Below are 94236 nucleotides of genomic sequence, written 5' to 3'. Positions count from 1 at the left end.
ATGCCCAAGCCCGACGTGCCCACGGCGCTGCAGAATCTGGCGATTGCCTTTGAGCATTACAACGAGCGGCACCCCCATAGTGCGCTGAAATACCGGTCCCCCAGGGAGTTCAGGCGTCACCAGGATTTATCAGCCTAAGGGTGATTCCGTGTCCGGTAATACGGGGGCAAATCCACACTTGCAGCACCCGCTGCTGAGGCGGTTTTACTTTAACCATCCAACTCTTGGGGGTCAGTTCATTCCCGGGACGATTCATCGTGCGTATGTGGCGTTTCTCCAAATCCAATGGGACCACCGAAGAGTTCCACACGAAGATGGGGATGCTCTCGCGCAGGGCGTATGGCTTCAGGAATTTTGAGAATTACCGCATGCGAGTCTTGGCCCAGTGCGGTTGGAGTGGTGTGGTTAACCGAGTTGACGTGGAGCGGGTGATGGGAATCGAACCCACGCTTGAGGCTTGGGAAGCCGCCGTTCTACCATTGAACTACACCCGCATCGACTTGCAATCGATTGATTCGCAAGGATTTACTGTAGAATGACAGGCTCATCCCAAACCCCTGCAGCCCGCTATTTTACCAGTATTTTGAACCTGTCCAAATCCCCCCCGCCCATCGTGACCGCGACGAATCCGTCGGGCAGCGGCCACATCCGCAGCTTCGTCCACCGCCGCGCCCACATCACTCCCAGCCAGGAGCAGGCCATTGCCCAGTGGCTGCCGCGCTGGTCCATTCCTTACCAGCACACGCTTTTGGACCCGGCCCGGGCCTTTGGCCGCGAGGCGCCGGTCATCCTCGAGATCGGCTTCGGCATGGGCGAGACCACGCAGCAGATCGCCCAGGCCCGGCCTGATGAAAACTTCCTGGGCGTCGAGGTGTTCAATGCCGGCGTGGGCGCGCTGCTCAAGCGCATCGAGGAAAACGGGTTAGGCAACATCCGCATCATCCAGCACGACGCCGTCGAGGTCCTGCGCGATATGATTGCGCCGGGCTCGCTGGCCGGGGTCCACATTTATTTCCCCGATCCATGGCCGAAAAAGCGCCACCACAAGCGCCGCCTGATCCAGCCGCCCTTTGTGGCGCTGCTGGCCGAGCGCCTGGCGCCTGGCGCCTACATCCATTGCGCCACCGATTGGGAACATTACGCGCATCAGATGCTCGAAGTGTTATCAGCCGAGGGGGCGCTGAAAAACACCTGCGCGGACTTCGCGCCGCGCCCGGACTACCGGCCGCTGACCAAGTTCGAGAGCCGCGGCCTGCGCTTGGGCCATGGCGTCTGGGATCTGGTCTTCACCCGCCGCGAGGACGCGGCGCCCCCAAACCGCAGCAACAAGGAGACCTGATGTATCCCGCGATCGAACCCTACGCCCATGGCCGACTGGATGCCGGCCATGGCCATCAGGTCTATTGGGAATTGTGCGGCAATCCGGCCGGCCGGCCGGTCGTGTTCCTGCACGGCGGGCCCGGCGCCGGCTGCTCGCCGGCTCACCGCCGTCTGTTCGATCCCGAGCGCTACAAGATCCTGCTGTTCGACCAGCGCGGTTGCGGGCGCTCGACGCCCTCGGCCTGTATCGACCACAACACGACCTGGGACCTGGTCGCAGACATCGAGCGGCTGCGCTCCGAGGTGCTGGGTGCGGAGCAGATGGTGGTCTTTGGCGGCTCCTGGGGCTCGACCCTGGCGCTGGCGTATGCCGAGGCGCACCCCGACCGGGTGCGCGCCCTGATCGTGCGTGGAATTTTTCTGCTGCGCCGTGCAGAGCTGCTGTGGTTCTATCAAGAGGGCGCCTCATGGCTTTTTCCCGACCTGTGGGAAAAGTACCAGGCGCCGATTCCCGAAGCCGAGCGCGGCGATATGATGGCCGCCTATCGCCTGCGGCTGACTGGCGAGGACCCCCAGACGCAGTTGGAGGCCGCCCACGCCTGGACGCAATGGGAGAGCAACACCATCACGCTGCTGCCCGATCCGGCCCACCAGCAGGCGCACACTGAGGATGCGGCGGCGCTGGCGTTTGCGCGCATCGAAAACCATTATTTCGTCCACGCCGGCTTTATGGACGAGGGCCAGTTGCTGCGCGACGCGCACCGGCTCGCGGACATTCCGGGGGTGATTGTCCAAGGCCGCTACGACGTCTGCACGCCGGCCCGTTCGGCCTGGGCGCTGCACAAAGCCTGGCCGCGGGCAGACTTCCACTTGGTGCCCGATGCCGGCCACGCCTTCGACGAACCCGGCATCCTCGCACGGCTGCTAGCCGCCACCGACCATTATGCGCGCGACTAGCGCGGCACCGCCCGAATTCGGTCCCGAGGCCTGTTACCATCATTCCATGAGTATGAACATCGTATTGAACGGGGAACACACCCGGCTGGACGCGGTCCGCACCGTACACGACCTGGTCGCGCACCTGGGCTACCAGAACAAGCGCATCGCCGTCGAGCGCAACGGCGACATCGTGCCGAAAAGCCAGCACGCCGAGGCGGCGCTGGCCGAAGGCGATCGGATCGAAATCGTCATCGCCGTGGGAGGGGGATGAGACAGGACACAAGACAGTCCCCTGCGGACTGTCTTGTGCCTGTCGAATCCGAGCGGCCTGCAGGCCGTGAGGTGGAGAGATGCCCCACCCCGAGACGCCCCGTGCCTGTCGAATCCGAGCGGCCTGCAGGCCGTGAGGTGGAGAGATGCCCCAACCCCGAGACGCCCCGTGCCTGTCGAATCCGAGTCGTCGCTAGCGAAACCCGCCGAAACCGCCGCCCCTGCCCCCCAGGCCCTTGATGCCACCCATGGCCCGCATCATCTTGGCCATGCCGCCTTTTTTCATCTGCTTCATCATGCCCTGCATCTGCTCGAACTGCTTGAGCAGGCGGTTGACCTCTTGCACGGGCACGCCCGCGCCGGTGGCGATGCGGCGCTTGCGCGAGGCCTTGATCAGCTCGGGCTTGGCACGCTCGAGGGGCGTCATGGAATTGAGGATGCCCTCGGTGCGGCCGAGCTGCTTGTCAGCCTGGCCGCCCTGGATTTGCGAGGCGGCCTGAGCGAATTGTGCCGGCAGTTTTTCCAGCAGCGAACCCATGTCGCCGAGCTTTTTCACCTGCTGCAACTGATCGCGAAAATCATTCAGATCAAAGCGGTCGCCGGACTTGAGCTTCGCGGCGAGCTTTTGTGCCTCGGCGGCATCGATGTTCCGCTGCGCCTGCTCGACCAGGGACACGATGTCCCCCATGCCGAGGATGCGCTGCGCCATACGCTCGGGATGGAAGGGCTCGAGACCATCGAGTTTTTCAGAAATCCCAACGAATTTCAGCGGTTTGCCGGTAATGTGCCGCACCGACAGGGCCGCGCCGCCACGGGCGTCGCCGTCGAGCTTGGTCAGAACCACGCCGGTCAAAGGCAGCGCCTCTGAGAACGCACGGGCGACGTTCACCGCATCCTGGCCCTGCATGGCATCGACGACGAACAAGGTCTCGACCGGATCGAGCAGCGCGTGCAGCGCACGGATCTCGGCCATCATGGCCTCATCGATCCCCAGGCGGCCAGCGGTATCGACCAGCAGCACATCGTAGTGATGCCGGCGCGCGTGGTCGAGCGCCAGGCGGGCGATGTCCTCGGGTTTCTGAGAGGGATCAGTGGACAGGAAATCCACGCCGACCTGGGCAGCCACCGTGCGCAACTGATCGATCGCCGCGGGGCGGTAGACGTCGGCACTGACCAGCAGAACCTTTTTGCGGCCGGTCTTGCGGCCGTGCTGGATATGCTCGCCCGCGGCGAGCCACTTGGCGAGCTTGCCGCTGGTGGTGGTCTTGCCGGCGCCCTGCAGGCCGGCCATCAGGATGACGGCGGGCGGCTGTGCGGCGAGGGACAGTTCGCCTGCCTCGGCGCCCAGGTCGCCGCCCATCAGGGCCGTCAGTTCCTTGTGCACCAGGCCGACCAGGGCCTGGCCCGGGTTGAGGCTGCCGGCGACCTCCTGGCCCAGGGCGCGTTCCTTGACCCGGGCCACGAAATCGCGCACGACGGGCAGCGAGACGTCGGCCTCGAGCAGGGCCATGCGCACCTCGCGCAGCATCTCCTGGGTATTGGCCTCGGTCAGGCGCGCTTCGCCGCGCATGGTCTTGACGATGCGGGACAGGCGATTGGTGAGGTTGTCAAGCATGATGTGGATTCGCTGAAACTGGTTGATCGGCCGGGCAACGCATAAAATAGACGCTTTTGGAGCGCGCGCCGCTCGCCGGACTCCCAAGGGGATTATGTCTGCAAGCATTGTATTTCACTTGCTCGCCGCGCTGGCCTACAGCGTGCTGGCGGTCGCCCGCTGGCAGCCGCTCGCGCGCGGCCGCTGCGGCCAGCCGAGCCAGGCGATTGGCCGCCTGTGCGTGCTGGGCGCCATCGTGCTGCACGGCATGGGCCTTGCCCTGGCCACCATCGTACCTCAAGGCCTGCATCTGGGCTGGGCGCTGGCCCTGTCCACCGCCGTCTGGCTGGGCATGATCGTCTTCTGGATCGAGAATTTCCTGCTGCGCATCGACAGCATCCTGTTGCTGCTCCTGCCCGCCGCCGCCCTCGCCTGCCTGCTGGCCGCGGCCTTTCCGCAGGGTCACCTGGTGCCGCACGCCAATAATGAGTGGCTGCGCACGCACTTGCTGATCGCCATGACGGCTTACGGCCTGATCACCGTGGCCGCCCTGCATGCCATGCTGATGACCGCGCTCGACCGCCAGTTGCACCGCCCGATCGAGGCGGCGGAGCGGCGCGACATCCTCACCCGCGCCCTGGAATCCATGCCGCCGCTGCTGGTGCTCGAGCAACTCCTGTTCCGGCTGATCTGGATCGGCTTCGCGGTGCTGACGCTCACGGTAATCACCGGCATCGAGGTGTCGCTGCGCCTGGACGGGCGCGCGCTGCCGATGGACCACAAGACCGTGTTCACCCTGCTGTCCTGGTTGACCTTCGGTGTCCTGCTGGCCGGACGCCACCTCAAGGGCTGGCGGGGGCGCACGGCGCTGCGCTGGACCTTGGCCGGGTTCGCTTTCCTGCTGCTGTCCTACACCGGCAGCCGCTTCGTGCTCGACGTCATCCTCCAGCGAGGCACACTTGGCTAAGTTCCTGCTCTGGGCCATCATCATCCTTGGCGTCATGCTGGCGGCGCGCCTGATCGCGCACCGCAATGCGCGCGAACGCGTGGCACCACCACCGCGCCCCAGCGGCGGCGCCGGCGCCCGCGACGCCCACTCCATGGTGCGCTGCGAGCACTGCCAGATCTACCTGCCGCGCTCCGAGGCGTTCATGAGCCAGGGCAAGACCTGGTGCAGTGCCGAGCATGCGCGCCTGGGCTTGAAAAAATGAGCTTGCCGGGCCGACATGCCGGGGCCACGGGTACCAGAGCAGGGCTGAATATCGAGGACTCCGGTTGGCTCGCCCCCGCGGCCGGCATCCTGCGCCGCCCATCCCCCAACCACGACGCACGCCCTGGCGACGAGGACCCCTATCTGCTGGTGATCCACAACATCAGCCTGCCGCCTGGGGTGTTCGGGGGCGACGCTGTCATCGATTTCTTTCAGAACCGCCTGGATTTCACGGCCCACCCATGGTTCGAGAACATCCGCGACTTGCGGGTTTCCGCCCACTTCCTCATCCGACGCGACGGGACCATCATCCAATTCGTGCCAACGATGCTGCGGGCCTGGCACGCGGGCGTATCGAGTTTCGAAGGCCGCGAACGCTGCAACGACTTTTCCGTCGGCATTGAGTTGGAGGGAACAGATACGTTGGCGTATACGGACGCGCAGTACGAGCAGTTGGACGCGCTGGCGATGGCGATCCGCGCACGGCATCCAATTCGCGCGGTACAGGGGCACGAGCATATTGCGCCCGGGCGGAAAACAGATCCCGGCCCTTCCTTCGACTGGGATCGATTCAAGCGTACAACGGGCCAGGGCCCGCGACCGATGGCATCACCCGGGCGTAACCCGCAGGCGAAAACCGGAACACCAGACCAGCGACGATCGTGACGCAGGCCAGATGCCAAAGCCACCCGGCGGCATAGCCGCCCGTGGCGTCATGCAGCGCGGCGACGAGCCACGCCGGAACGGCGGCCAGGATAAAACCGCCGCCCTGCATCAGTGCTGACAGCGCCCCCGCCTGCGCCGGATCGGGCAGGTGCTCCAGGGCCACGATCATGATCAAGGCAAAACACCCCCCCAGGCCGGCGCCCAGAATGACCACCAGCGCGAAGGGCGACAGGGTGGGCATGAATGCCAGGCCCACAAAGCCGACTGCCTGCAGGGCCAGCGTCAGCCACAGCCACAGCCGTCGGTCGGGCGGTTTTCCGGCGAGGATGGGCAGCGTCAGGGCCGTCACGGCCTGGCTGATGGACAGGATGGCCAGCAGGCTCCCGCTGGCGGCGGCGTCCCAACCATGCTCCTGATAAGCAGGCGCCAGCCAGGCCACGACTGAGGCATAGCCACCATTCAGGAGACCGAAGCAGCTCATCAGCAGCCAGGTCCGGGGCCTCGACAACAGGATGCGCGTGATGCCGCCCTTCGGGCGCGCGCCGGCATCATCCGGCAGAAAGACGCCCGCGAGGATGACGGCCGCCAGAGCGGGCAGCGCAAAGCACGCCAGCCCCATCGCCCAGTTGCCGGTCACTTGAGCGATCATCGGCGACACCACGGCACCCAAGGCGCCACCGCCCATCAGCGTGGCGGAATACAAGCCCATCATGGGCCCCACCTGACGCGGGAATTCACGTTTCACGATCCCTGGAAAAACGGCCTGGACGATCGCCACCCCCAGACCGATGAGCGCGGCCGTGGCGACCATGCGCCACCCGCTCGACGCCAGCAGGCGCAAAGCAATGCCGGCGCAGATCACCAGCAAGGCGCCGATCATCGACCGGCGCGCACCGACCATGCTCTGCAAGGCCGGACCGGCGAACGCCACGCAGCCCATCAGCAGCATGGGAATCAACGTCAGCAGGGCCATGCCCTGCAGGCCCAGCGCCGTACCGTCCTGGATGTTGGCCGCCAGCGGCCCAATGCTGGTGATGAACGGCCGCAGATTAAGCCCGATGAGCGCCACGGTGGCAATCAGGGCGGCCCGTGCAAACTTCGACTCCACGCTCACCATCCGCTCAGGCCACAGGCCGCTGCCGGCCCTTCCAAGCCGCATAGAGATCCGGCCTGGCGTCGAGCCGGACCGGGACGTGGCGGATCGTCATCGTCTGCTGGGCGCAAGGCTTCGCCAGGTCGGCGCCGAGGCCGGTGATCAAACGGCCCCTCACGGTCCCGTCACGCCCCCAGGAGCAGCGCATTCACCCGTTTGACGAACGCGGCCGGATCCTTCAAGGCCGCGCCCTCGGCCAGCATGGCCTGATCCAGCAGCAATTCGGCCCAGTCGCCAAAAGACCCGTCGGGCTGTGCCTCGATACGCTTGACCAGGGCGTGCCCCGGATTGACCTCGAGGATCGGCTTGACCTCCGGGGCGTCCTGGCCGGCAGCCTTGAGCATGCGCAGCAGGTGGGGGCTGAGCTCGTTCTCGTCGACCACCACGCAGGCCGGCGAATCCACCAGGCGGGCGGTGGCGCGAACGTCCTTCACACGCTCGCCCAGCGCGGCCTTCAGGCGCTCGATGGTCGGCTTGAAGGCCTCGGCGGCCTCGGCCTGCTGCTTTTTTTCATCCTCGTCGGCCAACGCGTCCAGGTCCAGCCCGCCTTTGGCGACCGAGGCCAGGGCCTTGCCGTCGAACTCGCGCAGATAGGACAACATCCACTCGTCCACGCGATCGGACAGCAGCAGGACCTCCAGGCCCTTGCGGCGGAACACCTCCAGGTGCGGGCTGTGCGCGGCGGCGGCGTGGGAATCGGCGCTCAGGTAATAAATCTTGTCCTGGCCTTCCTTCATGCGGCCGACATAGTCCGCCAGGGACACGGTCTGGACCGGGCTGTCGGACTGGGTGGAGGCAAAGCGCAGTAGGCCGGCGATGCGATCTTGATTGGCCGGATCCTCGCCCGCGCCTTCCTTGAGGACCTGGCCGAACTGGGTCCAGAACTCGGCATACTCCTCGGGCTTGTCCTTGGCCAGGTCCTCGAGCAAGCCCAGGACGCGCTTGGCCGAGCCATCGCGGATGGCGCGCACGTCGCGGCTTTCCTGGAGGATCTCGCGCGAGACGTTCAGCGGCAGGTCGGCCGAATCGACCACGCCGCGCACAAAGCGCAGATAAGCCGGCAGGAGCTGCTCGGCGTCGTCCATGATGAAGACGCGCTTGACGTAGAGCTTGACGCCCCGGCGGGCGTCACGGTCCCACAGGTCGAAGGGCGCGCGCTTGGGGACGTAGAGCAACTGCGTGTACTCGCTGCGACCCTCGACGCGGTTGTGGGTCCAAGCAAGCGGGTCCTCGAAATCATGGGCCACATGCTTGTAGAACTCGCGGTACTGCTCGTCGGTGATGTCGGCCTTGGCCCGGGTCCACAGGGCGTTGGCCTGATTGACGGTTTCCCATTCATCCTGGACGACCTGCTCGGACTTCTCGGCGTCCCATTCCTCCTTGCGCATCTGGATGGGCAGGGAAATATGGTCGGAATAGCGGCGCAGAATCTCGCGCAGCTTCCATCCCGACAGGAACTCGTCCTCGTCGGCGCGCAGGATCAGGGTCACCGCGGTGCCGCGATCAGCCTTGTCCACCACGGACACCGAAAATTCGCCCTGGCCGTCGGACTCCCACAGCACGCCCTCAGCGGCGGGCACGCCGGCACGGCGGCTGCGCACGGATACTTTTTCCGCGATGATGAAGGCCGAGTAAAAGCCCACGCCGAATTGGCCGATGAGCTGGGCATCCTTTTGCTTGTCGCCGGTCAGTTGGGAAAAGAACTCGCGCGTGCCGGAACGGGCGATGGTGCCCAGGTTGGCGACGGCCTCGTCGCGCGACAGCCCTACGCCGTTATCGGAAATAGTGATGCTGCGGGCCTCCTTGTCGAATTCCACGCGGATGCGCAGGTCGGCGTCGCCCTCTAGCAGGTCGGGCCGGTCGATGGCCTCGAAGCGCAGCTTGTCGCAGGCATCGGATGCGTTGGATACGAGCTCGCGCAGGAAGATTTCCTTGTTGCTATACAAGGAATGGATCATCAGGTGCAGCAACTGCTTGACTTCGGCCTGGAAGCCCAGGGTCTCGGGCGTCGTCGTCTCGGTTTGGCTCATGGTGCTCGTCGTTCTCAAAAAGTCATCGGTGGTCGTGCCCGCCCCGGGCACGCCGGGCGCACGGGCGGTTCGGGCCAGGATATGGGGGCGCCTCGGTGGATTTCAAGATCCTAGGCGGATAACGGCGGAGGCGGCGCCAGGCGTCCCATCGGCCCGGACGGATCCGGATCCTGCGCGTGGGCCCGCCACTGAGGCACATCCACCGTCGAGGCCGGGCCGGTCAGCTCGGCGCCGTGGCCGCGGATGATGGCCGCGATCTTGAGCAGCACGTCCTCCTGGACATTCAGGTACGCGTTGTAGTCGGTGTCGACCGTGAAAGCATACAAAAACAGTTTCAGGGAAAAGGTGCCGCAACTGTTGAAGTTGAAGGCGAAGAAATCGTGCTTGACGCCGGGGTGTGTCCCCAGCATTGCCCGCACGTCGGCGACGATCCCGGGCACCGCGTCGATGTCGGCGTAGCGGATATGGATGTCCTCCATGATGCGCCGGCTGGTCATGCGCGTATGGTTGATGACCGGCTGGGTGTTGAACATGGCGTTGGGCACGTAGAAGGGTTTGCAGTCGAAGCCGATCAAGCGCGTGGCGCGCCAGCCGATGTGCTCGACGCCCCCCATCAGGTCCGTGCCGGGGATGATGATGTATTCGCCGACCTTGAACGGGCGGCTGGCAAAAATCGTCAACCCGCCCAGCAGGTTGGCCACCAGGCTCTGCGCCGCGAAACCGATGGCGATGCCGCCCACGCCCCCGAAGGCCAACAAACCGGCAATGGAAAAACCCAGGGTCTGCATCATCATCAAAATAGCCGTGATGACGATCGAGGCGCGCGCGAGCTTGCCCACCGCATCCGTGGCCATGGGATCCAGTTCCTGGCCTCTATGGCGTGCCCGCGCCACCATGTTGTCCTGCACGCGCGCGGCGACGCGCAGCAAGAACCACATGACCGCGCCGATGATCGCCACGTCGCGCGCCGGCCCCAGGACCTGCGCCAGGACCGAATCCCCGGCGCCCTCGCGGGTCTCGAGCAGGACATGGACGGCCGAGGCCAGGCCCACGATCCACACCAGGGACTGCGCCGGCGCGCTGGCGCTGGTCAGCAGTCCGTGCGCCCAGACGTGGCGCACCTCGTCGACGCGGCGCGCCAGGCGCTCGACGACCGCGCGGACGATCAGCCCCGCCAGCAGCGCGCACAAGACGACGCCGAAGACCAGGATCGCGGTATGCCATTCACGGTAGGCGGACACGAGGTCCTGGATGAGTGGTGTATCGTTCAAATCCTTCCTCCATTCGACTGAAGCCCGGCCCAAGGAAACAGTGTACCGACAAGCGCGGCGCCGCCCAAGAGACCGCTTGCGCTATAAAGAACCCCGTCACCCGACCTTCCGGGCCCATCGAGACCACGCACCATGGATTCCATCACTCAGGCCGCACTCGGCGCCAGCCTCTGCGGCGCCATGCTGGGGCGCGCGCACGGCCGCAAAGCCTACGCCGCAGGCGCGGCGCTGGCCACGCTGCCGGACCTGGACGTCCTCATCCGGCACGCCGATCCACTCTCGGCCATGATCCACCATCGCGGTTTTTCGCACGCGCTGCTCACGCTCACGGCCCTGGCCGCGCTGCTGGCCTGGCTGTTTCGCCGCTGGCGGCCACACGCGGCCTACACAGGCCCCTGGCTGTTCGCCGCGCTATGGCTCACCCTGGCCACCCATCCGCTGCTGGACGCCTTCACGAGCTACGGCACGCAATTGTTCTGGCCCTGGCGCCCCACGCCCACGGCCTGGTCCACCATCTTTATCATTGATCCGTTCTACACCCTGCCGCTGCTGGCGGCCGCGCTCGCCGGCCTGGCGACCGGCGCCCGGCCCTCGAACCGGCGGCTCGCCTGCTGGGCGCTGGCACTCAGCACCGCCTACCTGGGCGGCTCGGTGGCCACCAAAGCCCTCGTCGAGCACCGGGTCCGCGCCCAGATCGAGCAGGCAGGCATCCCGGTCCAGGCCATGTTCTCGACACCCGAGCCCTTCAGCATCCTGCTGTGGCGGGTCGTGGCCCGCACGCAGGCCGGCGACGCGATCGAAGCCATTGCCGGCCTGCTGGATCAGGGGCCGGCGGAAACCCTGCGCGAACCCCTGAACGACCATCTGGCCGGCGCCGCCGCGGACATCCCCGCGCTGGACGGCCTGCGCTGGTTCACCGGGGGCTGGCTGCGCTACGACGAAATCGATGGCCAGTTGGTGGCGACCGACCTGCGCATGGGACTGGCCCCGGGCCTGTACTCGTTTCGCTTCCGCGTCGCCGAGCGCGGCGCCTCGGGCCGCTGGCGGGCGGTGACGCCGACGCGCTGGCCAAGCCCTCGCGGCCTGGACGTGCTGCCGATCGTGCTGCGACGCATCTGGACCCAGAACCCGCCCCTGCCCCTGGCGGACTGGGCGCTCGACATGAACCGCCCGGCGGCGCCAGCGCCCGCGCCCAGAGGCTGAATCCGCACCCGCAACGCCCGGCGCGCCCTTCCAGACCCCATTCATTGACAATAGTCATTGGCCCTGAGAGGAATCGGCGAAATAATATTGAGAACGAAAGGAATCCTCAATTATGTTCGCTTTGCCCCGCCCCGCTGCCCCGGAGGCGCCACATCCGCGCCGCCGGGCGCTGCTGGGCCTGTTGCCGGCGCTCGCCCTGGCGAGCGCGCCCCCCACGCGCGCCCTGGCCGGGGGCCGCTCCCGCCTGATACTGTCCGGCCCCCCCGCCACAGTGTCCTTCCCCTTGATCCACATGATGGAATCCGGCGCGCTGGAACCCTTGGCCCGACAGATCGAGTTCCGTCTCTGGACCAACCCCGACCAGTTGCGAGCCCTGGCACTCGAGGGCGCGGTCGACATCATGGCGGTGCCCTCGAACGTCGGCGCCAACCTCCACAACCGGGGCGTCCCCCTGACGCTGCTGAACGTGTCGGTGTGGGGCGTGCTGTGGATGATCTCGCGCAGCCCCGACATGCGCACCCTGGCCGACTTCCGGGGCATGGAGATCGCCCTGCCCTTTCGCGCCGACATGCCCGACATCCTGTTCAGCCTGCTGGCCAAGCACCAGGGCCTGGACCCCAAACACGACTTCCAGATCCGCTACGTCGCCACCCCCATGGACGCCATGCAGTTGCTGCTGATGCGGCGGGTGGACCACGCGCTGCTGGCCGAGCCGGCCGTCTCGGTGGCGCTGCGCAAGACCCATTCCTTCCCGCTGTCGGCGGTGGCCCCCGACCTCTACCGCAGCGTCAGCCTGACGCAGGAATGGGGCCGCGTGCTCTCGCGCCCGGCGCGCATTCCGCAGGCGGGCATCGCCGCCCTGGGCGCGGCGCGCGAGGATCGGGCGCTGATCGATGCCGTGCGCGAGGCCTACGCCCGCTCGCAGACCTGGTGCGAGGCCAACCCCCGCGAATGCGGCGAGCGGGTCTCCCGCCACATCGAGATGGTCACGCCCGAGGCCGTGGCCGATGCCATGCAGGCCTCGGTGCGCCACCTCACCAGCGCGCGCGAGGCGCGGCCCGAGCTCGAGTTCTTCTTCGAGCAATTGCTCGCCGACCAGCCCGGGCTGATCGGCGGCAAGCTGCCCGACGCAGCCTTCTACGCTTGAGCCCGGCAGTCACCGACCCGGCGCGGCGCGGCCGCCTGCCGCGCGCGGCGGCCGCGGCCCTGGGCTACCTCTGGAGCGGCTGGGGCGCGGTTGCCAGCCTGCTGCTGTTTTGCGCGGTCTGGGAATGGGGCGCCCAGCTTTACGGTTCGCTGATCCTGCCCGGTCCGCTCGAGACCGTCCAGCGTCTGAGCGCCATGATCACCCAGGGCGACGCCCGTCCGGAGCTCACGATCTCGGCCCGCCGGGCGCTGACCGGCCTGGGCATGGCGCTGAGCATCGGCAGCCTGCTGGGCGTCGTCGCGGGCCGCTCGCTGACGGCGGCCATCATCTCGCGCCCGCTGGCGACGGTGCTGCTGGGCATGCCGCCGATCGCCTGGCTGGTCCTAGCCATGCTGTGGTTCGGCATGGGCGACGCCACCCCGGTGTTCACGGTATTCGTTGCCTGCCTGCCCGTGGTCTTCGTCGGCGCGCTGCAGGGCGCGCGCACACTGGACGGCAGCCTGCGCGACATGGCGCGGGCCTACCGCCTGCCCTGGCGCATGACACTCACCGACCTGTACCTGCCGCACATGGCGTCCTACCTGTTTCCGTCCTGGATCACGGCCTTGGGCGCCTCCTGGAAGGTCGTGGTCATGGCCGAGCTGCTGACCACGCCCGATGGCGTGGGCGCGGCCCTGGCGGTGTCGCGCGCGCAACTGGACACGCCGACCTCCATGGGCTGGATCCTCGCGGTGCTCGGCCTGCTGCTGGCCTTCGAGTACCTGTGCCTCGAGCCTCTCAAACGCACGGTCGAGCGCTGGAGGGTGCCATGAGCATGCTCAACATCGAGCGCCTGACCCACCGCTACGGCCTGACCGAGGTCCTGTCCGGCATCGACTTGCGCCTGCCCGCCGGCCAGACACTGGCGCTGGTGGGCCCCTCCGGCTGCGGCAAGAGCACCCTGCTGCATCTCGTGGCGGGCCTGCTGGCGCCCTCGGAGGGCCGGATCGACAACCCGTACCGCAACGTCGCCTGCATGTTTCAACAAGCGCGCCTGATGCCTTGGAAAAACGCGATCGACAATATCGCCCTGGGGCTCAAGGCCCGGGGCATGGCGGCCTCGGCGCGGCGCGCCCGGGCGGCGGCGCTCGCCCGCACGCTGGGACTGGGCGCCGACGACCTGCGCAAGTTCCCGCAAGAACTCTCGGGCGGCATGCAAAGCCGCGTGGCCCTGGGACGCGCCCTGGCGATCGAGCCCGACCTGCTCCTGCTCGATGAACCTTTCTCGGCGCTGGACGTGGGCCTGAAGCTCAGCCTCTACCGCCACCTGCGCGGCGAGATCGCCAGGCGCGGCACGACCGTACTGATGATCACCCACGACCTGATGGAGGCCGTGCGCCTCGCCGACCGCATCGTCATGATGGCAGCGGACCCGGGACGCGTGGTCCACGAGCTGCCCCTGGACCAGGTGCATGCCCTGCGCGACGACGCCTGGGTGTACCAGACCACCGGCAGGCTGATGCAGGCCCGCGAGGTGCGACTGGGCTTCGGCCTGGATCCGGCGCCCGGCGGCGATTCCGCCGTCGACGCGCCGGCGGCGGGATGTGCGATATGAGGGCGAGCCATCCGGTCTTCCTGTGCGGCTTCCGGCCCTTCTTCCTGCTGGTCGCCGCCGGCGGCATCCTGCTGATGCCCGCATGGCTGCTGATGCTCCTGGGCGCCATGCCGGGATGGCAGCCCCCCGGCGGGATCATCGCCTGGCACGCGCACGAGCTGATCTACGGCCTCGGGATGGCCGCGGTCGCGGGCTTTCTGCTGACCGCCGTGCCCGAGTTCACGCGCAGCCCGCCGATCGGGCCGGGCGCGCTGCGCGGGCTGACACTGCTCTGGCTGGGCGCACGCCTGGCCTACGCGGCCTCCGCCGGATGGCCGGATTCCCTCGGCTTGTGGCCCGCCGCCGCCTGCGATCTTGCATTTTCAACCAGCCTTCTGGCGCAACTCGCCCCCGCGCTATGGCGCGACCCTCAGCGTCGCCATCTCGGCTTCGCCTACGCCCTGGCCACGCTGATCCTGTTGCAGGCGGGCTTTCACGTCTCGATCGCCCTGGGCGGCGACGCGATGGCATGGCTGCGGGCCGCGGTCGGGGTCTTCATGATCCTCATCGTCATGGCCGGCAGCCGCGTATCGATGAACGTGGTCAACGGCCACATCGAGGCCGGCCGCCCCAGTGAGCCGCCACAGGGCGAAGTGGGCTACCTTGCCCGGCCGCCGCGCCGCAAGCTCGCGGTGTTCTGCATCGCCGCGGCGAGCGCCGTGGAATTCCTGTCCGGCCCCGGCCCCGTCACGGCCTGGGTGGCCTTGGCGGCCGCTGCCGCCCTGTTCAACCTGCTCAACGACTGGCACGTGGGCCGCGCCCTGTTTCGCCGCTGGACGCTGATGCTCTACGGCGGCTACTGGCTGATCGGCCTGGGTTACGGCGCCATGGGCTTGGCCTGGCTGGGCCTGCCCATCACCGCGTCGGCCGGACGGCATCTGCTGATGGCCGGCGCCATGTCCCTGACCATCCTGGCGATCATGTGCATCGCTGGCCGCATCCATGCCGGCCTGTGGCTGGACCGCCGCCCCTGGGCGCCAATCGCCGCAATCGCCCTGGTCCTGGCCGCCGCCCTGCGCGCAGCGGCCGGCACCGGCGCGGCGGGTGCCGGGGTCGTGCCCCTGCTCGGCCTCTCGGGCCTGGCGTGGTCGGCGGCCTTCGCCTTGTACCTGTGGCATGCCGGCCCCATCCTGGCCGGGCCCCGGGGCGACGGGCAGGCAGGCTGCGCAGAACCGCTGCAAGACGCCACCCCAGGCCCACGATGCGACGTGCCCTGAGGCGCCCGATCAGGCAAAATAGAGCATCCACTCCTTTTCTTTTGCAGGAGGCAAGCATGCCCAGTTTCGACGTGGTCTCCGAGGTCGACAAACACGAGCTGAGCAACGCAGTCGACCAAGCCAACCGCGAGCTGGCCACCCGCTTCGACTTCAAGGGCACGGACGCCCGGTTCGAGCTCGACGAATTCCTGGTGACGCAATCGGCTCCCAGCGCATTCCAGCTCAAGCAGATGCTCGACATCCTGCGCGGGCGGCTATCGGCACGCGGCATCGACGTGCGTTGCATGGAGCTCGCCGATCCTCTCGAAAACCTCGGCGGCGCCCGCCAAAAGATCACGATCCGCCAGGGGATCGAGCAGGCGACGGCGAAAAAACTGATCACTGCGATCAAGCAGGCCAAACTCAAGGTCGAGACCCAGATCAACGGCGACAAGCTGCGGGTCAGCGGCAAGAAACGCGACGACCTGCAGCAGGCCATCGCCCTGCTGCGCAAGGCCGACGTGGACCTGCCGCTGCAATACCAGAATTTCCGCGACTGATCGCCCCTCGGCTTGCATACCATGCACATCCCGGCCTCCCCTCGCCGACGCCTTGCCGCACTGGCCTGCCTGGCCGCGGCGATGACGCTGGCGCCGCCGGCCCGCGCCGCCACCAACGCCGGCGACCTGCCCACCGGACCTCAGACGCCGTTCGCGGTCCAGCGCGTCGCCGCCTTCGACGGACCCTGGGCCATCGCCTTCCTGCCCGACGGCCGCCTGCTGGTCACGGAAAAAGCGGGCCGCCTGCACATGGCCACGCAGGGCGGCGAGGTCCACCCCGTCTCAGGCGTGCCCGAGGTCCACGACCGCGGCCAGACCGGCTTGCACGACATCGCAGTCTCGCCGGATTTCGCGCGCGATGCGCTCGTCTACTTCTCTTTCGTTGCGCCAGGGCACGGCGGCGGGGCACTCACGCTGGCCCGCGCGCGCCTCGAGGGTTCCGGCCCAACCGCGCACCTGCGCGGTCTGCAAATCCTCTGGCGCCAAGAGCCTCCAGGCGGCCGAGGCCACCCCGGCGCCCACATCGCATTCGCCCCCGACCGACAGCACCTGTTCCTGACGGTCGGCGAGCGCCAGGATTCCGACACCGCACAGGATCCGGACCAAGCCCGGGGCAAGATCCTGCGCATGCGCATCGACGGCTCGGTCCCGCCCGACAACCCCATGGCGGGCGCCGGCGGCATCCGCGCCCTGACCTGGTCGACCGGCCACCGCAACCCCTACGGCCTGGCCTTCGCCCCCGACGGCAGGCTCTGGGAACACGAAATGGGTCCGCGCGGCGGTGACGAACTGAACCTCATCGAGCCGGGCCAGAACTACGGCTGGCCTCTGGTGTCCTATGGCAGGCACTACAGCGGCCTGCCCATCCCCGACCACGACACCCGCCCGGAATTCCACGGTGCCGTCCTCTACTGGACCCCGGTGATCGCACCAGCGGGGCTGGTGTTCTACGAGGGCGACCTGTTCCCCGAATGGCGCGGCTCGGCCTTGATCGGCGGCCTGGTGGCCAAGGGCCTCGTGCGCATCGCCATGGACGGCCAAGGCGGCGCCCGGCAGGTCGACCGCTGGTCTCTGGGCGAACGCATCCGCGACGTGGCGGTGGCGCCGGACGGCGCGGTTTGGGTGATCGAGGATGGCCGCGACGGCGGCTTGCTACGGCTGACCCCAAAGGAAAAGCCCTAGGGCACCATCCGGCCGCGAGCGCCGGCAGGAGTAAAATCCCTTACCTGACAACTTCAAAGGGGTACTCGTGTTTCCACAACGACTGATCGATGGCTATACCACATTCCTGCACCATCGCCTGCAAACCGAGCGTGCCCGCTACCACGACCTGGCCGAACAAGGCCAGCACCCCGAAATCATGGTCATCGGCTGCGGCGACTCGCGAGTCGCGCCGGAAACGATCTTTGATGCGGGGCCCGGTGAGATGTTCGTGGTCCGCAACATCGCCGCTGTGGTACCGCCGTGCGAATCCGACGTCGAGAGATCTTTTCACGGAACCAGCGCCGCGATCGAATTCGGTGTCAATGCCCTCGAGGTCAAACACATCGTCGTCCTCGGACATGCCAGTTGCGGCGGCGTCGCCGCCTTCGCCAATCAGGCCGCGCCGCTGTCCAAGCGCGACTTCATCGGCAAGTGGATGTCGCAGATCGCCCCCGTGCTCGAGCGCGTCGGCCCCCAGGGCGCGGATCGCGGCGAGTGGATCCGGCAGCTCGAGTGGGGCGTGGTCGAATACAGCATGAACAACCTCATGACCTTCCCCGCCGTGCGGGAACGCGTCGAAGCCGGGACGCTGACCATCCACGGCGCTTATTTCGGCGTGGCGACCGGCGTGCTATTCATGCGCGACCCGCGCACCGGCCGCTTCGAGCCCTATCAGGAACCAGCCTGAGGGGCTGGGGGCGCCGTCTGTTTCATTCGAGCCGCGCTAGTCTTCCCGCGCGCGCAGCGCACGCAAAGTGTCCTCGGCCACGTCGATACGCACCGTGCCCAACTCCACCAGACGTCGGGCCACGATGCTGATCTCGTCGCCGACGGCGCCAGCCATCAATGCGATGTTTTGCGAATGCAGAGACATGTGTCCCTTTTGCACCCCCTCGGTGGCCAGCGCCTTCAGGGCCGAGAAATTCTGCGCCAGACCCACGGCGGCAATCACACGCGCGAGCTGCTGCGCCGACTGGATGTCCATGACCCGCAATGACGCCCGGGCCATGGGATGCAGCTTGGTGGCACCGCCGATCAAACCGACCGCCATGGGCATCTCGAGCGACCCGGCCAGATCGCCGGCGGCAGTGACCTCCCACTGCGACAAGCTGCTGTACCAGCCCTTGCGAGCGGCATAGGCGTGTGCCCCGGCCTCGACCGCCCGCGTGTCGTTGCCAGTGGCCATCACCACCGCGGTCACGCCATTCATGATCCCCTTGTTGTGCGTGGCGGCGCGGTAGGGATCCATCAGCGCGAATTCGTAGGCGCGCACAATGCCGTCGCGCACCTCGGGGCCACCGATGGCGTCCAGTTTCCACACGCAGCGCGCACGCGCCAGGCGGCGATCCGCAAGATTGGACAGAATGCGCAGGTACACGCGCCCGCCAGCCCAGCCCTCGAGGTGCGACGCGAGTTTTTCGGCCATGGTGTTGACCGCGTTGGCGCCCATCGCGTCGCGCGTATCCACGATCAGGTGCGTAATCACCATGGGACCGTGCGCCGAGTCGACGATCCGCACCTCCAGGTCGCGGAACCCGCCGCCCAGCTTGACCAGCACGGGATCGCAGGCGTCGCACAGGCTGCGGATATCCTCGATGCGCTCGAGTATCGCCAGGCGCGCGTGGGCCGGATCGGGGACATCGACCAGTTGGACCTGGGCGATCATGCAAGTGCCCGACATCGAGGTCGTGAATCCACCCGATTCATAGCATTGGCGCGCCGCATTGCACACCGCGGCCACCACCGAGGATTCCTCGGTCGCCATCGGCACCAGGTAGTCCTTGCCATCGATCAGCAGGTTGGTGGCCACGCCGACCGGGATGTTCATGGTGCCCACGGCATTCTCGATCAGGCGGTCGGCCAGGTCGACCGGCAGATTGCCGGTGTCCAGGAACTGCGCCCGCAGCCCATCGTCCTCCAGGCCGGCGAACGCCATGACCTTGTCCACGCGCTCGGGGACGCTCAGTTTGTGAAATCCGGAAATCCGCGATGTTTTCGTACTCACGACATGCACCTCTATAGCAAACGGAAGGATCAGCTCATCAGCCTGGGCAGCCAGGTCACCATGGCCGGGAAGGCGGCGCAGATCAGCAGGGCGATGATCTGCAGGCCCATGTAGGGCAGGATGCCCCGGTACACCACGCCCATGCCCATGCCAGGCGGCAGCGTGCCCTTCATGTAGAACAGCGTGTAGCCGAACGGCGGGCTGATGTAGCCAACCTGGATGGTGATGGCATAGAGCACGCCGAACCAGATCTCGTCGAAGCCCAGGGCCTTGACGATGGGCAGGAACACCGGGACGGTCAGCAGGATGATGCCGATCTCGTCCAGCGCCGTGCCCAGGAAGATCAGGATCAGCATCATCGCCGCCAGGATGATGTAGGCGTTCACGTCCAGGCCGCGGATGAAGTTCATCAGGGTATCGGCGCCACCCAGGCCGGTGAAGATCGCCACGTAGGCCTTGGCCCCGATCGTGATCCAGAGGATCATCGAGGTCACCTTCAGCGTCTCGAAGCCTGCTTCGGTCAGCCCGCGCCAGCGCAGCTTGCCGCGCACGGCGCTGGCGCCGATCGCACCCACCACGCCCACGGCCGCCGCCTCGGTGGGCGTGGCGATGCCGAAGAAGATCGAGCCCAGGATCAGGATGATCAAGAGGGCGGGGATCACGACGGCGCGCAGGCTGAGCAGTTTCAGGCTCATGGGCACGGGCTCGCCCGAGCCCGGCGGCACCTTGCCGGGCTGGAAATAGGCCACATACAAAATATATACAATGTAGATTGTTGCCAGGAGAATGCCCGGCACGATGCCGGCAATCAACATCTTGCCGATCGATACCTGGGCCGTCACCGCATAGATGATGGTCAGGACCGAGGGCGGAATCAGGATGCCCAGCGTGCCGGCCGCACAGATCGTGCCGGTGACCAGCGAGGGGTCATATTTGCGGCGCAGCATCTCGGGCATGGCCAGCACGCCCATGGCGGTCACCGCCGCGCCCACGACCCCCGTCATCGCCGCCATCACCACGCAGATGACGACCGTGCCGATGGCCAGCCCGCCGCGCAGGCGGCCGAACCAGAGTTCCATCGCCTTGTACAGATCCTCGATCACGCCCGAGCGCTGCAGGATGCCGGCCATCAGGATATACAGCGGCACGCCCAGCAACGCCTCGGAGCGCATGGTGTCGTAGATCTGCAGCACCAGGATCACGATCGAATCCGGATTCCACAAAGTGATGGTGAGCAGCAACGACAGGCCGCCCAGGACGAAGGCGATCGGCAGGCCCGTCACCATCAGGGCGGTCAGGCCGCCGAACATCAGCAGCAGGATCATGTTCGGGCTCATGCGGGCTCCTTTTGGCCATCCAGGCACAGCAAGGCCAATTCGGCCAGGCTCTGCAGCCCCAGCAGCAGCAAGGAGGCGGGCACGGCGAGCTTGTAGGGCCACAGCGGCGGGTTCCACGCCGAGAAGGTGGTTTCCCGATAGGCCATGGCCTGCATGGCGAGCGGCACGGCGTAATACAACAGCACGGCGCAGAAGAACAGGATGATCAGCTGGTTGAAGATGTCCACGGCGCGGCCGGTGCGCGGGGACATGCGGCTGCGAAACAGATCCATGTTGACGTGGCCGCCCAGGTGCAGGACGTAAGGGCCGCCGAGCAGGAAATAGGGCCCGAACAACAGCACGGCCAGCTCCATGCCCCAGACCGTGGGCGCATGAAAGACATAGCGGCTGACAACCTCAAACATCATGACGGGCACGACGATTGCCATCAGTGCGGCCGCGATGATGAAGAGAAACTTATTGACGGCCGTGACGGTCCGTATGTATGCGCGAACGAGGTTCAGCATGGTGGAATTCCCGACGACAGGGATCGAAGACGCGGCCCCGGGAGGGCCGCGCCTGGGTCATGGAGGCAGCGAGACTGCGTCAGGCGATCAGGCCGAGCTTTTCCATGAAGGCGATCTGGCTGTCCAGAATCTGGGTGGCCAGCGCCTCGCCCTTGGTCGCCTGACGCCAGACTTCAACCGCCTTTTTGCGGCCCTGTGCCACGTCAGCCGAATCCAGGGCGACGACTTCGACCCCCTGCGCCTTGAAAGCGTCGATCGCCTTGCCGTCGGCCACGAGGATGTGCTGGCGCAAGGCCATGGACACCTCGCGCGCTGCTGCGGCCAGCGCCGCCTTGTGCGTCTCGGGCAGAGCCGAGTACGCGGCCTGGTTGGCCACATAGCTGGTGGCGGTCGTCGGCTGGTGCGGGCCGGGCATGACGATGTGCTTGGCCACCTCGCCCAGGCCGGCCTCCTGGTTGGCGGTCAGGTCGCCGCGGTCGGCCAGGTCGATCACGCCCTTGTCCAGCGCCGTATAGACCTCGGCCGTCGCCAGCGGAGTGACCGCGACGCCCATGGCGGCCATCACCGCCGAGGCCAGGCCGACGAAGCGGCCCTTCTTGCCGTTGAAGTCGGCGATGGTCTTGATGGGCACCTTGGAATGGATGGGCTCGGGGCCATACACCGTGGGCGCGATGTAGTACAGGCCGGCGGGCGCGTAGGCCTTGCGAGCCAGGTCCAGGCCGCCCAGCTCGTAGAACCAGGCCTCGTACTGGTCGGATTCGGTGAAGCCGAAGGGAATCGTGCTGGTGAAGGCAAAGCCCGGAATCTTGCCGGCCTCGTAGCCATCGAAGGTCTTCATCATCTGGAAGGCGCCGCCGCGCACGGCATCGAAAGCCTGGTTGGCCGGCACCAGTTGGCCTGCTGCGAACAATTCAATCTCGAACTGCCCGCCGGTCAACTCGGCCACGCGCTTGACGAAGACTTCCTCGAATTTCTGCGGTGTAGTGCCGCCATCCCAGAGGGCCTGCATCCGCCACTTGACCTTGTCCTGTGCGCGGGCCGCGCCGCCGAGCCCCAATCCCGCGCCGACCAGGGCGCCGCCGCCCAGGACCTTGAGCGCGGAACGCCGATTGACTGTACCCATTGTCATCTCCAGTGATCTCCGGATCCCGTTGTTGGATCCGGATGGCAGGCGCCGCACGCCCGCCCTCGTTTATCGTTCTCGGTCCCGCCAGTGAACCATAGGCGGGACCCCAAGGATCATAAGCGGGTAATGGGTACGATAAAAGGTACAATTTCATAAAAATCACTAAATCGTCCCTTTCTTTGACCCATGACGGTTGAAACAGGAGGCCCCATGACCCGCATCGACGCCGTCATCCAGCACGTTCACGCCGGCATCGCGGCGGGCACCTGGCCCCCAGGCGCCAGGATCTGGTCCATCCGCACTGCTGCGGCGGAACTGGGCATGTCCAAGAACACCGTGGCCGAGGCCTATGATCGGATGGTGGCCATGGGCCAGCTCGAGGCCCGCATGGGCTCGGGGTACTACGTGCCCACGCAGGCCAAGCGCGAGCCGTTGCCCAAGGCCATCTCGGTGGCGCAGGCGGTGGACGCCGTGTCGCTGCTGCGCGAGCAGCTCGTGCGGCGCTACGAAGTCCGAGTCGGCGAGGGCCGCCCGCCGCGTGCCTGGGTCGGCCGTCCCGATTTCAAGCCCCTCGCCGATCCGGGCCGGCACCCCGAGGACAATGAGGCACACGACTACGGCAATCCATGGGGATTCGACAAGCTGCGGGAATACCTGGCCCAGAGCCTGATCGAGCGCGGCATCGAGGCCACGCCGGGACAGATCCTGACGACCATGGGCGCAAATCACGCCCTGGACCTGATCGCCCGCCAACTGCTCGAGCCCGGCGATACCGTGCTGGTCGACAGCCCAGGCTATTACCCCCTATTCGCCAAGCTGCATCTAGGCGGCATCCGCATCGTCGGCGTGCGCCGGCTGGTCAACGGGCCGGACATCGATGAACTGAACACCAAGGCCGCCCGGTACAAGCCGAAACTGTTCTTCACCCAGTCGCTTGCCCACAACCCGACGGGCAGCTCGCTGAGCCTACCGATCGGCCACCGAGTGCTGCAAGCCGCGGCGCGGCACGGCTTTGACATTGTCGAGGACGATCCGCTGGCCGACATCCTCCCCGCCAACGCGCCGCGACTGGCGGCCCTGGACCAGCTCGAGCGGGTCATCTATGTCGGGACATTCTCCAAGACGCTGTCCGCGGGGCTGCGGGTCGGCTACCTGGCGGCCAACCCGGCGCGGGCCAGCGCGCTGTGCGACCTCAAGATGCTGACCGTCGTCAGCTCGGGGGACCTCGCCGAGCGGATGCTGTTTGGCTTCATCGCCTCGGGCCAGTACCTGAAACACCTGCGCAGGCTGCGCACCCGGGTGTCGCAGACCACCGCCCAGGCGCTCCAGGCGGTACGCGGCCTGGGCCTCGAGGTCTTCTGCGAACCCTCGGGCTGCTTCTACCTCTGGGTCTACCTCAGGCCGGGCGACGACGAATCCAGGCTGGTCGAGGAGGCATCGGCGAGGAATATCTTTATCGCCCCGGGCCGCCTGTTCATCCCCGAGCGGGTCAACGATCGTCCCGCCATGCGCCTGAACATCGCCTACGCCACGCATCCGAAGTTCATTGATTTCATGCGCGAGCGGTCGGCGGGGAAGGCGTAACCACAAGAGCGCGGCATCCAGGACCGCATCGGCGCTTGTGGCTGGAGCGCGCCGAGCATGGGTATCCATGAAAAAGGCCCGCAAGTTTTACGGGCCTCGGCGGCCGGGCAAGCGCCACCCCGGGCCGGAGAATGCGTGGTGAAGCATGCCGCGCAAGGCGCGGCCAAGGCTCAACGGGCGTTGGCCTTGACGTCGCGCTGCATGAACTGCGCGGCGAGGAACACCGCGGCCCCGATGGCCAGCGGCGGCCACGATGGGGAGAACATGGCCACAATGCCCAGAATGATGCCGACAAGCGCCCCGACCAACAGGGTGGTGCCGCGCTTGCTCATGAGGGCGCCGATCGAGGTGCCGATGAGAATGGCAGCGAGAATCTGATAGATGTAGTGCATGGAGGCCCCCTCTAGTTCTGGTGGAAGGCGCGGGCAGCACGGATTCCACCCGCGTCGTCGTCCTTGCCGGACGGCCAGAGTGTAGCACCGTCGGCTTCGGAAGGCTTGCCGGTCCGTGGGCGGGGACGCCCTGCGACCCTGGAGGCTACACTGGCGGTGCACCGCCTCGGCAAGCGTCTTTGCGCCCATCCTACTCGACTGGACACCAATGGAGGATCCCTCATGAAACCCGTTTTCTCGCTGGCCCAGTTGACGGCGCTTTCCCTGCCCCCGCCGGACATGATCTCGCTCGCGCACACCCTGGGTTACGACGCCGCCGGAATCCGGATGCTGCCATCGGCCCCAGGCGGAATCGCGTACTGCCTGATGGACGATCCGGTCCTGCTCCAGGAGACGCTCACCCGGATGGATGATACCGGGTTGCGGATCTTCGATCTGGAGATGATCAGGATCGACGAGCATTTTCACATCGATGACTTTCTGCCATTCCTCGAAACCGGTGCCAGACTCGGAGCCAAAGCGGTGCTGGTGGCCGGCAACGATCCGATCGAGGCGCGCCTGATCGAATCATACGGTACGCTGTGCGACACCGCCTGGCCGCTTGGACTGAGCGCGGACCTCGAATTCATGCCCTGGACAGTGCTCAATAACATCGCCAGCACCGTGCGCATCCTCCAGGCGGTGGACCGTCCCGGCTGCGGAATCCTGATTGACGCCTTGCACTTCGCGCGCTCGGACGGCCGCCTCGAAGAGATCGAGGCGCTGCCGCGCCGGTGGTTGCATTACGCGCAGATGTGCGACGGGCCACGCCAAGGACCCGATGCAGTCGAGGGCTTGATCCACGCCGCCCGCTGCGACCGCCTGCTGCCGGGCGAGGGGGAGTTCGATCTCGCCGGCCTGTTTGGTCACCTGCCGGCGGATCTGCCCATCAGCCTCGAAATCCCAAACGACCGGCGCACATCCGAGCTGGGGCCGCAGGAATGGGTGCGCCAGGTCCTGGAAGCGTGCCAGGCCCTGATGAAGACAATCCGATGACCCGGGAAAACACAAGCCTGCGCATGCTGGTGGCCGGCGAGTCCGGATACTGGACAGCCCACTGCCAACGCAATGTACTGGAATAACGGCCTGATTCTCCCAGCAACCACGCGTCTTGCGAAAACCGACTATAGCGTGCGGGATTCGAAGTTCACCTTCGGCTCCAGGACCCGCTTGACCCCTATCGACATCGACGAGTCCGAGATCGGCCGCAGCTAAACCACCAAACTCAACGTCATCACCGCCGCTATCGAAGAAAATCTCTCCTGTGGCCCAGGTGATGATGGGCAATGCGTCGCTCAGCAGGCCGTCCCTGAAGGGTTACATACGGCCGGACAAAGCGCAAATCACGGCACCCGGCCACTCGACAGCCGAGGTGGACGAGAGCGGTTCGCATCTGGAACAACTCTTTATTGACATGCGGTAATTTCGCTGAGTATCATGCAAAAAATATAAGTGGTACGACGTTCTAAATATTAGAACTGACATAAATAACCTGCAAATCTGTGCATTCCAGAATTCTATCGGGCTACAGACCGCCCTATAAAACAAAACGGAGACAAACATGAATAATCCCATCGAAAACCGCAGCCGCAGGAGCCTCCTGCAAAACACGGCGCGCCTCGCCGGGGTGGCCACCCTCGCCGGCATTTACCCACCCGCCCTGATGGCCCAAAACACAAAGCCCATTCTCATCGGTTGCACGCACGACCTGACCGGCACCCTATCGATGGACGGCACCTGGAACGATGTAGCTGTCAAGGCGGCCGCCAAGTGGGTAAACAGCAACGGCGGCATCGGAGGCCGCCCCATAGAACTTCATACCGAGGACACCGAAACCAACACGCAGACCGCGCTGCGCAAGTTTCGCAGCCTAGTCCTGGATCGTGGCGTGGACTTTGTGGTGGGCGCGACCCATTCCGGGCACAACATCGCCTCGGCCCCCGTCGCCAAGGAGCTGAAGACGCCCTATTTTGCCTCTGGCACCGCGCTCGAAACGACAACCACCAAGGGCAATCGATGGATCTTCCGCGGGGTGAACAACATCCGGCAGCAGATGAAGGCGATGGCGCTGGTGGCCTTGAAGGAGCTAAAGCCACGCTATTACTTTATCGGTGCGGACTACGCCTGGGGCCGCTCGCTCGTCAAAGAGACGAAGACCTACGTTTCTGAGCAAGGCGGGCAGATCATCGGCGAATCCTTCATCCCGCTTGGCACCGCGGACTTTGCCCCCTACCTGAACAATATCGACCCGCGAAGCTTCGACACACTGGTGGTCGGAATGACGGGCGGCGACGCTGTTCGCTTCCTGCGCCAAGCCTACAGCATGGGACTGCTGAACGACATCACCGTAGTGGGCAATATCGCGGTGACCAGCGGCTCCAGCGTGCCCGACCTGGGTCCTGGCGCAAAGGGTAGCTGGTACACGACCATGTATCCACGGCGGTCAGTGGATGTGCCCGATGCGTTGAAAGCGTTTGATGAGGCCTATCGGTCGGCCATCGGCGTCGATGGCGAAGGCACGGAGAAATCCACAGGCCGGGTCGCCAATCTGCCGTACAGCTTCGTCGCATGGCAGGCGATCTTCCAGATCAAGCAGGCGATCGAACAATCCGGCTGGGGGTCGCGCAGCGACCATCCAAAGTTCATCCAGGCCATGGAGGGGCTCACCGGCAAGGGTAGCATCGGTTACCCTCAAGGCGATTTCAGCTTCCGGCCCGAGGATCACCAGATCGTGCACAGGCAATACATCGAGACTGTGCGCAACGATCGACTCGAGGTCGTCACGTATATAGAACCCGACCAGCTCGGATATCCGCCAGAGGTCGACTACCGCACCGAAGCGCTCTGACCCGCCTCAGATCCCGCAACCGAACAATTCTCCTGCAGGTGGTCGAGCATGGGCTTAGAAGCATTCGCCTTCCAAATACTGAATGCCGTCGTATGGGCCTGGGTACTCGCGCTACTGGCGCTGGGCCTGACCCTGATTTTCGGATATCTGGACATCATCAACGTCGCCCACGGCACGCTGTATGCGATCGGTGCCGCCATTTCGTGGTGGCTGGTGCAGGCCACGCAGTCTCCACAGGTGGGTTTCCTGCTGGCGTTACTGGTGGCGCCCCTGGCCGTAGCCCTGATCGGTCTTGTGGCCTATCACCTTACCATCCGGCCGATCATGTCCCGCCCGCCGATCTATAGCCTGGTCACGACATTCGGCCTGATGTTCATCCTGCAACACGCACTGTTCCTGATCATTGGCGGCGCCCCCCGCTCCGCCGAAATGCCAATCGACACGCTCATCCCCATCCTGGGACGGACCTATCCGCTGTACCGATTCGTCATGGCCGGCGTTGCAGCGGTGATCATCCTGGCGCTCTGGGTCTTTCTTCACCGCTCGACCTACGGCACATGGATCCAGGCGGTTCAGCAAAACCGGGCTGTCGCGACGGCGATGGGTATTCCCGCGCGCCAAGTGGTGACCGTGGTGTTCTGCCTGGGCTCAGCGCTCGCGGGAATCGCGGGGGTCCTGGCGGCGCCTGTGCTGCAGGTGCGATACGACATGGGGATCGACATCATCATGGACGCGTTCATCGTCGTCATCGCCGCGGGATTCGGAAATCTCTTCGGCACCGTCGTGGTCGCCATGGTGTACCAGATCATTCAGGCGGTCCTGGCGCTGCTGATCACTCCCTTGCAAGCCAAGGTTCTGGCGCTGCTGGCCGTCCTGGCATGGGTCCTCATCCGCCGCAAAGGTCTTCTCGAGCGGGAGCGGCTGGCATGACGCGCGCACATGTTCTGACAGCCCTTGCGGGGCTGGCTCTGGTCCTGCTGCTGCCTCACTTCGCGGGAGCATTCGCCCAAGCGCTGACAGTAGAGCTGCTGATCTACTCCATGTTCGCGCTCTCCATCGGCGTCCTCTACGGGCACACGGGTATGATGAGCTTTGGTCATGCCGGGTTCTTTGGTGTCGGTGCCTATGCTGTCGCGCTGACAATCACGAAGCTCGATGCCGGCCTCGCCACCGCCTTGCTGGCTGCAGTCGGCAGCACAGCCATCCTGGCGATCGTGGTCGCAGCTGTGGCCGTCCGGCTCAAGGGCCACTACTTTGCCCTGATCACCCTGATCGTCGGGCTCATCCTGTACTACCTCGGCACTGGCTGGCGCAGCCTGACCAATGCTGAAGACGGTATCAGCTTTGCGCGGCCCGAACTCTTCAGCGTCTACGCACTCGGCGATCCGAAAGTATCCTATTACTTCCTCTCCATCCTGGCCATTCTCGCCATTTTCTTTATCTGGTTCCTGTTGACTTCGCCGCTGGGGCGGCTGTTTCGCGGCCTGCGCGAAAACGACGACCGCGCCCGCTACCTAGGTTATCCCGTTGCGCGCCTGAAGATGCTGTCGTTCACGATATCGGGAACACTGGCAGGACTATCCGGAGGGATGTACGCATTGTTCTCGGGCTACGTCAACTCGGAATTCTTGAGCTGGATCTTGTCCGGCGAAGCCGTGATGTGGGCCATGGTCGGAGGCGCAGGCTCACTGATCGGACCCATCCTCGGCGCATCGCTGCTGATCTGGGGCCGCGAGGTGCTAAGCAGCTACCTGATCGACATCTACCCCATCCTGGTGGGTTCTATCATGATCCTGTCCGTCATCTTTCTGCGCGGCGGCCTGGCCGGTGCCTTCCAGCAAATCCGCGACGCCTGGGAGGCCGGCCGTGCGCCCGCATCCTCCGACGTCACGACGAACAGAGAACAGACATGATCTTGGAGACCCGCGGTCTGACCCGCAGCTTTTCAGGCCTGAAAGCCATCTCCTCGCTGGACTTTGGTGTTCCGGAAGGCAGCGTGCGCGCAATCATCGGCCCCAACGGCGCGGGCAAGACCACGCTGTTCAATGTGATCACCGGCACCCTGCCCTGTTCGGGCGGCGAGGTTCTTTTCGAGGGCCGCAGCATCGCCGGCAAGAATCCCGAACAGATTGCGCGCATGGGTATTTCCAGGACTTTCCAGTTGACCAGCGCTTTCCCCGAACTCACCGCGCTCGAGAACATCTGGCTGGGGGTCAACGCCAGGCTCGGATCGCTCAACCCCTTCACACCCCGGCGCCGGACCCAGGAGCTCGAAGCGCGCGCGCGCTCGATCCTCGAGAGCATCGGCCTTGGCGAGCGTGGCCATATCCCGGCCGGCGAGCTTTCCTATGGGCAACAGCGAATGCTCGACATCGGTACGGCTCTGAGCACTGATCCGCGCCTGCTGATGCTCGACGAACCGACCGCGGGTCTGGGCGTCAAGGAAACCGCCACGATGGCGGCTCTCATCAAGCACCTCGCGCAGCGCATGACCATTATCGTGATCGAACACGACATCGAAGTCGTGCTCGAGATCGCCGACGCTATCACCGTGCTCTACAACGGTGAACTCCTGCTGGAAGGCGCACCCGGGGACATCATGTCGAACGAAACCGTCCAGCGTATCTACCTGGGCCATCAAGTGCACGTCAAAGGCGGCATCAAGGGGGGCACACATGCTGGCGCTTGAAAACGTCCACACCCACTACGGCCGCAGCCATGTCCTCAAGGGCCTCTCGATCCAGGTGGGCAAGGGAGACTTCGTGGCCCTGTTGGGGAGGAATAGCGTCGGCAAGAGCACCGTCTTGAAAACGGTTCTAGGACTGACGCCAGCCACATCCGGCCACATCCGCTATCAGGGCCAGGAACTGACGCGCATGCCACCCCATCGGATTCCGTGCCTGGGCATCGGCTACGTGCCGCAACATAACAACGTCTTCGGTGCGCTGAGCGTCCTGGACAATCTCAAGATCGGTATGGTCAAGACGGGGCGCCGAGACATCGACCTGTCCCCTGTCTTCGAGCTGTTCCCGAAACTGGAATCCAGGCTCCAGCAGCCCGCGGGATCGCTGAGCGGAGGCGAACGCCAGATGGTCGCCATCGGCCGCGCGCTCGTCGGTGATCCGGAACTCATGCTTTTCGACGAACCGACGGCGGCCCTGTCTCCGGCACTGGCGCACGAAGTCGGTGAAATCATCCAGCGCATCGCGAACCGAGGGGTCGGCGTCCTGCTGGTCGAGCAGAACGTCCGCATCGCGCTCGACCACTGCCAGCGCTTCTACATCCTGGAGCGCGGCACCACCCGCTATGAAGGCACCGTCGGCTCGATCGACGATGCCACCCTGTTTCGATATCTCGGACTCTGACGGAGCACGCCATGAATCCACCTGACCAATCCCCAAAGGCCACCGCCGCAGATGCCCCGCCCACACAATTGCTCGACGACATGGTGCGCGCATTCCAGTGGAGCGGACTGGACGCCGGAGCTGATACACATCCGCGCGTCGGCATCATCAGCTCCTACGCGGGGACTGCCGTCTGCTTTCCGCACGTGCCCGACATCGCCCGAATCGTGGCGGACGAGGTCACGGGAAACGGCGGTCTCGGGTTGGTCATTCCCACGAGCGCCCCATGCGACTCCCTGTACTTCGCCAACCGACAAGCGGGGCGGCTCGCCACCTCGCTGGACCGACTGGTCGCGGACATTGAGGACGCCACCCGTGGAGTCGGCATCGACGCCCTGGTATTCCTGCCCTCCTGCGACACCACCGTGCCGGCCCACTTGATCACGGCGGCCCGCCTGAACCTCCCGACCGTATTCCTGCCCTGCGGCTACCAACGGCCCGGACAGTTCGCGGGCCGCCGCATCGATCTGATCGACGTGTATGAAGGCGTGGGCGCCGCCATGGCCGGCCGCATGCCGCGCGAGACGCTCGAAGCCATGGCGGGCGCCTGCGCGACCGGCCCCGGCGTATGTCCGGGGCTGGGGACAGCCACGACCCTGCACATGGCGTGCGAGGCGCTCGGACTCACGCCGCTGGGGCATTCTCCAATCGCCGGAGCAAGCCCCCGCTTGCGGGACCAAGCCAAGGCCATCGCCCGGACCATCCTCGAGGTCAGTCGGCGAAACCTGCGGGCGCGGGACATTCTTTCCGTTCCAGCCCTGACCGACGCCATACGGTTGGTGCTGGCGATCGGTGGTGCCCCCAGCAGCCTGGGCTTCCTGCAACGACTGTCCGACGAGCTGCGGCTGCGCAACCCGGATGGTACGACATTCGATGTGCGCCGCACCGCTGAACACCTCGCAGACTCCACGCGGCAGATCTGCTTCGTCGCACCCTGCGGTCCGGTACCGGTGGACGACCTGGAGCGATCGGGCGGCGCGCGGCAGGTCCTCAAGCGTCTCGCGACCGAGCTGCATGCCGCACGGCCCACCGTGTCGGCCGACACCCTGGGCGAGGCCTTGTCGCACGCGCCGCCGGCCGACGGTCCGGCCTTCGATCCGCCCGGCCACGGTCCCCGCGAGGCCGGGCTCATCATCCTGAGAGGCAGTCTGGCGCCGGGAGGTGGCATCGTGAGGCCGGCCGGAACCGGCACGCAACTCAGGCAGTTCAAGGGCTCCGCCATGGTCCTGGACAATGCCTCGCAGGCCTATGACGCCCTGGCCCGCAAGGCCATCCCCGCCGGATCCGTGCTGGTCGTGCGCGGTGCAGGCCTGGACGATTTCGGCTGTGCGCTGCACGGAGCCGGCTTGAGCGACTCCGTGGCACTGGTCTCGGACGGGGGCCACTCGGGACTGTCCCGCAGCCTGGCGGTCAGCTTCATCCGCCCCGCGGCCGTAGAGGGCGGACCCATCGGCAAGGTTGCCAACGGCGACCAGATCAGCATCGACCTCGATGCGCGGAGCGTGACATGGAACTGAATTTGAAAGGCAAGACAGCCCTCATCACCGGAGGCTCCCGCGGCATCGGCTACGCCATCGCGGAATCCATGGCCGCGGAAGGTTGCCGCGTGCAGATCGTCGGCCGAAACCCGGAAACGCTGGCGAGGGCGCGCACCGCCCTCGCGGAAACAGGGGCCGAGGCTACCACGCACTGCTGCGACCTGAGCGACCCCGACGCCAGCACCGCCTTCCTGGACCGGCTTGATCCGAACATCGATATCCTGGTCAACAATGCCGGCGCCATCCCCAGAGGGCGCTTGACCGAGTTGGGCGACACCCCCTGGCGCGCGAGTTGGGAACTCAAGATGTTCAGCTACATCAACCTGTGCCGTGCCGTCTATTCCCACATGCGCGACCGAAAACGCGGCGTGATCATCAATATCGTTGGTGCCGGAGGCGAGCGCCCCACAGCTGCCTACATCGCGGGATCCACAGCCAATGCCGCCTTGATGGCATTCACACGGGCCCTGGGCGGCGAAAGTGTGGACTACGGCGTCCGTGTGCTGGCAATCAACCCTGGGCTCACGGAAACCGAGAGGATGCGAACGCTGTTGGAGGAAGACTCAAAACGACAACTGGGCTCGACCGACCGCTGGCGTGAGCTGACGAGCTCGCGCCCCTTTGGGCGGGCCGCCCGAGCCGAGGAAATCGCCGCTGTCGCGACCTTCATGGCCTCGGAGCGGGCTTCTTATGTCAGCGGAACCGTCATCACAGTGGACGGCGGCTCGACGACGCGCCATCCGCCAATCTGAAGCGCCGGCGTGGACGGGACGGCCGGCCTCACGATTGGCCGACGGGGTTGACCTCGATGAGGTCGACGCTGGCATGAAGAGGCATTCGCAAAGCGCCCAGGATCGCCGCCGCGATGTCTTGCGGATCGATCGGCTGGAAAGGGCGGCTCTGGTAGGCCTCGCTGACGCGCGGATGCTGCTCGCCCCTGAAGATCTCGGTGCGCACCTGCCCCGGCGCGACCTCGGTCACCTTGATGCCGTGTTCATGGAGCTCGAGACGCAAACCTTGGGAAATCGCCCGCACCGCATGTTTGGTGGCGGCATACCCCAAAGTCAAGGGATAGACCCTGGATGCCAGGATCGAGGAAATATTGATGATGTGGCCGCGCTGTCGCCGGGCCATGCCGCGTGCGACCAACTGCGTCAGGCACAGCACGGCATGTACATTGGTGTGCCACATACCCTCCCAATCTCGCGGATCCGCCTCCAGAAACGGCGCATGCATGAGGCACCCGGCGGCATTGACCAATATATCGACCCCTTCGGCCTGGGCCGCCAAGCGATGCCGGAATTGCTCGTCGTCGATATCGCCCGCAATCGGGATGATCCGTTCGCGCGCACACGGGCTGAGGCCTTCGCCCAGCGCCCGCAGTCGCGGCTCGCGGCGGCCACTTGCATGGACGGTGACCCCCGCATCCGCCAATTGGCGCGCCACCTCGCTGCCAATGCCGGAACTCGCCCCCGTCACCAGGGCACTGCGCCCATCGAGACCGTGGAAACCGCCCGCATCGCCCGGTGCGCCCATGAATGGCTCTCCCATTGTATTTTGCAGTATTGTTCTTAATAATAGCACGCCGTTCCATAAAATATTAAGGAAACATGATGCCGGTACGTATCGCAGCCATCCACGTGACGCAGACCACGCGGCGCTTCCTCAAGCCATTTCGCAACGCTAAGGTCCATATGGAGACGCTGGATTACCTGCGTGTGGACTTGTGCGGCGACGACGGATCCCACGGCCACGCCGAAATGACTGCGATGCCAGGCTATTCGAGTGAAACCATCGCCTCGATGCGCACCGCCATCGAAGTCCATTTCGCACCCGTCCTGCTGCAAATGGAAGCCCTAAAGGAAAATGACATCATCCAGGCACTGCGACAGACCCTGCCCGGAAATCCCTATGCACATTCAGTCGTCGAACTGGCGCTGCTGGACCTGCGCGCCAGGCTGCTGGGCGCGCCGGCCCACGCACTACTGGGAGGCGCCACCCGGAACGAAGTTCCGCTCGGCGCCATCGTCACGCTGGATACCCCGGCGGCCATGGCCGAGGAAGCTCGCTATTGGCATGCGCTCGGCGCCCGGACCCTCCAGGTCAAGGTGGCCTTGGATGCCCAAAGCAGCCTGGCGCGGGTCGATGCGATACACCAGGCCATCGGATCGGACACCGTGATCGCCATCGATGGCAACGGGTCCTTCCAAGTCGTCACCGCCCTGCAAACCATGAAGGTACTCGAGCGGTACAACGTCGGATTTTTTGAACAACCGGTCCCCGCCTGGGACATCCAGGGCATGGCGACCTTGTGTCGCGCGGGCCTGATACCCATCGTCGCCGACGAGAGCCTGTTCACCGCCCATGACGCTTTGCGCATCGTGCAAGAGCGGGCGGCCGACGGATTCAACCTGAAGCTGGCGAAGAGCGGAATCAGGGAGACTCAGCGCATCATGGCGATCGCCGATGCCGCCGGCATCCCATACGGTCTGGGCGCAATGCTGGAAACCCCGTTCGGGTCTCTGGCGGGCATCCATTTTGCGGCCACCCTGCGCCAGCCGCTGTTCCCGGCCGAACTGGTTGGACCCTGGAAGATGCGAGACCCCCGCATTCCGGACGGCTGGCTGTCGCAAGACGACTTCGCCTGGAAGGTACCCTCCAGCCCTGGATGGGGCGGCACCCCCGAGGACTGACCCACGGGGGAAAGCCGACGGCTCTTTCTACACGCCCATCATGACGCCGCCATCGATGAGGAAGGAGGAGCCAGTGACCATCTGGGACTCATCTGAGCAGAGATAGACAGCCATCCCGGCGATCTCATCCGGACGGATCATGCGCCCTACGGGTTGATACTCGGAGAACCGGCGGAACGTTTCCTCCTCCTGGCCCGCGTAAGCTGTCTTCAGGTAGTTGTCCACCATGCTCGTATGGACGCGCGCGGGGCAGATGCAGTTCGCCCGGACATTTTGCTTGACGAAATCCAGCGCCACCGAACGTGTCATCATCATCACGGCGGCCTTGGATGAACTGTAGGCGAAACGATCGTGCATCGCGGTCAGCGATGCCAGAGAGGCCATGTTCAATATCACTCCGCCCCCCCTTTCGATCATGCCCGGCAAGAATGCCTGCGTGACGTTGAACACGCCCTCGACGTTCACCCTGTAGACCCGCCGCAGATCCTCGAGGCGAGTCTGCAGGATCGTTCCGACGTGGATGACCCCCGCGTTGTTCACCAGAACGTCGATGTCGAAGCCTGCCGCCGCGCAGGCCGCCAGCGCCGCCCGCACACTGTCGGGCTCCGTCACATCCATCCGTACACCCAGGGCCTCGCCCCTGGCCACCGCCGCCGCAAGAGCCTCCGGCGGCCCGTCAAGCAGATCGGCGGCTACGACGCGAGCCCCCTGCGCCAGAAAGCCTTCGGCAATCGCCAGGCCGATGCCCGACCCGGCACCCGTGACGAGTGCCGTTTTTCCCAACATCCGCATGTTTTCGCTCCTGCTCAGAGTCATGGATTCATAAAACCTCGCGGACGCGATTTCGTAACCGCCCGAGACCAGAAATTTCGAGGACGCATTCGTCGCCGTCCTTGAGATAGATCGGCGGCTGGCGGCTGAACCCGACACCGAACGGCGTTCCCGTGACGATGAGGTCACCCGCTTCCAGAGTGATGGACTGGGAAATGAAGGACACCAGTTGCGCCACCGAGAAAATCATATTGCCGGTATTTGAGGACTGCAGTTCCCGCCCATTGAGGAGCAGACGCATATCCAGAGCCTGCGGATCGGGAATCTCGTCCTTGGTCACCACGTATGGCCCCCAGGGGCAGAACGTGTCAATCGATTTCCCATGATCCCATTGCTGCGCGCCGCGGAACTGCAGGTCGCGCGCTGATACGTCGTGGGCGATGGTATAGCCGGCGACGTAGTCCAGAGCCCGCGCCTCATCGACTCTCGAGGCACGCGCCCCCATGACCACCCCGAGTTCCACCTCATAATCAATCTCGGCGCAAATGCGCCGATCGAAGACGATATCCTCGTCGGGGCCTATCACCGAGTTCGGGAACTTGGCGAACAGCAAGGGGAACTCTGGCACCGGCAGCTTGGCCTCGCGGCAGTGGTCGATGTAGTTCAAGCCAATGCCCACGATCTTTCCAGGACGGAACACGGGCGCCCGCAGCCTAACCTCCCCCAGAGGGAAGGAAACGGAGCCCGGGGCCTGCGCTGTCGCTTGCGCGCGCGCCATCATGTCCGGACCCGCGCGCAGAATGCCCAGCAGGTCGCCATCGCTGTCCGGCAGTCCCGCGGCGGCCAAATCCACGACCCTCTCGCCCATCAGAACGCCGGGCCGTGTTTTTCCTTCTCGTTCGAAAGTCACTAGCTTCATCGGTCAATCTCCTTTTCGTTTCATACTCTTGCTCGGCTCACGCGCCGAGGGTAGCGCCGCCGTCGACGACGAGGTCGTGCATGGTGATGTGCCCAGCCTGCTCAGACAGTAGGAACAGCACGGCATTGGCCACGTCCTCGACTTGGGCATTCTTGCCCAGGGGCGTCCCCACCCGAAAACTTTCCAGGCTCCCCTTGAGCAACAGGTCTCCGATCCCCATGGTCCGCACCATGTCGCGGATCATGTCGGTCTCGGTGGCACCCGGATCGATGCTATTGCAGCGTATGCCGTACGCGGCCAGTTCCAGCCCGAAAACGCGCATCAAATGGCTCACTGCTGCCTTGGAGGCACAATAGGCGCCCTGCTTGACCCGGGGCGCGCGCGCGGCGTTCGAGGATACCGTGACGACTGCCCCGCGCCTGGCCGGAATCATGCGGCGCGCCACAGCCTGGGTCACGAGAAATGTGCCCATTACATTCACAGAGAACGTCGCCGCGAAATCATCCTCGGAGAGCTCGACCAGCGGTCCGAGTCGCTGAATTCCCGCGCAGTTGACCAGCATGTCGATGCGTTCGTCCTCCCCCGCAAAGGCGCCGACGGCAGCATCGACCTCATCCCCGCGGGTAGTGTCCAGCGCGCGGCAAAAGACGTCGCCCGGAAATCCCTCGGCGGCCAGCGACAACGCGGCCTGGTCACGATCAAAAAGGGCGACGTGGGCCCCCGCGCTGCTCAAGGCGCGCGCCACCGCTAGGCCGATACCCCGGGCCGCGCCCGTGACCACCGCCTTCGACCCAGAAAATCCGCTCAATTCCATTCCTGCCCCCTGGGAGTCCATGTCCCGGTAATTGCCGCCTCGACACACTGCCGCGTCGTGCCATAGCATGTTTCGACCTCGCGCGTGCCCGGCGCCGACAGCGCCGCCTTGAGGGAATTGGTCGCCAGGACCGCGCGATGCGAGAACTTTCCGGCACCCAGATCACAACCAAAGCACATGCGATCCGCCGTCACCCGGACTCCCGACGCTTCCAATGCCCGCAGCAGGCCGCCGCGGGCGGCCACCTCGTAATTGCTGCAATTGGTCGTGAGGGTAAACTCGATCCCTGGCTTCACGCGACGCCCCGCGAGCAAGCTCACAACCTCCCGGATGTCCTGAATCGTCGCGTGCGGCGCGCCGATCGTGACCAGGTCCACGGCGCGCACCTCGCCCCGCTCGTACCGCGCCAACTCGGCCGCCAGGTCCGCGGGACCGATTTTCTCTGGACGTACGGATTCGTCAGGCAGCGCCTCCCTCAGCATGGGCGCCTCGGGCGTCACACCGGGGATATGGAATATCGACAGATTTCCGGAAATCGCGAAAGAAGCGGCAAAGCCGAACAAGTGTTCGGAACAGGCGTCGTCCAGACCAGTCACCACGGGGATGCGGTCCCCGGCGCGGCGCGCCAGCAAGGCACCCAACAGCCCGTAGTCCGACGCCTCCCGCAGAGGCGCATCGACCTCGAACCAGGCCCCCGCGAGGCGTTCCGCCGGATCATGCATGCCGTACCGGGGCGTCAAGCCCGTCAAGGCGGAAGCGATCGCGGTGGCGCCCTCACGGTTGGAACGCGCGCCCAACACCGCATTCAGGTAGGCGGTCGTAGCCGACTCGCTCCAGGCCACATGCTGGCCGAACGACGGTGCAATCCCCTGACTGAACGGATTGCAGGAACAGCTCGGCACAGCGCCCATGGCCTGGCAGGCCTCCAGCATTCTGCTCTGGTGTCCATCGACCTCCGCCACGGTCCCTGCCGAACGGTCGTAGGAGATCGCGTTGATACTGGTGGGCACCACGAATCGCCCACCCTGCTCGGCCAGCGACACCACCCAGTCGGCGCCCGGCCGGCCCATGGCGAACGCATCCAGGACGATGTGGGCGCTCGCCACTGGAATCAAGGCATCCGCCCCCATGGCGCCGCCGACGGCCGCGAGCATCGCCATCGCTTGCTTGCTGGCCGCATCTCCATGTCCATCCAAGAGGCGCCGCTGTTCAGTGGTCAGCCTCATGCGTCCGCCCTATGCCACTCGACCGCGCCCGTGTACCCATCGACGCGCACCCAATCCCCTGTCCTCAGGACTCGCAAGGGGTCCTGATCGCAACGGTGTACGAGCGGAATGCCGGCCAACACGGCGCCGGCGGCGGCCAGCGCATCGGAACGCGTATTGATCAGCGCAATCGGCCCCACGCCGAGCGCCGCCATCTGCTGCAGGCTGTAGGAGCTCGCCGTACTGCCCTTGCACCCGGGGAAGACGAGGATCCTCCCCGCAATGCACTGCCGCTCGAGCTCGTGCCCTCGCTCGATGATCACCCCGGTCCGCTCATCGACACCCAGGTTGAACGCGATGCGCTCGCAGGTCACCAACGCGGGTCCCTCCGCAACGCCCGGGGTCACCGGCATGCCCTTGAACACGGCCGTGTCGTTTCGCATCATTTCGCTTTCTTTGCTGCTGTCTTGCGCACCGCGCGGGCGCGCGGCGCCGCCTTGGGCAATGTCGTGACCTCGATGCCGATCACCGGGGCCCGGGCCCTATGCTGTCGATAGCCCAATTCGGCGGACACCTTTTCGGCGCTCTCGATCACCTTCGGACCCAGAAGCTGGAGCTTCGGCAGGCCAAGGCGACTGGCCGGACCCGAGATGCCAATCGCTGCGATCACCTCGCCCCTGTCATTGCGGATTGGCGAAGCGACTCCGCACACCGATTCGCGCCATTCACCGCGATTGATGGCATATCCCCGCTGCCGGATGTCCTCGAGCTCGTCCAGCAGGCTCTGGCGGTCAGCGATCGTCATTTCCGAGTGTTTCGGCAGCGTCTTGGGCAGGGACTCGGGCAACCCCTTTTGATACGCGAGCAGTACTTTGCCGGTCGCCACGGCGTACGCCGGCGCCCGCCCACCGATCCGGGAATAGGCCCGCACTGGCTGGTTGCTCTCGACCTTGTCCACATATACGACATCCAGCCGGTCGAGAATCGACAGATGGACTGTTTCCATCGTGTCCTCGGAGAGCTGTTCCATCACCGGCCGTGCCAGGAACTTGAAATCCAGGCGTTCGATCAGCGCGCAACCCAGTTCCCAGGTCTTGAGCGTCGGAGAATAGCGGCCATCCTCCAGAGCGCGAACATACCCCATGGTCGCGAGAGTCGAGAGCACCCGGTGCGCGTTGCTCTTGCCCATCCCCAACGTGATGGCCATCTCGGTGACGCCAGTCGGCGAATCACGCAGACACATCCATTCCAATGCCCGGAGCGCTTTGATCGAAGTCGAGTCCATTTCAAGGCCACACCATAGGAGTTAAAGACAAAATCATTATTCCATACGCCCCTGTTCAAGCCACATGGCAGGACACACTGTGCCCCGGCCCGGCGGCCCGCAGCTCCGGGCCCTGGACGCGGCAAAGGTCCATCGCCAATGGGCAGCGCGTATGAAACCGGCACCCCTGCGGAGGGCTCATGGGACTGGGCGGCTCGCCGCGCAGCTCCACTGGCGGCTCGCCCGGATCCGACCGCAGGCGGCGGCCCGGCGCAGCGGCAAACAGTGCTTTCGTGTAGGGATGACGGGGCGCGCGCACAATGTCCGCCTTTGATCCGATCTCGACGATCCGGCCCAGATACATCACCGCGATGCGGTCGGCTAGATGCGCCACGACCCCCAGGTCGTGGGAAATGAACAGCAGCGACAAAGCATCGGAGGCGCGCAGGGACTTCAGCAGGTTCACGATCTGCGCCTGCACCGATACATCCAGCGCCGACACCGCTTCGTCGCACACCAACAGCTCTGGCCTCAGCGCAATCGCCCGGGCGATGCTGATCCTCTGACGCTGTCCGCCGCTGAACTCGTGCGGATACCGGCTTGCATGCTCAGGGCGTAGACCCACTTTCAACAATAGCTCGCGAACCCACTGCTGGCGCTCGGCCGACGTGCCCATGCCGTACACGGCGAAAGGCTCCGTCAGCAGCGCCTGCACCTTGGTCCTGGGATTCAGGGACCCGAATGGGTCCTGAAAGACCATCTGGGCGCGCCGCCGATAGGGGCGCAGGCGTCGCCGGCTCAGACCTGCCAGCTCGACCCCGTCGAGCTGGATACTGCCCGCGTCGGCGATCTCGAGGCCAAGCAAGGTACGCCCCAACGTCGACTTGCCGCAACCAGACTCGCCGACAAGCCCCAGGGTTTCCCCTCTGCCGATCTCCAGTGAAACGCCATCCACCGCCCTCACGGTGCCCGCGGCCGTATGATGATGCTTCACCAAGTCGTGGACCGCAAGCAGCATCCCGCCTGGCGGCCGCGCGGCGGATGAGATCGGGCTCATGGACATCCTCCTTCCGATCCCAATGGGAAATGACAGGCCGCCAGGTGATCCCCGACTCCGGGTACGGCAACCACCGCCGGCACGGCCTCGCGGCAGAGTGCGGCGGCATGCGGACAGCGCTCGGCGAAGGCACAGCCGCGCGGCAAGTCGCTCAAGGGGGGAACCGTCCCCGCAATCTCGAGCAGCGGCCGATCCGACAGCGCATCCTCGATGCGAGGGCGACACGCCAGCAAGGCCTGTGTATAGGGATGCGCGGGCCGCGACAGCACATCCTCGGCAATGCCCTCCTCCACCTTACGCCCGGCATACATCACCACGATCCGATCGGCATAGTCGGCGACCACGCCCAGATCGTGCGTGATCAGCAAGAGGGCCATCCCCAGAGTCCCGCTCAGGTCGCTGAGCACCCGCAACACCTGGGCCTGAATCGTCACGTCCAGCGCGGTAGTCGGCTCGTCGGCGATCAACAGCCCAGGCTGGCAGGCCAAGGCCATTGCGATCATGACGCGCTGCTTCATCCCTCCAGAGAGCTGATGCGGATATTCGTGGATACGATGTTCGGCAGCGGGGATGCCGACCATGCGGAACCGCTCGACGACGCAGGCCATCGCCTGCTCCTGCGATACCCCCTCCTCGTGTTCGAGGATGACCTCGGCCACCTGCTGGCCAACCGGCATCAAAGGATTCAGACTCGTTGAGGGCTCCTGGAAGATCATGCCGATGTCCCGGCCACGGACCCGGCGCAGCGCCGGTTCGTCCAGTGCCAGGAAATTCTGCTCCCCCATCCAGACCTCACCGGCCACGATCCGGCCTGGTGGCTGCACCAGGCCCATGATGGAATATGCCAACATGCTTTTCCCGGACCCGGATTCACCAACGACCGCCAGCGTTTCTCCGTGCCGCATGGAAAAACTTACCTGATCGACCGCAACGACCGGATGCGCGCCGGCGCCAAAGTGCGTCGTCAAGTCGCGCACCTCGAGCACGTTTCCTTGCGGAAAACCGGTGGGTGCCATCATCTCAAGCCCCCGCCCGGACGCGCGCACCCGGATTCAAAACGTCGTTCAAGCCGTCACCCAGCAGATTGATCGCCAGGACCGTCAGCATGATCGCGAACCCCGGCATGGCGGCCACCCACCATGCGGTGCGGATGACAGAGCGCCCCAGGCCGATCATCATGCCCCAACTCATGACATTGGGATCGCCCAAGCCCAGGAAAGAGAGCGCGGATTCGAACAGGATCGCAGTCGCCACGGCCACCGAGGCCGCCACCACGATCGAGGGCATTGCGTTGGGCAGGATCTGGCGAAACAGAATCCGCATATCGCCCATCCCCAGGGAGATGCAACCCTGCACGTACTCTCGATTCTTGAGGCTGAAGACCTCGCCCCGCACCAGGCGGGCCAGCGGCGCCCAGGACACAATCACGATTGCCGCGATCAGAGTGTAGATGGAGGGCTGCAGCACGGCGACCACTACGATCGCAAACAGAAACGAGGGGATCGTCTGGAAGAGCTCGGTGACCCGCATCAGGATCATGTCGATCCGACCGCCGTAATAGCCGGAGAGCCCGCCGACCAGGACGCCGATGGCTGTGGCGCACAAGGCCGTAATGAACCCCAGAGCCAGTGAAACCCTGGCCCCGTGTACGACAGCCGCCGCGATGTCGCGCCCCAAGGCATCCGTACCCATCAGGAAACCTTCCGACAGAGGCGGCAGGAAGGGCGTCCCGACCATGTCGAAAGGGCTGCCGGGGAACAGGACACCGGCGGCCAGCGACATCGCGCCGACCCCCGCCAGCAGCACCGCGCCCAGGATCAGCGGCGGATGGCGCAGCATCTCGAGACCAGCTTCCCGCAAGGACCCGCTCATCGCAGCACCACCCGGGGATCGACCAGGGTATAGGCCACATCCACCACGATGTTGGTCAGCACGACCAGGATGCAGGTCAGGAACAGGATACCGAGCAGCAGGTTCAGATCGCGCGCGAAAAGCGATTCGAATGCCAGCAGCCCCAAGCCCGGCCAGCCGAACACCGATTCGATCACCACCGAGCCCCCCAACATCCCGCTGACCTGCACCCCAGCCATCGTCAAGACCGGCAGCAAGGCGTTCCTGAGGACGTGGCGCAGCATGATCTTTCTTGGCGGCAGGCCCTTGGCGCGCGCCGTCACCACATAAGCGAGCTTCAGGTTTTCAAGAACAGCCGCCCTCATCAGGCGGGCATAGAGCGCCGTGTAGAACAACGAGAGCGTCAACACTGGCAATACCGCGTGGTGAGCCACATCGAGGGCATACCGCCAGCCCGTGTAATCGGAACCGACCCGGGCGATCCCGCTGGTCGGGAACCAACCGAGCTTGATGGCGAACACCACGATGAACATCAGTCCGACCCAGAACAGCGGCGAAGCATACGAGACCACGGTGGCCACCATGATGGCGACCGCGGAGGCCGTCCCGCGCCGCACCGCCGCAATCAAGCCACCGACGGACCCCAGGACCACCGACACGCCAAAGGCACCGATCATCAGGATCATGGTGGCCGACAGGCGCCCCAGGATCAACTCCAGATTCGTGCTGCCATAACGGTATGAATAGCCCAGGTCGAAGCTCAGCGTGGCGCCAAGATAGGCAAAATATTGCTCCAGCAAGGACCGGTCCAACCCGAACTGCACACGCAACTGCTCGCGGATGGCCTCGGTGGCAGCGCCGGCCTCCCCCATCAGCACGTCGACCGGGTCGCCCGGGGCTAGGTGCAGGAAAAAGAAATTACAGCTCACGATGACGATGATCGTGGGGATGGCCTGCAGCAGACGCGCACGCACGTAGGCCCAGCGCTGAGCTGAGGGTCGGTGCGCCCGGCCCGCCTCAGGGGCGGGATCGGCCAGGCGCCGCCGCGAAGGCAAGCGGATCATTTTTCCAGGCTCGCTTCGTACAAGCCGCCGCGCATGCCCAGCGGGCTGGTGATCAATCCCTTGACCTGTTTACTCTGCAGGGAAACCATATGCAGCTCCAACAGCCAGATCAGGGGGCTATCCTCTGTCAGCTTGCGCTGGATCTGATGGAAGGCCTCGTTTCGTTTGGCTGCATCCTGCTCGACGGCGACGCGCTCCCAGAGCCCGTCGATTTCCGGATCGCTGTAGCGGGTCGCATTATTGAAGGGAATGCCGGACTTGATCGTCCTGCTCACATACAGTCGCTGGGCCCCAAGGGTCGGGTCGCCCATGCCCACGAACCAGCCCGAGGTGAAATCATAGTCATAATCCGTATAGATGCGCCGCACCCATGCGCCCCAGTCCTCGTTGCGCAACGTCACCTTGATCCCGATCTTGCCCAGGGCCTGGCGCAGATATTCGCCCAGACGGCGGTAGTCCTCGCCATAGGGCGAGACGTCGTGGACTAGAGAAAAGCGCACGCCGCCTTCCTTTTCGGGAAATCCTGCCTCGTCCAGCAGGCGCTTGGCGCGCTCGATCCGGTCGGCAACGTCGTAGCGCACGATCCCGGAGTCCGTGAATATCCCAGAACTGGCGTAGACCGAAGAGATCGGCCCGACCGCCGGCTTGCCGAAGCCGAACCAGATATTGTCCGCGATGAACTTGCGATCGATCGCATAAGCGATGGCCTGGCGCACCTTGCGGTTGTCGAGGGGCGGCCTCTTATTATTGATCTCTAGAGAGAGAATCGGGGCGAGCGCCTCATAGCCGCCCTCCGCGATCTCAAGATCGGGCAAGCTTGCCAGCCGCTTCATCTCGGCGGGGACGATCGAACCGAACGTCGCGACCTGCGCCTCCCCATTTTCCATCACGGCGGAGCGCGTACCAGAGTCGCCGATGAACCGGAAGATCAGCCGGTCCAAGTAGGGGCGGCCCTCGCGCCAGTAGTTCGGATTGCGCACCAAAGTGATCGCGCTGCCCCGGTCCCAGGACTTGAACATGAACGGGCCGGTGCCGACCGGTGCGTTGTTCGCTGGGTTGTTCCGGATGTCGGTACCCTCATACAAGTGCTTGGGCAGGATCGGCGCCTCGGCACTGGACAGGCCCTTCAGCAGGGGAGGATACGGATGCTCCAGGCGAAACACCGCTGTGTGTTCGTCGGGGGTCTCGATAGCGGTGACCGGGCCGAGATTGCCCGGGCCGCGGGCATGATACAGCTTGACCACCTGCAGCAGGGAGAACTGCACATCGGCGCTGGTGAATGGCCGGCCATCATGCCAGGTCACGCCGTGGCGCAGCTTGAATACGACGGTCTTGCCGTCGGGCGAAACCTCCCAGGACTCGGCCAGAGACGGGACCGGCCGCATCTCCATGTCATACTCAAGGAGCCCGTCGTAGACCTTGGTGCCAACCTCGGTGACTGTGACCGCGGAGCTCAAGGCGTTGGTCAGCAGATTGGGCTCGGGCGTCGTCACGACGACCAGGGTCCCTCCCTGGGTCGCGGCCTGCGCACTGGGTGCAAGGCCCACGCTCAGAGAAAGAATGCAGCACAAGCCGGCGGCCAGTGCTGCGCGCGTCCAGCGACGCTGGAAAGATGGGTTCATCTGTCGTCTCCTGTTTATTTGATTGTTCGGCGCCCCTGCGCAAAGGTCACTGCCGGGGCCGCGCAAATCCACCGTCCTGCTTTCGAAACGCTTTCATGCGATCACGGTAGGCTTGCACCCGGCCCTGGAGTTCTCCCCCCGCGGCCGATCGCACCAAAGCCGCCAGGTCGCGATCCCGTTCATCCCGACGCGCCGCCGCACGCAAGGCGGCAAAGGTCCGCCGATCCACGGAGGGTGGGGCCCAGTCCCGGGCATCGAAAGCCGTCACCGTCCGGCTGACCAGGCCACCCGCCACGGCCTCTGAACACTCCACCGCGCAACTCCCGCCGACCCAGGCCAAGGCCCGCTCGACGCCCACCCGCTCGGCCAGCCGGCGGGTGCCCAGCACCAGCCCGAATCCCGCACCCGGGAATCGGAAACGGGTCCCTTCCAAGGCCAGACGCAGATCGCAGGCCACGAACAGATCGGCCCCGGCTCCCACGACCTGACCGTGTCCCAACGCCACAGTGCGCAGCGGCGCATGCCATAGATCGGACAGCAACAGCTCGATCCTCACAAAGCGGTCCAACAAATCGCCATCGCTGGCTTCGTCCAGATCGGATAGATCGAAGCCCGTGCAGAAATTCCGGCCTTCACCCCGCAGAACCAGGGTATGAATGGCCGGGTCCGAGACTGCACACTTCAAGCCATCGGACACGGCCGCCACCAGATCCGGCGACAGGGCATTGCCCTTATCAGGACGGTCTAGCGTCAGCGTTACGACGCCTGCATGCGCGGCATACACGACTTATACCCCCCCTTGGCAGCCCGGTCCGGGCTTGGAGCAGTCCCAAAGGTTCGGCACCACATCGGCGGCATACCCCGAGATGAACGATCGAGCCTCCCCTGTGTCGGGATCGAACACATGGCGGCTCACGGCGCCAATATTGGCGCCATAGACATGGATGCTGATCGAGGCGGCACCCTCGACAGCATTCGCCACGCGATGGATGTCGCCGATTGTCGGGCTGACGGTATCGATCTCTCCGGCCCGCAAGATCGTCGTGCCCAGGGGGGACAGTACACTCTCCGCTCGCGCATATCGCGTACTCGACTCCGCACCGCGAAGGACTCCGATCACTCCCCAGACCGTGTGGTCGTGAACCGGCGTGTGCTGGCCGGGGCCCCAGACAAAACTGACCACGGAAAACCGCTCGAGAGGGTCGGCATGGAGCAGGTACTGCTGATAATGGTCGGGATGAGGGCGGGTGCAGAATTCCGGGAGCCAGGCCTCGGTCCGGATCAGCGGCCCCATCAGGCGGCTGCACTCAGCGAGCAGTTCCGCCTCGTCGGAGGTTTCCTGCACCAGCCTTGTCATGTCCGATACGAAAGTGCGCAAGGGCGCAATCGATTTCGACGTCATGTGTTTCCTCCATGTGCCCCGCCGCACCGCTCGTCCAGGTCCGATCTGCTGGCCTCGCGCAAGGCGTCGGTGTGTTCGCCCAGGACGGGCACCTCGGTCCGGACTTCGACAGCGCGGCCATTCACACGGATCGGGCATCCCACCGTCGAAGTTGCAATGTCGTTAGGCAGCACCATAGGCCGCACCAATTCCAAGTGCTCGGCCTGACGGTCGCCCAACGCCTCGGCATATCCGTTGATGGCCGACGACGGGACCCCGGCCTGCTCGAACTTGGACAGCCACGCCTCGACGGAATCACGCGTGAACTGCTCGCTCAGGATTCCGGTCAGCGCCACCTGGTTGAGGGCCCGCAGCGAAGGGCTCGCGAACGTCGGATCTTCGACCAGGTCCATGCGCTCGACCACTTGGCAAACCGCGCGCCACAAACGATCATTGCCCGCCGCGATCACGAACCAGCCATCGCTGGCGCGATACGCCTGATAGGGGGAATTCCTCGGGTGCGCGGACCCCAGCCGGGCGGGGTTGCGCCCGGTCCCGAAATATTCGCTGGTCTGCAGGGCAGCGATGGCCAGCGTGGTGGAAAACATCGGCACATCGAGGTGCGCGCCCTGCCCGCCCGCCCGGACCTGCGCCACGATGGAGGCGATCGCATACGCGGCATACAGGCCCGCTGTGAAATCGGAGACCGGCACGCCGCACTTGACCGGGTCGGCACCCGCCTCGCCAGTCACACTCATGATCCCCGCCGCCGCCTGGACCGTCAGATCGAAGCCCCCCTCGCCCGATCGGGGGCCGGTCTGCCCGTATGCCGAGATGGAGCAATAGACGAGAGTCGGCTTGCGCGCCGAGAACCAGGACCATCCGAGCCCCAGGCGGTCCATCACGCCGGGACGATTGTTTTCTACTAACACATCGGCATCCAGGACCAGGGTACGCGCCAATTCCAGGCCTTCCGGACGCTTCAGATCCAGGACCGCTGACTGCTTGCCTCGATTGAGCGATGCGAAATTTTCCGAGAAACCACCAGTCAAAGGAGGCCACTGCCTCAGGCCATCGCCCGACGGGGGCTCGATCTTGATGACCTCCGCACCGAAGTCCGCCAACAGCATTCCGCAGAATGGTCCTGCCGCGATCTGACAGAATTCGACGACCCGAAGACCTTTCAGCGGCAGATCCGGCCGGGGACCATCGGTGGACGGAGCGCCATGAGAACCAGCAATTGTCTTCATATAGTTCTATTATTTAGAATAACGTTCTAATGATTTAAAAGTCTACGAGAGGGGCTGTGCTTCGTCAATAGGGACTCGGACCGCGGCGATATCCCCGGTGCGCGAATCATCGTGCAGATGGCAGGCGGACCAATGATCCGGATGGAGTTCCCTGAGCACGGGCTCCTCCCGGGCGCACCGCGCATGAGCATGCACGCACCGTGTGCGGAACCTGCACCCACTGGGTGGCGCACTCGCGCTGGGGATGTCCCCCGACAGGATCACGCGATTCCTCGAAGCACCCGGATCGGGCGCCGGCACGGCGGACAGCAGGGCCTGGGTGTACGGGTGGGCGGCACCGCCAAAGATGGCTTTCCTCGGGCCGACCTCCATTACCCTCCCCAGATACATGACCGCCACCCGCTGGCTGATGTTCTCAACAACAGCTAGGTCGTGCGCAATAAATAGGAGCGACACGCCGCGCTCCTCTTGCAAATCCCTCAGCAAATTCACGATCTGGGCCTGCACCGAAACATCGAGTGCCGAAACCGGCTCGTCGCATATGATCAGGCTGGGCTCGGGCGCCAGTGCCCGGGCAATGCCGATACGCTGGCGCTGGCCGCCGGAGAACTCATGCGGATACCGATCCGCATGCGCCTGGCGCAGACCCACCCGATCGATCAAGGCCAATACCCGACGCCGCAGCTCCGGGCCGCGCGCGATGTTGAAATTCCTCAAGGGCTCGCCCACGATCTGCTCGACAGTCATGCGTGGATTCAGGGAGGCGAAGGGATCCTGGAACACGATCTGCAAGGACCGGCGACAACCGCGCCACGCCTTGGGCGAAAGCCGACCCAGTTCGCGCCCCTCGAAGCGGATCGACCCCGCCGTCAGCGGCGCCAGCCCAAGTATCGTCCGGCCGAGCGTGGATTTTCCGCTACCCGACTCACCAACCAGGCCCAGCGTTTCTCTATGATGGATAGCCAATGTGATTCCATCCACAGCATGGATGGCCTGCCTGGGCCCAAACAGGCCCCTCCCGCGCACGGGATAATAGGTCCGCACATCCTCTAAGCTCAGCAAAGGGGGGCCCTCATGCCGTTCATGCGTCATGGTCCGCATACCTTCTCCCATTCAAAGCACGCACTGCGGCTGCCGGCGGCATGCTCCACGAGCGGTGGCTCCTCGCGCCGGCAACGATCCGTGGCGAATACGCAGCGCGGCGCAAACGCACAGCCGGGCGCCCTGTCCGCGCTCAAAGCAGGAATCGAACCCGGCAGCTCGAGCAGCCGGCCAGGAGGATCTTCCCGCAACGACGAACCCAACCTGGGCATGGATGCCAACAGCGCCCGCGTATAGGGATGGCCAGGTCGGCGGAAAATCGCCTCGACCGTAGATTCCTCGACGATGCGCCCCGCATACATCACCAGCACGCGATTCGCCATCTCCGCAACCACGCCAAGGTCGTGCGTGATCAGCAGGACCGTCGTGTCGTTCGCCTCGACCAGTTCCCGCATGAGGTCCAGGATCTGCGCCTGTATCGTGACATCTAGCGCGGTCGTTGGCTCGTCGGCGATCAGCAGTTTGGGCCTGCAGGCCAGGGCCATTGCGATCATGACCCGCTGTCGCATGCCGCCAGACAGCTCGTGCGGGTACTGATCCACACGGCGCGCCGCCTCAGACAGGCGCACCATGTCGAGCAACTCCACCGCGCGACGCCTGGCCTCGCGCCCGCGCAGCCCCTGGTGCAGTCGCAACGACTCGCCCAACTGGCGGCCGATGGTGTGCACCGGGTTGAGCGCAGTCATCGGTTCCTGGAAAATCATGGAGATCTCATTGCCCCGCAGGCGCCGCATGCCGCGCTCGCCGAGATCCAGAAGATTGCGGCCCGCAAAGCGCACGCTACCCGCCACGACCCTGCCGATCTCCGGAGGGATCAGGCGCAGAATCGACAACGCGGTAACGCTCTTGCCGCTGCCCGACTCCCCGACGATGGCCAGGGTTTCGCCGGCCCGCATCTCGAAGGACACCCCGTCGACAGCGGGCAACGCCGCCTTTCCGGAAAAGAAACAGGTCCTCAGGCCCTGCACGCTCAATAGAACAGGCGTCCCGCCGCCAGCCGGAGACGGTGCGATGTGTTGGCCCTGCATGGACGATGCCGTTGTCATGCGCGCATGTGCACTCATAAGCGCCTCGAGAGTCGCGGGTCGAGCGTATCGCGCAGTCCATCGCCCACGAGGTTGACCGCCAGCACAGCCGACGCGAGCAGGAGTCCGGGAAAGAGGATAATGTGGTAAGCCGCCTGGAACAGGCTGCGGCCCTCGGCCATCATGTTCCCCCAACTGGGGACCTCGGGCGGCGTGCCCGCGCCGATGAAGCTCAGGATCGCCTCGGTGATCATGGCAGAGGCGCAAATATAGGTACCCTGCACCAGAAGGGGAGCCATCGCATTCGGCAGGATATGACGCGCCAGCACACGCACGAACGTCGCCCCTGAGGTGACTGCCGCCTCCACGAATAGCTGCTCCCGCAGCGATAGGGTGACGCTGCGCACCAGGCGCACGACCCGTGGAATCTGGGTGATGGTGATGGCGAGGATGACGTTCTGGATATCGGCCCGGGTCAAAGCCATCAGGCAGATCGCAAGAAGGATGTCGGGAATGGCCATCAGCGCGTCCATGACCCGTGTCACGACCGCATCGATGGCGCGGCTGTATCCAGCGGCCAAGCCGATGACAGAGCCGATCACCATGCTCAGAAACGCGACCGCGCCGCCCACGATCAATGAGATCCTCGCGCCGTACATACAGCGGCTATAGACGTCCCTGCCATACATGTCGGTGCCGAACCAATAGCTCGCGGAAGGCGGCCGCAAGCGCCGCGCCGGGGAAATCGCCTGGGGATCCACGGTACCCAGCCAGGGCGCACACACGGCGACCAACACCATGGCGGCCAACAACAGAGCGCCGACCGCGGCAAGTGGCTGCCTAGCGAAGAAGTCCATGGACCGGGCGGCGATGGATCGATGCTCCCGGATGCCGGGCCCGGGCTCCAATGCCGCTTCCATAGTATGTGCCATATCAATACCTGATGCGTGGGTCGATGATGGTGTAGCTGATGTCAATGAGCAGATTGATCAACACGTAGGCGGCGGAAAACATCAAGGTCACTCCCTGGATGATGGGATAGTCGCGCCGCAGCACGGCATCGACGGTCAGGCGCCCGATGCCGGGAATCGCAAAGACCGTTTCCGTCACGACCGCGCCGCTGATCAGCAGACCCAGCCCCGTTCCTACCACGGTCACAATGGGCACCGAGGCGTTGCGCAGGGCGTGGCTCCACAGCATCCGCAGTGTGGACACGCCCTTGGCCCGGGCGGTCCGAATATAGTCCTGACCCAGGACCTCCAACATGCTGGCGCGCGTGATGCGTGCAATCAGCGACGCATAAATCAGGCCGAGCGCCAGGCTGGGAAGGCAGATGTGCCTGAGAAAAGGCACGACACCCTCGCGGATGCTGACATAGCCATACACAGGCAGCCATTCGTTCTTTACCGAAAAACCCAGCAAAAGCAGGTAGGCCAGCACGAACGACGGCAGGGAGAACCCCAGCACCGACAGCACCATCAGCAGACGGTCGATCCAGCCGCCCGGGCGATGAGCAGCAATTACCCCCGCCGGGATCGCGATCGCCAGGGCCACAATCGTGGTCATCACCAATAGGGCGATGGTGGGCTCGAGCCGCTGCAGGATCAGTTCCGAAACCGGCAAGCCGGTAAAGATCGACCGGCCCAGGTCCCCCTGAGCCACCCCGGAAACCCACAACCCGAACCTCGACAGGAACGGCTCGTTCAAGCCGAGGTTCTCGCGGATCGCGGCGATGTCCTTGGGGGTGGCCAGATCACCCCCGATGATCAAGGCAGGGTCTCCGGGTGCCAAATACAACAGCGAGAACACCAGGAGGGCCAATACCCCCATGACGGGCAGCGATCCAGCCAGACGGCGCAAGACATACGAAAACATGGGTTCGATCCGCCAACGAGCCTAGCGCTTTTCCACCGCCCACATGAACACCTCGGGCGCCTCGATCACACCGTGCAGGTTGCTGCGATACGCCGTGGGGATCATGAACTGCCCCAAGGGCACATAAGGAACGCTCTTGAAAGCCTCGATCTGGATATCGGTCGCCAGCGCCTGCTGGACCGCGGGTTCGGCCACCAGCCATTGGTTCTTCATCGCCTCGAGCTTCGGATCCACCGGCCAGCCCACCCACGACTTGGCACCATTGCTGCTAAGCGGAATATTGAGCGCTGGATTCAGCATGTCAGCCGCGCTGAAATAGGTGAAGAACACGTTCCACCCGCCATCGGCAGGGGCCGCATGGGAGGCGCGGCGCTGCTGCATAGTGCCCCAATCCATGGATTGCAGGTCAACATTCAGCCCCAGCTTGCGGAACAGATCGGCCGTGACCAACGCCGACGCGTTGGACAAGGTCATGTCGGTCGCCGACATGATGACGATCTTCTCTCCCTTGTACGAGGACTCCTTGATGAGCGCCTTCGCCTTGACCAAGTCGCGCGGCCCCATCAGGGCCTCGGCCCCAGCCGTCGTCGACAACGGTGTCTTGCAGGTGTAGAACGAGTAGCAGGCCTGCCAGTATTTCTGGTCCTCACCCGCGATCGCCGTCATGTAATCGCTTTGGTTCATGCCCCACAGCACCGCTTGGCGCAGCTTTTCGTCATTGAACGGCGGCTGTTCGTGATTGAAGCGCATGATGACCCAGCTCCCGAAGGGATCGATGACCCGGATGTTCACATCCTCGACCCGCTCCAGTTGGGGCACCAAGTCCTGCGGCACCTTGGCCACCCAGTCCACGGACCCAGAACGCAACGCGTTCGTCGCCGTCTGCATGTCCGGGATATAGATCCACTCGACACGGTCCACCTTGGCAACCTTGCCGCCCGCCCCCCAATTGACCGGCTCATTGCGGGGAACGTAATCGGGATTCTTTTCGAACACCGCCTTGGATCCAGGGACCCATTCCGACTTGACGAAGCGGAACGGGCCTGAACCGATCGACTCCACCACCTGGGTGTTTGGATCGGTCTTGGCGATGCGTTCCGGCATAACGAACAAGGCACCCGCGGCCAGCTTGGCGAAAGCGTCAAGCATCAACGGAAACGGCGATTTCAGATCGATGCTGAACGTCTTGTCGTCGACGACCTTCATCTCGTCGATGGCCTCGGCCAGGGACTGGCCCAGAATATCGCGCTTCATCCAGCGCTCGATGGACGCCACGCAATCCGCGGAATGCACCGGCTTGCCGTCGTGCCACTTCAGACCGTCACGCAAGGTGAAGCGGTAGTGCAGCTTGTCCGGGCTCACCGTCCACTGATCCACCATTTGCGGCTGCGGCCGAAACTGATCATCCAGAGCGAAAAGCTGGTCATACACCATATACGCATAGCTGCGGGTGACCCCGGACGTCGTCCAGATCGGATCGAGGCTGCGCAAATCGCCCTCGGGCACAAACTTGAGCGTGGTGCCTGCGGCATGCGCGACGGGAACCGCCGCTATCGAAGCCACGACGAGCGCCAAGGCCGTCAGGCCGCCATTGAGAAATCCTGGGAATCTTTTCATGATTTATCGCCAAGTGATTGGTGGATGAAAACTACGGGACAGCTGGCCAGTCACTCAGGACGCCCAGCCTTCAGACTTCATGGAAACACTCGCGCGCTCGATCAAATGCGCTCTCAGCATGGAAATATCGGGTTGCCAGCCAAAACCGGGATCGTCGCCGGCGCGCATCGAGGAAGGCCCTGACAGGCGCATCTCCGGTTCGCAGATATCGGTCGCGTAAAAGGTGCCGTGGGGAAAGATATCCGAGCCGTACTGGACATTCGGCAAGGTGGCCAGGGCCAGGGAAACCGCCTGGCCGAGGTTCGACTCCAGCATGCTGCCGATCCAGACGGGCATGCCCGCCTTCTCACACAGCCCATGAATCGCGAGCGCCTCGGTGACGCCGCCGACCCGGCCCGCCTTGATATTGATCCAGCGACACGCGCCGATCTCGATCGCCTTGCGCGCGCGCGCCGCGCTGGTGATGCTCTCGTCCAGGCAGATTCCCACGTCCAGATGCTTTTGCAAGGCGGCGTGATCCACCAGATCATCGAAGGCCAGAGGCTGCTCCAACATCGCCAGATCGAAATGGTCCAGGGCGCGGATCCGCGGCAAATCGTCCAGAGAGAAGGCCCCGTTGCAATCCACATGGATGACAATGTCCGGGAACGCAGCACGCACTGCGGCCAATTGCCGCTCGGGCGCCTCGCGCGTGACCTTCAGCTTGAGGCGTCGGTAGCCCTCGTCGACGGCCTGGCCCACCGCCTCGACGAGGGCATCCGTATCCGCCTGCAGGGGAATGTCCGCGCCGACCATGGCCTCCGGCTCCGAGCCGCCCAGGACCTTCCAGGCCGGCTCGCCGCGGCTGCGGGCATAGGCATCCCACCAGGCGATGTCGATGGCGGCCTTGGCGAAGTAATTGCCCCGGACGCCAGACAGCATCGACTGGATGTCCTGTCCCGATCCAATCGGGCGTCCTGCCAGCAGCGGCCCCAGGCAATCCCGGATCACGCGGAATACACCGGCCGCCCATTCCGGGCTATACGAGGGGCGAGCCTGGGGTGTCACCTCACCCCAGCCCTCGACCCCTCCCCAGCGCAGGCGCAGGAATATCGTCTCGACTATGCGCTCTTCGCCGAGCGCCGATCGAAAGGGTGCCTTCAGTGGCATGCCGATACGGAACACCTCCAACTCCTCGATTCTCATCATCCTGTCTCACTCGCCTCGATTCGATAAACAGCCAGTTTTATTATTGTTCCATTTATTAGAACATCATTCTTATTATTAATGGAATGAATCCTAACAGGGGTTTTTCCGGGAGTCAATGCGCAATTCGAGCGTCCCGGCACGACGGGCGCCGGCACGGTCCACGTCCTCGAAAAGCCGCGACTGGCGCGAGCCGGAAATGCCCAAAAGGGCTGGAACGTGATAGTGTCGTGTCTCACGACCCAGGAACCAGAGACACCATGCCCTCCGCCGCCCACCTCGCATCCATAGAGCGCGTGCGCGCCAGCTTCGAACGGCAGAACGCGATGCGCCTGATACGGGCGAGCCTGCCCGTCGTCGAACACGGACGCGCGGAAATCCACCTCCCCCACTGGGACGGCATCGAACAGCAGCACGGCTTCGTGCACGGCGGCGTGATCGGCATGATCGCCGACTCGGCGGCCGGCTACGCGGCGATGTCCGTAGTCCCCGATGGGGCTTCGGTGTTGACCGTCGAGTACAAGATGAACCTGGTGGCGCCGGCCATCGGCGAGCGGCTGATCGCCCGTGGCTGGGTGGTCCGCCCGGGCAAGACGCTGATCGTGACCCAGGCGGAAGTCTTTGCCATCGATGACGGCCACGAAACACTTTGCGCGATCATGCAGCAGACCATCATGGCGCTGCAGGACAAGGCCGAGCGCCCCTCCCCTCGGAGCATATCCCCATGAAAACATGGTTGACGGCGATCGCGCTCGCAGCCGCATCGCCCCTCGCGCAGGCCGCGGGTCCCGCTCTCGTCGTCCACCAGGACCCCAACTGCGGATGCTGCTCGGGATGGGTCGAGCACATGCGGGAATCGGGCTTCCAGGTGACGGCCATCTCGTCGACAGACATGGCGTCGGTCAAGCAAAAACTGGGGGTTCCGATGCCACTGGCCTCGTGCCACACCGGGGTGCTGCAAGACACCGGCCAGATCATCGAAGGGCATGTCCCCGCCAACGTCGTGCGCAAGCTGCTTGCCGATTCTTCGGTCAAGGGCGTGGCGGCGCCGGGCATGCCGCTGAATGCACCGGGCATGGGGGCGCTGGACGGCAACCTGGTCACCGTGGACTTCGACGGCAAGCCGTTTTCCAGGGACTAGTCCTGTTCGGTGAATCCGTACAGGACACTAAATCCGCTCGCCCTCACTCAGCGGGGCCACCACAGATAGGACACCGGATCGTCCGGGCATGCGCCGACGCCGCATTCCAGCAACGTGGACACCAAGTTGGCCGCGACCAGGATAAAGAACAGCCAGATGATCGCCCGGGCGACCTTTCCGGGCACGCGGGCCCGGGGGCTGTCGGCGCAGGTGCGATCGAACACCAACATCACCGCCGTCCATAGAATCGTCAGGACAAAGAGCACGAAGGCCCAGGTGTAGAAGTGCAGCCCCAGGAACGGCGACCCATAGCCCGCCACGTCGTCGGGCGCGATGTGCAGCAGCACCTGGCGGCCGGCAGCGAACGCGCCGGCCAGGGCTGAAAAGAGGATCAGCGCGTAATGCAGGGGGGATGGGCCGAAGCGCACATTGAGCAGCAGGCCGATGCCGACCATCACGAACCCCACCCGCTGCAGCAAGCACAAGGGGCACGGCAATTCGTCGTAGACCACCTGCCAGACGAACGCCATGAGGAGCACGCCGCAGACCGCCGCCAGCCCGATGGCGTTCACCCAGCCCGACATGCGTCGCGAATCCGAAAACAGTTCGCCTGCCATGAGGGCCACCTATAGTGAAATGGGGAGAACGCCGGTCATGTGGTACCGGCTCCACGCGGTGAAAATCAGCAGGGTCGCCAGCCACAGGCCGATGCAGGCGCCGCGCCGCCCACGGATGGCGAACCACACCGACAGTAAAGCGGACAGGAAAGGCAGCATCATGATCATGGCGGGCGCCTCATCGTCGACTTACGAGATGACACATTGTATTTGAGACGCCGCCGTTTTCAACAGGCATCCATCCGCGTGCGGGCCGGCGGATTCGGCTCAATGCCCGAACACATCCGAGTCGAGCATCCCGGGGTCCGGCCGGTCCAGGCGACTGAGCGCCTCCATTTCCTCAGCGGACAACGTGAAATCGAACACGTCCAGATTCTGCGCCTGGCGTGCCGGGTCCGCCGACTTCGGGATGGGCACGGCCCCGGACTGCGTATGCCAGCGCAGCACCACCTGGGCCGGCGTGCGGCCGTGGCGCCGGGCCGCGGCGACGATCGCCGGATCGTCCATCATCCCGCCGGCGCGCCCAAGTGGGCTCCAGGCCTCGGTCACGATGCCCCGGGCGCGATGCATCGCCACGATATCCCCCCGCGTGTGATAGGGGTCCATCTGGATCTGGTTGACGTGGGGCACCAAGCCCGCATCGAACAGGCGCTCCAAGTGCGCGACCTTGAAGTTCGACGTGCCGATGGCGCGCACCAGGCCGCCCTCGAGCAGGCGGGTCATGCCCTGGAATGCGTCGACGTATTGGTCCTGGTCCGGGTTGGGCCAATGAATGAGCAGCAAATCGATGTAATCCAGGCCTAGTCGCCGCAAGCTGGCCTCGCAGGCTTGGCGCGGGCCGTCCGCGCCGTGCCATTGGCGATTGAACTTGGTGGTGACGAAGATATCGCCGCGCGCCACACCGGACTTCCGGATGCCCTCGCCCACCCCCCGCTCGTTACGGTAGTTCTCCGCGGTGTCGATGAGCCGATAGCCGACGCCAAGCGCCGCGGCGACCGCGGCGGCGGCCTGCGCATCGTCCATCGGCCAGGTGCCCAGGCCGATTTGCGGCATCGGGACGCCATTGGGCAGGGTGACGACGGGGACGGGACTCGTGGACATGGGGACCTCCTGGGGAAAATCGACGGGAATGCGCCGTTGAGGCCATTATGCCGCCGCGCCGCCCGGGACACATAATCGACAGACATATGATTCCCATACAACCCGCGATAATAAGAATATAGATATCCATTATTGGAATGGCGTTCCACGACTCCATAGAATGGAAGACCTTTCATGCCGACGCCGACGGCACTGCACCCGTGTTTCAAGGGGCCGCTCGCGGCCCCTTTGATTTCCGGGTCGTTTGCCGCGCCGGCCCTTGCAACCCATCCTCCGAGCCCGCCATGCCCCGTGTATCCCAACCCGCTATCGAGTCGCTGAGCCCCACGCTCCAGGCACTCTTCCCTCAGTACACACTGGGCAGCGACCACTTTGCGGAGCAGTTCCGGGTGCTGGCACAGGTCGAGCCCGCGGCGGAGCATCTATTCGAAATGCTGATGACGCTAAAGGCGCGCCAGGGCATTTCCCCGCGGCACATCGAGCTCGCCATCATCGTCACCTCGCACCTGAACCGCTGCCACTATTGCGTCGAGGGCCACACGCCGCGCCTGCAGGTGCAGGGCCTGGACATCGACGATCCGCAAGCGCTGATCGACGGCACGACGACGGCGCCCCTGACCGACACCGACCGGCTCGTGGTCGAATACGCCGCCGCCGTCACACAGTCCGCCCAACGGCTGCCGGAATCCCTGTTCGACCGCCTGCGCGCGCAGTTCACCGAATCGCAGATCGTCGAGCTGACGCTGCGCATCACGCTGTGCGGTTTCTTCAACCGCTTCAACCAGGCCTTGCAGATCGGCGAGAGCAGCACCACTGCCCATGCTCTCTAAAGGCCGCGACCCCGACGCATTTCCACCTCACAGAGAGTACCCAGGAACATGACCAGCATCCTCAACCGGGGGCGCCGCGGCGCCGCCCTCGCCACCCTTTCGGCCATCGTCGGCCTGGCGGCCTACACGCTGCCCGCCAGCACGCTTGCGCAGGACGGCGACCCCATCCGCATCGGTATTCTGGCGCCCCTGAGCGGCGCGGGCGGTGCCTACGGCCCCGGCATGATCGAGGCCGCCAAGCGGGCGGCCGAGTTCATCAACACCGATGCCGGCGGCGTCCTGAACGGCCGCACACTCGAAATCGTGGCGGCCGACAGCGAGACCAACCCCACGGCCGGCGTGGCCTCGGCGCGCAAGCTGCTCGACGTGAACAAGGTCGTGGCCATCGGCGGGTTGTGGAGCAGCTCGGTGGCGCTGGCCGTACGCCCCCTGACGCTCGAGCGCAATGTCCCCCTTCTGGTCACTGGCACGGGCGACGAGGTCACCCAGGGCGACAACCACGGGCTGGTCTGGCGCTTTCAGGCGCGCGGCAGCGACTGGGGGGAGGTGTTTGCGCGCGCGGCCTACCAGGACGGCGCCCGCACCGCGTCCGTGCTGGCGCAGCAGGCCCCGGCCTGGACCATCATGGTTGATCCCTTCGTGCGGGAATTCGAGAAACAGGGCGGCAAAATCGTCGACGTCGTGTATTACAACCCGGGCCAATCGTCGTACCGGGCCGAAGTCGAAAAGGTGTTCTCCAAGAACCCGGACGCTGTGTTCCTGCCGAGCTACCTGCCCGAGCTCTCGGCCATCGCCCGCGAAGTCTATCGCGGCGGCTTCACGAGCAAGATCTATTCGAACTCCTCGGCGGCCGACGCCGAGGGCGCCTTCGTCAAGAACGTGGGCGCCGAGGTCTCCGAGGGCATCCACCACATCCAGTCGATACCGCCCGCCGAATCCACCGCCTATAAAACATTCGCGCAACACACCGGCACGCCCGAGAACACGCTCGCCATCTTCCCGTCCAATGTCTGGGACCAGATCGCCGTGATGGCGCTGGCCATCGAAAAATCGGGCAGCGCCGATCCCGCCGTATTTACCAAAGCCATCCTCGACGTGGTCAACGGCCCGGGCGAGACCGTCGAGAACCCGGTCGCCGGCCTGCAAGCGTTGCGCGCGGGCAAGGACATCGCCTACAGCGGCGCGGGGGCGGACTTCGAGTTCGTGCCCACGGGCGATCAACTGCATCGCAGCTATGGCCATTTCATCATTACCAAGGGGACCAATCAGTTGAAGGGCCTGATCCAGTGATCCCCGGCCATGCCGGCCGCACGGGACTCGCCCTCAGCGCGCACGACATCACGCTGTCCTACGATGGCTTCCAGGTGCTGCGCGGGGTTACGCTGCACATCGAGCCCGGACGGATCACCGGCATCGTCGGCCCCAACGGGGCCGGCAAATCGTCGCTATTCAACGTACTGGCGGGCAGCACCGCGCCGGATGCGGGCACCGTGCGGCTGGGCGAACGGGACATCACCCGGCTGCCCATGCACCGGCGCGCACGCGCCGGCATTGCACGCACGTTCCAGCTCGCCCGCGAACTCGACAGCCTGACCGTACTCGAGAACCTGCTGCTCGCCGCGCCCAACAACCCAGGCGAATCGCTGTGGCACATCTTTACCGACCGCGGCGCCATCCGCGCAGCCGAGGGCGCCGCTTTGGAACACGCGCTGACGCTGCTGCAACGCACGCGCCTGCTGCGGCTGGCCGACGCGCCCGCCGGCAGCCTGTCGGGCGGACAGAAGAAACTGCTGGAACTATGTCGAGCACTGATGCTCGAGGCGCCCATCATCCTGCTGGATGAGCCCGCCGCGGGCGTCAACCCGGCGCTGATGGAGGAGCTTGCCGCATTCATCAGCGAATTGCGCGGCGAAGGCCGGACATTCGCCATCGTCGAACACAATATGGATCTGATTGCGGCACTCTGCGACACCATCTACGTGCTGGCCGACGGCGCCGTGCTGACCGAAGGCGCCTTCGCCAAGGTCACAGCCGACCGGCGCGTGCAGGACGCCTATCTGGGGGTGACCCTATGAGCGCCGCGCTGGCGGTCCGCGGCCTGAAGGCGGGCTACGGCGGCAAGCATATCCTGCACGGCGTCGACTTGGATGTGCCCGCCGGTACGGCCCTGACCATCGTCGGACCCAACGGTTCGGGGAAATCCACCCTGCTCAAGGCCATCGCCGGCCTGGTGCCTGCGCTGGACGGTACGATCCAGCTCGGGGACACACCCATCACCCGCCTGGACGCGCGCGCGCGCGCCCGGCTCGGCCTGGCCTACGTACCGCAGGAAAGCAATATATTTCGCAATATGAGCGTGCGCGAGAACCTGCGGCTGGGCTGGGAGTTTCGCCCCGACCGGCGGACCGGCGCGCCCTTGTCGTACAAGCTTGACGAAATCCTGGATCTGTTTCCCGAGATCCTCCCCCACTTGAATACACCGGCCGGCCTCCTGAGCGGCGGGCAACGCCAGATGGTGGCCGTGGCCTCGGCCATGATGCTCGAGCCGCGCTTGCTGGTGCTCGACGAACCTTCCGCCGGCCTGTCCCCTCGGAATGCCTCACTGTTGTTCGAGATCATCGACCGTATCCGCGGCACCGGCCTCACCCTGCTGATGATCGAGCAGAACGTGCAACTGGGGCTGGCCGCGGCCGACCACGGCCTGGTCCTGGTCATGGGCCGCGTCAGGCGCACGGCGGCGGCGGCGGAACTGGCCGCTGACGACACCCTGGCCGAACTGTTCCTAAGTGCCGACCGCCGCGGCGCACCCGCACAGCCCACCTCCTGACACCGACATGATGCAGATACTCTTCAATGGATTGGTCACCGGCATGCTGGTCGCGCTGCCCGCGCTCGCCGTGGCCCTGACCTTCAGCGTCCTGCGCTTCGCCAATTTCGCCATCGGCGCCATGATCACGGCGGGCGCCTACTTGGTCTACACCCTGAACGTGGTCCTGGGGCTGCCGCTGATCGTCTCGGGCATTTTGGGCGCAGCACTGGCCGGCGCGCTCGCCGCGGTGATCGACCTACTGGTCTTCCGCCCCCTGCGGGACCGCTCCGCCGTCACCCTGATGGTCGCATCCATCGGCGTGTCGTTCATCCTCGAGAACATCGTGCGTTTCGTCGCGGGCAACACCCCCGTGGGCTACGACGTCGCCCTCTCGCGCCCCTGGCGGTGGGCCGGCCTGCGCATCAACGTCGAGCAGGTCCAGGCGCTGGTGGTGTGCCTGCTCGCGCTGCTGGTCGTGTGGGTGATCTTCAGGCGCAGCCGCCTGGGGCGCGCCATGCGCGCCATCGCGGACAATGCCCCCTTGGCAGCCACACGCGGCGTGTCCCGCCAACAGATCGTCACAGTGACCTGGGCGATGTCGGGCGTGCTCGCCGCACTGTCGGGCACGCTCATCGGCCTGGACGCCACCATCGACCCGCAGATGGGTTGGCTGTACGCCCTGCCCGCCTTTGCAGCGGCGATCCTGGGCGGCTTGACCCATCCTCTGGCCGCCATCCCCGGCGCGCTGGTGATGGGCGTACTGTCCGAGGCCGCCACCCTCGTCATGCCCGCGCACTACCGCATCATGGTCGCTTTCGTACTCATGAGCCTGCTGCTGATCCTGCGGCCCGCCGGCCTGTTCGGCACCCGCTGGCTGACCCGGTAGACGGGAAGGAAATCCCATGACGAGCTACCTGCTGTCCCTGCTCACCATCGCGGTCATCGCCGGCGTGGCCGGCCTCGCCCTCAACATCCAGTGGGGCATGACCGGGCTGGTCAACTTCGGCTTGTTCGGCTTCTACATGGTGGGCGCCTACGCCTGCGCCCTGCTGACCACGCAGATGGGCTGGGCGCCGTGGCAGGCCGTGCTGGCGTCCATCGTGTTGACCACCACCGTCTGCGCCCTGGTCAGCCTGATTTCCCTGCGCCTGGATGACGACTATTTCGCAATCGTCACCCTGGCCTTTGCCGAAAGCGTGAAGCTGATTGTCAACAACGAGGAATGGCTCACCCGCGGCAGTATCGGCATCCCCGGCATTCCGAGGCCGTTTCCGAGCGATGCCGGCATGCTCGTGTTCGCGCTGGCCGGCCTGGCCCTGGTGTTCGCCGTCCTCGAGATCGTGTCCCGCTCGCCGCTGGGCCGCACCGCACGCGCCTTGCGCGACGATCCCCTGGTGGCCGAGACCTTGGGCAAAAACGTGCTGGGCGCGCGGCTGCGGCTGTTCGCGCTGGGCGGCGCGGCCCTGGGCATCGCCGGCTGTCTGCACGCGTTCTACTACCAATACATCGACCCCACGCAATTCAACATCGCCATGACGGCATCGGCCTTCATGCTGGTCATCCTCGCCGGCCGTGGCAGCCATCGCGGGGTGCTGGTCAGCAGCCTGACAGTCGTCGTCCTGATCGAAGGCACGCGCTTTCTCGACGACGCCATCTCGTGGCTCGCGCCGCATCAACTTGCCGCCCTGCGGCTGATCCTCATCGGCCTGGCGCTGATCCTGCTGCTGATCTACAAGCCCGAGGGGTTCGGGCGCGAGTACCGGTTCCTGCGCGGGGACGCGGGACGCGGGGGGTAAGCGCGGCGCCCACTATATCGGCAGGTCGAACAGCAGGATTTCGGCCCTGCCCGCATCCGATACGGTCACCTGCCTTTCATTCACGAGCTTGGCCGCATCGCCCGCGCTCAGCGCCAGGCCATTGAGCGCCACGGCCCCGCGAACCACATGCAGGTAGCCGCAACGCGAATCAGGAAAGGTGTACTCCAGCCTATCCTCGCCATCCAGGATCGAGGCATATATCTGCGCATCCTGGTGGATGAGTACCGAATCGTCGCGGCCGTCGGGTGAGGCGATGAGCCGCCATTGCCGCGCCTTGCCGGCCGGCTCGAAATACTTTTCCTCATAGCCGGGCTCGATGCCCTGCGCATTGGGCCGAATCCAGATTTGCAGGAAATGGACGGGCTCGTCGTGCGAATGATTGAATTCGCTGTGCACCACGCCGGTGCCGGCGCTCATGCGCTGGACATGGCCATAGCGGATCACGGAGCCGGTGCCCATGCTGTCCTTGTGCTCCAGCGCGCCATCCAGCACATAGGAGATGATCTCCATATCGCGATGGCCATGCGCCCCGAACCCGCGGCCGGGCTGCACCCGGTCTTCGTTGATGACCAGCAGCGGACCAAAGCCCACGTGCTTGGGGTCATAGTAATTCGCGAATGAAAACGAATGACGGGAGCTCAACCAGCCATGCTCGGCCACACCACGGTCTGCGCTTTTTCGGATTTCCAGCATGATGTTCCCTCTTAGATGATTTCAGCCTGGATCCGTGCCGCGGGCACGGCGCGATCGGATGCCCGGTGCAGATCAAGAACGGGGCCCAGCGGCACGATGCCGTTGGGATTGATGCTGTGGTGACTGCGGTAGTAATGCTGCTTGATGTGATCAAAGTTCACGGTGTCCGCCACGCCCTGCCACTGGTAAAGCTCGCGCGTGTAGCTCCAGAGGTTCTTGTAGTCGGCCAGACGCCGCAGATTGCATTTGAAATGCCCGTGGTAGACAGCGTCGAAGCGGATCAGCGTCGTGAACAGCCGCCAGTCGGCCTCGGTGAGGCGATCGCCCAGCAGATAAAGCTGCAGGCCGAGCGTGTTTTCGAGCTGATCGAGGGAGGCGAACAGCTTGCCGACTTCCTGCTTGTAGACCTCCTGCGTCGTGGCAAAGCCGACCTTATAGACGCCATTATTGACGGCATCGTAGATTTCGGCATTGACGGCGTCGATCCGTGGCAGCAGGTCCGCCGGCGCGTAATCGCCCTCTCTGGCACCGATGCCATCGAAAGCCGAATTGAGCATGCGGATGATTTCCGAGGACTCATTATTGACGATCGTGTTGCGTTGCAGATCCCATAACACCGGGACGGTGACGCGCCCACTGTAATCATGCTGTGCCCGCAAATAGACCTGATACAGGTATTGCGCCTGGCCGACGGGGTCGGCAAGCACGCCCGCGCCGGGCTCGAACGTCCAGCCGCACTCACCCATATACGGATTGACCACCGATACACCAATCATTTTTTCCAGGCCCTTGAGCACCCGCATGATCAGCACGCGGTGCGCCCAGGGGCACGCCAGGGAAACATACAAATGGTAGCGGCCGGCTTCGGCCTGGAAACCCCCGGCGCCGGTCGGGCCCGCGCTGCCATCAGGGGTGATCCAATGGCGGAACTGCGTGTCGCTGCGCACAAAGCGTCCACCCGTGCTGCTCGTGTCATACCACTGGTCGTGCCATTTGCCGTCAATGAGAAGTCCCATGTCTTTTCCTTGCCTTGCGAGGCCGGGTATGTCTGTGAATTGTCCACCCATTCACGGCCCGGCTCCGTGAAATCGTGCGTGCTTACTCGATCACGGCTTCCAGCGCGATATCGAGCGTGACCGCGTCGCTGACCGCGGGTGCGAACATTCCGGCATTGAATGCGCTGCGCGAAATCACCGCCGTGGCATTGGCGCCGATGGCGTCCTTCTTCAGCATCGGGTGCGGGCCATTGAAGAACGACGTGACGGTCAGCGTCACCGGCTTGGTCACGCCCTTGATGGTCAAGTCGCCCTCGATGCTGGCGGGCTTGTCGCCGTCGAACACCACTTTGACGGACTTGAAGGTGGCCGTCGGAAACTGGGCGGTATCCAGGAAGTCCACGCCTTGGATGTGACCATCGAAATCTTTGAAGCCGGTGCTCACCGAGGTCATGTCGATGGTGACATCCACCTGGGCATTCTTGGCCGCCTTGTCCAACACCACGGTGCCGCTCGTCTGGTTAAAACGCAGAATCTGCTTGGACAAACCCAGGTGGTCATACGAGAAACGCGGAAACGTATGGCTGGAATCCACCACATAGGCCTGCGGGGCGGCCACGGCCTGACCGGCAACGAAAGCGGCGAATGCCGCGGCGATGAGTGTCTTTTTCATAGTGAATCCTATAGTCGAAAAACAGGTAGAAGGTGCTTGGGAACGACGGTTTCGCTACGGCGTGGCGACGACGCGAAAACCGATGTGGATGTCATTGGCGACGATGCCGAAATTCTTCCATTGACCCTCGCCGACGCCGAAATCGGCGCGCTGGAACGTAAAGCCGCCCTCGAAGACGCCGGAGTCCCCGTCCTCTTTAAAGGTAAAGGGCGCCGCCACTTCCTTAGTGACGCCCTTGATCGACAGATCGCCCGTCACCTGGTAACGGTTATCACCCAGGGCGGCCACCTTGCTTGAGGTAAACGTGGCGAGCGGATGCGCGCTCAACGCCAGCCATTCCTCCTTTTCCAATTCGGCGTTTGCTTCGGCATAACCGGCATCGATGCTGGCCAACGAGACTTCGATGGCAATCGTGGCCGCCTCCGGGTTGGCCGGATCAAAGCTCAGCGACTGGGCTTTCAGCTCGCCGAAACTGCCGTCCATCTTGACGTTCATCTGGCGATAGCCAAAGGTCACCCTGCTGGCCTCGCTATCGAGCGCGGTGTACTCGAGCGCATGTGCGCTACTCAAAAGGCTTAGGCTCAAAGCGGCGGCGAGTGCGGCCGGACGCAAAATATTGGATTTCACGAGGACTTCCTGTCGACTAACGGCAGCATGCGGGTCATGATCGTGTCCTTCTTGACAAAATGGTGATGCGCAGCGGCACCGACATGCCCAACAACCGCCGCCAACAGCACATAGTTCAACAGAGCATGGGCGTCTTTGAGCGTAACCCCCAGGGCCGCGCTCTTTGGCACCAAGTCAGGCAGGGGCAGAACCCCGAACCACACGACGGGAACGCCCTGCGCCGAGCTCATGAGCCAACCGCTCAGCGGAACCACGATCATCAAGGCATAAAGCACCCAGTGTCCGGCATGCGCCGCGAGGCGAGCCAAGGGCCCCATGGACAGCGGCAGATCGGGTGCGGGATGACTCATGCGCCACGCCAGACGCACCACGGCAAGCGCCAGCAACGCCATTCCCGCCCATTTGTGCCAAGAATACAGTTGCAGTTTATTGGGCGACAGGGGCAACCCTTCCATGTAAAAGCCCAGCGCAAAAGTCCCCATCAGGCCGAGCCCAACCAGCCAGTGCAGAAAGATCGCCGTGCGCGTATAGCGCGGGCCCGCACGCATGGCCCTCTGCCGGGAAAACGCCCGAGTGCCTGCCTGGAAAGGCCTCGCCTTTCTTGTCACAAAACCCCTATTAGAAATAAATACAGAGAAAAACATTCGACCAACCTCTTCTTATTTCCACAAACGAAACAATTAGCGCAATCATCCGGCATCCTTTCTAGTTGCCAGGCCGCAAACCAAGCATTTCAAATGCTTTACTCATGGCGATGTTCGATGAATTGCCTACCTTTCGTTCCATTGATGCAGATACTTTAAAGATTTCTATTAATAGAATAAATATGCTAATATAACATATATTATTCCTAAATTAGAAATTATAACGAATGGGTGAGCTATGGATCGCTTACGCGCAATGCAAATTTTCGAGCGAGTGGCCAGCGAAGGCGGATTTGCCGCGGCGGCGCGCGCGCTGGATATGTCGCCGCCTGTGGCGACCCGCCTGGTGGCCGAGCTCGAAACACTGCTCGGAACCAGGCTCTTTCAGCGCACCACGCGGAAAGTGGCGCTGACCGAGGCCGGGGAAGCCTACCTGGCGCGCGTTCGCCAGATTCTCCAGGACGTGGACGAGGCGGACGCAATGGCCAGCGCCCATACCCACGAGCTCGCCGGCCGTCTGCGCGTGCATACACAGCCGGTGCTGGCGAGCTACGTGATTGCGCCCTTATTGTCTGGCTTCCGTCAACGACATCCCGGCATCGTGATCGACATCGACGTCGAAACCTATCGGGACCCGCCCATCGAGGACTACGACATTACGCTGCTTGGCGTCGATGTCAGCTTCAACGCCGATATCGTCGCCCGCAAGGTCATCGAGTCCGACGTGGTGCTCGTTGCATCTCCAGGCTATGTGGCGCGACGGGGCACGCCGACACAACCCGAGGAGCTGAATCAACACGAATGCCTGCGCCTCAAGAAGACAGGCGAGCCCTTGAATGCCTGGAGCATGTGGCGCGAGCTCAACCCGACCGACCGGGTCGAAGTAAACGTCGATCCGGTGCTGCTCGCCAACCACACCGACACCCTGCTTCGGGCCACGCTGGATGGCGCCGGCATCACCTCGATATCACTCGACATCGTCGCGCCGTATCTCGCCCGAGGTGAGATGGTCAGGGTGCTGAACCCTTGGATTACGGGGCGGCTCGCGATGTATGCGGCCATGCCCAGCCGTAAATTCGTTCCACAGCGCTCGCGGGTGTTTCTGGACTACCTGGTCGAACAAGCCCGCGAGCAAAACAATGAGGCCCTGAGGGCCGGTGCGGCTTACTAGCACATCGGTACCGGGCGAAAACCCGGACATTCAAAAAGGAAACCACTATGCTCTATGTCGACATTCCGACCCGAAACGAATTTTCTCTACTCGCCAACCAGCGAGCCGATGCCTGCGTCTCAATATATTTGAAAACAACCCCAGTGACGCAAGACGTTCAGGCGTCCCGCATCCAGATGGGAAACCTCATCAAAGAAGCGCAAACGCAGCTCGAGGCGGCGGCATTTGACAAACGGCGCCTGAGCGCGCTGCTCGACGGACTCAACAACCTCCTGGACGACGATGAGTTCTGGCGCTTCCAGGCGAACAGCCTGGCCGTGTTCTCGACACCGGACAGCATCCGCACCTACCGGCTTGCAAACGACCTGGTGTCCACGGTGCAGGTCTCCGACCGATATCATCTCAAGCCGTTGTTTCGCGCAGTCACCTTCCCGCACTCGGCGTTCATCCTCGCCCTGTCAGAAAATTCCGCGCGTCTGTTTGAACTGAATGCCGACCAGCCCGCCTCCGAAATCGTAGTGCTGGAACTGCCCAAGGATATGGCCTCATCGGTGGGCCGCGCCCCAAACAGCGAACGTGCTTTCAGCGGTCGCATCCACGCCATGGAAGGCCACAACGTCCGGCTCCAGCAGTATGTCCGCCAGGTTGACGCGGCGCTGCGGCCGATCCTCGCCGGCCGCGAAACCCCGCTGGTCTTGGCAGCAACGGGGCGGATCGCGGACCTGTTCAAACAAACCTGCTCCTACCCGGCGCTGCTGCCCGAGACGATCGCGGACAGCCCCGATCATCTGAGCGAAGCCGAACTGACCGCGCGGGCGCGGCCGATCCTCGACAACGCCTATGCCCGGCAGGTCGCCGACATCAAGGCGCTGTTCGACAAGCGGGCGGGGGAACGCCGCGGCACAACGGACATCTCCGACGCGGCGCGCGCGGCGACGGCCGGCGCGATCCAGACGCTCCTGGTCGACATCGACGCCGTGGCCGCGGGTTTCGTCGACGACGAAACGGGTGCGGTGTCCTTCGTGGATAAAGACGATGCCAAGGCCTATGACATCATCGACGAGATCACCGCTCGTGCATTTGCCAGTGGCGCAACGGTGCTGGGGGTCAGAAAGAAAGACATCCCCGGCGACCATGAGCTTGCGGCGATCCTGCGCTATCCGCACTGACAGACCTCGCCAAGGACAGCGCAGCCCGCCGGGGTTCGGTATTATCATTGACACCATGGGTGGCATGGATATGGACCATGGCCGACCTGATCGATGGCGGCAGACCCGCCGCCCATCGCCGATTTTGTGACCCTCACAAAGGAAGCTCATCGTGACGATAAAAGCCTTCGGCGCCCGCGCGGGCGACCAACCCCTCGAATCGATGGAAATCACGCGGCGCACACCCGGCGCGCACGACGTGCAGATCGCCATTGCCTACTGCGGCGTGTGCCACTCCGACCTTCATCAAGTGCGCTCGGAATGGGCGGGAACGCACTATCCCTGCGTGCCGGGCCACGAAATCGTGGGCCGCGTATCGGCCATTGGATCGCACGTCTCCGGATTCAAGCCGGGCGACCTCGTCGGCGTGGGCTGCATCGTCGACAGTTGCCAGCACTGCGCCGATTGCGAGGAGGGACTGGAAAACTACTGCGACCACATGGTCGGCACCTACAACGGCTCCACCCCGGACGCGCCAGGCCACACGCTGGGCGGCTATTCGCAGCAGATCGTGGTGCATGAACGCTACGTGCTGCGCATCCACCACCCCGAGGCACAGTTGGCCGCCGTCGCGCCGCTGCTGTGTGCCGGCATCACTACCTACTCGCCCTTGCGCCACTGGAAAGTGGGGCCGGGCCACCGAGTGGGCGTGGTCGGCATCGGCGGCCTGGGCCACATGGGCATCAAGCTCGCCCACGCCATGGGCGCACACGTGGTGGCATTCACCACATCCGACTCCAAGCGCGAGGCGGCCCTGGCACTGGGCGCCAATGAGGTCGTGGTCTCACGCAACACCGACGAGATGGCCGCGCACGCCAAGAGCCTGGATTTCATCCTCAACACCGTGGCCGCACCGCACAACCTGGATCCATTCTTCAACCTGCTGAAGCGCGACGGGACGATGACGCTGGTGGGCGCACCCGCCACGCCGCACCCCGCGCCCGGGGTGTTCAACCTGATCCTCAAACGCCGCAGCCTGGCGGGCTCACTGATTGGCGGCATTCCAGAAACGCAAGAGATGCTGGATTTCTGCGCCCAGCACGGCGTCGTAGCGGATATCGAGATGATCCGCGCCGATGAAATCAACACCGCCTATGAACGCATGCTCAAAGGCGATGTGAAGTACCGCTTCGTCATCGATAGCGCTTCGCTGGGTCATGACGGCGGTGTGGAGCGGGAGGTTTGACTGTAAACTCGCGTGTCACGCCAGCGTTGTCCAGGAGAGACGCGTGCCGCACAGCACACCTGGTTTCCCCACGTAAACAGAAATACCCAAGGGCAATCGAATCACGCCATGCACAACAAAAAGCGATTGATCAATATTTTTCTACCTCTCTCTATTGCGGCACTGATGGCCGGCTGCGCAACATCCCCCGCACCGAAACAATCCGGATTTTTGCCTGATTACTCGCGCTTGCAGCAAGCCACCGTGTCGGGAGAGAGCAACCGGCTAGCCTACGCGAGCCCGGACTTTACACCGGCCCGCTACCACGCGATCAAGCTTGACCCCATCCTGTATTACCCCGAGCCCCGGTCCAGCGCTGACGTCTCGATGGACGCATTGACGCAGATCCGCAAAGAGCTGGACCGGTCGTTGCGCCAGAAACTGGGGGCGAAAATCAAGCTGGTCGACAGCGCCGGACCGGGCGTGGCCCAGGTGCGCATCGCCATCACCGCTGTCGGGGCTGAAACGCGGGCCCTGAAAGCCTATCAATTCGTACCCATCGCCCTGGCCTTGACCGGCGCCAGAGCCGTGGCACAAGGTGGCTTGCCACGCGATGCCACGATTGCCGTCGAATCACATGTGACCGACAGTGTGTCGGGCGAGCTGCTCTATGCCGGGGTACGCGGCGGCACCGGAGAGCGCGTAATCGATGCGTCCCAGGGACGTGGTGGCGTCCAATTGGCCAGCCTGCAGCCCATGATCGATGCGTGGACCACGGCCGTGGCCGACGCTGTCCAGCAATACGTCAAAGGGAAATGAACCGACGGGCCATTTGCCGGGCCTGATCCGGCGCGGATGCACGCAATAGACGCAAGACCCGGACGAGCGGCCGTACCGCCCCCAACCGGGTCCGCCAGAGCGCCCTGACGATATTCGGCCCTACGCCAAGTCACCGATGTCGCCATCCCTCTGCGCGACATAAATCAGGACGATGCCTATCGTCGCGAAGAATTGAAATGCGGACGCGACGCCGTTCCACTGCTCCGACATCCACATCCCGAACCACTCGCCGCCGACGGACATAAAGCCCACCTGCCAAACCAGAAAACCCAATGTGAGACCAGCGATGGCCATGTGCTTGCGGCGGTTGAACTCAGCCGCCGACGCGTATCGGCCCCTGAACATCCGCCACGCCCCAACCCAGCACAGGACAGCCGTCAAGGTCTCAAGGGCGATGATGAAGATATAGACCGCGTGATGCACAGCCACCGAGTCGATCGCCCGATACTGGATCGTGGCCGTCGGAAAGATGGTATCCATGAGCAGCACGTGCTGGACGAACGCGAAATTGCTGCCGTAGTCGGTGATGTTGCCGAAAGAGACCAACGACGCGAACAAGGCGATCGCGGCAGTGAGCAAAAGCTTCGAGTATCGAATCACCATGGGCGCTTCCCTAGTGTCATGGCCTGCCGCAAGCCCCAGCCAGCAGCCCCGCTCGCGGACGGCGGACCACGGATGGCACGCCCTCAGAGTTTTTCGCCGTAGCGCTGCCGATAGTCGTTCCGCATCCTGGTGCAGGCCGCGCGGGCAAACCTGCGCTGTTCGATAGAATTGAAATCGGCGTTCTGGTCTTCCAGGCAACGCTCGATCGCCGCCTTTTCAAGCGCCTGCTGGCGCGCCATGCCACGGTCAATGATCAAACCTCCGACGGCGCGCACCAGCAGAACCGCGACGAACGCGGCTGCAACCAGGACCAGGGCCCGTGTGGCAATGCGCAACGCCCGCCCCGAGTCCATGGGCTGCCTTCGCTGACTGATCGCCGGCATGTCTCCCCCCTTCATTTTTTATCAATGCGCTCATTATGCTACAGGCTCGCGGGTGAGATGGGGGAGCTGCCTCACTGGATCATCACATGACGGCGCTCAAATTCCCAAATCTCGGGAAAACCCATCAGGTCATGCAGCTGATCCATGCTATAGGCGGGGATATCGAGACCTATCGTCGTGCCTTTTGACTGAAGGAACCGATAGCCCGCGCCCAGAGCGGCGGATGCGACCGCCATACCAAGTGCAGGGTAGATGACGATATTAAAACCCCATTCACCCAAGGTATCAGAACAGAGCTCCGGCGATAGTCCGGTTGGAACCATATTGGCCATTAACCAGCCATCCACCTCGGCGCCTATCCGGCGGAACTCATCCTCCGATTCCGGGGACTCGATAAAGATAATATCCGCGCCGGCTTTTGCGTACGCATTACCGCGCCTAATCGCTTCGTCCAGGCCCAATTCGGAGCGGGCATCGGTGCGCGCAATGATCAGCGTCTCGCTGCTGCGCCGAGCCTCCACCGCGACCTCTATTTTTTTCAGCATCTCCGCGATCGGAATGACCTGACGCGCAGGAGTATGGCCACATTTTTTGGGCGATACCTGATCCTCGAACTGAATGGCCTGCACGCCCACTGCTTCATAGCCTCGAATCGTGCGGCGCAGATTGATCAAACCGCCAAAGCCCGTGTCCGCATCGGCAATCAATGGCTTGCTAATGCCCTCTGCAATAACAGCGGCTCGCCCGACCATTTCGGTATAACTGATCAAGCCGGCATCCGCCACGCCAAGATAAGAGCCGGAAATGCCATAACCGCTCATGTACAAGGCCTTGAAATCAAGCTGATCTGCAATCCGAGCGGAAAACATGTCGAAAACACCAGGAGCGACGACAAGCTCGCCACTTGCCAGGATCTTCTTGAGCGATGCGGGTGTACTCATGTGCCGGTTCCAATAAATGAGAGACTGCAACTGGTGGGGGCAAACACTACATCGCTCAGGATGCCGAAGCCGATGTGTCTCGAGCGCGCCTGCGCCGCAACCAAGCACTGGATCGGCCGCCAAGCGGACGCTCCAGCACGCCTTCGGCAAAATCAACCGCGTCGAGCAGCAGATTGAGATCTATACCGGTATCAAAGCCACACTGCCCCGCCATCAAGACCAGGTCTTCGGTCGCCAGGTTTCCGGCGGCCCCGGGGGCAAACGGACAGCCGCCGATACCACCCACACTGGAATCAAAACGACGGATTCCCGCTTCGAGGGCGGCCCAGGCATTGGCCACAGCCATGCCACGCGTGTCGTGCAGATGGATAGCCAGTTGCGAGACGGGGACCACCTCCGCCAATGCGCTCATCCTCTCTTTGACGTCCAAGGGGGCAGCAGCGCCGATCGTGTCGGCGATTACGACTTCCTGGGCGCCGGCTTCGAGCATTTTCTTAGCCAGCAGCATCGTCCGGTCGAGTCCAGTCGCCCCCTCAAACGGGCATTCGAACGCCACAGCAATATAGGCCCGCCTGCGCAGGCCATGATCACGTGCACGATGCAACGTCTGCTCGCTCGCTGCAATCGCCGCATCCAGGCTCATATTGATGTTTTTCTGATTCATCATCTCGGTGGCTGAGAGCACCACCGCAATCTCTTTTGCCCCGGCGGCAAGCGCGCGCTCCAACCCTTTCAGATTGGGCGCGAGAACCGATAAGCGCAAATTTTCGAATACCCGGCTCAGCTCTTGGACGAGCTCGGTGGCGTCGGCCATTTGCGGAACGGCCTTGGGCGACACAAAGCTTGTCGCCTCGACACTGGATACGCCGGCATTGCTCAATAACTCGATGAGTTTGAGCTTGGCTTGAGTCGGCACATGAACCGACTGGTTTTGTAAACCGTCACGCGGTGCAACATCCGTAATATGAATAGCTTCCACGAGAACGCTCCCTTTAGCCAATTGCGCCGGCTTGGCGTAGTTGTCCGATGGTTTCCTCGGAATAGCTCAACAGGCTGCCAAGGACGTCATTTGTGTGCTCTCCCATTGCGGGCGGGCGGGTATAGCCCGGCTGCTCCATCGCTGACAGCTTTATCGGGTTGCCCGGCACCTGCACCCTTTTGCCAGACTCCAACGCCAGTTCCACCACCATGTCGCGCGCACGGACCTGAGCGTCAGTGAGAGCTTGCTCAAGATTATTGACCGGGCCGCAGGGAATACGGGCCGTACGGAGTCTCTCAAGCCAATAAGCTGTCGACTCGGTTTTCAATTTCTCATTGATGATTGCCTCGATCTCCGCCTTGGCCGCATAACGCACGGGCTGTTTCAAAAATTCCGGATTACGCAAAGCGGGAATATCCATCTCTTCGACGAAACGCTCAAAAAATGAATCCCCTATGCAGGCCACGATGATATGGCCATCACGCGTCGTAAAGCTGTTGTACGGCACATGCACGAAATGGCTATTACCGATTGCTTCGGGGACAATACCCGACATCAGATGCATGGTCGCCATGTAGTTGAGCATGGAGATCTGCGCATCAAGCATCGAAACATCCACATGCTGGCCAACGCCGCTGCGCTCGCGCTGGACCAGTGCGGCCAAAACGCCCATGGAACCAAAGATGCCGCCGCCCAAATCGCCAATCGGTATGCCGCTGCGCACCGGACCGTCATCCGGGTTGCCGGTGATCGACATCCCCCCGCCCATGGCCTGAACCACCTGATCGAAAGCAGGCCGGTGAATTTCAGGACCAGTCTGGCCGAACCCCGTTACAGAGCAGGTAATGATGCGCGGGTTGATTTTTGATAATGACCCATGATCGATGCCAAGACGCTCCGTGACTCCGACGCTGAAGTTGTCATACACGACATCCGCCTGCCGCACCAAGTCAAAGAAAACAGCTCGACCCGCCTCGGCCTTCAAATCGATGCAGACACTTTCCTTATTGCGGTTAAGTGTCAAGAAATAGGCGCCCATGCCGTCGATCGAATAATCGGGGTCTTTTTCCAGCAAGCGGCGCGTCCCCTCACCGCTATTTGGGGGTTCCACTTTGATTGTGCGCGCGCCCAGATCCGCCAAGAGCATCGTGCCATATGGGCCGGACAGCATATGAGTTAGATCCAGCACGATGATATGTTCGAGCACCATAGATAGTTCTCTGCAGTTTATGTAGTCGCCTATACGGCGACGAATGAAGAAGAAAAAAACAACACTTTAGAATCCACATGTGGGCCACGGCGAACCCCGGTGCCAGCTTCAGCCATGGAGCACGGCCTCATCATCAGATTCGAGCTCGGCAGCGTGATCGTAGTGTCGCCGCCACGCTGCAACCGGTTGCCCGGCACAGGCAAGGCGGCGCAGCACAATGCGTGCCGCAATGCGTCCGCGTCGCGTCTCCGGCCATAGATAAGCCTGCGGCGACACACCGCGTTCGACGGCATCCTCGATCGCGATACGGATCGCAATATCCTCTGGAAGCCCGAATTGCCTCAGCAACCGTTGAAAAATCTCGTCCAACTCGCGATCGAAGGGCACACGGCGACCACCACCATCTCGCCATGGCGAGCGAGGATGCAGCATCAGCACCGGCTGCAAATCGATCGGGATCGGTGCGTTCGCGGCATGAGTCCGCCCGGCCGCGAGTAATTTTGGAAGCAAATGAGTATGCGGGCCTTCAGGGCTATTGCCGCCTGGCGCCGGAATCGGGGCGTAAACCTCAATACGACCGATGGGCGAGAACAGCACGCGATGCGGTTGTGCGCGCAGCACCTCCGTCATGACGGCCTGTCCACCCGGTCCGAATATCGGCCGACCATCCAAGGCCTCAAGCTGGGCGATCAGCGCGATGTCCTCAGTACGCACACAAAACCGGACATGGCCAATGCCCACACCCAGATCGAATAGCCGCATGTCCCTATCCTCATGCCGAAGCGCCTCCCGATCAGGGCCAAGATCGCGCACACCGCTCTGTTGGCACTGATCCGGCTTCGGCAAACAGAAGGCAATCGCCTGGCCCCAGGTCTCGCCGTCGCTCGCAAGCGTATCGTAAGCAATGACCTGCAGGGCCGGGACCGGCGTCACACGCATACCCCCCCTGGACGTGACGATCCGGCACGCGCCGGCATCAAGCGATATGGACGCCGGCTCCTCGTCATCGCGCATGAACTCGCCAATTGCGCCAAAGGTGCCGATGCTCCAACCGTGGCGTGCATCCACGATCATTTGCTCCACTAAGGCCGTGATAGTGATATCGCTCATGTCCCCTCTCTCCTCATGACTGCGCGGCTACGAGCCTGCCACGCTTGTCAAGAACCGAACGACCGTCTCACGGGGGAGGACGTCACCGTACTTTGCATTGATATCAAACAAGTTGGCCCGATGTACTTCGGGTGTTCGATCGCCGACACATTCCTCCGGCACCACAACCCGAAATCCATGTTGAATTCCATCAATTGAAGACGCCCGAATGCATCCGCTTGTGGAACAGCCAGTGAGGATCACCGTGTCGACACCCATTGCATGCAGCGTCGTAGCGAGGGACGTGCCAAAGAAGGCACTCGCATAGTTTTTTATGATGACCAGGTCCTCTGGCTGTGGGGCCACCAAAGGATCGACCTCCGCCAAGGGTTCGCCCTCCACGAGCTTGCGCAATGACGGAACCTTGCGAACGAAAAGTCCACCATCCAGGCCGGACGGGTGAAATGATACTTTGGTGTATATGATCGGAATGCCGGATGCTCGCGCCGCGCTGAGCAGTGGCACGGTGTTTGCGATCGCCTGCACGACACCCTCGGCATAGAGCGGGGAGCCCTGCACCGTATAGGCGCGCACAAAGTCAATGACGACAATTGCCGGGCGGGTCCCAAAACCCACCTCCCCATCAAATACACCTCGGTAGTTTTCCTCAGTAGACTGCGCCATGCCAACCTCCTATGAATCTGTGCGCTGAGCAGGTGCATTGCCGGGCAATGCCGTCCCAATCATGGCATCGCGCGAAATCAATGCTGCCAAGCCCTGCTCGTCCATATTTTCTGTGCCCGCGGGCCGCATCGGCAAAACCAGATAGCGGACATCCGCCGTGCTGTCCGATACACGCACTTCGACATCGGAGGGAATGACTGTCCCAAACTCGGCGAGCACCTTGCGTGGCTCCACAACCACGCGAGAGCGATAGTCCACCGCCTTATACCAATCGGGAGGAACACCCAACAACATGCGAGGATAACAAGAGCATAATGTGCAAACCACGACGTGATGCACATCGGGCGTATTCTCCAGCACGACGAGCTCCAGTGGCGTATTGATCTCCAGATCGAATACCCGATTGATTGCATCCAGAGGGGCCTTTAATAAATCAGCCTTGAATTCCGGATTGGTCCATGCCCTGGCGATGATCTTTGCGCCCAGTGCGGGAGTACGACTATCCTGGATATCGATCTGGCGATGGATATCCGCCTCAGTCAGCACGCCCTTTTCAATCAGCAATTGGCGAATCGCCGTTTCCAGGAGATTCTCGTAGGTGCCCGTAGGATCCTCGTCAACGATGGGCTCATGCGGATGATCGTGATCGTGATCGTGATCGTGATCGTGATCGTGGCCATGTGAAGACATAACTATTACTCCATCAATATATCGAGCCAATGCTCATAGAGATCGGCGATCACGGTATCATTTTCGCCACCGGCATAACTCGGCCAGATATCTTGTTGCCGAAAGCGCACCCTATAGAGCCAGAGCATTGGGAGCCCGGGCTTATGGAAAGCCAGTCGCGAAGGGTCGCGATACCGCCCGACCACTTCCTCAACCCTGCCGATGACGCCACGCAGATAGCACGGTGTACGGCAATGCGCTTCGGGAGTGTGATTGCTGACCTTTACCCAGGCGCCTAAGGGCAAACGTGGAGTATCCATGCCTACTTTTCTCGTGCAGCAGTCAATCGCAGTAACTCAATGCGTTCCTCGATCTCATTTTTCGACAAAACCTCCTGCTCAATCAGCAGGTCTCGGATCGCTCGAATCCATTTATCGTAATACCCGAACTTGTGATACTCGCCTTTGGTGCTCTGCTCGATTGCGCGACGCAGTGCATCAACCTTGAACGCATTGATCTTGGGATTGGAGAGCAGCATCACCAACGCATCGATGCGCTTTTGGTGTAGTGTCAGCGCTGGGGCATGCGGAACCACAGGACCACCCTGGAGCCCGCCAACATCATTCACTTTTCGTTCCATCATAAAAAAACCTCACCATTAATGCGCATCGAATATTTGCACATGTTCAGGACTGATCCTTAAGTTCACACGTGCCCCTGTACGCTCGAGATTAAATTGCGATGCTTCCAGCGCCGTCGAGCTGATCTTGACCGGCTTACCATCGCTCAATCGCGTATGAACCTCGACCAGGCCGCCCTTATATACACATTCCACGACGGATCCGGTTACGCAATCGCCTCCTTTATCCTCCAAAGGAACGAGCTTGATATGCTCGGGGCGAATGCCAAGCAATATGTCCGCATCTCTAAAAGATTGATCGGTTTTTATATTGAGCAGCAACCCCTCGGGCCCCTCGACGGTCAACGTGCCGGTTTCCTGGTTGACAATTGTCCCTGGGAAAAGGTTAGTACTGCCTAGGAAATCCATGACCTCTCTGCTGGCTGGGCGCTCATACAGTCTCGCTGGCTCCCCAATTTCCTTGATTTCCCCGTTAAACATGACTGCCACGCGATCGGCCAGCGACAGCGCCTCCTCCTGATCATGTGTGACGATAATGGTGGTAATACCCAGACGTCTCTGCAATTGCTTAAGCTCGACCTGCATCTGATCACGTAATTTCCGATCCAGCGCCCCAAGCGGCTCATCAAGCAGCAAAATATCCGGGCGTATGACCAAGGCGCGAGCCAACGCCACACGCTGGCGCTGGCCACCTGACAGATTGGCAGGGAAACGATCTCTAACATGCTCGAGCTGAACCATCTCCAGGGCGTCGTGAACACGCACCGCAATCTCAGCGGCCGCCACATGCCGCATACGCAAGCCATAACCGATGTTTTCGCCTATCGTCATATGAGGAAACAAGGCATAGTCCTGAAAGACGAGCCCAACATTCCTCTTGTTGGGTGGTAATCCGCGAGTAGACTTTCTCGCGATCAACACTTCGCCCATCTGCGGCTGAATAAATCCGGCCACGGTTCTCAAAGTCGTCGTTTTCCCGCAGCCCGAGGGCCCTAAAAGGGCCACGCACTCCCCTTGCGCAACGGACAAATTCACATCCTTGAGAATATGCTGTTCACCCAACCACACATTGACACCGCTTAACTCGAGTCCATCCATGATTCATGCTCTTAATTTATGGAGTAAGAAATGATGCGGTACCGCTTTTCTGCAACACCGATAATAATGCTAACAATTAATATATATAGCGTTGAAAACGCCGCAGGCGTCGGGTCGAGGTTTTGCGTTATATAGTTGAAAATCTCAATAGGCATCGTGGTGAGGCCGCCTCGCACCAGAAAAACACTGATCGGATAATTATCAAAACTGACCAGAAATGCGAATAGAAATCCACTGATCAAACCTGGTTTCATTTGAGGCAGAATCACGGTGAGAAACATCTTATACCGGCTGGCCCCCAATGACAGGGCGGCCTCCTCCAATGAGGGGTTGCTCAAGGTCAATGAAGCCACTAGAGTGCGTATGGGATACGCCACGACCAGCACGATATGCCCAATCAACAGGCTATACCAGGTAAATGCCGTGCCGATCAGAATGAAAAACTGAATCAGGGCGATGCCAATCGCCACCATCGGGACCGTGATGGGCGACAATAGAAAAGCCGTCAAAGCCGTACGCCCGGGCAGAGTGGAGCGCGTCAGCGCCAGGCTCCCTCCAATCGCCAGAATGACTGCAACCAACGCGCTGCCGAGCGCTATCAATACACTGACTATTGTCGCATCGAAAATCTTATGGATATTAGCGATATTGCCATACCAACTCAACGAGAATGATTTTGGTGGAAACTCGATAAAAAACGAAGCATTGAATGAAACTATTGCGGTTAAAAATACCGGAAAAACCAGGAATAGAGTTGTTGCCACACCAATAACGGACATGATGGCATCGAAACCAGTCCGGCTGATCGCTTCAGATTTCCGCACGGAAGACCTTCCTGAGAACTAAGGAATAACACGCCACCAATGCAAAAGTGAGCACGGTGAGCATCACAATAATGGCCGAACCCAATGGAAAATTAAGATGGATGAGCATCTGATCTGCCGCCACTTGGGAAATCATGGCCGTCGACGGCGACCCCAGCATCAGCGGCGTGACGTAGGCACTCATACTGACTGCAAAAGCCAGCATGGTTCCGCCAAACACTCCGGGCAAACTAAGCGGCAAGATGATCGTTCTGAATGTACGCCACTCCGTGCCACCTAACGAAAGGGATGCCTCCCGAAAAGAAACAGGCAATCGCAACAACGAACCATAGATTGGCAGCACCATGAATGGAATCGAAAAATGCACCAAGCCCAGGACAATCGCAGACTCGGAAAAAATCAGGCGCACCGGCCGATCGATCATTCCCAGGGCCATAAGCAAACTATTTATCGCCCCGCCATCGGCCAGCACCACGACCCAACCGTAATTACGCACGATCAGGCTGGAGGCAAGCGAGACAAACGTTACCAGCAATATTGTCGTCCTTACCACGCGACCCGAGCGCAGCAGGAATAGTGCCAGAGGGTAGGACGCTAAAAGGGTAATGATGACGGTAACGATGGAGATCCTGAACGTCCGGACTATCGCTCGGACAATACGACCGCTCTCGTATGTCTTTATATACTGATAAAAAGTCAGTCCACCATGAGCGCCCTCATCCGCGCTCGAATACGTCAGGCTCTGGCCTACCAAATTTCCAAATGGTATGGCATAGAATACAAACAAAAACGCCAGAAGCGGCATGAGCATCAACAGCATGCCACCATGCGTATGCCAAAAGCCCTTGCTTTGTGCAGTCGGATTTAGAGCAGTGCTGTTGAGACTCATCTTGCCGCGCCAATAGTTATTCAAAAATAAAAAGTCAAATTATCCAAAAACCTCATTCCACATTTCAGAAATCTTCCTTCTGTTTTTAGACAAGAAAGCCCAGTCGGCATAATTTGTATTTTCCGGCGGACCAATCAATTTCAATGTGTCGGCTGAAGGCGATACATCGATATGCGCACATCGGGCCCGTAACACACTATCTATTTTTTCTTGAAAGTCTTTTTCCAGACTCATATTTATATAGGCGTGCGCCAACTCGACATTTTTCGCGTTGACCGGCATGTTGAACCCGACGATCTCACCCTCTTTGCCTTCCTTGAGGACTGCCGCGGGGTAAATCGGCGCGCCTTTTGTGATAAGCGGCGCAGCGAACGAGACATAAAAAGGAACCAGCGACGCTTGGCCGCTTTGCAGCAACTGCAAGGCCTCCGGCGCACCGTTATACACCGTCACGTCGTTTTTCTTGAGCTTTGCCAGATGCTGAATTCCTGCTTCAATGTCGTATTGGGCCTCCGCCAGCGGTTTGCCTGTCGCAACTTGGGCGGCGGTCACGATCAGACGCACGCCGTTATTCCACGCAACCGGCGGGATGGCTATTTTTCCTTTGTTGGCCGGATCCCACAATTCGGCCCACGACCGTGGGGCGTCTTTGACGGAATCAGTATTAAAGAAAATAGTGTTCATCGCATCCAGCATTCCCGCTGAATGATCATCAGCCATATTGAAAGCATTATTCAGATACTTCCAATTTGGAATGCTGGCTGTATTGAGCTGCCGCAACAGCCCCTCATCACGGGCCTGAAACACCCCGGCTTCTGAAAACTGCATCAGATCGGGGGGATTGTCTTTTTGAGTCTTCAGCATAGCCAGCATATTGCCCGTAACGGACTGCTGGACGTTTAATGTTGCGCCGGTTTCTTTTTCGAATTTTGGATTCAGCTCATCAATCCAGAGTTTGGCCAACAACCCTTGGTTGAGAATGACCGTGAGCTGGCCACTGGCCCGCGCCACAGTGGTGATCCATGGCGCTGAGACGGCCACAGCGCCTAACGCGGCCGTCTTGAGTAGCGTGCGCCTCGAGAGGCTGCTGATTGGCGTACCCGTTCTCTGTTTGTCACGAATCATGATGAAACTCCCTTGGATTTAATTAAGCAGAATGGGGGGCATGCCCCGACTCTGGTATGTTGGAATGCGTTATGTCTTTTCTGTGCGAGTTGAAAGATGTCGGATCCATCCGATCTCTTGCCATCCAAATATGCTCACGCATTTGTGCCGCTGCCCTCTCGCTTTCGCCTGACACTACCGCATTGAATATTTGCCAATGCGAGTGATGACTCTCCTCGATCTGGTGATTGCTAAACGAAAAATAATTTCTTATTGAAGCGGGAAGATTGCTAAATTTCTGGGTTAATTGACGTAATGTGCTGTTCGGGCACGCTCCATACAGCGCATGATGAAAAGCATTGTTGTAGATAAGGAATTGCTCTTTAAATTCACTCCCCCCTTCATCAGCATCATCCGGGCCTCGGGCCAGCAACTCTTCAGATGCATGCAGTGCTTGCTCCATGATGGTGCGAGCGCTGTGTCCCAACCCCGAAAGCGCCGTCAACCTCACCGACTCGCCCTCAAGCAGGACTCGACAGTCATAGATCTCGAGAATTTCCTCAGAGCTATAAATCTTGGCCCTAATGCCCTGGCTGTAGGTCTCTAGGACGCCTTCGGCAAGTAAAAGCTGCAACGCCTCTCGAACAGGAGTACGGGACATCGCCAGCCGCTCGGCAAGCACCGTCTCCAGCAGACGCTCACCGACGCCGATAGATCCGTCAAAAATCATTGCCCTTATGCGATCGTAGGCATCGAGATTCAGCGCCATGGCCAGAAATCCTTATCGAATTTTGCGTATACGCAAAATTCTACGTGGTTACATTTTGTATGCTTATAGTTGCTAAATAGCTATAAGAGCGGCAAAAGTACATGAATAAGACGGGCTATGCAAGCTGTTCTGCGCTTAATATTCACGAAAAAAGAATTTTAACAATTAATGTATACGCTAAAAATACATATTTTTACTATGCTTCCATAGTTGCTGAACAATAGTATTCGTACGATTTGATACAATAAAAATACGTATAATCAATTAGTTATAAAAATATCTTTGGAAATTTTCATAAATAAGGCCATCATCATCAGTTTTTCCAGTACCGATGAAAGGCTTGTATGTAACTAATTGAATCTTACAGGATCGGTATAAACACCTAGCCGGGATAGCACGCCGCCTCATGCGCAATCCGGGTAATCGAGGGCGTAAAAATGACTGTCGCCGCTAGGGGGGTGCGGATGGGGATCAGCACACGCCATGTGCGCCGCTTGTTTCAGAACGCAGGCAGCGGCTTTCCGCCTTTTTATTGAGTGAGAGGCTGGCGCGTGCTCACCGGCTGTTATCGCGCGTTTGAACGCACTGCTGCGTGAGGCATTGAAGTCTCAGGCTTTTTTCAGGAACTCGGCCTTGAGCATCACCGCCATGCCATCGACCTTGCAGTCAACCTCATGATCGCCGTCGACAATGCGGATACTTTTGATCTTGGTGCCTTTCTTGAGGGTACTGGATGAACCCTTGAGCTTGAGGTCCTTGATCAGGATGACGGCATCCCCGGTCACCAAAGGATTGCCATTGCTGTCCAGAACCACGCGGACGTCGTCCACTGAACCAACGGACTCGGCCTCGACAGGCCATTCATGCGCGCAATGCGAACAGATATAGTGACCGCCGTCCTGGTAGGTATCCTGGGCGGCGCATTCGGGGCAATTCGGAAAATCAGTCATGGATGCAGTCCAACCTAATCATTTTCGTTTGGGCTTGTTTCACTTCCGTCAAGGCTCGTTCCACTGTTACTGGGACTTGCCTCACCGTGACTATAGCTAGAACCAGGGCCTGGGCGCGAACTTATCGCGCGGGCTACCGGGTCGCGCTGCGCCAGCGCCCAGGCGACATGCTCGCGCACCAGGGCGCTTTCGTGGTCGGCGCGGCTGTGTAGTGCGGCACGCAGTGCCCGGGCCTGTTCCGCATCGGCGGCCTGGCGCAAGGCGTTGCCCAGCGCCACGGCAATGTTGCGCAACCAGCGTTCGTGGTTGATGCGCCGGATCGGCCCGCCCTCGGTGCGCTTGAGAAACGTTGCCTCATCCCAGGCGAACAGCTCGACAAGCTGCCGGCCGACCAACGGCGAACGCTCGTCGAAGTCGGGCAGCTCGGTGGTCTGCGCGTACTTGTTCCAGGGGCAGATCGTCTGACAGTCGTCACAGCCATAGATATGATTGCCCATTAGCGGGCGCAGTTCCTCGGGGATGGGGCCGTGATTTTCTATCGTGAGGTAGGAAATGCAGCGGCGCGCATCCACCACGCCCGGCGCGACGATGGCCCCCGTAGGGCAAGCGTCGATGCAGGCGGTACAGGTGCCACAATGCGCGCTGACGGAATCGGTGGGCGCCAGGGCGAAGTCCACAAAAATTTCGCCCAGAAAGAACATCGATCCCGCATCGCGCGAGAGCACCAGGGAATGCTTGCCGCGCCACCCCTGGCCGCTGCGGCTGGCCAGATCCTTTTCCAGCACCGGCGCCGAGTCTGAAAAAGCACGATAACCAAACGGGCCGACCAGTGTCTCGATGTGATCACACAATTTTCGCAGGCGCGCACGCACCACCTTGTGATAGTCGCGCCCCCGCGCATAAAGCGAAACCACGCCCTCGCCCGGTTCCGCCAGCCGGGCGCGCTCACGCGCTTGCCAGTCGGGCGGGGTGGTGCCGCGCGGCAGATAGGGCATGCGTGCGGTGATCACGCTGACCGTGCCCGGAACCAGTTCAGCCGGACGCGCACGCTTGAGGCCATGCCGCTCCATGTAGTGCAGGTCGCCGTGATAACCGAGGGCCAGCCATTGCAACAGCTGCGGCTCGGCCGAGGACAGATCCACCCCCGAGACGCCGATCTGGGAAAACCCGAGCTCGCGCGCCCAGACCCGTATCTGCCGCAGCCACTGGACGCGATCGGCATTTTTTGGCGAGGATGGGGTTGCTAAAGACGTCGTCATGCCACTGCAATTCTCTGTACCGCCCTCAGAATCGCCTCAGGATGCGGCGACGCCGGCCACCTGGCGCAGCACGCGCTCAAAAACCTCGGGCGGCTGCCCGCCCTGGACGAGGTGTCGGTCATCCAGAATGATGGAGGGTACGGACTGGATGCCCTGCTGCGCGTAGAATCGCTCGCGCTCACGCACGTCCGCCGCGTACTCGTCGGAATCGAGAATCGCGCGCGCGCGTTCGACATCCAGCCCCGACTCGCCGCACAGCCTGACCAGCACATCATGTGCACTGGGATTTTCACCGTCCGTGAAGTACGCCTTCAGGAGCGCGTGCTTCAGGTTCAGCTGATGGTTCAACTGATGGCCTTCGAGGCCAGCCCAATGCAGCAGCCGATGCGCATCGAAGGTGTTGTACGTGTGCGTGCGCTTGTCCATATTGAACGTGAAACCGACTTCACGGCCGCGCGCCGTGATGACTTCCCCGTTGTGCCGCACCTGCTCGGGTGTCATCCCGTACTTGCGCGACAGGCGCTCGACGGTATTCTGCCCCTCGGGCGGCATATCCGGGTTCAGCTCGAACGGCTGGAAGTGAATGTCAGCCTCGAGCTCGCCATCCAGCCTGGACAAGGCGCCCTCCAGCGAAGCGAGCCCCACCGCGCACCATGGGCAAGACACATCGGAAACAAAATCGATCTTGATCCGGGCGGTCATATGTGGCTCCTGCTAAGGGGATGGCAATGTCAATATTCTATCCGAGGGTGTAATGACCCAGCGGAACCTGCACAGGGGGGGTGCGGACAAAAACCTGGACTACACCAGCTGCTCGACGACCTCGCGCCTGGCTGGCGCCTACTGTGAGGGGGGCTTACGAACGACACTTTGGCAGGCACATCATTCATGACTCTCCGCCAGCGGGTCGTGACGGATGGTAGCGGTCGAGGATATGACTATCGGCAGTCAGGTCCTCTTGGAAAACTTGTGATACGGCGTCGATGATCTCCGTCCATACGCCGGGCTCGCTCAGCACCGGCATTTGCTTGGCCAGAGCATGGCTCAGTTCACCCTTGTTTTGCTCAATGAATCACCCCGGGTTTTGCGGAGGCTCCAAACCTTGAGAGAATGGAGTCATGGCAAACCAAACGAAGTTTTCCCCGGAAGTGCGCGAACGCGCCGTGCGGCTGGTGCAGGAGCATCGCGGCGAATACCCGTCACTGTGGGCAGCGGTCGGTTCTATCGCCCCGAAGATTGGCTGTACGCCGACTACGCTGTTGGATTGGGTCAAGCGCGCAGAGATCGATAGCGGTGTGCGCCCCGGCGTGAGCAGCGAGGAACGCGAGCGCCTCAAGGCACTTGAACGCGAGGTCAAGGAATTGCGCCGAGCCAATGAGATCCTCAGAACAGCGAGCGCTTTTTTCGCCCAGGCGGAGCTCGACCGCCAACTGAAGAAGTGAACGCCTACATCGATGGGCATCGAGATCTGCACGGGGTCGAGCCTATCTGCCGGGTGTTGCAGGTCACCCCGTCGGCCTGCAGGCGCCGTGCTGCCCGGTGCCGTAATCCGGCACTACGCAGCCATCGAGCGCAGAGCGACGAGCAGCAGATGGTCGATATCCGTGGTATTTGGGGCTGGAACTTCCAGGTTTACGGCGTCCGCAAAGTCTGGCGCCAGATGCACCGGGAGGGCAAGCCCATTGCCCGCTGCACGGTTGAGCGCTTGATGCGGCACATGGGCATCGGAGGGGTGCGCCGGGGCAAGCGGGTACGCACGACGGTCCCGGACCCATCCAAGCCGTGCCCGCGTGACCTGGTGCGTCGGGCATTTCACGCCGATCAGCCCAACCGCCTGTGGGTGACCGATTTCACCTATGTGTCGACTTGGCAGGGATGGCTATACGTGGCCTTTGTGATCGACGCCTATGCCAAGCGGATCGTGGGGTGGCAAGCCAGTTCGTCGATGAGCACCGACTTCTTGCTCGATGCGCTGGAACAGGCCTGGTATGACCGGCGGCCAGATCCATCCGATGGACTGATTCACCACTCCGACAGGAGGGCCCAATACGTGTCAATTCGCTATTCTGAGCGGCTGGGCGAGACGGGTATCAATCCGTCGGTAGGCAACACGGGTGACGCCTACGATAATGCACTGGCCGAGACCATCAACGGGTTGTACAAAGCCGAAGTGATTCACAACTGCGGCCCCTGGAAGACCAAGGCTGCCGTCGAACTGGCCACACTGGAATGGGTGGCCTGGTTCAATCACCAGCGGCTGCTGGAATTGATTGGAGACATCCCGCCGGCCGAGGCTGAACAACGGTACTATCAGCAGCCCACAATCCAGGCTGCGGAGCCCGTTTTACTTTAACCAAATGGCCTCCGCGAAAACCGGGGTGATTCAGTAGAGCCGTCAGGCCGCTGGATGATGGACACTGGAGCCCAAGGTGCCGCAGCCGATAGCTTGCTGCTGATGCACGCGCCCGCCGCCGAACCCAGTTCAATGCCGTCACCCGTGTTGGTCTCGGGTGCCAGCGATACATGATGATCACGATCGGCCAAGTGGTCGAAATGTGCGCGGCGCAGGGCGATGTTCTGCGGGAAGCCGCCAGCGGCAAGAACAACACCCAGCCGTGCAGCAATCCGTAGACGTTGGCCGTTCGCCTCGATGACGGCACCGGTGACGGCCCCGTTATCGTTGACGAGCTCCACGACTTGCGACGACAAACGATAAGGAATCTTCATGTCGAGCACGGTATTCGCATGCGCCGCAGGGTGTTCGACTTGGGCGAGGGCTCTCCAGATCGAGACTTCATCGGCGCGGACTGGAAATCCTTCAATGCAACCCTGCTGAAGAACAAGCGCGCCGGATACTACATCTCAAGAGAGGAGTTGGACCCGGGCGTCACTGGTGTTGCGGCACCGATCTTTGGCGACGATGCCGCGGCCATGGGCAGTATCGTCGCGGTCTTTCGAGGCAAAGCCCCCCCCATGCCTCGGAAGAGGAACTCGTGCAGCAAGTGGTCACGGCCGCTGGGCAAATCACCGCCGAGCTTCAGGCGACGGCCGACGCGAGCAAAGCCGAATCAGCAAGGACGGGACGCTCACCCAGCAGATGAGCGCGGCATCGGTGAGATGCGTGCAAGCCGCAATGGCGCAAGTTATCATCCTTGGCAACACATCAACCCCGGAAAAGGCTAAGGAAATGGACCAGGCCCTGCAAAGATTGCGCCAGTTTCGCGACGATCGCGACTGGCAGCAGTTTCACAATCCCAAGGACCTGGCGGTAGCCCTGAGCATCGAGGCCGGCGAGCTGTTGGAGGCGTTTCTATGGAAGGCGCCCGAGGCCGCCGATCCCGAAAAGGTCAAAGAGGAACTGGCCGACGTGCTGGCCTACGCACTGCTGCTGTCCGATGCCTACGGCTTCGACCCCCAGCAAATCGTCCTGGATAAAATCGAACGCAACAAGGAAAAATACCCGGTCGACAAAGCCCGGGGCAGCGCGAAGAAATACAACGAGCTATGAGCCAGGCGGACCTTGTCGAAGTCAAGCGATACGGATTTTCCCCGGAGGCCTTGGCGAGCATACAGACACATGCACACGCCGCAGGCCATTGGCCGCTGGTCTATATCCTCAGCGACGGCGCGACGCGCAATGCCTACGTCGGCGAAACCACCGACACACTGACCCGACTGGGCACCCACCTCAAGCATCCGCACAAGAAACGGCTGACCACGGTGCACCTCATCAGCAGCGAACGCTTCAATAAATCCGCCACCCTCGACATCGAATCCTCGCTGATCAAGTATATGGCGGCCGACGGCTGCTTCCGGCTGCTGAACGGCAACCTGGGCCTGGCCGATCACAACTACTTCCAGAAGGACGCGCTGTATTCGAGAGCCTTTCGCGAAACTTGGGACAAGCTGCGGGCGCACGGCGTCGCAGCGCATTCCCTGGAGTCCATCGACAACTCGGATGTCTTCAAGTATTCGCCCTACAAATCCCTGTCGGCCGACCAGCGCGAGGGCTTGATCGAGATCATGCGGGCACTGTTGAACCCAGGGTTGAAGAATCTCATGGTCGAAGGTGGGGCCGGCACGGGAAAATCCGTCCTCGCCATATTCCTGTTCAAGCTGATCCATACCGATGATGCCGAACTGGAGCTGCACGAGTTTTCCGAAGAGGAGGCCGAGCTGCGCGAGCTGCTGGTGCAGATCAAGGCCCTTTATCCCCGGCCGCGCATGGCCCTGGTCGTGCCGATGGCGTCGTTCCGGAACACCTTGAAAAAGGCGTTCCGGAACATCGCCGGCCTGCGCCCGGACATGGTCATCAGTCCGTCAGAACTGGTACAGGGATCCTACGATATTGTGCTGGTGGACGAATCGCACCGGCTGCGCAAACGGGTGAACCTGGGCGCCTACTATGGCGCCTTCGACAAAGCTTGCGCGGCCCTGGGATTGGACAAGAACACCTGCAGCGAGATCGATTGGGTCACCCAACAGTCAAGCAAGGCCGTCTTTTTCTATGACGCGGGCCAGAGCATCAAACCGTCCGATGCGAACGCCGCCGATTTCCAGGCCATCAAATCGTCGCCCGACTCGAAGGTCATGCGGCTGGTCTCCCAATTCCGGGTTCAAGGAGGCTGGGACTATGTCCAGTTCCTCGATGATCTGCTGAACGTGCACCTGCCCGACACCGGGACATTTCATTCCAAGAAGTACGAATTCCTGATGTTCGACAAGCTATCGGACATGGTGAAGGAAATCGATCGACGGAATCAGGCGCATGGCCTTGCGCGGCTGGTCGCCGGCTACGCGTGGCCGTGGGTATCCAGGAAAGACCCGGATGCATACGACATCCGGATCGCGGATGTCCAACTGCGCTGGAACAGCACCACCATAGACTTCATCAACACACCGGGCGCCGAGCACGAAGTCGGCTGCATTCACACGACCCAGGGTTACGACCTGAACTATGCGGGCGTGATCTTCGGCCATGAGATCCGCTATGACGCGAAGCTGGACCGGATCGTCATCGACAAGGAAGGCTACCACGACCGCAATGGCAAGCAGACCATCGACGATCCAGAGGAGCTGAAGCAATACATACTGAACATCTACAAAACCATCATGCTGCGAGGCATCAAGGGAACCTTCGTCTATGCGTGCGACGAAGGCCTGCGCAACTACCTGAAGCGGCACATACCCGCCTATCGATCCAATGTCGTCCCGCTGGCCAAGCCGGCTGAAAAGCTGGAGCCGTACGTCAACGCGGTGCCTTTTTATGACCTGCAGGCTGCCGCGGGCGGTTTCAGCGCGCTGCAGCACGTCGAGCACGAACACTGGATCGCCGTGCCGCAGGGCATGCCAATAGGCAAGGACATTTTCGCCTGCCGGGTGGTCGGCGAATCAATGAACACGATCATTCCAAACGGCGCCACCTGCCTGTTCCGCCTGAACCCCGCCGGCAGCCGGAACGGCAAAATCGTGCTGGTCGAATGCGACGACATCCAGGATGGCGATGCGGGCTCGCGATATACCATCAAGGAATACGAGAGCATCAAGGTCGAGACCGACGACGGATGGCAGCATCAGAGAATCCTGCTGAAGCCCCGATCCGATGATCCCGACATGGCGACCATTGAACTCGGCGACGATGACGCGCATCGTTATCGCGTGGTCGGCGAGTTTTTGGGCGTGATTGATTGAGGGTTTTGAGGCTGGCCCGGGACGACCGCAATAAGTCGGATCCGGCATCCGGCCGACTCACATTCCCGCCCTGCCGACTGTTTTCCAGCCCTTACGCAATCAAGCCCGCCTGATCAGTGGCGGCGCTCAACCCCCAGCTCGCCGAGATTCCGGACCATGTCTTGCGCCGACGTTTCGGGCCGGACTTGAGTATCGATCTTCAAGACACGGCCGTCCTTGCCGATATAAATGGTATGCCGTTTGGCAACGCCCAGCAGGCCCAGCACCCCGTAGGCCTTGGCCACTGACTTGTCTTCATCGCTCAGCAAGGGGAAATCGGCTTCGGTCTTTTCCGCGAAGTCGACGTTGTCGGCCAGCGGGTCGACGCTGGCCATGAAATACGTCACATCAAACTGACGGATCTGGTCGCCGCTTTCCGCCAGCGACTTGCATTCAATCGTGCAGCCATGCGTGTTGGCCTTGGGAAACCAGGCCAGCACCACTGCCTGCTTACCGCGATAGTCCGACAGCTGATAAGTGCCGCCATCGGCCCCCGGCAAGCGGAAATCGGGAGCCATATCGCCCACCTCGATCGCACCGGCCAGACTGGGAAACGCGATGAGAGACACCGCCATCAGCGTTGCGGTGATCCGATGGATGACCTGGGATTTGAGGTTGGAGCCTCGAGGCGCATTTTTCATGCCTGAAGAATGACATGCTTTTCGGACATTTAAAAGGGTTGTCTGGAACAAGTGACATTTTTCGGGCAATCATGAGGGGCTTGAAGAACTGGTGCGGGGCCGGAATCACACGACGGCCGTAAAGGCGGTGTTCATGAGGGTTTTGGGGATTTCTTATTTCCCACGCTTGGTCACCCTCACGCAGTTGCGCTTCGCTTCATTCGCTGTGATCAACTGATGGCGGGACTTGCACCCGCAGGAGTGCGCCCATGCCGGGCACACCACAGAAAAGGCCTGCCCCTGTATCGGCAGGCCTTGAAATCTGCGGCCACGCTAGGCCGGCGCTGGCCGCAGACGCTTCGCGGCTTTACCAACTACACGCTCACAGCGCAGTTGGCAAAAAGCTTACTTATCGGCGCCTTGCTCTTCCTTGTCTTTTTGGTTCTCGTCAGACTCGGATTCTTGCTTGGATATCTTTGGGGCTTTCCAGTTAAGCGGTGGCGTGACGATATCTTTCCAGGCGACACGTTTAGGTGTAGAAATGGTTTTCCTCCCAAAGCAATGTGGCAGCACACCGTGCGCCGCCACTACAACTGTATAAGATATCAGTGATTCAGCATTATGTCAAGTCGGTAGGGCGGAGAGGCAATCCAAGCGGCCGATATCCCTCGAATCGATGGCGAAGGTTCCCAGCTCTATGTCATTGCGGGGGGCGTCCGTCGAGTGCATGGCCCTATGGCACTCAACGGCGGCGCACAAAGTCTTTACCGCCGTATCGCATCAGGCGATTTTTCCGCTCCGGTATCGCTCGGTGGACGAGCTAACCTGCATATTTCGTCACCGAGCCGATCATGCTGATTTTTCGGCCTGACGGGTCGGTAGCCGCAGCGTCTGCATTTTCAGTGGCGAGCAGACTGCATTTTTCAGCGCCGCAGGCGTAATTCCCCCAACCCTCGTTCGTTTATAACGTGCGGGGGCCAGCACTTTTCAGCGCTACGGGGCCATGGCACGCGCCGCGTGCGCGCAGACGTGGCGCAAGGGGTGGTGCGAAGCCAGCAGGATGCGAACCCGTCGGGTATTGCGCACGATTTGTGTTTTTTTAGCGCGGCCACCGACACAGCTTGACGATCGAGGCCGTGTATCCGTCCAACCCTCAATTATCATCTGAACAGGTTTTTACCGGGCTTTCACAACCTCTATAATCCGCGCATGAGCACGCAGCCATCCCCTTACCTCCCGCACAGAGCCTCGACCATCGAGCAGATCACCATCCGAGGCACGATGCCCTATAGGATTCACCGGTGGGCGCCTAAAAACGGCTCTGTGCTTAACGCACCACCTCTTCTCCTGACGCATGGTTGGATGGACATCGGAGCCTCCTTTCAACGCTGTGTCGATTATCTGTCCGCTGACCGAGAGGTCATCGCGTTGGACTGGCGGGGGTTTGGCGGCAGCTGCGGCTCACAGCCCGTCGACAGTTATTCGTTCCACGACTATTACGGCGACCTGGATGCCGTCATTGACTACATATCGCCGGCCTCTCCAATCGATCTGCTGGGCCACAGCATGGGCGGCAATATTGTGATGGTCTATGCGGGCACATGCCCCACGCGCGTTCGTCGCCTGATCAATGTCGAGGGCTTTGGTCTGCCCCGGTCCGACCCGTCCGCAGCGTCTGCTAGGCTTGCTCAATGGCTGCAGGGCCTGAAATCGCCAACGACATTACGCTCTTTTGCGAGCGAGCAAGAGGTCGTTGAACACTTGAAGCGCAGAAGCCCGCTGCTCGAGCAGGAATATGGGCGCTGGCTCGCGCATCATTGGGCAGAGCTTGGAGAGGATGGTCGCTGGCACATTGCGGCGGATGCTGTGCATAAACGTGTCAACCCCCTTATCTACCGGTGCGATGAGGTCGTCTCCACGTGGGAGGAGATCCAGGCGCCCGTTCTGTTGGTGGAGGGTGGACATGACGGCCAGGGGTGGCAGGGCAATGATAAATACCCTCGTTCTGAATTCGAGGGGCGGCTGAGCAAGGTCCGGTCTGTTGAGCGCAGGGTTATTGATCGAGCGGGGCATATGGTCCATCTCGATCAGCCTGAGGCACTGGCTATAGCGATCGAGGCTTTTCTCTCAGCAGCTCGCTGATCAGGCCCATAGAGCTGGGGCCTGTCATTAATTTCGTGTTTAAGGCATAACATGCACTCAAGGAGTGATTATGCCTCGCAAGACGAAGACCCCACCGCCGGTATTGCCGGTGATTCCCGCCGAGCTGCTTGAACAGTTCGGCAACGGCCCGATGACGGCTGAAGCCATTAATGCAGCGACGCTGGCCCTGAAGAAGGCCTTGATTGAACGGGCGCTGGCTGGTGAACTCAATCACCACCTGGGTTATTCGCCCGGCACAGCCAAGCCCGCAGCGGTCACCAACCAGCGCAATGGCAAGGGAGCCAAGACGGTGCTGACCGAGGACGGCCCGATCCGCATCGAAGTTCCCCGTGATCGGGACGGCAGTTTTGAGCCCATGTCAAGGGTCTTCCAGATTTCCCCAGTTGGGGTCACGCAAATTTCCTCACCCGTGTGGCCGTCATTCGACGGCTGG

At 62.8% G+C, this 94236-nt stretch carries 100 protein-coding genes, 1 tRNA gene, 1 pseudogene and 1 other annotated feature; of the genes and pseudogenes, 43 read left to right on the top strand and 59 right to left on the bottom strand.

What is annotated here, in order from left to right; genetic code table 11:
* Together ABS761_RS15600 and ABS761_RS15595 are read left to right on the top strand one after the other, a co-directional pair.
* A partial coding sequence (locus ABS761_RS15600) for an integrase core domain-containing protein (RefSeq protein ID WP_350409277.1) occupies positions 1 to 138 on the top strand: 138 nt, incomplete at its 5' end.
* A gap of 116 nt (positions 139 to 254) precedes the next feature.
* Positions 255 to 389 (top strand): annotated as a pseudogene (locus ABS761_RS15595) (transposase); the annotation flags it as partial.
* A gap of 31 nt (positions 390 to 420) precedes the next feature.
* Here ABS761_RS15595 and ABS761_RS15590 read toward each other — a convergent pair.
* Positions 421 to 494: transfer RNA gene (locus ABS761_RS15590), tRNA-Gly, on the bottom strand.
* A gap of 41 nt (positions 495 to 535) precedes the next feature.
* On the opposite strand from ABS761_RS15590, the gene trmB reads away from it, so the two are divergent.
* The 3 genes from trmB to thiS are packed head-to-tail and all read left to right on the top strand — an operon-like array spanning position 536 to position 2530.
* Positions 536 to 1339, top strand: a complete 804-nt coding sequence (gene trmB, locus ABS761_RS15585; RefSeq protein WP_350409268.1) for a tRNA (guanosine(46)-N7)-methyltransferase TrmB — start codon at positions 536 to 538, stop codon at positions 1337 to 1339.
* Positions 1336 to 2277 (top strand): prolyl aminopeptidase, encoded by a 942-nt coding sequence (gene pip / locus ABS761_RS15580; protein WP_350409276.1) that lies wholly within the window; start codon positions 1336 to 1338, stop codon positions 2275 to 2277. The genes trmB and pip overlap by 4 nt, the downstream gene beginning before the upstream one ends.
* 52 nt (positions 2278 to 2329) lie before the next feature.
* A complete protein-coding gene (gene thiS / locus ABS761_RS15575; RefSeq protein WP_350409275.1) occupies positions 2330 to 2530 on the top strand; it encodes a sulfur carrier protein ThiS in 201 nt (66 codons plus the stop codon).
* 192 nt (positions 2531 to 2722) lie between these two features.
* On the opposite strand, the gene ffh is transcribed toward thiS, so the two are convergent.
* Complete coding sequence (gene ffh, locus ABS761_RS15570; RefSeq protein ID WP_350409267.1) at positions 2723 to 4144, bottom strand: signal recognition particle protein; 1422 nt, start codon at positions 4142 to 4144, stop codon at positions 2723 to 2725.
* Between the two features lie 94 nt (positions 4145 to 4238).
* Between ffh and ABS761_RS15565 the strand changes: the two genes are divergently transcribed.
* Genes ABS761_RS15565 through ampD form a run of 3 tightly spaced genes read left to right on the top strand, consistent with a single transcriptional unit; the run spans position 4239 to position 5999 of the window.
* Entirely contained in the window at positions 4239 to 5090 is an 852-nt protein-coding gene (locus ABS761_RS15565; RefSeq protein WP_350409266.1) for a cytochrome C assembly family protein, read from the top strand.
* Positions 5083 to 5334: a PP0621 family protein gene (locus tag ABS761_RS15560; protein ID WP_350409265.1), complete on the top strand. Its 252-nt coding sequence runs from the start codon at positions 5083 to 5085 to the stop codon at positions 5332 to 5334. Before ABS761_RS15565 ends, ABS761_RS15560 begins: the two co-directional genes overlap by 8 nt.
* Positions 5331 to 5999: a 1,6-anhydro-N-acetylmuramyl-L-alanine amidase AmpD gene (gene ampD / locus ABS761_RS15555; RefSeq protein WP_350409264.1), complete on the top strand. Its 669-nt coding sequence runs from the start codon at positions 5331 to 5333 to the stop codon at positions 5997 to 5999. The genes ABS761_RS15560 and ampD overlap by 4 nt, the downstream gene beginning before the upstream one ends.
* On the opposite strand, the gene ABS761_RS15550 is transcribed toward ampD, so the two are convergent.
* The 3 genes from ABS761_RS15550 to ABS761_RS15540 form a co-directional block, all read right to left on the bottom strand.
* Positions 5905 to 7116, bottom strand: a complete 1212-nt coding sequence (locus ABS761_RS15550) for a cyanate transporter (protein ID WP_350409273.1) — start codon at positions 7114 to 7116, stop codon at positions 5905 to 5907. The two genes, ampD and ABS761_RS15550, sit on opposite strands and share 95 nt — an antisense overlap.
* Before the next feature lie 161 nt (positions 7117 to 7277).
* Positions 7278 to 9182 (bottom strand): molecular chaperone HtpG, encoded by a 1905-nt coding sequence (gene htpG / locus ABS761_RS15545; protein WP_350409263.1) that lies wholly within the window; start codon positions 9180 to 9182, stop codon positions 7278 to 7280.
* A gap of 110 nt (positions 9183 to 9292) precedes the next feature.
* Positions 9293 to 10453: a mechanosensitive ion channel family protein gene (locus ABS761_RS15540; protein ID WP_350409262.1), complete on the bottom strand. Its 1161-nt coding sequence runs from the start codon at positions 10451 to 10453 to the stop codon at positions 9293 to 9295.
* Positions 10454 to 10585: 132 nt separating this feature from the next.
* Here ABS761_RS15540 and ABS761_RS15535 point away from each other — a divergent pair, with 132 nt between their 5' ends.
* The 8 genes from ABS761_RS15535 (at position 10586) to ABS761_RS15500 (ending at position 18083) form a co-directional block, all read left to right on the top strand.
* Entirely contained in the window at positions 10586 to 11656 is a 1071-nt protein-coding gene (locus ABS761_RS15535; RefSeq protein WP_350409260.1) for a metal-dependent hydrolase, read from the top strand.
* Between the two features lie 112 nt (positions 11657 to 11768).
* Positions 11769 to 12803 carry an ABC transporter substrate-binding protein gene (locus ABS761_RS15530; RefSeq protein WP_350409259.1) on the top strand — a complete coding sequence of 345 codons (1035 nt, stop codon included), beginning with the start codon at positions 11769 to 11771 and terminating at the stop codon, positions 12801 to 12803.
* Positions 12800 to 13615 carry an ABC transporter permease gene (locus tag ABS761_RS15525; protein WP_502881452.1) on the top strand — a complete coding sequence of 272 codons (816 nt, stop codon included), beginning with the start codon at positions 12800 to 12802 and terminating at the stop codon, positions 13613 to 13615. Before ABS761_RS15530 ends, ABS761_RS15525 begins: the two co-directional genes overlap by 4 nt.
* Positions 13612 to 14397 carry an ABC transporter ATP-binding protein gene (locus ABS761_RS15520; RefSeq protein WP_350409258.1) on the top strand — a complete coding sequence of 262 codons (786 nt, stop codon included), beginning with the start codon at positions 13612 to 13614 and terminating at the stop codon, positions 14395 to 14397. The genes ABS761_RS15525 and ABS761_RS15520 overlap by 4 nt, the downstream gene beginning before the upstream one ends.
* The gene (locus ABS761_RS15515; protein WP_350409257.1) at positions 14394 to 15653 is read left to right on the top strand and encodes an NnrS family protein; all 1260 of its coding nucleotides are present in this window, start codon (positions 14394 to 14396) and stop codon (positions 15651 to 15653) included. Before ABS761_RS15520 ends, ABS761_RS15515 begins: the two co-directional genes overlap by 4 nt.
* Positions 15654 to 15709: 56 nt before the next feature.
* A complete protein-coding gene (locus ABS761_RS15510) occupies positions 15710 to 16192 on the top strand; it encodes a YajQ family cyclic di-GMP-binding protein (protein WP_350409256.1) in 483 nt (160 codons plus the stop codon).
* 21 nt (positions 16193 to 16213) lie between these two features.
* On the top strand, positions 16214 to 17374 hold the full coding sequence (locus tag ABS761_RS15505) for a PQQ-dependent sugar dehydrogenase (RefSeq protein ID WP_350409255.1): 1161 nt from the start codon (positions 16214 to 16216) through the stop codon (positions 17372 to 17374).
* Between the two features lie 67 nt (positions 17375 to 17441).
* The gene (locus ABS761_RS15500) at positions 17442 to 18083 is read left to right on the top strand and encodes a carbonic anhydrase (protein WP_350409253.1); all 642 of its coding nucleotides are present in this window, start codon (positions 17442 to 17444) and stop codon (positions 18081 to 18083) included.
* 36 nt (positions 18084 to 18119) lie between these two features.
* Here ABS761_RS15500 and ABS761_RS15495 read toward each other — a convergent pair whose 3' ends face one another.
* From ABS761_RS15495 to dctP, 4 genes are all read right to left on the bottom strand, one after another.
* Positions 18120 to 19400 carry a hydroxymethylglutaryl-CoA reductase, degradative gene (locus tag ABS761_RS15495; protein ID WP_350409252.1) on the bottom strand — a complete coding sequence of 427 codons (1281 nt, stop codon included), beginning with the start codon at positions 19398 to 19400 and terminating at the stop codon, positions 18120 to 18122.
* A 29-nt stretch (positions 19401 to 19429) separates the two neighbouring features.
* A complete protein-coding gene (locus ABS761_RS15490; protein ID WP_350409251.1) occupies positions 19430 to 20737 on the bottom strand; it encodes a TRAP transporter large permease in 1308 nt (435 codons plus the stop codon).
* Positions 20734 to 21243 (bottom strand): TRAP transporter small permease subunit, encoded by a 510-nt coding sequence (locus tag ABS761_RS15485; protein WP_350409250.1) that lies wholly within the window; start codon positions 21241 to 21243, stop codon positions 20734 to 20736. The genes ABS761_RS15490 and ABS761_RS15485 overlap by 4 nt, the downstream gene beginning before the upstream one ends.
* 79 nt (positions 21244 to 21322) lie before the next feature.
* Positions 21323 to 22366, bottom strand: a complete 1044-nt coding sequence (gene dctP / locus ABS761_RS15480; protein ID WP_350409249.1) for a TRAP transporter substrate-binding protein DctP — start codon at positions 22364 to 22366, stop codon at positions 21323 to 21325.
* A gap of 213 nt (positions 22367 to 22579) precedes the next feature.
* Between dctP and ABS761_RS15475 the strand changes: the two genes are divergently transcribed.
* Entirely contained in the window at positions 22580 to 23953 is a 1374-nt protein-coding gene (locus ABS761_RS15475) for an aminotransferase-like domain-containing protein (RefSeq protein ID WP_350409248.1), read from the top strand.
* Positions 23954 to 24123: 170 nt separating this feature from the next.
* Here ABS761_RS15475 and ABS761_RS15470 read toward each other — a convergent pair whose 3' ends face one another.
* Entirely contained in the window at positions 24124 to 24345 is a 222-nt protein-coding gene (locus ABS761_RS15470) for a hypothetical protein (protein ID WP_350409247.1), read from the bottom strand.
* Positions 24346 to 24567: 222 nt separating this feature from the next.
* Between ABS761_RS15470 and ABS761_RS15465 the strand changes: the two genes are divergently transcribed.
* The 8 genes from ABS761_RS15465 to ABS761_RS15430 all read left to right on the top strand — a co-directional run bounded on the left by ABS761_RS15465 (position 24568) and on the right by ABS761_RS15430 (position 32926).
* Complete coding sequence (locus ABS761_RS15465; protein WP_350409246.1) at positions 24568 to 25380, top strand: sugar phosphate isomerase/epimerase family protein; 813 nt, start codon at positions 24568 to 24570, stop codon at positions 25378 to 25380.
* 565 nt (positions 25381 to 25945) lie between these two features.
* Entirely contained in the window at positions 25946 to 27232 is a 1287-nt protein-coding gene (locus tag ABS761_RS15460; RefSeq protein WP_350409245.1) for an ABC transporter substrate-binding protein, read from the top strand.
* A gap of 48 nt (positions 27233 to 27280) precedes the next feature.
* On the top strand, positions 27281 to 28162 hold the full coding sequence (locus ABS761_RS15455; RefSeq protein WP_350409244.1) for a branched-chain amino acid ABC transporter permease: 882 nt from the start codon (positions 27281 to 27283) through the stop codon (positions 28160 to 28162).
* Complete coding sequence (locus tag ABS761_RS15450; protein WP_350409243.1) at positions 28159 to 29145, top strand: branched-chain amino acid ABC transporter permease; 987 nt, start codon at positions 28159 to 28161, stop codon at positions 29143 to 29145. The genes ABS761_RS15455 and ABS761_RS15450 overlap by 4 nt, the downstream gene beginning before the upstream one ends.
* Entirely contained in the window at positions 29142 to 29921 is a 780-nt protein-coding gene (locus ABS761_RS15445) for an ABC transporter ATP-binding protein (RefSeq protein WP_350409242.1), read from the top strand. Before ABS761_RS15450 ends, ABS761_RS15445 begins: the two co-directional genes overlap by 4 nt.
* Positions 29908 to 30597 (top strand): ABC transporter ATP-binding protein, encoded by a 690-nt coding sequence (locus tag ABS761_RS15440; RefSeq protein WP_350409241.1) that lies wholly within the window; start codon positions 29908 to 29910, stop codon positions 30595 to 30597. Before ABS761_RS15445 ends, ABS761_RS15440 begins: the two co-directional genes overlap by 14 nt.
* 11 nt (positions 30598 to 30608) lie before the next feature.
* Complete coding sequence (locus ABS761_RS15435) at positions 30609 to 32153, top strand: dihydroxy-acid dehydratase domain-containing protein (protein WP_350409240.1); 1545 nt, start codon at positions 30609 to 30611, stop codon at positions 32151 to 32153.
* The gene (locus tag ABS761_RS15430) at positions 32144 to 32926 is read left to right on the top strand and encodes a short-chain dehydrogenase/reductase (RefSeq protein ID WP_350409239.1); all 783 of its coding nucleotides are present in this window, start codon (positions 32144 to 32146) and stop codon (positions 32924 to 32926) included. Before ABS761_RS15435 ends, ABS761_RS15430 begins: the two co-directional genes overlap by 10 nt.
* Before the next feature lie 28 nt (positions 32927 to 32954).
* Here the strand turns inward: ABS761_RS15430 and ABS761_RS15425 are convergent, their stop codons facing one another.
* The gene (locus tag ABS761_RS15425) at positions 32955 to 33710 is read right to left on the bottom strand and encodes an SDR family oxidoreductase (RefSeq protein ID WP_350409238.1); all 756 of its coding nucleotides are present in this window, start codon (positions 33708 to 33710) and stop codon (positions 32955 to 32957) included.
* Positions 33711 to 33784: 74 nt separating this feature from the next.
* On the opposite strand from ABS761_RS15425, the gene ABS761_RS15420 reads away from it, so the two are divergent.
* Entirely contained in the window at positions 33785 to 34867 is a 1083-nt protein-coding gene (locus tag ABS761_RS15420) for a mandelate racemase/muconate lactonizing enzyme family protein (RefSeq protein ID WP_350409237.1), read from the top strand.
* 27 nt (positions 34868 to 34894) lie between these two features.
* On the opposite strand, the gene ABS761_RS15415 is transcribed toward ABS761_RS15420, so the two are convergent.
* The 20 genes from ABS761_RS15415 to menC all read right to left on the bottom strand — a co-directional run bounded on the left by ABS761_RS15415 (position 34895) and on the right by menC (position 54871).
* Entirely contained in the window at positions 34895 to 35659 is a 765-nt protein-coding gene (locus ABS761_RS15415; RefSeq protein WP_350409236.1) for an SDR family NAD(P)-dependent oxidoreductase, read from the bottom strand.
* Positions 35660 to 35687: 28 nt separating this feature from the next.
* Entirely contained in the window at positions 35688 to 36557 is an 870-nt protein-coding gene (locus ABS761_RS15410) for a fumarylacetoacetate hydrolase family protein (RefSeq protein WP_350409235.1), read from the bottom strand.
* A gap of 37 nt (positions 36558 to 36594) precedes the next feature.
* Positions 36595 to 37365, bottom strand: coding sequence for an SDR family oxidoreductase (locus tag ABS761_RS15405; protein ID WP_350409234.1), 771 nt, complete (start codon positions 37363 to 37365; stop codon positions 36595 to 36597).
* A complete protein-coding gene (locus ABS761_RS15400; RefSeq protein ID WP_350409233.1) occupies positions 37362 to 38597 on the bottom strand; it encodes an aconitase X in 1236 nt (411 codons plus the stop codon). The genes ABS761_RS15405 and ABS761_RS15400 overlap by 4 nt, the downstream gene beginning before the upstream one ends.
* Positions 38594 to 39022 carry an aconitase X swivel domain-containing protein gene (locus ABS761_RS15395; RefSeq protein ID WP_350409231.1) on the bottom strand — a complete coding sequence of 143 codons (429 nt, stop codon included), beginning with the start codon at positions 39020 to 39022 and terminating at the stop codon, positions 38594 to 38596. The genes ABS761_RS15400 and ABS761_RS15395 overlap by 4 nt, the downstream gene beginning before the upstream one ends.
* Positions 39019 to 39861: an IclR family transcriptional regulator gene (locus ABS761_RS15390; RefSeq protein ID WP_350409230.1), complete on the bottom strand. Its 843-nt coding sequence runs from the start codon at positions 39859 to 39861 to the stop codon at positions 39019 to 39021. Before ABS761_RS15390 ends, ABS761_RS15395 begins: the two co-directional genes overlap by 4 nt.
* Before the next feature lie 55 nt (positions 39862 to 39916).
* Positions 39917 to 40897 carry an ABC transporter ATP-binding protein gene (locus ABS761_RS15385; protein ID WP_350409229.1) on the bottom strand — a complete coding sequence of 327 codons (981 nt, stop codon included), beginning with the start codon at positions 40895 to 40897 and terminating at the stop codon, positions 39917 to 39919.
* Entirely contained in the window at positions 40894 to 41916 is a 1023-nt protein-coding gene (locus ABS761_RS15380; RefSeq protein ID WP_350409227.1) for an ABC transporter ATP-binding protein, read from the bottom strand. Before ABS761_RS15380 ends, ABS761_RS15385 begins: the two co-directional genes overlap by 4 nt.
* Before the next feature lies 1 nt (position 41917).
* Positions 41918 to 42757, bottom strand: a complete 840-nt coding sequence (locus tag ABS761_RS15375; protein ID WP_350409226.1) for an ABC transporter permease — start codon at positions 42755 to 42757, stop codon at positions 41918 to 41920.
* A gap of 8 nt (positions 42758 to 42765) precedes the next feature.
* The gene (locus ABS761_RS15370) at positions 42766 to 43812 is read right to left on the bottom strand and encodes an ABC transporter permease (RefSeq protein WP_350409225.1); all 1047 of its coding nucleotides are present in this window, start codon (positions 43810 to 43812) and stop codon (positions 42766 to 42768) included.
* A complete protein-coding gene (locus tag ABS761_RS15365; protein ID WP_350409224.1) occupies positions 43809 to 45434 on the bottom strand; it encodes an ABC transporter substrate-binding protein in 1626 nt (541 codons plus the stop codon). Before ABS761_RS15365 ends, ABS761_RS15370 begins: the two co-directional genes overlap by 4 nt.
* A 46-nt stretch (positions 45435 to 45480) precedes the next feature.
* Positions 45481 to 46218 carry an enoyl-CoA hydratase/isomerase family protein gene (locus ABS761_RS15360; protein WP_350409223.1) on the bottom strand — a complete coding sequence of 246 codons (738 nt, stop codon included), beginning with the start codon at positions 46216 to 46218 and terminating at the stop codon, positions 45481 to 45483.
* Positions 46219 to 46221: 3 nt separating this feature from the next.
* Entirely contained in the window at positions 46222 to 46836 is a 615-nt protein-coding gene (locus ABS761_RS15355; protein WP_350409222.1) for a cysteine dioxygenase family protein, read from the bottom strand.
* Positions 46833 to 48065 carry a CaiB/BaiF CoA transferase family protein gene (locus tag ABS761_RS15350; protein ID WP_350409221.1) on the bottom strand — a complete coding sequence of 411 codons (1233 nt, stop codon included), beginning with the start codon at positions 48063 to 48065 and terminating at the stop codon, positions 46833 to 46835. Before ABS761_RS15350 ends, ABS761_RS15355 begins: the two co-directional genes overlap by 4 nt.
* A gap of 42 nt (positions 48066 to 48107) precedes the next feature.
* Entirely contained in the window at positions 48108 to 49031 is a 924-nt protein-coding gene (locus ABS761_RS15345; protein WP_350409219.1) for an ABC transporter ATP-binding protein, read from the bottom strand.
* A 122-nt stretch (positions 49032 to 49153) separates the two neighbouring features.
* Positions 49154 to 50212, bottom strand: coding sequence for an ABC transporter ATP-binding protein (locus ABS761_RS15340; protein ID WP_502881454.1), 1059 nt, complete (start codon positions 50210 to 50212; stop codon positions 49154 to 49156).
* A gap of 14 nt (positions 50213 to 50226) precedes the next feature.
* Positions 50227 to 51048, bottom strand: a complete 822-nt coding sequence (locus tag ABS761_RS15335) for an ABC transporter permease (RefSeq protein WP_350409270.1) — start codon at positions 51046 to 51048, stop codon at positions 50227 to 50229.
* Positions 51049 to 51124: 76 nt separating this feature from the next.
* Positions 51125 to 52066, bottom strand: coding sequence for an ABC transporter permease (locus tag ABS761_RS15330; protein WP_350409216.1), 942 nt, complete (start codon positions 52064 to 52066; stop codon positions 51125 to 51127).
* A 21-nt stretch (positions 52067 to 52087) separates the two neighbouring features.
* Positions 52088 to 53683, bottom strand: a complete 1596-nt coding sequence (locus ABS761_RS15325) for an ABC transporter substrate-binding protein (protein ID WP_350409215.1) — start codon at positions 53681 to 53683, stop codon at positions 52088 to 52090.
* 54 nt (positions 53684 to 53737) lie between these two features.
* Positions 53738 to 54871: an o-succinylbenzoate synthase gene (menC, locus tag ABS761_RS15320; RefSeq protein ID WP_350409213.1), complete on the bottom strand. Its 1134-nt coding sequence runs from the start codon at positions 54869 to 54871 to the stop codon at positions 53738 to 53740.
* A 257-nt stretch (positions 54872 to 55128) separates the two neighbouring features.
* On the opposite strand from menC, the gene ABS761_RS15315 reads away from it, so the two are divergent.
* Both ABS761_RS15315 and ABS761_RS15310 read left to right on the top strand, forming a co-directional pair.
* Positions 55129 to 55596: a PaaI family thioesterase gene (locus ABS761_RS15315; RefSeq protein WP_350409212.1), complete on the top strand. Its 468-nt coding sequence runs from the start codon at positions 55129 to 55131 to the stop codon at positions 55594 to 55596.
* On the top strand, positions 55593 to 56009 hold the full coding sequence (locus tag ABS761_RS15310; protein WP_350409211.1) for a DUF411 domain-containing protein: 417 nt from the start codon (positions 55593 to 55595) through the stop codon (positions 56007 to 56009). Before ABS761_RS15315 ends, ABS761_RS15310 begins: the two co-directional genes overlap by 4 nt.
* 47 nt (positions 56010 to 56056) lie before the next feature.
* Here ABS761_RS15310 and ABS761_RS15305 read toward each other — a convergent pair whose 3' ends face one another.
* The 3 genes from ABS761_RS15305 to ABS761_RS15295 form a co-directional block, all read right to left on the bottom strand.
* Positions 56057 to 56626, bottom strand: coding sequence for a disulfide bond formation protein B (locus tag ABS761_RS15305; protein WP_350409210.1), 570 nt, complete (start codon positions 56624 to 56626; stop codon positions 56057 to 56059).
* Between the two features lie 9 nt (positions 56627 to 56635).
* Positions 56636 to 56794, bottom strand: a complete 159-nt coding sequence (locus tag ABS761_RS15300) for a DUF5993 family protein (RefSeq protein WP_350409209.1) — start codon at positions 56792 to 56794, stop codon at positions 56636 to 56638.
* 99 nt (positions 56795 to 56893) lie between these two features.
* Positions 56894 to 57727, bottom strand: a complete 834-nt coding sequence (locus tag ABS761_RS15295) for an aldo/keto reductase (protein WP_350409207.1) — start codon at positions 57725 to 57727, stop codon at positions 56894 to 56896.
* A 284-nt stretch (positions 57728 to 58011) separates the two neighbouring features.
* Here ABS761_RS15295 and ABS761_RS15290 point away from each other — a divergent pair, with 284 nt between their 5' ends.
* From ABS761_RS15290 to ABS761_RS15265, 6 genes are read left to right on the top strand one after another with little or no spacing between them, the layout of a single operon-like run.
* Positions 58012 to 58557 carry a carboxymuconolactone decarboxylase family protein gene (locus ABS761_RS15290; RefSeq protein WP_350409206.1) on the top strand — a complete coding sequence of 182 codons (546 nt, stop codon included), beginning with the start codon at positions 58012 to 58014 and terminating at the stop codon, positions 58555 to 58557.
* A gap of 48 nt (positions 58558 to 58605) precedes the next feature.
* The gene (locus ABS761_RS15285) at positions 58606 to 59847 is read left to right on the top strand and encodes an ABC transporter substrate-binding protein (protein WP_350409205.1); all 1242 of its coding nucleotides are present in this window, start codon (positions 58606 to 58608) and stop codon (positions 59845 to 59847) included.
* The gene (locus tag ABS761_RS15280; RefSeq protein ID WP_350409203.1) at positions 59844 to 60632 is read left to right on the top strand and encodes an ABC transporter ATP-binding protein; all 789 of its coding nucleotides are present in this window, start codon (positions 59844 to 59846) and stop codon (positions 60630 to 60632) included. The genes ABS761_RS15285 and ABS761_RS15280 overlap by 4 nt, the downstream gene beginning before the upstream one ends.
* Complete coding sequence (locus ABS761_RS15275; protein ID WP_350409201.1) at positions 60629 to 61384, top strand: ABC transporter ATP-binding protein; 756 nt, start codon at positions 60629 to 60631, stop codon at positions 61382 to 61384. Before ABS761_RS15280 ends, ABS761_RS15275 begins: the two co-directional genes overlap by 4 nt.
* A 7-nt stretch (positions 61385 to 61391) precedes the next feature.
* Positions 61392 to 62252, top strand: coding sequence for a branched-chain amino acid ABC transporter permease (locus ABS761_RS15270; protein WP_350409200.1), 861 nt, complete (start codon positions 61392 to 61394; stop codon positions 62250 to 62252).
* 16 nt (positions 62253 to 62268) lie between these two features.
* Positions 62269 to 63162: a branched-chain amino acid ABC transporter permease gene (locus ABS761_RS15265; protein ID WP_350409199.1), complete on the top strand. Its 894-nt coding sequence runs from the start codon at positions 62269 to 62271 to the stop codon at positions 63160 to 63162.
* A gap of 12 nt (positions 63163 to 63174) precedes the next feature.
* On the opposite strand, the gene ABS761_RS15260 is transcribed toward ABS761_RS15265, so the two are convergent.
* The 5 genes from ABS761_RS15260 to ABS761_RS15240 form a co-directional block, all read right to left on the bottom strand.
* Entirely contained in the window at positions 63175 to 63876 is a 702-nt protein-coding gene (locus tag ABS761_RS15260; protein ID WP_350409198.1) for a pirin family protein, read from the bottom strand.
* 11 nt (positions 63877 to 63887) lie between these two features.
* On the bottom strand, positions 63888 to 64892 hold the full coding sequence (locus ABS761_RS15255) for a glutathione S-transferase family protein (RefSeq protein WP_350409197.1): 1005 nt from the start codon (positions 64890 to 64892) through the stop codon (positions 63888 to 63890).
* An 82-nt stretch (positions 64893 to 64974) separates the two neighbouring features.
* The gene (locus tag ABS761_RS15250) at positions 64975 to 65544 is read right to left on the bottom strand and encodes a YceI family protein (protein WP_350409195.1); all 570 of its coding nucleotides are present in this window, start codon (positions 65542 to 65544) and stop codon (positions 64975 to 64977) included.
* 54 nt (positions 65545 to 65598) lie between these two features.
* Positions 65599 to 66171: a YceI family protein gene (locus tag ABS761_RS15245; protein ID WP_350409194.1), complete on the bottom strand. Its 573-nt coding sequence runs from the start codon at positions 66169 to 66171 to the stop codon at positions 65599 to 65601.
* On the bottom strand, positions 66168 to 66719 hold the full coding sequence (locus ABS761_RS15240) for a cytochrome b (protein WP_350409193.1): 552 nt from the start codon (positions 66717 to 66719) through the stop codon (positions 66168 to 66170). The genes ABS761_RS15245 and ABS761_RS15240 overlap by 4 nt, the downstream gene beginning before the upstream one ends.
* A 352-nt stretch (positions 66720 to 67071) precedes the next feature.
* Here ABS761_RS15240 and ABS761_RS15235 point away from each other — a divergent pair, with 352 nt between their 5' ends.
* From ABS761_RS15235 to ABS761_RS15220, 4 genes are all read left to right on the top strand, one after another.
* Complete coding sequence (locus ABS761_RS15235; RefSeq protein WP_350409192.1) at positions 67072 to 67986, top strand: LysR family transcriptional regulator; 915 nt, start codon at positions 67072 to 67074, stop codon at positions 67984 to 67986.
* A 47-nt stretch (positions 67987 to 68033) separates the two neighbouring features.
* Positions 68034 to 69155 (top strand): baeRF11 domain-containing protein, encoded by a 1122-nt coding sequence (locus ABS761_RS15230; protein ID WP_350409191.1) that lies wholly within the window; start codon positions 68034 to 68036, stop codon positions 69153 to 69155.
* A 151-nt stretch (positions 69156 to 69306) separates the two neighbouring features.
* Positions 69307 to 70380: an NAD(P)-dependent alcohol dehydrogenase gene (locus tag ABS761_RS15225; protein ID WP_350409190.1), complete on the top strand. Its 1074-nt coding sequence runs from the start codon at positions 69307 to 69309 to the stop codon at positions 70378 to 70380.
* Positions 70381 to 70488: 108 nt separating this feature from the next.
* Entirely contained in the window at positions 70489 to 71178 is a 690-nt protein-coding gene (locus tag ABS761_RS15220; RefSeq protein WP_350409189.1) for a DUF3313 domain-containing protein, read from the top strand.
* Between the two features lie 120 nt (positions 71179 to 71298).
* Here the strand turns inward: ABS761_RS15220 and ABS761_RS15215 are convergent, their stop codons facing one another.
* From ABS761_RS15215 to ABS761_RS15130, 18 genes are all read right to left on the bottom strand, one after another.
* Entirely contained in the window at positions 71299 to 71802 is a 504-nt protein-coding gene (locus ABS761_RS15215; RefSeq protein ID WP_350409188.1) for a DUF2165 family protein, read from the bottom strand.
* Between the two features lie 83 nt (positions 71803 to 71885).
* Positions 71886 to 72185, bottom strand: coding sequence for a hypothetical protein (locus tag ABS761_RS15210; RefSeq protein ID WP_350409187.1), 300 nt, complete (start codon positions 72183 to 72185; stop codon positions 71886 to 71888).
* Between the two features lie 71 nt (positions 72186 to 72256).
* Entirely contained in the window at positions 72257 to 73126 is an 870-nt protein-coding gene (locus ABS761_RS15205; protein WP_350409185.1) for an isocitrate lyase/PEP mutase family protein, read from the bottom strand.
* A 55-nt stretch (positions 73127 to 73181) separates the two neighbouring features.
* Complete coding sequence (locus ABS761_RS15200) at positions 73182 to 74105, bottom strand: hydroxymethylglutaryl-CoA lyase (RefSeq protein ID WP_350409184.1); 924 nt, start codon at positions 74103 to 74105, stop codon at positions 73182 to 73184.
* Positions 74106 to 74118: 13 nt separating this feature from the next.
* A complete protein-coding gene (locus tag ABS761_RS15195) occupies positions 74119 to 75315 on the bottom strand; it encodes a CaiB/BaiF CoA transferase family protein (protein ID WP_350409182.1) in 1197 nt (398 codons plus the stop codon).
* A gap of 108 nt (positions 75316 to 75423) precedes the next feature.
* A complete protein-coding gene (locus tag ABS761_RS15190) occupies positions 75424 to 76425 on the bottom strand; it encodes a DUF6925 family protein (RefSeq protein ID WP_350409181.1) in 1002 nt (333 codons plus the stop codon).
* A gap of 27 nt (positions 76426 to 76452) precedes the next feature.
* Complete coding sequence (locus ABS761_RS15185) at positions 76453 to 77088, bottom strand: N-carbamoylsarcosine amidohydrolase (protein WP_350409180.1); 636 nt, start codon at positions 77086 to 77088, stop codon at positions 76453 to 76455.
* A 9-nt stretch (positions 77089 to 77097) separates the two neighbouring features.
* On the bottom strand, positions 77098 to 77778 hold the full coding sequence (locus tag ABS761_RS15180) for a nitrile hydratase subunit alpha (RefSeq protein WP_350409179.1): 681 nt from the start codon (positions 77776 to 77778) through the stop codon (positions 77098 to 77100).
* A gap of 5 nt (positions 77779 to 77783) precedes the next feature.
* Positions 77784 to 78077, bottom strand: coding sequence for an SH3-like domain-containing protein (locus ABS761_RS15175; RefSeq protein WP_350409178.1), 294 nt, complete (start codon positions 78075 to 78077; stop codon positions 77784 to 77786).
* Between the two features lie 2 nt (positions 78078 to 78079).
* Complete coding sequence (locus ABS761_RS15170) at positions 78080 to 78400, bottom strand: hypothetical protein (RefSeq protein WP_350409176.1); 321 nt, start codon at positions 78398 to 78400, stop codon at positions 78080 to 78082.
* Positions 78401 to 78415: 15 nt separating this feature from the next.
* Positions 78416 to 79495: an ABC transporter ATP-binding protein gene (locus ABS761_RS15165; protein WP_350409175.1), complete on the bottom strand. Its 1080-nt coding sequence runs from the start codon at positions 79493 to 79495 to the stop codon at positions 78416 to 78418.
* 11 nt (positions 79496 to 79506) lie between these two features.
* Positions 79507 to 80319 carry an ABC transporter permease gene (locus tag ABS761_RS15160; protein ID WP_350409174.1) on the bottom strand — a complete coding sequence of 271 codons (813 nt, stop codon included), beginning with the start codon at positions 80317 to 80319 and terminating at the stop codon, positions 79507 to 79509.
* Positions 80306 to 81208 (bottom strand): ABC transporter permease, encoded by a 903-nt coding sequence (locus ABS761_RS15155; RefSeq protein WP_350409172.1) that lies wholly within the window; start codon positions 81206 to 81208, stop codon positions 80306 to 80308. Before ABS761_RS15155 ends, ABS761_RS15160 begins: the two co-directional genes overlap by 14 nt.
* A gap of 39 nt (positions 81209 to 81247) precedes the next feature.
* Complete coding sequence (locus tag ABS761_RS15150; protein ID WP_350409171.1) at positions 81248 to 82333, bottom strand: ABC transporter substrate-binding protein; 1086 nt, start codon at positions 82331 to 82333, stop codon at positions 81248 to 81250.
* Between the two features lie 22 nt (positions 82334 to 82355).
* Positions 82356 to 83081, bottom strand: a complete 726-nt coding sequence (locus tag ABS761_RS15145; protein ID WP_350409170.1) for a GntR family transcriptional regulator — start codon at positions 83079 to 83081, stop codon at positions 82356 to 82358.
* 608 nt (positions 83082 to 83689) lie between these two features.
* A complete protein-coding gene (locus tag ABS761_RS15140) occupies positions 83690 to 84031 on the bottom strand; it encodes a zinc ribbon domain-containing protein YjdM (protein ID WP_350409169.1) in 342 nt (113 codons plus the stop codon).
* A gap of 14 nt (positions 84032 to 84045) precedes the next feature.
* Entirely contained in the window at positions 84046 to 85224 is a 1179-nt protein-coding gene (queG, locus tag ABS761_RS15135; RefSeq protein WP_350409269.1) for a tRNA epoxyqueuosine(34) reductase QueG, read from the bottom strand.
* A gap of 102 nt (positions 85225 to 85326) precedes the next feature.
* The gene (locus tag ABS761_RS15130; RefSeq protein ID WP_350409168.1) at positions 85327 to 85992 is read right to left on the bottom strand and encodes a DsbA family oxidoreductase; all 666 of its coding nucleotides are present in this window, start codon (positions 85990 to 85992) and stop codon (positions 85327 to 85329) included.
* 416 nt (positions 85993 to 86408) lie between these two features.
* Between ABS761_RS15130 and ABS761_RS15125 the strand changes: the two genes are divergently transcribed.
* Positions 86409 to 87643, top strand: a protein-coding gene (locus ABS761_RS15125; protein WP_350409167.1) for an IS3 family transposase whose coding sequence is annotated in 2 segments (ribosomal slippage) — positions 86409 to 86688 and positions 86688 to 87643 — 1236 coding nt in all. Because the reading frame shifts where the segments join, the coding sequence is not laid out codon by codon here.
* Positions 86687 to 86803: a sequence feature (AL1L pseudoknot), on the top strand. It overlaps the preceding gene by 117 nt.
* Here the strand turns inward: ABS761_RS15125 and ABS761_RS15120 are convergent.
* The gene (locus tag ABS761_RS15120; RefSeq protein ID WP_350409166.1) at positions 87640 to 88026 is read right to left on the bottom strand and encodes an FAD-binding protein; all 387 of its coding nucleotides are present in this window, start codon (positions 88024 to 88026) and stop codon (positions 87640 to 87642) included. The two genes, ABS761_RS15125 and ABS761_RS15120, sit on opposite strands and share 4 nt — an antisense overlap.
* 184 nt (positions 88027 to 88210) lie before the next feature.
* On the opposite strand from ABS761_RS15120, the gene ABS761_RS16950 reads away from it, so the two are divergent.
* Complete coding sequence (locus ABS761_RS16950; protein WP_502881453.1) at positions 88211 to 88798, top strand: nucleotide pyrophosphohydrolase; 588 nt, start codon at positions 88211 to 88213, stop codon at positions 88796 to 88798.
* Entirely contained in the window at positions 88795 to 90981 is a 2187-nt protein-coding gene (locus ABS761_RS15110) for a DNA/RNA helicase domain-containing protein (protein WP_350409164.1), read from the top strand. Before ABS761_RS16950 ends, ABS761_RS15110 begins: the two co-directional genes overlap by 4 nt.
* Positions 90982 to 91094: 113 nt before the next feature.
* Here ABS761_RS15110 and ABS761_RS15105 read toward each other — a convergent pair whose 3' ends face one another.
* The gene (locus ABS761_RS15105) at positions 91095 to 91661 is read right to left on the bottom strand and encodes a peroxiredoxin (RefSeq protein ID WP_350409163.1); all 567 of its coding nucleotides are present in this window, start codon (positions 91659 to 91661) and stop codon (positions 91095 to 91097) included.
* 1188 nt (positions 91662 to 92849) lie between these two features.
* Between ABS761_RS15105 and ABS761_RS15100 the strand changes: the two genes are divergently transcribed.
* Together ABS761_RS15100 and ABS761_RS15095 are read left to right on the top strand one after the other, a co-directional pair.
* Positions 92850 to 93782: an alpha/beta fold hydrolase gene (locus tag ABS761_RS15100; protein ID WP_350409162.1), complete on the top strand. Its 933-nt coding sequence runs from the start codon at positions 92850 to 92852 to the stop codon at positions 93780 to 93782.
* 70 nt (positions 93783 to 93852) lie between these two features.
* On the top strand, positions 93853 to 94236 hold a 384-nt coding region (locus ABS761_RS15095), incomplete at its 3' end, for a transposase (RefSeq protein ID WP_350409161.1).

Source organism: Castellaniella sp. GW247-6E4 (genome assembly GCF_040276065.1).
Classification (GTDB): domain Bacteria; phylum Pseudomonadota; class Gammaproteobacteria; order Burkholderiales; family Burkholderiaceae_B; genus Castellaniella.
This window is presented reverse-complemented; position numbering and strand designations above follow the sequence as displayed.

Bases quoted from the DNA above. Each gene is read 5' to 3' on its own strand.
- trmB (WP_350409268.1), top strand. From the start codon at position 536: ATGACAGGCTCATCCCAAACCCCTGCAGCCCGCTATTTTACCAGTATT.
- thiS (WP_350409275.1), top strand. From the start codon at position 2,330: ATGAACATCGTATTGAACGGGGAACACACCCGGCTGGACGCGGTCCGC.
- ffh (WP_350409267.1), bottom strand. From the start codon at position 4,144: ATGCTTGACAACCTCACCAATCGCCTGTCCCGCATCGTCAAGACCATG.
- ABS761_RS15565 (WP_350409266.1), top strand. From the start codon at position 4,239: ATGTCTGCAAGCATTGTATTTCACTTGCTCGCCGCGCTGGCCTACAGC.
- ampD (WP_350409264.1), top strand. From the start codon at position 5,331: ATGAGCTTGCCGGGCCGACATGCCGGGGCCACGGGTACCAGAGCAGGG.
- ABS761_RS15550 (WP_350409273.1), bottom strand. From the start codon at position 7,116: ATGGTGAGCGTGGAGTCGAAGTTTGCACGGGCCGCCCTGATTGCCACC.
- htpG (WP_350409263.1), bottom strand. From the start codon at position 9,182: ATGAGCCAAACCGAGACGACGACGCCCGAGACCCTGGGCTTCCAGGCC.
- ABS761_RS15535 (WP_350409260.1), top strand. From the start codon at position 10,586: ATGGATTCCATCACTCAGGCCGCACTCGGCGCCAGCCTCTGCGGCGCC.
- ABS761_RS15530 (WP_350409259.1), top strand. From the start codon at position 11,769: ATGTTCGCTTTGCCCCGCCCCGCTGCCCCGGAGGCGCCACATCCGCGC.
- ABS761_RS15520 (WP_350409258.1), top strand. From the start codon at position 13,612: ATGAGCATGCTCAACATCGAGCGCCTGACCCACCGCTACGGCCTGACC.
- ABS761_RS15515 (WP_350409257.1), top strand. From the start codon at position 14,394: ATGAGGGCGAGCCATCCGGTCTTCCTGTGCGGCTTCCGGCCCTTCTTC.
- ABS761_RS15510 (WP_350409256.1), top strand. From the start codon at position 15,710: ATGCCCAGTTTCGACGTGGTCTCCGAGGTCGACAAACACGAGCTGAGC.
- ABS761_RS15505 (WP_350409255.1), top strand. From the start codon at position 16,214: ATGCACATCCCGGCCTCCCCTCGCCGACGCCTTGCCGCACTGGCCTGC.
- ABS761_RS15490 (WP_350409251.1), bottom strand. From the start codon at position 20,737: ATGAGCCCGAACATGATCCTGCTGCTGATGTTCGGCGGCCTGACCGCC.
- ABS761_RS15485 (WP_350409250.1), bottom strand. From the start codon at position 21,243: ATGCTGAACCTCGTTCGCGCATACATACGGACCGTCACGGCCGTCAAT.
- dctP (WP_350409249.1), bottom strand. From the start codon at position 22,366: ATGGGTACAGTCAATCGGCGTTCCGCGCTCAAGGTCCTGGGCGGCGGC.
- ABS761_RS15475 (WP_350409248.1), top strand. From the start codon at position 22,580: ATGACCCGCATCGACGCCGTCATCCAGCACGTTCACGCCGGCATCGCG.
- ABS761_RS15470 (WP_350409247.1), bottom strand. From the start codon at position 24,345: ATGCACTACATCTATCAGATTCTCGCTGCCATTCTCATCGGCACCTCG.
- ABS761_RS15465 (WP_350409246.1), top strand. From the start codon at position 24,568: ATGAAACCCGTTTTCTCGCTGGCCCAGTTGACGGCGCTTTCCCTGCCC.
- ABS761_RS15460 (WP_350409245.1), top strand. From the start codon at position 25,946: ATGAATAATCCCATCGAAAACCGCAGCCGCAGGAGCCTCCTGCAAAAC.
- ABS761_RS15455 (WP_350409244.1), top strand. From the start codon at position 27,281: ATGGGCTTAGAAGCATTCGCCTTCCAAATACTGAATGCCGTCGTATGG.
- ABS761_RS15450 (WP_350409243.1), top strand. From the start codon at position 28,159: ATGACGCGCGCACATGTTCTGACAGCCCTTGCGGGGCTGGCTCTGGTC.
- ABS761_RS15445 (WP_350409242.1), top strand. From the start codon at position 29,142: ATGATCTTGGAGACCCGCGGTCTGACCCGCAGCTTTTCAGGCCTGAAA.
- ABS761_RS15440 (WP_350409241.1), top strand. From the start codon at position 29,908: ATGCTGGCGCTTGAAAACGTCCACACCCACTACGGCCGCAGCCATGTC.
- ABS761_RS15435 (WP_350409240.1), top strand. From the start codon at position 30,609: ATGAATCCACCTGACCAATCCCCAAAGGCCACCGCCGCAGATGCCCCG.
- ABS761_RS15430 (WP_350409239.1), top strand. From the start codon at position 32,144: ATGGAACTGAATTTGAAAGGCAAGACAGCCCTCATCACCGGAGGCTCC.
- ABS761_RS15425 (WP_350409238.1), bottom strand. From the start codon at position 33,710: ATGGGCGCACCGGGCGATGCGGGCGGTTTCCACGGTCTCGATGGGCGC.
- ABS761_RS15420 (WP_350409237.1), top strand. From the start codon at position 33,785: ATGATGCCGGTACGTATCGCAGCCATCCACGTGACGCAGACCACGCGG.
- ABS761_RS15415 (WP_350409236.1), bottom strand. From the start codon at position 35,659: ATGCGGATGTTGGGAAAAACGGCACTCGTCACGGGTGCCGGGTCGGGC.
- ABS761_RS15410 (WP_350409235.1), bottom strand. From the start codon at position 36,557: ATGAAGCTAGTGACTTTCGAACGAGAAGGAAAAACACGGCCCGGCGTT.
- ABS761_RS15400 (WP_350409233.1), bottom strand. From the start codon at position 38,597: ATGAGGCTGACCACTGAACAGCGGCGCCTCTTGGATGGACATGGAGAT.
- ABS761_RS15395 (WP_350409231.1), bottom strand. From the start codon at position 39,022: ATGATGCGAAACGACACGGCCGTGTTCAAGGGCATGCCGGTGACCCCG.
- ABS761_RS15390 (WP_350409230.1), bottom strand. From the start codon at position 39,861: ATGGACTCGACTTCGATCAAAGCGCTCCGGGCATTGGAATGGATGTGT.
- ABS761_RS15385 (WP_350409229.1), bottom strand. From the start codon at position 40,897: ATGAGCCCGATCTCATCCGCCGCGCGGCCGCCAGGCGGGATGCTGCTT.
- ABS761_RS15380 (WP_350409227.1), bottom strand. From the start codon at position 41,916: ATGATGGCACCCACCGGTTTTCCGCAAGGAAACGTGCTCGAGGTGCGC.
- ABS761_RS15370 (WP_350409225.1), bottom strand. From the start codon at position 43,812: ATGATCCGCTTGCCTTCGCGGCGGCGCCTGGCCGATCCCGCCCCTGAG.
- ABS761_RS15365 (WP_350409224.1), bottom strand. From the start codon at position 45,434: ATGAACCCATCTTTCCAGCGTCGCTGGACGCGCGCAGCACTGGCCGCC.
- ABS761_RS15355 (WP_350409222.1), bottom strand. From the start codon at position 46,836: ATGACGTCGAAATCGATTGCGCCCTTGCGCACTTTCGTATCGGACATG.
- ABS761_RS15350 (WP_350409221.1), bottom strand. From the start codon at position 48,065: ATGAAGACAATTGCTGGTTCTCATGGCGCTCCGTCCACCGATGGTCCC.
- ABS761_RS15340 (WP_502881454.1), bottom strand. From the start codon at position 50,212: ATGACAACGGCATCGTCCATGCAGGGCCAACACATCGCACCGTCTCCG.
- ABS761_RS15335 (WP_350409270.1), bottom strand. From the start codon at position 51,048: ATGGACTTCTTCGCTAGGCAGCCACTTGCCGCGGTCGGCGCTCTGTTG.
- ABS761_RS15330 (WP_350409216.1), bottom strand. From the start codon at position 52,066: ATGTTTTCGTATGTCTTGCGCCGTCTGGCTGGATCGCTGCCCGTCATG.
- ABS761_RS15325 (WP_350409215.1), bottom strand. From the start codon at position 53,683: ATGAAAAGATTCCCAGGATTTCTCAATGGCGGCCTGACGGCCTTGGCG.
- menC (WP_350409213.1), bottom strand. From the start codon at position 54,871: ATGATGAGAATCGAGGAGTTGGAGGTGTTCCGTATCGGCATGCCACTG.
- ABS761_RS15315 (WP_350409212.1), top strand. From the start codon at position 55,129: ATGCCCTCCGCCGCCCACCTCGCATCCATAGAGCGCGTGCGCGCCAGC.
- ABS761_RS15310 (WP_350409211.1), top strand. From the start codon at position 55,593: ATGAAAACATGGTTGACGGCGATCGCGCTCGCAGCCGCATCGCCCCTC.
- ABS761_RS15305 (WP_350409210.1), bottom strand. From the start codon at position 56,626: ATGGCAGGCGAACTGTTTTCGGATTCGCGACGCATGTCGGGCTGGGTG.
- ABS761_RS15300 (WP_350409209.1), bottom strand. From the start codon at position 56,794: ATGATCATGATGCTGCCTTTCCTGTCCGCTTTACTGTCGGTGTGGTTC.
- ABS761_RS15295 (WP_350409207.1), bottom strand. From the start codon at position 57,727: ATGTCCACGAGTCCCGTCCCCGTCGTCACCCTGCCCAATGGCGTCCCG.
- ABS761_RS15290 (WP_350409206.1), top strand. From the start codon at position 58,012: ATGCCCCGTGTATCCCAACCCGCTATCGAGTCGCTGAGCCCCACGCTC.
- ABS761_RS15285 (WP_350409205.1), top strand. From the start codon at position 58,606: ATGACCAGCATCCTCAACCGGGGGCGCCGCGGCGCCGCCCTCGCCACC.
- ABS761_RS15275 (WP_350409201.1), top strand. From the start codon at position 60,629: ATGAGCGCCGCGCTGGCGGTCCGCGGCCTGAAGGCGGGCTACGGCGGC.
- ABS761_RS15270 (WP_350409200.1), top strand. From the start codon at position 61,392: ATGATGCAGATACTCTTCAATGGATTGGTCACCGGCATGCTGGTCGCG.
- ABS761_RS15265 (WP_350409199.1), top strand. From the start codon at position 62,269: ATGACGAGCTACCTGCTGTCCCTGCTCACCATCGCGGTCATCGCCGGC.
- ABS761_RS15260 (WP_350409198.1), bottom strand. From the start codon at position 63,876: ATGCTGGAAATCCGAAAAAGCGCAGACCGTGGTGTGGCCGAGCATGGC.
- ABS761_RS15255 (WP_350409197.1), bottom strand. From the start codon at position 64,892: ATGGGACTTCTCATTGACGGCAAATGGCACGACCAGTGGTATGACACG.
- ABS761_RS15250 (WP_350409195.1), bottom strand. From the start codon at position 65,544: ATGAAAAAGACACTCATCGCCGCGGCATTCGCCGCTTTCGTTGCCGGT.
- ABS761_RS15240 (WP_350409193.1), bottom strand. From the start codon at position 66,719: ATGCGTGCGGGCCCGCGCTATACGCGCACGGCGATCTTTCTGCACTGG.
- ABS761_RS15235 (WP_350409192.1), top strand. From the start codon at position 67,072: ATGCAAATTTTCGAGCGAGTGGCCAGCGAAGGCGGATTTGCCGCGGCG.
- ABS761_RS15230 (WP_350409191.1), top strand. From the start codon at position 68,034: ATGCTCTATGTCGACATTCCGACCCGAAACGAATTTTCTCTACTCGCC.
- ABS761_RS15220 (WP_350409189.1), top strand. From the start codon at position 70,489: ATGCACAACAAAAAGCGATTGATCAATATTTTTCTACCTCTCTCTATT.
- ABS761_RS15215 (WP_350409188.1), bottom strand. From the start codon at position 71,802: ATGGTGATTCGATACTCGAAGCTTTTGCTCACTGCCGCGATCGCCTTG.
- ABS761_RS15210 (WP_350409187.1), bottom strand. From the start codon at position 72,185: ATGCCGGCGATCAGTCAGCGAAGGCAGCCCATGGACTCGGGGCGGGCG.
- ABS761_RS15205 (WP_350409185.1), bottom strand. From the start codon at position 73,126: ATGAGTACACCCGCATCGCTCAAGAAGATCCTGGCAAGTGGCGAGCTT.
- ABS761_RS15195 (WP_350409182.1), bottom strand. From the start codon at position 75,315: ATGGTGCTCGAACATATCATCGTGCTGGATCTAACTCATATGCTGTCC.
- ABS761_RS15190 (WP_350409181.1), bottom strand. From the start codon at position 76,425: ATGAGCGATATCACTATCACGGCCTTAGTGGAGCAAATGATCGTGGAT.
- ABS761_RS15185 (WP_350409180.1), bottom strand. From the start codon at position 77,088: ATGGCGCAGTCTACTGAGGAAAACTACCGAGGTGTATTTGATGGGGAG.
- ABS761_RS15180 (WP_350409179.1), bottom strand. From the start codon at position 77,778: ATGTCTTCACATGGCCACGATCACGATCACGATCACGATCACGATCAC.
- ABS761_RS15175 (WP_350409178.1), bottom strand. From the start codon at position 78,077: ATGGATACTCCACGTTTGCCCTTAGGCGCCTGGGTAAAGGTCAGCAAT.
- ABS761_RS15170 (WP_350409176.1), bottom strand. From the start codon at position 78,400: ATGATGGAACGAAAAGTGAATGATGTTGGCGGGCTCCAGGGTGGTCCT.
- ABS761_RS15165 (WP_350409175.1), bottom strand. From the start codon at position 79,495: ATGGATGGACTCGAGTTAAGCGGTGTCAATGTGTGGTTGGGTGAACAG.
- ABS761_RS15155 (WP_350409172.1), bottom strand. From the start codon at position 81,208: ATGAGTCTCAACAGCACTGCTCTAAATCCGACTGCACAAAGCAAGGGC.
- ABS761_RS15150 (WP_350409171.1), bottom strand. From the start codon at position 82,333: ATGATTCGTGACAAACAGAGAACGGGTACGCCAATCAGCAGCCTCTCG.
- ABS761_RS15145 (WP_350409170.1), bottom strand. From the start codon at position 83,081: ATGGCGCTGAATCTCGATGCCTACGATCGCATAAGGGCAATGATTTTT.
- ABS761_RS15140 (WP_350409169.1), bottom strand. From the start codon at position 84,031: ATGACTGATTTTCCGAATTGCCCCGAATGCGCCGCCCAGGATACCTAC.
- ABS761_RS15130 (WP_350409168.1), bottom strand. From the start codon at position 85,992: ATGACCGCCCGGATCAAGATCGATTTTGTTTCCGATGTGTCTTGCCCA.
- ABS761_RS16950 (WP_502881453.1), top strand. From the start codon at position 88,211: ATGCCGCGGCCATGGGCAGTATCGTCGCGGTCTTTCGAGGCAAAGCCC.
- ABS761_RS15110 (WP_350409164.1), top strand. From the start codon at position 88,795: ATGAGCCAGGCGGACCTTGTCGAAGTCAAGCGATACGGATTTTCCCCG.
- ABS761_RS15105 (WP_350409163.1), bottom strand. From the start codon at position 91,661: ATGAAAAATGCGCCTCGAGGCTCCAACCTCAAATCCCAGGTCATCCAT.
- ABS761_RS15100 (WP_350409162.1), top strand. From the start codon at position 92,850: ATGAGCACGCAGCCATCCCCTTACCTCCCGCACAGAGCCTCGACCATC.